The 115343-nt window shown below is 32.7% G+C and carries 95 protein-coding genes and 5 tRNA genes (1 of these 100 running past the window's edge); 60 read left to right on the top strand and 40 right to left on the bottom strand.

All coding sequences use genetic code 11. The features are described 5' to 3' along the window. The 4 genes from AAEO58_RS11585 to AAEO58_RS11570 all read left to right on the top strand — a co-directional run. A protein-coding gene (locus AAEO58_RS11585) for a SusC/RagA family TonB-linked outer membrane protein (protein WP_341683530.1) crosses the window boundary here: on the top strand, positions 1-1748 show its 3' portion. 1324 nt of this gene lie to the left of the window's left edge; 1748 of the gene's 3072 nt are visible here — the last part of the coding sequence; the start codon falls outside the window, past its left edge; its stop codon occupies positions 1746-1748. Positions 1749-1760: 12 nt separating this feature from the next. After that, positions 1761-3299, top strand: a complete 1539-nt coding sequence (locus AAEO58_RS11580) for a RagB/SusD family nutrient uptake outer membrane protein (protein WP_341683528.1) — start codon at positions 1761-1763, stop codon at positions 3297-3299. A 91-nt stretch (positions 3300-3390) separates the two neighbouring features. After that, positions 3391-5277 (top strand): putative porin, encoded by a 1887-nt coding sequence (locus AAEO58_RS11575; RefSeq protein WP_341683526.1) that lies wholly within the window; start codon positions 3391-3393, stop codon positions 5275-5277. A 194-nt stretch (positions 5278-5471) separates the two neighbouring features. Beyond that, positions 5472-6833, top strand: coding sequence for a pyridoxal-phosphate dependent enzyme (locus tag AAEO58_RS11570; RefSeq protein WP_133610653.1), 1362 nt, complete (start codon positions 5472-5474; stop codon positions 6831-6833). Between the two features lie 33 nt (positions 6834-6866). On the opposite strand, the gene AAEO58_RS11565 is transcribed toward AAEO58_RS11570, so the two are convergent. Then, positions 6867-8555 carry a GLPGLI family protein gene (locus AAEO58_RS11565; protein ID WP_341683523.1) on the bottom strand — a complete coding sequence of 563 codons (1689 nt, stop codon included), beginning with the start codon at positions 8553-8555 and terminating at the stop codon, positions 6867-6869. Between the two features lie 66 nt (positions 8556-8621). On the opposite strand from AAEO58_RS11565, the gene AAEO58_RS11560 reads away from it, so the two are divergent. The 26 genes from AAEO58_RS11560 (at position 8622) to AAEO58_RS11435 (ending at position 37210) form a co-directional block, all read left to right on the top strand. Then, the gene (locus tag AAEO58_RS11560) at positions 8622-9890 is read left to right on the top strand and encodes a DUF2851 family protein (protein ID WP_341683522.1); all 1269 of its coding nucleotides are present in this window, start codon (positions 8622-8624) and stop codon (positions 9888-9890) included. A 27-nt stretch (positions 9891-9917) separates the two neighbouring features. Continuing rightward, positions 9918-10139 carry a PspC domain-containing protein gene (locus AAEO58_RS11555; protein WP_111567651.1) on the top strand — a complete coding sequence of 74 codons (222 nt, stop codon included), beginning with the start codon at positions 9918-9920 and terminating at the stop codon, positions 10137-10139. 78 nt (positions 10140-10217) lie between these two features. After that, positions 10218-11795, top strand: a complete 1578-nt coding sequence (locus tag AAEO58_RS11550) for a sodium-dependent transporter (RefSeq protein ID WP_341683521.1) — start codon at positions 10218-10220, stop codon at positions 11793-11795. Between the two features lie 2 nt (positions 11796-11797). After that, positions 11798-11953: a hypothetical protein gene (locus AAEO58_RS11545; protein ID WP_162845075.1), complete on the top strand. Its 156-nt coding sequence runs from the start codon at positions 11798-11800 to the stop codon at positions 11951-11953. Positions 11954-11964: 11 nt separating this feature from the next. Then, positions 11965-12843: a ComEA family DNA-binding protein gene (locus tag AAEO58_RS11540; protein WP_341683520.1), complete on the top strand. Its 879-nt coding sequence runs from the start codon at positions 11965-11967 to the stop codon at positions 12841-12843. A gap of 44 nt (positions 12844-12887) precedes the next feature. Further along, positions 12888-14057: an acyl-CoA dehydrogenase family protein gene (locus AAEO58_RS11535; protein ID WP_341683519.1), complete on the top strand. Its 1170-nt coding sequence runs from the start codon at positions 12888-12890 to the stop codon at positions 14055-14057. A gap of 72 nt (positions 14058-14129) precedes the next feature. After that, entirely contained in the window at positions 14130-14324 is a 195-nt protein-coding gene (rpsU, locus tag AAEO58_RS11530; RefSeq protein WP_111567655.1) for a 30S ribosomal protein S21, read from the top strand. Between the two features lie 65 nt (positions 14325-14389). Beyond that, positions 14390-15280, top strand: coding sequence for a tyrosine-type recombinase/integrase (locus AAEO58_RS11525; protein WP_341683518.1), 891 nt, complete (start codon positions 14390-14392; stop codon positions 15278-15280). 33 nt (positions 15281-15313) lie between these two features. Next, positions 15314-15616, top strand: a complete 303-nt coding sequence (gene hpf, locus AAEO58_RS11520) for a ribosome hibernation-promoting factor, HPF/YfiA family (RefSeq protein ID WP_111567657.1) — start codon at positions 15314-15316, stop codon at positions 15614-15616. A gap of 92 nt (positions 15617-15708) precedes the next feature. Beyond that, positions 15709-15782: transfer RNA gene (locus tag AAEO58_RS11515), tRNA-Thr, on the top strand. 32 nt (positions 15783-15814) lie between these two features. Then, positions 15815-15896: transfer RNA gene (locus AAEO58_RS11510), tRNA-Tyr, on the top strand. 70 nt (positions 15897-15966) lie between these two features. Beyond that, positions 15967-16038: transfer RNA gene (locus AAEO58_RS11505), tRNA-Thr, on the top strand. A gap of 57 nt (positions 16039-16095) precedes the next feature. Then, positions 16096-17283, top strand: coding sequence for an elongation factor Tu (gene tuf, locus AAEO58_RS11500; RefSeq protein ID WP_008256583.1), 1188 nt, complete (start codon positions 16096-16098; stop codon positions 17281-17283). A 53-nt stretch (positions 17284-17336) separates the two neighbouring features. Then, positions 17337-17408 (top strand) — tRNA-Trp (locus AAEO58_RS11495). A 15-nt stretch (positions 17409-17423) separates the two neighbouring features. Further along, positions 17424-17618 carry a preprotein translocase subunit SecE gene (gene secE, locus AAEO58_RS11490; RefSeq protein WP_133610637.1) on the top strand — a complete coding sequence of 65 codons (195 nt, stop codon included), beginning with the start codon at positions 17424-17426 and terminating at the stop codon, positions 17616-17618. A gap of 10 nt (positions 17619-17628) precedes the next feature. After that, positions 17629-18180 carry a transcription termination/antitermination protein NusG gene (nusG, locus tag AAEO58_RS11485; RefSeq protein WP_291134831.1) on the top strand — a complete coding sequence of 184 codons (552 nt, stop codon included), beginning with the start codon at positions 17629-17631 and terminating at the stop codon, positions 18178-18180. A 66-nt stretch (positions 18181-18246) separates the two neighbouring features. Next, entirely contained in the window at positions 18247-18684 is a 438-nt protein-coding gene (rplK, locus tag AAEO58_RS11480; protein WP_026724872.1) for a 50S ribosomal protein L11, read from the top strand. A 20-nt stretch (positions 18685-18704) separates the two neighbouring features. Then, a complete protein-coding gene (gene rplA, locus AAEO58_RS11475) occupies positions 18705-19394 on the top strand; it encodes a 50S ribosomal protein L1 (protein WP_133610633.1) in 690 nt (229 codons plus the stop codon). A 22-nt stretch (positions 19395-19416) separates the two neighbouring features. Further along, positions 19417-19914 (top strand): 50S ribosomal protein L10, encoded by a 498-nt coding sequence (gene rplJ, locus AAEO58_RS11470; protein WP_008256591.1) that lies wholly within the window; start codon positions 19417-19419, stop codon positions 19912-19914. Between the two features lie 55 nt (positions 19915-19969). Further along, entirely contained in the window at positions 19970-20341 is a 372-nt protein-coding gene (gene rplL / locus AAEO58_RS11465; protein WP_023575317.1) for a 50S ribosomal protein L7/L12, read from the top strand. A 239-nt stretch (positions 20342-20580) separates the two neighbouring features. After that, on the top strand, positions 20581-24393 hold the full coding sequence (gene rpoB, locus AAEO58_RS11460; protein WP_341683516.1) for a DNA-directed RNA polymerase subunit beta: 3813 nt from the start codon (positions 20581-20583) through the stop codon (positions 24391-24393). A gap of 242 nt (positions 24394-24635) precedes the next feature. Then, a complete protein-coding gene (gene rpoC / locus AAEO58_RS11455) occupies positions 24636-28943 on the top strand; it encodes a DNA-directed RNA polymerase subunit beta' (RefSeq protein ID WP_341683515.1) in 4308 nt (1435 codons plus the stop codon). Between the two features lie 184 nt (positions 28944-29127). Beyond that, positions 29128-29436 (top strand): DUF3467 domain-containing protein, encoded by a 309-nt coding sequence (locus AAEO58_RS11450; protein ID WP_341683514.1) that lies wholly within the window; start codon positions 29128-29130, stop codon positions 29434-29436. Positions 29437-29602: 166 nt separating this feature from the next. Then, positions 29603-35425 carry an Ig-like domain-containing protein gene (locus AAEO58_RS11445; RefSeq protein WP_341683513.1) on the top strand — a complete coding sequence of 1941 codons (5823 nt, stop codon included), beginning with the start codon at positions 29603-29605 and terminating at the stop codon, positions 35423-35425. A gap of 69 nt (positions 35426-35494) precedes the next feature. Beyond that, positions 35495-35986, top strand: a complete 492-nt coding sequence (locus AAEO58_RS11440; RefSeq protein WP_341683511.1) for a GNAT family N-acetyltransferase — start codon at positions 35495-35497, stop codon at positions 35984-35986. 126 nt (positions 35987-36112) lie between these two features. Continuing rightward, complete coding sequence (locus AAEO58_RS11435) at positions 36113-37210, top strand: serine/threonine-protein kinase (RefSeq protein WP_341683509.1); 1098 nt, start codon at positions 36113-36115, stop codon at positions 37208-37210. A gap of 103 nt (positions 37211-37313) precedes the next feature. Here AAEO58_RS11435 and rluF read toward each other — a convergent pair whose 3' ends face one another. The 3 genes from rluF to AAEO58_RS11420 form a co-directional block, all read right to left on the bottom strand. After that, the gene (rluF, locus tag AAEO58_RS11430; protein WP_341683508.1) at positions 37314-38102 is read right to left on the bottom strand and encodes a 23S rRNA pseudouridine(2604) synthase RluF; all 789 of its coding nucleotides are present in this window, start codon (positions 38100-38102) and stop codon (positions 37314-37316) included. Positions 38103-38443: 341 nt separating this feature from the next. Further along, positions 38444-39223, bottom strand: coding sequence for a zinc ribbon domain-containing protein (locus AAEO58_RS11425; RefSeq protein ID WP_341683507.1), 780 nt, complete (start codon positions 39221-39223; stop codon positions 38444-38446). 2 nt (positions 39224-39225) lie between these two features. Further along, positions 39226-40341, bottom strand: a complete 1116-nt coding sequence (locus AAEO58_RS11420; protein WP_341683506.1) for a Nif3-like dinuclear metal center hexameric protein — start codon at positions 40339-40341, stop codon at positions 39226-39228. Positions 40342-40455: 114 nt separating this feature from the next. On the opposite strand from AAEO58_RS11420, the gene AAEO58_RS11415 reads away from it, so the two are divergent. From AAEO58_RS11415 to AAEO58_RS11400, 4 genes are read left to right on the top strand one after another with little or no spacing between them, the layout of a single operon-like run. After that, positions 40456-40704 (top strand): DUF2683 family protein, encoded by a 249-nt coding sequence (locus AAEO58_RS11415; protein WP_341683505.1) that lies wholly within the window; start codon positions 40456-40458, stop codon positions 40702-40704. Next, positions 40686-40967, top strand: a complete 282-nt coding sequence (locus tag AAEO58_RS11410) for a Txe/YoeB family addiction module toxin (RefSeq protein ID WP_341683504.1) — start codon at positions 40686-40688, stop codon at positions 40965-40967. The genes AAEO58_RS11415 and AAEO58_RS11410 overlap by 19 nt, the downstream gene beginning before the upstream one ends. Positions 40968-40970: 3 nt before the next feature. Beyond that, entirely contained in the window at positions 40971-41984 is a 1014-nt protein-coding gene (lpxK, locus tag AAEO58_RS11405) for a tetraacyldisaccharide 4'-kinase (RefSeq protein WP_341683503.1), read from the top strand. Continuing rightward, complete coding sequence (locus AAEO58_RS11400) at positions 41956-42768, top strand: purine-nucleoside phosphorylase (protein ID WP_264368285.1); 813 nt, start codon at positions 41956-41958, stop codon at positions 42766-42768. Before lpxK ends, AAEO58_RS11400 begins: the two co-directional genes overlap by 29 nt. Here the strand turns inward: AAEO58_RS11400 and AAEO58_RS11395 are convergent. From AAEO58_RS11395 to recF, 8 genes are all read right to left on the bottom strand, one after another. Beyond that, the gene (locus AAEO58_RS11395) at positions 42743-44953 is read right to left on the bottom strand and encodes a tetratricopeptide repeat-containing hybrid sensor histidine kinase/response regulator (RefSeq protein ID WP_341683502.1); all 2211 of its coding nucleotides are present in this window, start codon (positions 44951-44953) and stop codon (positions 42743-42745) included. The two genes, AAEO58_RS11400 and AAEO58_RS11395, sit on opposite strands and share 26 nt — an antisense overlap. 59 nt (positions 44954-45012) lie before the next feature. Further along, positions 45013-46029, bottom strand: a complete 1017-nt coding sequence (gap, locus tag AAEO58_RS11390) for a type I glyceraldehyde-3-phosphate dehydrogenase (protein ID WP_341683501.1) — start codon at positions 46027-46029, stop codon at positions 45013-45015. 131 nt (positions 46030-46160) lie between these two features. Then, positions 46161-47036, bottom strand: a complete 876-nt coding sequence (gene lipA / locus AAEO58_RS11385; protein ID WP_111567673.1) for a lipoyl synthase — start codon at positions 47034-47036, stop codon at positions 46161-46163. Positions 47037-47119: 83 nt separating this feature from the next. Further along, on the bottom strand, positions 47120-47683 hold the full coding sequence (locus AAEO58_RS11380; RefSeq protein ID WP_290820882.1) for an RNA polymerase sigma factor: 564 nt from the start codon (positions 47681-47683) through the stop codon (positions 47120-47122). Continuing rightward, positions 47674-48783: a glycosyltransferase gene (locus tag AAEO58_RS11375; RefSeq protein WP_341683499.1), complete on the bottom strand. Its 1110-nt coding sequence runs from the start codon at positions 48781-48783 to the stop codon at positions 47674-47676. Before AAEO58_RS11375 ends, AAEO58_RS11380 begins: the two co-directional genes overlap by 10 nt. A 12-nt stretch (positions 48784-48795) precedes the next feature. Then, positions 48796-48999, bottom strand: a complete 204-nt coding sequence (locus AAEO58_RS11370) for a membrane or secreted protein (RefSeq protein ID WP_133610600.1) — start codon at positions 48997-48999, stop codon at positions 48796-48798. Positions 49000-49382: 383 nt separating this feature from the next. Then, positions 49383-50426: a UDP-N-acetylmuramate dehydrogenase gene (gene murB, locus AAEO58_RS11365; protein ID WP_341683561.1), complete on the bottom strand. Its 1044-nt coding sequence runs from the start codon at positions 50424-50426 to the stop codon at positions 49383-49385. 1 nt (position 50427) lies between these two features. Beyond that, the gene (recF, locus tag AAEO58_RS11360) at positions 50428-51507 is read right to left on the bottom strand and encodes a DNA replication/repair protein RecF (protein WP_341683498.1); all 1080 of its coding nucleotides are present in this window, start codon (positions 51505-51507) and stop codon (positions 50428-50430) included. A gap of 135 nt (positions 51508-51642) precedes the next feature. Between recF and AAEO58_RS11355 the strand changes: the two genes are divergently transcribed. From AAEO58_RS11355 to AAEO58_RS11325, 7 genes are all read left to right on the top strand, one after another. Then, entirely contained in the window at positions 51643-52428 is a 786-nt protein-coding gene (locus AAEO58_RS11355; protein ID WP_341683496.1) for a tetratricopeptide repeat protein, read from the top strand. A gap of 2 nt (positions 52429-52430) precedes the next feature. Then, on the top strand, positions 52431-52916 hold the full coding sequence (gene ribH / locus AAEO58_RS11350) for a 6,7-dimethyl-8-ribityllumazine synthase (RefSeq protein ID WP_133610592.1): 486 nt from the start codon (positions 52431-52433) through the stop codon (positions 52914-52916). Between the two features lie 116 nt (positions 52917-53032). Continuing rightward, complete coding sequence (locus AAEO58_RS11345; protein WP_341683495.1) at positions 53033-53326, top strand: hypothetical protein; 294 nt, start codon at positions 53033-53035, stop codon at positions 53324-53326. Beyond that, positions 53326-55182 carry a DNA mismatch repair endonuclease MutL gene (mutL, locus tag AAEO58_RS11340; RefSeq protein WP_341683494.1) on the top strand — a complete coding sequence of 619 codons (1857 nt, stop codon included), beginning with the start codon at positions 53326-53328 and terminating at the stop codon, positions 55180-55182. Before AAEO58_RS11345 ends, mutL begins: the two co-directional genes overlap by 1 nt. Then, on the top strand, positions 55182-55979 hold the full coding sequence (locus tag AAEO58_RS11335) for a rhomboid family intramembrane serine protease (protein ID WP_341683559.1): 798 nt from the start codon (positions 55182-55184) through the stop codon (positions 55977-55979). The genes mutL and AAEO58_RS11335 overlap by 1 nt, the downstream gene beginning before the upstream one ends. Before the next feature lie 35 nt (positions 55980-56014). Continuing rightward, a complete protein-coding gene (locus AAEO58_RS11330; protein ID WP_341683492.1) occupies positions 56015-56872 on the top strand; it encodes a rhomboid family intramembrane serine protease in 858 nt (285 codons plus the stop codon). Positions 56873-56875: 3 nt separating this feature from the next. Continuing rightward, positions 56876-57916: an endonuclease/exonuclease/phosphatase family protein gene (locus AAEO58_RS11325; RefSeq protein ID WP_341683490.1), complete on the top strand. Its 1041-nt coding sequence runs from the start codon at positions 56876-56878 to the stop codon at positions 57914-57916. A 2-nt stretch (positions 57917-57918) separates the two neighbouring features. Here the strand turns inward: AAEO58_RS11325 and AAEO58_RS11320 are convergent, their stop codons facing one another. The 8 genes from AAEO58_RS11320 to AAEO58_RS11285 form a co-directional block, all read right to left on the bottom strand. After that, complete coding sequence (locus AAEO58_RS11320) at positions 57919-58530, bottom strand: WbqC family protein (RefSeq protein ID WP_341683488.1); 612 nt, start codon at positions 58528-58530, stop codon at positions 57919-57921. A gap of 33 nt (positions 58531-58563) precedes the next feature. Beyond that, positions 58564-58932 (bottom strand): four helix bundle protein, encoded by a 369-nt coding sequence (locus AAEO58_RS11315; RefSeq protein WP_026724841.1) that lies wholly within the window; start codon positions 58930-58932, stop codon positions 58564-58566. A gap of 29 nt (positions 58933-58961) precedes the next feature. Then, positions 58962-60683, bottom strand: coding sequence for a signal peptidase I (lepB, locus tag AAEO58_RS11310; protein WP_341683485.1), 1722 nt, complete (start codon positions 60681-60683; stop codon positions 58962-58964). Positions 60684-60719: 36 nt separating this feature from the next. Beyond that, positions 60720-61427 (bottom strand): 4-hydroxy-tetrahydrodipicolinate reductase, encoded by a 708-nt coding sequence (dapB, locus tag AAEO58_RS11305; protein WP_341683484.1) that lies wholly within the window; start codon positions 61425-61427, stop codon positions 60720-60722. A gap of 44 nt (positions 61428-61471) precedes the next feature. Continuing rightward, positions 61472-62032, bottom strand: a complete 561-nt coding sequence (locus tag AAEO58_RS11300) for a DUF5683 domain-containing protein (protein ID WP_341683483.1) — start codon at positions 62030-62032, stop codon at positions 61472-61474. Further along, positions 62032-62931, bottom strand: a complete 900-nt coding sequence (locus AAEO58_RS11295) for a ParB/RepB/Spo0J family partition protein (protein ID WP_341683482.1) — start codon at positions 62929-62931, stop codon at positions 62032-62034. Before AAEO58_RS11295 ends, AAEO58_RS11300 begins: the two co-directional genes overlap by 1 nt. A gap of 8 nt (positions 62932-62939) precedes the next feature. Next, entirely contained in the window at positions 62940-63704 is a 765-nt protein-coding gene (locus AAEO58_RS11290; protein WP_341683481.1) for a ParA family protein, read from the bottom strand. A 546-nt stretch (positions 63705-64250) separates the two neighbouring features. Then, the gene (locus tag AAEO58_RS11285) at positions 64251-65378 is read right to left on the bottom strand and encodes a methionine aminotransferase (protein WP_341683480.1); all 1128 of its coding nucleotides are present in this window, start codon (positions 65376-65378) and stop codon (positions 64251-64253) included. Positions 65379-65452: 74 nt separating this feature from the next. Between AAEO58_RS11285 and AAEO58_RS11280 the strand changes: the two genes are divergently transcribed. The 3 genes from AAEO58_RS11280 to AAEO58_RS11270 all read left to right on the top strand — a co-directional run bounded on the left by AAEO58_RS11280 (position 65453) and on the right by AAEO58_RS11270 (position 68260). Beyond that, entirely contained in the window at positions 65453-66013 is a 561-nt protein-coding gene (locus AAEO58_RS11280; protein WP_341683479.1) for a hypothetical protein, read from the top strand. A 68-nt stretch (positions 66014-66081) separates the two neighbouring features. After that, complete coding sequence (locus AAEO58_RS11275) at positions 66082-66288, top strand: helix-turn-helix domain-containing protein (RefSeq protein ID WP_231843315.1); 207 nt, start codon at positions 66082-66084, stop codon at positions 66286-66288. Next, on the top strand, positions 66281-68260 hold the full coding sequence (locus AAEO58_RS11270; RefSeq protein ID WP_341683477.1) for a DUF2075 domain-containing protein: 1980 nt from the start codon (positions 66281-66283) through the stop codon (positions 68258-68260). The genes AAEO58_RS11275 and AAEO58_RS11270 overlap by 8 nt, the downstream gene beginning before the upstream one ends. Positions 68261-68365: 105 nt before the next feature. Here AAEO58_RS11270 and scpA read toward each other — a convergent pair whose 3' ends face one another. The 4 genes from scpA to udk are packed head-to-tail and all read right to left on the bottom strand — an operon-like array spanning position 68366 to position 72846. Beyond that, positions 68366-70495: a methylmalonyl-CoA mutase gene (gene scpA / locus AAEO58_RS11265; RefSeq protein WP_341683558.1), complete on the bottom strand. Its 2130-nt coding sequence runs from the start codon at positions 70493-70495 to the stop codon at positions 68366-68368. Continuing rightward, positions 70495-71871 (bottom strand): methylmalonyl-CoA mutase subunit beta, encoded by a 1377-nt coding sequence (locus tag AAEO58_RS11260; protein ID WP_341683476.1) that lies wholly within the window; start codon positions 71869-71871, stop codon positions 70495-70497. The genes scpA and AAEO58_RS11260 overlap by 1 nt, the downstream gene beginning before the upstream one ends. An 11-nt stretch (positions 71872-71882) precedes the next feature. Beyond that, positions 71883-72236: an FtsB family cell division protein gene (locus tag AAEO58_RS11255; protein ID WP_341683475.1), complete on the bottom strand. Its 354-nt coding sequence runs from the start codon at positions 72234-72236 to the stop codon at positions 71883-71885. A gap of 1 nt (position 72237) precedes the next feature. After that, entirely contained in the window at positions 72238-72846 is a 609-nt protein-coding gene (gene udk, locus AAEO58_RS11250; protein WP_290820953.1) for a uridine kinase, read from the bottom strand. Between the two features lie 189 nt (positions 72847-73035). Here udk and AAEO58_RS11245 point away from each other — a divergent pair. Together AAEO58_RS11245 and trxB are read left to right on the top strand one after the other, a co-directional pair. Then, positions 73036-73110 (top strand) — tRNA-Pro (locus tag AAEO58_RS11245). Positions 73111-73243: 133 nt separating this feature from the next. Continuing rightward, positions 73244-74191 carry a thioredoxin-disulfide reductase gene (gene trxB, locus AAEO58_RS11240; RefSeq protein WP_341683474.1) on the top strand — a complete coding sequence of 316 codons (948 nt, stop codon included), beginning with the start codon at positions 73244-73246 and terminating at the stop codon, positions 74189-74191. A gap of 69 nt (positions 74192-74260) precedes the next feature. On the opposite strand, the gene AAEO58_RS11235 is transcribed toward trxB, so the two are convergent. Both AAEO58_RS11235 and AAEO58_RS11230 read right to left on the bottom strand, forming a co-directional pair. After that, a complete protein-coding gene (locus AAEO58_RS11235) occupies positions 74261-75709 on the bottom strand; it encodes a glyceraldehyde-3-phosphate dehydrogenase (RefSeq protein ID WP_341683473.1) in 1449 nt (482 codons plus the stop codon). A 123-nt stretch (positions 75710-75832) separates the two neighbouring features. Continuing rightward, positions 75833-77215 (bottom strand): Do family serine endopeptidase, encoded by a 1383-nt coding sequence (locus AAEO58_RS11230; RefSeq protein WP_341683472.1) that lies wholly within the window; start codon positions 77213-77215, stop codon positions 75833-75835. Between the two features lie 124 nt (positions 77216-77339). On the opposite strand from AAEO58_RS11230, the gene dapF reads away from it, so the two are divergent. The 5 genes from dapF (at position 77340) to AAEO58_RS11205 (ending at position 81538) form a co-directional block, all read left to right on the top strand. Next, positions 77340-78128 carry a diaminopimelate epimerase gene (gene dapF / locus AAEO58_RS11225; RefSeq protein ID WP_341683471.1) on the top strand — a complete coding sequence of 263 codons (789 nt, stop codon included), beginning with the start codon at positions 77340-77342 and terminating at the stop codon, positions 78126-78128. 53 nt (positions 78129-78181) lie between these two features. Then, positions 78182-78712, top strand: a complete 531-nt coding sequence (locus AAEO58_RS11220) for a GNAT family N-acetyltransferase (RefSeq protein WP_133610535.1) — start codon at positions 78182-78184, stop codon at positions 78710-78712. An 11-nt stretch (positions 78713-78723) separates the two neighbouring features. Further along, positions 78724-79764, top strand: a complete 1041-nt coding sequence (gene mltG, locus AAEO58_RS11215; protein WP_341683470.1) for an endolytic transglycosylase MltG — start codon at positions 78724-78726, stop codon at positions 79762-79764. Between the two features lie 82 nt (positions 79765-79846). Beyond that, entirely contained in the window at positions 79847-80794 is a 948-nt protein-coding gene (locus AAEO58_RS11210; protein ID WP_341683468.1) for a DUF2279 domain-containing protein, read from the top strand. A 96-nt stretch (positions 80795-80890) separates the two neighbouring features. Then, on the top strand, positions 80891-81538 hold the full coding sequence (locus AAEO58_RS11205; RefSeq protein WP_133610529.1) for a peptidoglycan-binding protein LysM: 648 nt from the start codon (positions 80891-80893) through the stop codon (positions 81536-81538). 2 nt (positions 81539-81540) lie between these two features. Here the strand turns inward: AAEO58_RS11205 and AAEO58_RS11200 are convergent, their stop codons facing one another. From AAEO58_RS11200 to dnaA, 3 genes are read right to left on the bottom strand one after another with little or no spacing between them, the layout of a single operon-like run. Continuing rightward, on the bottom strand, positions 81541-82275 hold the full coding sequence (locus AAEO58_RS11200) for an SAM-dependent methyltransferase (RefSeq protein WP_341683466.1): 735 nt from the start codon (positions 82273-82275) through the stop codon (positions 81541-81543). Between the two features lie 4 nt (positions 82276-82279). Further along, positions 82280-82735 (bottom strand): low molecular weight protein-tyrosine-phosphatase, encoded by a 456-nt coding sequence (locus AAEO58_RS11195; protein WP_341683465.1) that lies wholly within the window; start codon positions 82733-82735, stop codon positions 82280-82282. Between the two features lie 3 nt (positions 82736-82738). Further along, the gene (dnaA, locus tag AAEO58_RS11190; RefSeq protein ID WP_341683464.1) at positions 82739-84166 is read right to left on the bottom strand and encodes a chromosomal replication initiator protein DnaA; all 1428 of its coding nucleotides are present in this window, start codon (positions 84164-84166) and stop codon (positions 82739-82741) included. A gap of 204 nt (positions 84167-84370) precedes the next feature. Here dnaA and AAEO58_RS11185 point away from each other — a divergent pair, with 204 nt between their 5' ends. Further along, positions 84371-84781 carry an acyl-CoA thioesterase gene (locus tag AAEO58_RS11185; RefSeq protein ID WP_341683463.1) on the top strand — a complete coding sequence of 137 codons (411 nt, stop codon included), beginning with the start codon at positions 84371-84373 and terminating at the stop codon, positions 84779-84781. Here AAEO58_RS11185 and AAEO58_RS11180 read toward each other — a convergent pair. Genes AAEO58_RS11180 through ribD form a run of 4 tightly spaced genes read right to left on the bottom strand, consistent with a single transcriptional unit; the run spans position 84778 to position 87897 of the window. Further along, complete coding sequence (locus AAEO58_RS11180) at positions 84778-85392, bottom strand: IMPACT family protein (protein ID WP_341683462.1); 615 nt, start codon at positions 85390-85392, stop codon at positions 84778-84780. The two genes, AAEO58_RS11185 and AAEO58_RS11180, sit on opposite strands and share 4 nt — an antisense overlap. Position 85393: 1 nt before the next feature. Beyond that, the gene (locus tag AAEO58_RS11175) at positions 85394-86254 is read right to left on the bottom strand and encodes an EamA family transporter (RefSeq protein WP_341683461.1); all 861 of its coding nucleotides are present in this window, start codon (positions 86252-86254) and stop codon (positions 85394-85396) included. Positions 86255-86258: 4 nt separating this feature from the next. Then, positions 86259-86861 (bottom strand): HAD family hydrolase, encoded by a 603-nt coding sequence (locus tag AAEO58_RS11170; RefSeq protein ID WP_341683460.1) that lies wholly within the window; start codon positions 86859-86861, stop codon positions 86259-86261. Continuing rightward, complete coding sequence (gene ribD, locus AAEO58_RS11165; protein WP_341683458.1) at positions 86854-87897, bottom strand: bifunctional diaminohydroxyphosphoribosylaminopyrimidine deaminase/5-amino-6-(5-phosphoribosylamino)uracil reductase RibD; 1044 nt, start codon at positions 87895-87897, stop codon at positions 86854-86856. The genes AAEO58_RS11170 and ribD overlap by 8 nt, the downstream gene beginning before the upstream one ends. Positions 87898-88115: 218 nt before the next feature. On the opposite strand from ribD, the gene AAEO58_RS11160 reads away from it, so the two are divergent. Together AAEO58_RS11160 and prmC are read left to right on the top strand one after the other, a co-directional pair. Further along, entirely contained in the window at positions 88116-88595 is a 480-nt protein-coding gene (locus AAEO58_RS11160) for a GNAT family N-acetyltransferase (protein ID WP_341683457.1), read from the top strand. Positions 88596-88599: 4 nt separating this feature from the next. After that, positions 88600-89451 (top strand): peptide chain release factor N(5)-glutamine methyltransferase, encoded by an 852-nt coding sequence (prmC, locus tag AAEO58_RS11155; RefSeq protein WP_341683456.1) that lies wholly within the window; start codon positions 88600-88602, stop codon positions 89449-89451. A 238-nt stretch (positions 89452-89689) separates the two neighbouring features. Here the strand turns inward: prmC and AAEO58_RS11150 are convergent, their stop codons facing one another. Continuing rightward, positions 89690-90931, bottom strand: coding sequence for an ABC transporter permease (locus AAEO58_RS11150; protein ID WP_341683455.1), 1242 nt, complete (start codon positions 90929-90931; stop codon positions 89690-89692). 246 nt (positions 90932-91177) lie between these two features. On the opposite strand from AAEO58_RS11150, the gene hisS reads away from it, so the two are divergent. The 3 genes from hisS to AAEO58_RS11135 all read left to right on the top strand — a co-directional run bounded on the left by hisS (position 91178) and on the right by AAEO58_RS11135 (position 93932). Beyond that, on the top strand, positions 91178-92548 hold the full coding sequence (gene hisS, locus AAEO58_RS11145; RefSeq protein ID WP_341683454.1) for a histidine--tRNA ligase: 1371 nt from the start codon (positions 91178-91180) through the stop codon (positions 92546-92548). 506 nt (positions 92549-93054) lie between these two features. Continuing rightward, on the top strand, positions 93055-93402 hold the full coding sequence (locus AAEO58_RS11140) for a hypothetical protein (protein ID WP_341683453.1): 348 nt from the start codon (positions 93055-93057) through the stop codon (positions 93400-93402). A gap of 17 nt (positions 93403-93419) precedes the next feature. Further along, on the top strand, positions 93420-93932 hold the full coding sequence (locus tag AAEO58_RS11135) for a MepB family protein (RefSeq protein ID WP_341683452.1): 513 nt from the start codon (positions 93420-93422) through the stop codon (positions 93930-93932). A gap of 42 nt (positions 93933-93974) precedes the next feature. Here AAEO58_RS11135 and AAEO58_RS11130 read toward each other — a convergent pair whose 3' ends face one another. The 6 genes from AAEO58_RS11130 to AAEO58_RS11105 form a co-directional block, all read right to left on the bottom strand. Then, positions 93975-98555, bottom strand: coding sequence for a DUF8202 domain-containing protein (locus AAEO58_RS11130; RefSeq protein WP_341683451.1), 4581 nt, complete (start codon positions 98553-98555; stop codon positions 93975-93977). A 192-nt stretch (positions 98556-98747) separates the two neighbouring features. Beyond that, positions 98748-103661: a LamG-like jellyroll fold domain-containing protein gene (locus tag AAEO58_RS11125; RefSeq protein ID WP_341683450.1), complete on the bottom strand. Its 4914-nt coding sequence runs from the start codon at positions 103659-103661 to the stop codon at positions 98748-98750. A 175-nt stretch (positions 103662-103836) separates the two neighbouring features. Beyond that, the gene (locus AAEO58_RS11120; RefSeq protein ID WP_341683449.1) at positions 103837-104781 is read right to left on the bottom strand and encodes a tRNA dihydrouridine synthase; all 945 of its coding nucleotides are present in this window, start codon (positions 104779-104781) and stop codon (positions 103837-103839) included. A gap of 40 nt (positions 104782-104821) precedes the next feature. Further along, positions 104822-105355: a CIA30 family protein gene (locus tag AAEO58_RS11115; protein ID WP_341683448.1), complete on the bottom strand. Its 534-nt coding sequence runs from the start codon at positions 105353-105355 to the stop codon at positions 104822-104824. Positions 105356-105462: 107 nt separating this feature from the next. Continuing rightward, complete coding sequence (locus AAEO58_RS11110; protein ID WP_341683447.1) at positions 105463-106146, bottom strand: carboxylesterase family protein; 684 nt, start codon at positions 106144-106146, stop codon at positions 105463-105465. A gap of 649 nt (positions 106147-106795) precedes the next feature. Next, positions 106796-107452, bottom strand: a complete 657-nt coding sequence (locus AAEO58_RS11105; protein ID WP_341683446.1) for a response regulator transcription factor — start codon at positions 107450-107452, stop codon at positions 106796-106798. 1061 nt (positions 107453-108513) lie between these two features. Here AAEO58_RS11105 and AAEO58_RS11100 point away from each other — a divergent pair. The 3 genes from AAEO58_RS11100 to AAEO58_RS11090 form a co-directional block, all read left to right on the top strand. Beyond that, a complete protein-coding gene (locus tag AAEO58_RS11100) occupies positions 108514-110616 on the top strand; it encodes a tetratricopeptide repeat-containing sensor histidine kinase (protein WP_341683445.1) in 2103 nt (700 codons plus the stop codon). Beyond that, positions 110616-111365 carry a response regulator transcription factor gene (locus AAEO58_RS11095; RefSeq protein WP_341683444.1) on the top strand — a complete coding sequence of 250 codons (750 nt, stop codon included), beginning with the start codon at positions 110616-110618 and terminating at the stop codon, positions 111363-111365. Before AAEO58_RS11100 ends, AAEO58_RS11095 begins: the two co-directional genes overlap by 1 nt. A 299-nt stretch (positions 111366-111664) precedes the next feature. Continuing rightward, positions 111665-115343 (top strand): DUF11 domain-containing protein (locus AAEO58_RS11090; protein ID WP_341683443.1); only part of this gene is annotated, 3679 nt, incomplete at its 3' end.

Raw genomic sequence — 115343 nt, 5'->3', positions numbered from 1 at the left:
ATTTTGCTTACAAATTGACTGATAATTTTACTTTAAGAACAAGACTTAATGGTTTGTACTTAAGTAATAGATTCTTTCAAGCAGAATTTCCAAATTCATTTAATGCTCTTTTGTTTTCTCCTACTGCTGGTGTTTCTTCTCTTGACGGTGGTGCTTTCAATGGTTTTGAAGATATCAATCAAAGAAGAGAATTCGTATACAATAATTTATATCAATTAGATTATTCTAAGAAATTTAACAAACATACAATTGGTGCGTCGTTAAATTTTGAGTACAATTATTCAAAATTAAATTCAAATAACTTCAGACAAAGAGGTTTAGATCCGATTTTATTTGTTCCAAATACGGGTGCTGGTTATATTTCTGATAATGGAACTGATGATAATTATGTTCCGCAAATTTCAGCTTCTAGTTTAAGAAATGATTTAGTTTCTTATTTTGGAATGTTTGATTATGATTATGATTCTAAATATGGTATTTCTGCAAGTTTTAGACGTGATGGTACATCTAGATTCTTAGAGGATTATCGTTGGGGTAATTTCTGGTCTGTTGGTGGTAGATGGAATATTGATGAAGAAGCATTTATGGAAAATGCAACTAATGTAAATGTTTTAAAATTACGCGCGTCTTATGGTTCTACAGGTAATCAAAGGATAGCTAACGGATCAATTTATGCTGGAATTATTCCTCCTCCATATGTTAACTCATGGACTTTAGCTAATAACAATTATGCTGGTGGTCAGGGTTATAACTTAAATTTAGGACGTCCTGAAAATCAGTGGGAAACTACTTATCAAGCGAATGTTGGTGTAGATTTAGAAATGTATAATTCAAGATTAAGAACTAATATTGATGTTTACAATAGAATAACTAAAGATTTATTTATTGATAATCCTATTTCAGCTGTAGTTGGTTCTTCTGGTCTTAGAGGTAATTCTGATGCAAATGTTACTAACAAAGGTGTTGAGTTAAATGTTGCTTATGACATTTTTAAATCTGATGACTTTTTGTTTACATTAAGAGCTAATGGTTCTTATAACAAAAACACTGTTGATGGACTTGTTTCTAATGGTGGTAAGGTTATTAATCAAGATGGTTCTGGTTATTCATTTATTACTCAAAATGGTGGTTCAATTTACGAAGCTTATGTTTATCCTTACATAGGAGTTAATCCTGTAAACGGTAATTTATTGTTTGAAGATATTAATGGTAATGCTACTGAAAACCCATTTGCTTCTGATAGAAGAGCTACTGGAAAGAACTTTGTACCAACTTATCAAGGTGGTTTTGGATTTGACTTATCTTACAAAGGGTTTTTCGCTTCTACAACTTTTACTTATGTGTTAGATACATGGAGATTTGATTCTGATGAAGAGTCATTATTTGATGTAGGTAATATTGGTCAATTCGTTGTTGGTTCTGACATGTTAGATGCTTGGACACCTACTAACACTGATACAGATGTTCCTTCTTTGAGTGCTACAAATACTGGTGCTACTGGTAACTCTGATAGATTTTTAAGAGATGCTTCTTACCTAAGACTAAGAAATGCTCAAATTGGTTATAAAGTTCCATCTAAGCTATTAGAGCGTACTTTTATTTCTGATTTGTCATTTACTGTTCAAGGTGAGAATTTATTTACTCTTACTAAATGGAAAGGTTTTGACGCTGAAAGTAATAGACTAGCTGATGGTAGTCAATATCCAACTGCTAAAATTTTCACATTCGGTGTTGATATTAAATTCTAAAAAAATATAATTATGAAAAAATTATTTTATTTCTTATCATTAACGGCATTATTTACTGCTTGTGATGATAGCTTGGAGCCATTTACTCCAGGTGCTGTTTATGAAGATGTTGCTGTTAGATCTTACAATGATCTTAATAGACTTATGAATAATTCAATGAATATTATGACCAATAGAGAGGAATATTCATTTACTTCAATTTTTACAGATGAAGCTGCTCCTGGTACTGATAATGGAGGTCAAGGAATTAGTGGTTCTGATGCTTATTATTCATATTTTTTAAATCCGTCTTCTTTTGCGCCAGAGGCTATTTGGTCTTCTAATTATAATGCAATGGCACAAATTAATCTTATTTTAGAAAACGTTGATGATGCAATTGTTAGAGATCCAAATAATGAAGCTTTATTAATCAGATTGAAAGCTCAAGCAAAAATTATGAGAGCTTTAGCTCATTTAAAAGTTTTGGCTTATTTTTCAACTGATTTAACTAATGATGCTGCACTTGCTGGTATTATTGCTGATAGAACATTTTTGTACACAGAACAGCCTCCTAGAGCAACTGTAGGTGATACTTATGATTTTATTCATCAAGATTTAAATGATGCAATAGATATTTACGATAATAATACTTTGCCTGCAGTTTCTAATAATAGTTTTTTTCCTACTAGAACATTGGCTTTAGCCTTAAAAGCAAGAGCATATGCTTACAAAAAAGATTATGTAAATGCTGAAATTTGGGCTGATCAAGCAATTGCTGCTGGTGTTGCTCTTGCAACTAGAACTCAATTGGCTTCTGTTTTCCATACAACTAATGCTCCTGCAACAACAGAAGTTATTTTTAAATTTAGAAGAACTGTACAACAAAACAACCAAGGTACTAATTTACACAATGGTTGGGTTTCTGTAGATAATACAATTAATGGTTCTTGTTTCTATGAAGTTTCAAGAGGTTTGTATAATGCACTTGTTGCTGCTCCAGGTACAGATGCTAGAACATCTATCATCGTTGGACCAACTTCTTTAATTGATCCTAATTATGCTACTTCGCCTAATGTTAGAGATTCTGATATCTTAGTTCCATTTAAACACGGAGGTGCTAGTGCTACTACTTCTGCTAATAGATTTAACCCAGATTTTGTACAAGTTAGGGTTTCTGAAATGTATTTTATTAAAGCTGAAGCAAGAGCTGCTGAATCAGATTATACGGGTGTAGCTAATGCTCTAAAACAAATTACAGACAGACGTTTTGTAACGCCTCCTGCATTACTAGTTTTAACTACTGATCAACAGGCTTGGAAAGCTATTTTAGACGAAAGACGTAAAGAGTTAGCTTTTGAAGGTCACAGATTTATTGATTTAAAAAGATTATACTCAGTTGCAGGTGTAACATCATTTGATAGACATCCTGCAGATTATGATCCAGCAAGTTTAAATTTCCCTGGAGGTAATCCTGCTAATTTCAATTTTACTAATAATACTAAATGGGCTTTACCAATTCCGTTTGTAGAACTTAATGCGAATGGTTCATTTGGTCAAAATCCTGGTTACTAATATTTAGTATATCAAATATTTAAAAGGGCTACTTTTGTAGCCCTTTTTTTATTCCCTATTTTCTCATTACATTTGTCATTATTTTATGCAAATGAAAAATTTATTTCTTCTATTTCTTTTCGTTACTTTTTCTGTTGTTGCTCAAAAAAACACAAAAAATGTTATTGATCAAGACACTTCAAAAGTTGTCAAAGCCCCTATAGATCTATATAAAATCTACACCCTACATAAAGACACCACTTATGTAGATACTTCGCTTACCATTCAAAGTGAATACAAATACAATTTATTACGTAAAGATATTTTCGGATTGATGCCTTTTGCAAATGAAGGACATACTTATAATTCCTTAGATTTTGGATTGTACATCAAAAGTGCTGCTCCAAATTTTGGCTTCAAAGCCAAACATTTTAATTATTTAGAGGTCGATGATATAAATTATTATTCGGTGCCAACTCCTTTGACCGATTTGTATTTTAAGACGGTTATGGAACAAGGGCAAGCTTTAGATGCTTTTTTAACCGTTAATACGAAGCCAAATCTCAATTTTTCTATCGCTTATCGCGGACTTCGTTCTTTAGGAAAATACGTGAATAATTTAACAAGTTCAGGTAATTTTAGATTTACTACTAGTTATTTTACTAATGATAAACGTTATATTCTAAATGCTCACTTTACGGGTCAAGATATATCCAATCAGGAAAATGGTGGAATCGTAAATGCTGAAGAATTCGAAACTAGTGAAGATCCATTTAATGAAAGAGAAAGAATAGAAGTTTATTTTACCAATGCTACATCACTTTTAAAGGGAAATCGTTTTTTTATTGATCAATCTTTTAAGTTGAATAAAACAAATCCCAATAGTTTAGTTTTTACACATCAATTCAATCAAGAATATAAGTTTTTCCAATTCACACAGCCTACTATTAGCGAAAGATTTGGTGATACTTATACAAATAACATTAGTACTAAAACTCGATACAATCATTTATACAATAAATTTGGAGTAGCCTATAAAACTAAATCTTATGGTGATTTGGAATTTTTTATAGACGATAACAATTACAACTATTACTACAATAGTGTTGTTTATGACGCTCTTGGAAATATAACGGTACCAAATGCTGTTTCAGATAGAATTAACATGGTGGGTGGTAACTATTCCTATCTAATTAATAATGTAAATGTAAGATTACATGCTTCACAATCAATTTCAGATCAATCAATTTCAAATATTGAAGCTACTGCAAACTATAAAGTGAATGAAGATTATAATTTTCAATTCAAATACCAAAAATTAAATAGTTTGCCTAATTTGAATTTCACATTGTACCAAAGCGGTTATGTGGATTACAATTGGTTTAATAATTTTAAAAACGAAAAGCTGAACCAATTTGAATTTTCAGCTCAAACTAAATGGTTAAACGTTTCTGCAACATACAAAGTTATTAATGATCACTTGTTTTTTGATAATCAAACAAATGATATAACAGAGTTAATGGTAAAGCCAGTACAATACGATAAAACCATTAATTATCTTTCAGTAAAAGCAAATAAAGAAATCAAGTTTTGGAAATTAGCTTTAGATAACACTATTTTGTATCAATCCGTTGATCAATCAGACGATGTTGTTAACGTACCCCAAATTGTAACCCGAAATACCTTGTACTTTTCAGATTACGTTTTTAAAAAGGCAATGTTTTTACAAACTGGAGTTACCTTTCAATATTTTTCTAAGTATTACGCTAACGACTATAATCCTTTACTTGGTGAATTTTATGTGCAAAATGAAACTAAAATAGGTGGTTTTCCTATGTTTGATTTCTTCGTAAATGCAAGAGTAAAACAAACCCGAATCTTCTTAAAAGCAGAACATTTCAATTCAGCTTGGACAGGTTATGATTTTTATTCTGCGCCAAATTATCCGTATAGAGATTTTATGGTTCGCTTTGGTTTAGTTTGGAATTTCTTTAAGTAGAAACGATTGGCTTGGGCATTTTTGCAAACCGTGTTCCTGCTGTTCGCTACAATCTGTCATTGCGAGCTTGCGAAGCAATCTCACAATAACAGGATTTTCACTTCCATCAGGGTTAGATAGCCAATCATTTTCATTTTTGTATTCGTAATATTCACACTATCTTTGCAAAAAATAACATCAGACATTCATAAGCAATGAAATACGCAAAAAATATATTAGAAACTATTGGTAATACACCTTTAGTACAATTAAACAAAGTAACTGCTGAAGTTGATGCTTTGGTTTTAGCTAAAGTTGAAACTTTCAATCCAGGAAATTCTGTAAAAGACAGAATGGCTGTAAAAATGATTGAAGATGCAGAAGCTGACGGAAGATTAAAACCAGGAGGAACTATCATTGAAGGTACTTCAGGAAACACAGGTATGGGTTTAGCATTAGCCGCAATCGTAAAAGGTTACAAATGTATTTTTGTAATTTCTGATAAGCAATCTAAAGAAAAATCAGATATTCTTCGTGCAGTTGGAGCAAAAGTAATCGTTTGTCCAACCGATGTTGAACCAACAGATCCACGTTCTTATTATTCCGTATCTAAAAAATTAGGAGATGAAATTCCAAATTCTTGGTACGTAAATCAATACGATAATCCAAGTAACGCAATTGCACATTACGAACAAACTGGTCCAGAAATTTGGGAACAAACCGAAGGAAAAATTACACACTTTGTAGTGGGAGTTGGAACTGGTGGAACAATTTCAGGTGTAGCTAAATATTTAAAAGAAAAAAATCCAAACATCAAAATTTGGGGAATAGACACTTACGGTTCAGTTTTCAAAAAATACCACGAAACTGGAATTTTCGATGAGAATGAAATCTATTCGTATATCACAGAAGGAATTGGAGAAGACATTTTACCTAAAAACGTTGACTTTTCATTAATCGATGGTTTTACAAAAGTTACCGATAAAGATGCAGCTGTTTATACAAGAAAAATCGCGTTAGAAGAAGGTATTTTTGTTGGAAACTCCGCTGGAGCTGCTGTAAAGGGTTTATTGCAGTTAAAAGAACACTTTAGTCCAGAAGATGTAGTTGTGGTCTTATTTCACGATTCTGGAAGCCGTTATGTTGGAAAAATGTTTAACGATGATTGGATGCGCGAAAGAGGTTTCTTAGAAGAAGAAATTACAAAAGCAGAAGATTTAATCAAAGAACACATCGATAAACCATTAGTAATTGTTCGTACAGAAGAATTAGTTTCACATGCTATCGAAAGAATGAGAAAATATAAAATCTCTCAAATTCCAGTAGTTGATGTAAATGGATTTGTAGGTTCGGTTGATGAATCGGATTTATTCCAAAGTTTCATTTCAGATAAAAACACTGCCGAAAGACCAATTCGTGAAGTAATGGGAAAACCATTCCCAATCGTAAAAATTGGAACACCGGTAGAAGATGTTTCTAAACTAATCACTAAAGATAACCAAGCGGTTTTAGTCGATTTAGGAAATGGAAAACATCACATAATTACTAAATATGATATTATTGGTTCAATAAAATAATAAAAAAAGGACGTTCAATTGAACGTCCTTTTTTTATTCTCCTAGTAAAACTCCTGATACATTCCAAGAGCTAAAACTCCCACCTTCGTTTGGACCTTGTGGGATTTTTACTTGTATTGTATGTGTTCCAGCTTTTAAATTTCCTAATTCAATATAGATCGGATTCGTTGCTGTTCCTGGACACAAATTCGAACGACTCAAATCGGATGAAGATAATCCATCATTAAAATTTCCTGATGCTGGGTTAAACAATCGGTAACCACCACAATCTTGTCGCCATGGAATAAACGAAAATACTTCTTTTCCGTTTAAAATTATTGTATTTCTTTTTGGTACAAATTCGTCTCCATTTTCCCAACCACCATGTCCAGTTGTAATGTAACGCAATTTGGCGTTTTTAATTTCTTTGTCTAAAGTGAAAGTAATTTGTAGTCCTTTTTCATGATTGAACATCGTTGCATATTCCTGACCTGCCATTTCCATAACGTTTGTGGTATTAAATAACGGAATAGAAATGTTGGTTTTGTCTAATGAACTTTCGCTTGGATTAATGGTGATATTCATTGAAATTTTGTGTCCACCTTTATCGTAATTACCAATAAATGTTCCAATATAAACTGTTTTTCCTGATAAATTATGTTTTAAATCGGTAATGTCCATTCTGTACGGAACAATTTCGTGCCAAGTTTTGTCTTTCAATTGAATGTAGTTGTATTGTTTGATTCCGAAAGGCGTAAAAAAGCGCATCAATTCAATTATTGGAGAAAATTCTGGAGTTGCCACAACACCTTGATATTGTTTTCCATTTCCGTTTTCATAAATTGGTAAAGTTTTAGCGCCATTTTGCAAACCATCTAAAAACGATTGCTTTTTATCTTGCGGAATCATAAAAACCGAACCCGTTCTGTCATATGCATCACCATTCGATTGTTCTGCTAAATCTAAAAAGACTAAATCCCCTTTTTTAATTTCCGGAAAAGTAATTTTCTTTAAAATAATAGTTCCATTGGCAAATCGTAAAATACTATCGTTTGATTTTGATGCGTCTGAAAAATTAATGATTTCATTTTCAAACACTTTAATCGTAGTAAAGCGACTTTTCCAAACCAAATCTTTATAAGTCAATCCATCTATAACTGGACTATTTGTTGTGTTATTTTGTAAAATCATATTCGGACTAACCGATTTTATTTTTTCAATTTTAGTAGCCGAAATGACAAAATTACCATTGCGAACCATTTCTAAAACCAAACCAATATTTTGTCCTAATGTAGTTGGCGCTCCTTTCACTTGTAATTCATTCGTGTACCAAAGTTCAATGGTATTTGAATTTATAATTGTTTTTGCTTTTTGGCATTTGTAACCTAAAATAGTTTTGGTATCTGATAAAAACTCGAAGTTTTGTTTCGCTAAAGAAAGACTATCAACAGTAGTTACCGATTTTTCTTTTTTAAGTTGGGTAACTTGAACAATTTTATTATCAGAACGATTGATTAAAGTTTGTTCGAAAGGGAATTCCGCTTTTCCTGAATTCATTTTTTCAGTAGTTACTAAAGTTTCTGTTGGATTCGTGAAAACAAAAATCGCATCTTGATTTTCGATTAGCTTCCCATTTGAACTTCTGCTGTAAGTAATTTTGAATCCTTTTGGTGGTTTTACGCCAGTTTGAGATTGCGCAAACGTAAAAAGACTTAGTAATGTGATGGTTATAAATTTTTTCATAAAAGTTGGGTTGTTCAGCAAATATAATTTTTTATCTTTGTTTTTCAATTATATACGCCATACAGAATGAAAGAAGATTTTTTGCACCACGTGTGGCAATTCAAGAAATTTGATATTGCCAATTTAAAAACTACAAAAGGAGAGTCGATTCAGATTCTCAATTCGGGTCAATATTTACAACTTGCTGGACCTGATTTTTTCAATGCGCAAATTATTATCGAAAATCAAAAATGGGCTGGAAATGTAGAAATACATCTCAAGTCATCAGATTGGTATATACATAATCACGAAAAAGATTCGAATTATGATTCGGTGATTTTACATGTTGTTTGGGAACATGATGTGCCGATTTTCAGAAAAGATAATTCAGAAATTCCAACATTAGAGCTTAAGGAATATGTTGCATTGTCTGATTTACATAAATATCAATCGTTAGTGAGTCAAAAATCTTGGATTTATTGCGAAAATGAACTGCAGAATGTAGATCAATTTGTTTTCAAGAATTGGCAAGAACGTTTGTTTTTTGAACGTTTGGAAAGAAAAGCTAATTTGATTTTTGGATTACTAGAAACATCCAATCACGATTGGGAAGCGGTTTTATTTTGTCTTTTGGTTAAGAATTTTGGATTGAATACGAATGGCGAAATGTTTTATAAAATCGCTAAATCTATTCCTTTTTCGGTTGTTCGAAAAGAATCTTTTTCTCTAGAATTATTAGAATCCTTGTTACTAGGTCAAGCGAATTTACTTTCACATGATTTTCAAGATAGTTATGCTAGAGAATTACAAAAATCCTATCATTACTTAGTTCAGAAACATCAACTGCGTGAAAAAGTGATTGGCTCTGTAGAATTTTTCAAACATCGTCCCGATAATTTTCCCACTATTCGATTGGCGCAATTGGCTAATTTGTATTTTTATCAAAAGAATCTATTTTCTTTGGTGATGAATTGTAGTTCTATAAATGAATTGTATCAAGTTTTTAATGTTGGTGTTAGCGAATATTGGGAAACACATTACAATTTTGATAGAAAAAGTTCGAAAAAGATGAAAAAACTTTCAAAATCTTTTGTTGATTTATTGGTAGTAAATACAATTATTCCATTGCAATTTGCTTATGCGAGAAGTCGACAAAAAGTAATTACCCAAGATTTGATTGATTTAGCCAATTCAATTCCATCAGAGAAAAATGTTATTATTGATAAATTTAAGACTTTTGGTATTGCATCTGAAAATGTATATGAATCACAAGCTTTATTGCAATTAAAAAAGGAGTATTGCGATTTAAAAAAATGTTTAGATTGTGCTGTAGGGCATTTCATACTTAAAAAATAATCGTATTTTTGAAAAAATAAATAAAAAATGGTTCAAAACCTATTACATTTTTTTGAAAAGCACGGATTCTTCGTAGCCACTCGTTTAGCCGACCGATTGGGGATGCGAGCAACTAATGTGCGTTTGTTTTTTATTTACATATCTTTCATAACTGTAGGCTTAGGTTTTGGGTTGTATCTTACTTTAGCATTCCTTTTAAAGCTAAAAGATATGATAAAAACAAAAAGAAGTTCAGTTTTTGACCTATAAAATTTCATTAAGTGCAACTTTTATTTGAATTTTAGATAGTTTTCTTATCTTTGAAAAATTAACAACCAATAAAATTATATGACTGCAAAAGTAGAATCGTGGGGATCACGAGTTGGACTTATTTTAGCCATGGCAGGAAACGCCGTAGGACTAGGTAACTTTTTAAGGTTTCCAGTTCAGGCAGTTCAAAATGGTGGTGGAGCTTTTATTGTTCCTTATTTAGTATGTTTTTTATTAATGGGAATTCCGTTGCTATTTGTAGAATGGAGTATGGGAAGATTCGGTGGAAAATACGGTCATCACAGTACACCATTTATCTTAGATAGTATGGATAAAAGAAAATTTTGGAAATACATTGGTGTTTTCGGAATTTTTACAAACTTAGCTGTTGCTGCTTACTATTGTTATTTAGAATCATGGACTTTAAGCTGGGTTTGGCATAGTATTTCAAGAACTTTTGCTGGGCAATCTCAGGATGAAGTAGCTGGGTTTTTCAATAGCTATGTAGGTTTAGAAATGCCATTTGAAACAATTTTCTTTTGGATAGTGTGTTTACTTTTAAATACTTGGATTTTATCAAAAGGATTAAGTGGTGGTGTTGAAAAAGTTGCAAAAATTGGAATGCCATTATTAATTTTATTTGGTGTTTTCTTAGCAATTATGGCTTTTAATGTTGAAGCTGGAGTAGCTGGTGCAATTAACGATGCGTCTGTTGGTTTAAATTTCTTATGGACACCTGATTTTTCAACTATATGGTCTCCAAAGATATGGTTGGCTGCTGCTGGACAAATATTTTTCACACTTTCTGTAGGTATGGGTTCTATTCAATGTTATGCTTCTTATGTTAAGAAAAATGATGATATTGCTCTGAATGCTATGAGTGCAGGTTGGATGAATGAGTTTGTTGAAGTGGTTTTAGGAGCTGCAATTATTATCCCAATTTCTGTTGGATATTTAGGTATCGATAAAGTGTTAGAAATGACACAAACAGGAGGTTTAGGTTTAGGATTTAAAACATTACCATTCTTATTTGAACAATGGGGAACTGTTTTAGCAATATTATGTGGTGTTTGTTGGTTTGGTTTGTTGTTTTTCGCAGGAATAACATCATCATTAGCAATGGGAACCCCAGTTATGGGATTCTTAAAAGATGAATTTGGTTGGAAACACAAAAATGCAGCTTGGGCATTTGGAGGATTAGTTTTTATTCTAGGACTTCCAACAGTATTATTTTTCAATTACGGAGTTTTTGACGAATACGATTACTGGGCTGGAACTTTCTCATTAGTAGTTTTTGCTTTCTTTGAAATTATACTTTTCGCATGGATTTTTGGTATGGATAAAGGTTGGAAAGAAATTACAACAGGTGCAGATATCAAAGTTCCTAGTGTATATAAATTTATTATTAAATATGTTACACCATTATTTTTAGGTGTTGTCTTTTTCTCAAGCTTACCTGGAGTATGGGATAAAATAACGAATAAAGATATTTATCAAAAAATTGCAATTACAACAGATCCTAAAGAATTAGAATTATTAAATGAAACAATTTTATTTGTAAACGCTTCAAGATTGCTATTACTTTTAGTATTCTTAGGAATTTCATACTTAGTATTTGTGGCTTATAAAAAACGTAAAAAAGAAGGGAGAATATAATCATGAAAACAGAAGCTTTAATTACAATGCTTACAGCAGTTGGAACAGTAACGGCTGTTACGGGATATTTTTTCTACTTGGTTTTAAGTACACCTCCAAAACAAGAACCAGATTCTTATGAGGAAAACGATGAAGAATTAGTTAGAAAAAACGATTAATATTTACATAAATGAATAAGATTAAATCCTACTTCCTGTTTTCTAGAGAACACAGAAGTGGGATTTTTTTGTTGTTTGCAATTATTATTTTAGTTCAATTATCTTATATCTTTTTTGGCGATTACTTTATAACAAAGAATAATACTACTGAGGATAAAGCTTGGTTGTTGGTTCAAAATGAAATTGATAGTTTAAAAAGTATTCAATCAACAAAAAAAGATACGATTTATCCATTTAATCCAAATTATATAACCGATTTCAAAGGCTATAGGCTAGGAATGACAATTCAAGAAATTGATCGTTTACATGCGTTTCGAAAACAAGGGAAGTTTGTGAATTCTGTTGAAGAGTTTCAACAAGTTACTAAAGTTTCAAATGCTTTTCTCTCGAAGATTAGTCCATACTTCAAATTTCCAGATTGGGTCAAAAATAAGGGAACTGCTACTTCGGAAAAATTCCATAAGTTTTTACCAAAGGAAAAGGAAAAAATTATTCAAAAAGACATAAACGTTGCAACGAGAGAAGATTTAATTGCAGTATACGGAATTGGCGAAAAGTTGGCGGACAAAATTTTGCAAGAAAAAGAAAAGCTAGGCGGTTTTGTTAGCATGGAACAATTTCAGTTTATGTGGGGAATTAGCCCAGAAGCAATTTCAGATTTAGAAAAAAGATTTACCGTAAAAAGTCAAATCGGAATTAAGAAAATTGCGATAAATGATTTGTCTCAAAAAGAATTGGCAAAATTTCCTTATTTCAATTATGCTTTGGCAAAGGAAATTGTAATTTACAGAACGATGAATAGTGGAATTAAAAATATTGACGATTTAACAAAAATTAAGGGAATGCCTAACGAAAAAATAAAAATAATCGCCTTATATTTGGAATTCTAAAAAAATACCCTAAAAACACACACCAAAAACAACAATACCTTATTATGAATTCATTATATTTTACAGAAGAACACGAATTGTTCAGACAAAGTTTTAGAGATTTTTTACATAAAGAAGTGGTTCCTCACATTGAAAAATGGGAAAAAACAGGAACAATTGAACGCTTTATTTGGACAAAGTTTGGAGAAATGGGCTTTTTCGGATTAAACTATCCGGAAGCGTATGGTGGAATGAATTTGAATTTGTTTTATACAGTTGTGTTTCTAGAAGAGCTTCAAAAAGTTAAATCTTCTGGTTTTGCTGCAGCTATGTGGGCACATGCTTATTTAGCAATGACGCACTTAAATGCAGAAGGTGATGAAAGAATCAAACAAGAGTATTTAGCACCAAGTATTGCTGGAGAAAAAATTGGAGCTTTGTGTGTTACGGAACCTTTTGGAGGAAGTGATGTTGCAGGAATGAGAACAACTGCTGTAAGAAAAGGAGATAAATTTGTTATCAATGGTTCTAAAACTTTTATTACGAATGGTGTATATGCAGATTACTATGTGGTGGCTGCAAAAACAAATCCAGAACTTGGAAATAAAGGAATTAGTATATTTTTAGTTGATACAGCTACAAAAGGTATATCGGCTACAAAATTAGATAAATTAGGTTGGAGAGCTTCAGATACTGCAGAAATTGCATTTGATAATGTTGAAATCCCATTAGAAAACTTAATGGGTGAAGAAGGAAAAGGTTTTCCATACATCATGCAACATTTTGCTTTTGAACGTTTAATTATGGCAATCAATGCACATGCTAGAGCAGAATACGCACTTGAGTATACTATAGAGTATATGTCGCAAAGAGAAGCTTTTGGAAGTACAATTAATAAATTCCAAGCATTGAGACATACCATGGTAGAACATGCAACAGAAATAGAACATTGTAAATTGTTTAATTATGCTGCTGTAGCTCGTTTAGATAAAGGAGAATATGTAGTTAAAGAAGCTACCATGGCAAAATTAAAATCAACTAAAGTAGCAGATTTAGCAATTTACGATTGCTTGCAAATGTTGGGTGGTTATGGTTATATGGAAGAATATCCTTTGGCGCGTTTATTAAGAGATAGTCGTTTAGGGCCAATTGGTGGAGGAACTTCTGAAATTTTGAAAGAAATTTTATCAAAAATGATAATTGACAATCAGAATTATAAACCAGCGGTTAAATAATTTTGATTTATAATTTTTAATTCGGAATTATTTTCTACATTTGCACCCTTAACGAGAGGAGGTGTCTATATTATGTTAATTATACCAATTAAAGACGGAGAAAATATCGATAGAGCATTAAAGCGCTATAAAAGAAAATTTGATAAAACAGGAACTGTTCGTCAGTTACGTGCACGTCAAGCTTTCATTAAACCATCTGTTGTAAACAGAGCTAAGATCCAAAAAGCATCTTACATTCAAGGATTAAGAGACTCATTAGAGAGTTAATTTTTTGAATAAACTATACTAACCGCTAATTAATAAAGTGTAACTTTGTTGTTAGCGGTTTTTTTATGTCTACAAATCTACAAGCATATCAGGATTATTTGGTTAAAGAGAAAAACTACTCTCCTTTAACGGTTCGTGCATATTTAGATGATATCAAATCTTTTCAAGAATATCTTCTTGGTCAATCTGTAAATCTCGAAGAAGTTATTTATCCACATGTTAGAAATTGGATTGTAACTTTGGTAGAACAAAACATTTCAACTACTTCGGTCAATCGTAAAATATCGGCTTTAAAATCGTATTACAAGTTTTTGTTGAAGGTGAAGCAGATTTCGATTAATCCATTATTGAAACATAAATCATTAAAAACGGCAAAAAAAGTTCAAATTCCTTTTTCCGAAAAAGAGTTACAAGATGTTTTTTCTGAAAATGAATACGCAAATGACTTTGAAGGTATTCGAAATCAATTTGTAATAGAACTTTTTTATACAACCGGAATTCGTAGAGCAGAGTTGATTAACTTAAAAATGAATAGTGTAAACGAAATTCAAAAAACAATAAAAGTTATAGGTAAACGAAATAAAGAGCGAATTATTCCAATATTAGATTGTACAGTAAATTTGTATAAAATATACAAGGAGCAACGAAATCATTTAGAGGTAATTAAAGAGAAAGAGATGTTAATTTTATCTAAAACCGGAAATAAAGTAAGTGAATCATTTGTTTATCGGTTAATAAATAACTACTTTAGTACTGTCTCGAAAAAAGAAAAGAAGAGTCCCCACGTTCTTAGGCATTCCTTTGCAACACATTTGTTGAATAATGGAGCCGATTTAAATTCCGTAAAAGAGTTATTAGGGCATGCTAGTTTGTCATCTACTCAGATATATACGCATAGCAGTTTGGCTGAATTAAAAAAAGTGTATCAAGAAGCGCATCCTAGAAATAAGAAATAACTCGATTGTATAACCATTTTAATTAACAGAATTATGAAAGTTAATGTGCAAGCAGTAAATTTTAATGTAGACAGAAAATTGGTAGATTTCATTCAAGAGCGAATGGATAAATTGGAAAAATATTATGATAAAATAGTTTCGGCTGAAGTTTTTTTGAGACTTGAAAACACGAGTGATAAAGAAAATAAAACAGTAGAGATAAAAATTAACGTTCCTGGAGACGATTTTGTAGTTAAAAAAACGGCAAAAAGTTTTGAAGAGGGAGTAGATTTGTCGGTTGATTCTTTAGAGCGAGTAATCTTAAAAAGAAAAGAAAAATTAAGAGCGCATTCATAAAAAGAAAAAAAACAAAAAAAATGTTTTGATTCAAAAATAAATTATATACATTTGCAGTCCGTTAGAAATAGCGGACTTTTTATATTCAATACGCCGATGTAGCTCAGCTGGCTAGAGCAGCTGATTTGTAATCAGCAGGTCGTGGGTTCGAGTCCCTCTATCGGCTCAAAGTTTTAAGTAACTGAATGTAAAAGGTTTGGGGAGATACTCAAGCGGCCAACGAGGGCGGACTGTAAATCCGCTGACTACGTCTTCGCAGGTTCGAATCCTGCTCTCCCCACGAGATTTTGAATTTAGAGAGAAGGATTTGGTTTTCTGAATTCTGATGGCTAACTTCTGAATACACAAAAGCCGGTGTAGCTCAGGGGTAGAGTGCTTCCTTGGTAAGGAAGAGGTCACGGGTTCAATTCCCGTCATTGGCTCTTAAAAAAGTTTATTTTTTGAACACTAATATATAACTAAGATTAAATTATTAAATCATGGCAAAAGAAACCTTTGATCGTTCGAAGCCCCATTTAAATATTGGAACTATCGGACACGTTGACCACGGTAAAACTACGTTAACAGCTGCAATTACTAAAGTATTAGCTGATGCTGGTTTATCAGAAGCAAAATCATTTGATCAAATTGATAATGCTCCAGAAGAAAAAGAAAGAGGTATTACTATTAATACATCTCACGTAGAATATTCTACAGCTAACCGTCACTACGCTCACGTTGACTGTCCAGGTCACGCGGATTACGTTAAGAACATGGTTACAGGTGCTGCTCAAATGGACGGTGCTATCTTAGTAGTTGCTGCTACAGATGGTCCTATGCCACAAACAAGAGAGCACATCCTTTTAGGTCGTCAAGTAGGTGTGCCTAGAATGGTTGTATTCATGAACAAAGTGGATATGGTTGATGATGCTGAATTATTAGAATTAGTAGAAATGGAAATCAGAGATTTATTATCTTTCTATCAATATGATGGTGATAATGGTCCAGTTATCCAAGGTTCTGCTTTAGGTGGATTGAATGGTGATCCAAAATGGGTTGCTACTATCATGGAATTAATGGAAGCTGTTGACAACTGGATTGAATTACCAGTTCGTGACGTTGAAAAACCTTTCTTAATGCCAGTTGAAGATGTATTTACAATTACTGGTCGTGGAACTGTTGCTACAGGTCGTATCGAAACAGGAGTTGCTAATACAGGAGATCCAGTTGAAATCATTGGTATGGGAGCTGATAAATTAACTTCTACTATTACAGGAGTTGAGATGTTCCGTAAAATCCTTGATAGAGGTGAAGCGGGAGATAACGTAGGTTTATTATTAAGAGGTATCGCTAAAGAAGATATCAAAAGAGGAATGGTAATTGTTAAACCAGGATCTGTTAAACCACACGCTCACTTCAAAGCTGAGGTGTATATCTTGAAAAAAGAAGAAGGTGGACGTCACACTCCATTCCACAATAACTACCGTCCACAGTTCTACGTACGTACAACTGACGTAACGGGTACTATTTCTTTACCAGCTGGTGTAGAGATGGTTATGCCTGGTGATAACTTAACAATTGATGTTACTTTGTTAAGCCCTATCGCTTTATCAGTAGGTTTACGTTTCGCTATCCGTGAGGGTGGTAGAACAGTAGGTGCTGGTCAGGTTACTGAAATTTTAGACTAATTATAAGTCGATAATAATTAAAACCAGCAGTTCGCTGCTGGTTTTTTTAACAAACGGGCGTAGTACAAGGGCTAGTATAGTGGTCTCCAAAACCATTGATGGGGGTTCGAATCCCTCCGCCCGTGCAAATAAAGATTAAAATGACAAAAGTAGTTAATTACATATCTGAAGCATTTCATGAATTGAAAACGAATGTTACTTGGCCAGTTTGGGCAGATGTACAACGTTTAACAATTATTGTAGCTGTATTTTCAATTGTTTTCGCTCTATTAACTTGGGGTGTTGATGAATTATTTGTAAAAGCACTTGAAGGTTTTTTTAACATTTTAAAATAGTACTTACAGTATGGCTGATAATAATGTTAATAAGTGGTATGTAGTAAGAGCTGTAAGTGGTCAGGAAAACAAAGTTAAAGCTTACATTGAAACAGAAACAGCTAGATTAGGTATGGCTGATTATATTTCTCAGGTTCTTGTTCCTACTGAAAAAGTAGTTCAAGTTAAAGACGGGAAAAAAATAGCTAAGGATAAAGTATACTTTCCTGGTTATATTATGATCGAAGCTAACTTAACTGGTGAAATTCCACATATCATCAAATCGATTCCAGGAGTTATCGGTTTTTTAGGTGAAACTAAAGGTGGTGATGCTGTGCCATTAAGACAATCTGAAGTAAACAGAATGTTAGGTAAAGTAGATGAATTATCTGTTACAGTGGATAATGTTGCAATACCTTATGCTATTGGAGAAACAGTTAAGGTGGTAGATGGTCCTTTCAATGGTTTCAATGGAACTATCGAAAAAGTAAATGAAGAAAAGCGTAAACTTGAAGTAATGGTGAAAATTTTTGGAAGAAAAACACCTTTAGAGTTAAGTTTTATGCAAGTTGAAAAAGTATAATTTTCGTTACATATATAAATCACATCAATCGCTTCCAATTGATAGATGTGCTAAATTTTTTTAAAAATGGCAAAAGAAGTTAGTAAAGTAGTTAAACTACAAGTTAAGGGAGGTGCAGCGAATCCATCGCCACCGGTTGGACCTGCTTTGGGGGCTGCTGGGGTTAACATCATGGAGTTCTGTAAGCAGTTCAATGCTAGAACACAAGATAAACCTGGCAAAGTTTTACCAGTACAAATTACTGTGTATAAAGACAAGTCTTTTGACTTTGTTGTTAAGACGCCACCTGCTGCAATTCAGTTATTAGAAGCAGCAAAATTAAAGTCTGGTTCAGGGCAACCTAACCGTAAAAAAGTAGCTAACGTTACTTGGGATCAAATTAGAACTATTGCTGAAGACAAAATGGCAGACTTAAACGCTTTCGAAATCGAAAAAGCGATGAGTATGATTGCTGGAACAGCTAGATCTATGGGTATAACAGTAACAGGGAATGCTCCTTTTTAATCTCTAAAAAGAATTAGACAATGGCAAAATTGACAAAAAAGCAAAAAGAGGCTGCAGCAAAAATTGAAAAGAACAAACTTTATAGTTTAAAAGATGCTTCTGCATTAATTAAACAAGTTGCTTCTGCAAAATTTGATGAGTCTGTTGATATCGCAGTGAAATTAGGGGTAGATCCTAGAAAAGCGAATCAAATGGTAAGAGGGGTTGTAACATTACCTCACGGAACTGGTAAAGATGTAAGAGTTTTAGCTCTTGTTACTCCAGATAAAGAAGCGGAAGCTAAAGCTGCTGGTGCAGACCACGTAGGTTTAGATGACTACCTTCAAAAAATCAAAGATGGTTGGACTGATATTGATGTAATTATCACTATGCCAGCTGTTATGGGTAAATTAGGTCCATTAGGACGTGTTTTAGGACCAAGAGGTTTAATGCCTAACCCTAAAACAGGAACTGTAACTATGGATGTTGCTAAAGCTGTTGCAGAAGTAAAAGCTGGTAAAATCGATTTCAAAGTTGATAAAACTGGTATCGTTCATGCAGGAATAGGTAGAGTATCTTTTGATGCTGATAAAATCTATGACAACGCACACGAAATCGTTCAAACATTAATCAAATTAAAACCAACTGCAGCTAAAGGTACATATATTAAGTCTATTCACTTATCTTGTACAATGAGTCCTGCTATTGCTTTAGATCCTAAAGCAGTATAATTGGTAGTTAAAAATTTTTAGTATGACTAGAGAAGAAAAATCAATCGCGATTAAAGATTTAACTGCACAGTTAGCGGATGTTAATGTTATCTATTTAGCAGACATTTCAGGACTAGATGCAGATACTACTTCAAATTTAAGAAGAGCTTGTTTTAAAGCAGGTATTAAATTAGAAGTTGTGAAGAATACATTACTTGAAAAAGCAATGGAAGCTTCTGATAGTGACTTTGGTGATTTATCTACAGTTCTTAAAGGAAATACTTCTATGTTTATTGCGGATACAGCTAATGGTCCAGCAAAAATCATTAAAGAATTCCGTAAGAAAGGTGAAAAACCACTTTTTAAAGGAGCTTACATTAACCAAGAAATTTACATCGGTGACAACTTATTAGACAGCTTAGTAGCTATTAAATCTAAAGAAGAAGTTATTGGAGAAATCATTGGATTATTACAATCTCCTGCTCAAAGAGTTATTGCAGCTCTTAAAAATCAACCTAACAAGGAAGAAGGAGCAGAATAATAAGTACGCACAAATAAATTATATTTTTTACAAAACATTTTAAACGATAGAAAAAATGGCAGATTTGAAACAATTCGCAGAACAATTAGTTAACTTAACAGTTAAAGAAGTTAACGAATTAGCAACAATATTAAAAGATGAGTATGGTATCGAGCCTGCTGCTGCAGCTGTTGTAGTTGCTGCTGGTGGTGGAGATGCTGGAGCTGCTGAAGAGCAAACAGAATTTACAGTAGTATTAAAAGAGGCTGGAGCTTCTAAATTAGGAGTTGTTAAAGCGGTTAAAGAATTAACTGGTTTAGGTCTTAAAGAAGCAAAAGATTTAGTTGATGCTGCACCAACAAATGTAAAAGAAGGTGTTTCTAAAGATGAGGCTGAAGGTCTTAAGAAAGCTTTAGAAGAAGCAGGAGCTGTAGTTGAGTTAAAATAATTTTTACTCATAATAAAGCTAGGTTTAGGTCTTGAGAGTGTTCTCAAAGACCTAAACCATTTTGCGTATATTAAATTATTGTATTTTTATGCGTTAAAAAGTAGACAATAACGAAGAAAAAAATTAAACTATCTTTCCTGGTTTATTTTAAAGATGTATTGTTTATTAAAAAGGAAGTATTATTAAAACAGTGTATTTACACAAAAATTACTTTTTTTAAATCAAAATTTTATCCATTGATGATTGCTAATCAGACTGAAAGATTAAATTTTGCTTCAACTAAAAACATTCCACAATATCCAGATTTTCTAGATATTCAAGTGAAATCGTTTAAAGATTTTTTTCAATTAGAAACTAAATCTGACGAAAGAGGCAACGAAGGGCTGTATAATACCTTCATGGAAAATTTCCCAATTACGGACACGAGAAATCAGTTCGTATTAGAATTCCTAGATTATTTTATTGATCCACCTAGATATACCATCGAAGAGTGTATTGATAGAGGCTTAACTTATAGTGTGCCTCTTAAAGCTAGATTAAAATTATATTGTACTGACCCTGAACACGAAGATTTTGAAACAATCGTTCAAGATGTGTATTTAGGAACAATACCATATATGACTCCTAGTGGTACATTCGTAATTAATGGTGCTGAGCGTGTAGTTGTATCGCAGTTACATAGATCTCCAGGTGTATTCTTTGGACAGTCTTTCCATGCAAATGGAACTAAATTATATTCTGCTAGAATTATTCCTTTTAAAGGTTCTTGGATTGAATTCGCTACCGATATCAATAACGTAATGTATGCGTATATCGATAGAAAGAAAAAATTACCTGTAACTACTTTATTTAGAGCTATCGGATTTGAAAGAGATAAAGATATCTTGGAGATTTTCGACTTAGCAGAAGAAATTAAAGTTTCTAAAACTGGTATCAAGAAATATGCTGGAAGAAGACTTGCTGCACGTGTATTAAATACATGGCATGAAGACTTCGTTGATGAGGATACTGGTGAAGTAGTTTCTATTGAGCGTAACGAAATTATCTTAGATCGTGATACAATTCTTGATAAAGATAATATCGAAGAAATAATTGAAGCAGACGTAAAAACTATCCTTTTACATAAAGAGGATAACAACGCGGCTGATTACACAATTATTCACAATACGTTACAAAAAGATCCAACAAACTCTGAAAAAGAGGCTGTTGAACACATTTACAGACAATTACGTAACGCGGAACCGCCTGATGAGGAAACGGCTCGTGGTATTATAGATAAATTATTCTTCTCTGACCAACGTTATAACTTAGGTGAAGTAGGTCGTTACAGAATGAACAAAAAGTTAAACCTTGATATTCCTATGGAAAAACAAGTTTTAACTAAAGAAGATATTATTACAATTGTTAAATACTTGATCGAACTTATCAACTCTAAAGCAGAGATTGATGATATTGATCACTTATCAAACCGTCGTGTAAGAACAGTTGGTGAGCAATTATCAGCTCAGTTCGGAGTAGGTTTAGCTCGTATGGCTAGAACTATCCGTGAGAGAATGAACGTTCGTGATAACGAGGTGTTTACACCTATCGATTTGATTAATGCTAAAACATTATCATCGGTAATTAATTCGTTCTTTGGAACTAACCAGTTATCTCAGTTCATGGATCAAACGAATCCATTAGCAGAGATTACACACAAACGTCGTTTATCTGCCCTTGGACCTGGAGGTTTATCTAGAGAAAGAGCTGGTTTCGAGGTACGTGACGTTCACTATACGCACTACGGAAGACTTTGTCCAATTGAAACACCAGAGGGACCAAACATTGGACTTATTTCATCTTTAGGAGTATATGCTAAAGTAAACGGAATGGGATTCATCGAAACTCCTTACCGTAAAGTAACAAATGGTGTTGTAGATTTAGAGTCTACTCCAGTGTACTTAAGTGCAGAGGAAGAAGAAGGTAAAATGATTGCTCAGGCAAACATTGAAATGGATGCAAATGGTAAAATTACCGCTACAAATGTAATTGCACGTGAAGAAGGAGATTTCCCTGTGGTTGCTCCAACTGCCGTTCATTATACAGACGTTGCTCCAAATCAGATTGCTTCGATTTCAGCTTCATTGATTCCTTTCTTAGAGCATGATGATGCGAACCGTGCGTTGATGGGATCTAACATGATGCGTCAGGCCGTTCCATTATTACGTCCTGAAGCTCCAATCGTAGGTACTGGTTTAGAAAGACAAGTTGCTTCTGATTCAAGAGTATTAATCAATGCGGAAGGAAACGGAACTGTTGAGTATGTTGATGCTGATATGATCACAATCAAATACGACAGAACTGAAGAAGAACGTATGGTTAGCTTTGATTCAGATGAGAAAACGTACCAATTAATCAAATATAGAAAAACCAACCAAAGTACTTGTATTAACCTTAAACCTATCGTAAGAAAAGGAGACAGAGTTGCTAAAGGTCAAGTATTATGTGAAGGATATGCTACTCAAAACGGAGAATTAGCAATCGGAAGAAACTTGAAAGTGGCGTTCATGCCATGGAAAGGTTATAACTTCGAGGATGCAATCGTAATCTCTGAAAAAGTAGTCCGTGATGATATTTTTACATCATTACATATTGATGATTATACATTAGAAGTTCGTGATACTAAATTAGGTAACGAAGAATTAACTAATGATATTCCAAACGTTTCTGAAGAAGCTACTAAAGATTTAGATGAAAACGGTATGATTAGAATTGGTGCAGAGGTGAAGCCTGGCGACATTCTAATTGGAAAAATTACACCAAAAGGAGAATCAGATCCTACTCCAGAAGAAAAACTTTTAAGAGCTATCTTCGGAGATAAAGCAGGAGATGTAAAAGATGCTTCATTAAAAGCGTCTCCATCTTTACATGGTGTGGTTTTAGATAAAAAATTATTTGCGAAAGCAGTAAAAGATAAGAGAAAACGTTCTAAAGATAAAGAAGACGTTGATAAATTAGAAGTTGAATTCGAAGTTAAGTATACTGACTTGAAAGACAAATTAATTGAAAAATTATTTGTTATCATCGATGGTAAAACTTCTCAAGGTGTAATGAACGATTTAGGTGAAGAAGTATTACCAAAAGGTAAAAAATTCACTAAAAAGATGTTACAAGGTGTAGAAGATTTTGCTCACTTAACTAAAGGTCAATGGACAACTGATGATCATACCAATGCAATGGTAAACGACTTAATTCACAACTACAAAATCAAATTAAACGATTTACAAGGTTGGTTAAGAAGAGAGAAATTTACAATTACTGTTGGGGATGAATTACCTTCTGGAATTTTAAAACTTGCTAAAGTTTACATCGCTAAGAAACGTAAATTAAAAGTAGGGGATAAAATGGCAGGACGTCACGGTAACAAAGGTATTGTTGCTAAAATCGTTCGTCATGAAGATATGCCATTCTTAGAAGACGGAACACCAGTAGATATCGTATTGAATCCACTTGGGGTACCATCTCGTATGAACATCGGTCAGATTTATGAAACTGTTCTTGGTTGGGCTGGACAAAAATTGAATAAGAAATTTGCTACTCCAATTTTTGACGGTGCTACTTTAGATCAAATTAATGAATTTACAGACGAAGCTGGAATTCCAAGATTCGGTCATACATACTTGTATGATGGAGGAACTGGAGAGCGTTTCCACCAACGTGCAACTGTGGGTGTAATTTACATGTTGAAATTAGGACACATGGTAGATGATAAAATGCACGCACGTTCTATTGGTCCATACTCGTTAATTACGCAACAACCATTAGGAGGTAAGGCTCAATTTGGAGGTCAGCGTTTTGGAGAGATGGAGGTTTGGGCACTTGAAGCATACGGTGCATCAAGTACTTTAAGAGAAATCTTGACTGTTAAATCGGATGACGTAATTGGTAGAGCTAAAACTTACGAAGCTATCGTAAAAGGTGAAACTATGCCAGAACCAGGATTGCCAGAATCATTCAATGTATTAATGCATGAATTGAAAGGTCTTGGATTAGACATCAGATTAGAAGAATAAAAAAGAATGCAGTATTCAGTTCCGATTTTTTCGGAGCTGAATACTTTTTATAATTAAGTTTTTAAGGATTTATAACCGTAAACCGTTCCGATTTTTTATTTAAGCCTTTTGGTTTTTATAATTAGCACTTCAAAATTTTAGGTTTGAAGTTTAGAGAAGTAATCCGAGTCAACAGAAAAGTAGCATTGCTACAGCTGTTCAAAATCAATTTTTAATTGCAAAATAAATCAATAGTAAAAACTATGATGAATAATAGAAATAGTAAAGACAAGCAACAAATCAAAAGATTTAACAAAATCACGATAGGATTAGCTTCTCCAGAATCAATTTTAGGAGAATCTAGAGGTGAGGTTTTAAAACCAGAAACTATCAACTATCGTACTCACAAACCAGAAAGAGATGGTCTTTTCTGCGAAAGAATTTTCGGTCCAGTAAAAGATTACGAGTGTGCTTGTGGAAAATATAAAAGAATTCGCTACAAAGGAATCGTTTGTGACCGATGTGGTGTTGAAGTAACAGAGAAAAAAGTACGTAGAGATAGAGTTGGACACATCAACCTTGTTGTGCCTATTGCTCATATTTGGTATTTCCGTTCGTTACCAAACAAAATTGGTTATATTTTAGGTTTACCATCTAAGAAATTAGATATGATTATTTACTACGAAAGATACGTAGTAATTCAAGCAGGTATCGCTAAAAACACTGATGGCGAATCATTACAAAGATTAGATTTCCTTACGGAAGAAGAGTATTTAAATATTTTAGATACACTTCCAATGGAAAATCAATATTTAGATGATAATGATCCTAATAAATTCATCGCTAAAATGGGTGCTGAATGTATTATGGATTTATTAGCTCGTACGAACTTAGATGAACTTTCATACAGTTTACGTCACGCAGCAAATAACGAAACATCTAAACAACGTAAAACGGAAGCATTAAAACGTTTAAATGTTGTAGAATCGTTCCGTGACTCGAATAAAAATAGAGAAAACCGTCCTGAATGGATGATTTTAAAAGTTATTCCAGTTATTCCACCAGAATTGCGTCCGTTAGTGCCACTTGATGGAGGACGTTTTGCAACTTCAGATTTAAATGATTTATACAGAAGAGTTATCATCCGTAACAACCGTTTAAAAAGATTAATGGAAATTAAAGCTCCAGAAGTTATCTTAAGAAACGAAAAACGTATGTTACAAGAATCTGTAGATTCATTATTTGATAACACACGTAAGGCTTCTGCAGTTAAAACAGAATCAAACAGACCATTAAAATCTTTATCAGATTCATTAAAAGGTAAACAAGGTCGTTTCCGTCAAAACTTATTAGGTAAACGTGTAGATTATTCTGCTCGTTCTGTAATTGTTGTTGGACCAGAAATGAAATTGTTTGAATGTGGTCTTCCAAAAGATATGGCTGCTGAACTATACAAACCATTCGTTATTCGTAAGTTAATCGAAAGAGGAATTGTTAAAACAGTTAAGTCGGCTAAGAAAATTATCGACAAAAAAGAGCCAGTTGTATGGGATATCCTTGAAAACGTAATTAAAGGTCACCCAGTATTACTAAACCGTGCTCCTACGTTACACAGATTGGGTATTCAAGCATTCCAACCTAAGTTAATTGAAGGAAAAGCAATCCAGTTACACCCATTAGTTTGTACGGCATTCAACGCCGATTTCGATGGTGACCAGATGGCGGTTCACTTACCATTAGGACCAGAAGCTATTTTAGAGGCACAATTATTAATGTTGGCTTCTCACAATATCTTGAATCCTGCAAATGGTGCTCCAATTACTGTACCTTCTCAAGACATGGTACTTGGTCTTTATTATATGACCAAAGAGCGTTTGTCTACTCCAGAAATGAAAATTTTAGGAGAAGGTTTAACTTTCTATTCTGCTGAAGAAGTAAATATTGCTTTGAATGAAGGAAAATTAGAATTAAATGCTAGAGTGAAAATTAGAGCAAGAGATTTTAATGAAGAAGGTGAATTAGTTTATAAAATTATTCAAACTACAGCAGGTAGAGTATTATTTAATGAAGTAGTACCTGAAGCTGCAGGATATATTAATGAGGTATTAACTAAGAAATCACTTCGTGATATTATTGGTAAAATCTTAGCGGTTACTGACGTTCCTACAACAGCAGCTTTCTTGGATAACATGAAAGATATGGGGTATAAGTTCGCATTCCGTGGAGGATTATCTTTCTCATTAGGTGATATTAGAATTCCAGAACAAAAAACGCAGTTAATCGCTGATGCTCGTGAGCAAGTTGATGGAATTTCGATGAACTATAGTATGGGTCTTATTACCAATAACGAACGTTACAACCAAGTTATTGATATCTGGACTTCTGCTAATGCTCAATTAACAGAATTAGCAATGAAAAATATCCGTGAAGACCAACAAGGTTTCAACTCGGTATATATGATGCTTGATTCTGGAGCAAGGGGTTCTAAAGAACAGATTCGTCAGTTAACTGGTATGCGTGGTTTGATGGCTAAGCCTAAAAAATCAACTGCTGGTGGTGGTGAAATTATTGAAAACCCGATTTTATCTAACTTTAAGGAAGGTCTTTCGATTCTTGAGTACTTTATTTCTACTCACGGTGCTCGTAAAGGTCTTGCGGATACGGCTCTTAAAACTGCTGATGCTGGTTACTTAACACGTAGATTACATGATGTATCTCAAGATGTTATTGTAAATTCTGTTGATTGTGGTACATTAAGAGGAATTGTAGTTTCTCCTTTAAAGAAAAATGAGGAAATCGTTGAATCATTAGGAGAAAGAATTTTAGGACGTGTAGCGTTACAAAATGTAATTAATCCTCTAGATAATGAAATTTTAGTTTATGCTGGAGAACAAATTACAGAAGCTGATGTTAAGAGAATTGAAGCATCTCCAATTGAAAAAGTAGAAGTACGTTCGCCATTAACATGTGAAGCTACAAAAGGTATTTGTGCGAAATGTTACGGTAGAAACTTAGCTACTGGTAAGATGACTCAGAAAGGTGAAGCAGTTGGAGTTATTGCAGCGCAATCAATTGGTGAGCCAGGTACACAGTTAACACTTCGTACGTTCCACGTTGGAGGGGTTGCTGGAGGTATTTCTGAAGAATCTAGCATTGTTGCTCGTTTTGCAGGTAAATTAGAAATTGAAGATTTAAAAACAGTTAAGGGTGAAGATTCTGAAGGAAATACTGTTGATATCGTAATTTCTCGTTCAACTGAGTTAAAATTAGTAGATGCTAAAACAGGTATTTTATTAAATACACACTATATTCCTTACGGTTCAAGTATTTTTGTTAAAGACGGAGACGTTGTTGAAAAAGGTACTACAATTTGTAAATGGGATCCTTATAATGGAGTTATTGTTTCTGAATTTACTGGAAAAATTGCTTACGAAGATTTAGAACAAGGACAATCGTTCTTAGTTGAAATCGATGAGCAAACTGGTTTCCAAGAAAAAGTAATTTCTGAAGGTAGAAATAAAAAATTAGTTCCCACTTTATTAATTTATGGTAAAGATGGTGAATTGATTCGTTCTTATAACTTACCAGTAGGGGCTCACCTTATGGTAGATGATGGAGAAAAAATTAAAGCGGGTAAGATTTTAGTTAAAATTCCACGTCGTTCTTCAAAAGCAGGAGATATTACAGGAGGTTTACCAAGAATTACAGAGTTGTTAGAAGCTCGTAATCCTTCAAATCCTGCAGTAGTTTCTGAAATTGATGGAGTTGTAACATTCGGAAAAATTAAGAGAGGTAACCGAGAAATCGCTATCGAATCTAAATTTGGTGAAGTGAAGAAATACTTAGTAAAACTTTCGAACCAAATCTTAGTTCAAGAAAACGATTACGTAAAAGCGGGAACTCCACTTTCTGACGGAGCAATTACACCAGAAGATATTTTAAGAATTCAAGGGCCATCTGCTGTTCAACAGTATTTAGTAAATGAAATTCAAGAAGTATACCGTTTGCAAGGGGTAAAAATCAACGATAAACACTTTGAAGTAGTAATTCGTCAAATGATGCGTAAAGTAAGAATCGTAGATCCAGGAGATACATTATTCTTAGAAGATCAATTAGCGCATACTAGAGATTTCCTTGTAGAAAACGACAAATTATACGGAATGAAAGTTGTGGAAGAAGCAGGTGACTCTGAAAATTTAAAACCAGGTCAAATCATTTCTCCACGTCAATTAAGAGATGAAAATTCGTTATTAAAACGTAATGATAAAAACTTAGTAGTAGCTCGTGATGTTATTACGGCTACAGCTACTCCAGTACTTCAAGGTATTACGAGAGCATCGTTACAAACGAAATCATTCATTTCTGCTGCATCGTTCCAGGAAACAACTAAAGTGTTAAACGAAGCTGCAGTAGCAGGTAAAATTGATACATTAGAAGGATTAAAAGAAAATGTTATTGTAGGTCACAGAATCCCAGCCGGTACAGGTATGAGAGACTACGACAATACAATAGTAGGTTCTAAAGAAGAATACAACGAACTAATGGCTGCTAAAGAAGAGTTCAACTATTAATAGCAACGATTATTCAAATACTAAAAACCTAACAGATTTTTCTGTTAGGTTTTTTTTTAATCGAAATTATACTTATTCTTGTATAAGATTATCAGAGATTACCTAAATGAACTAATAATAGAATATCTGTCTAATTAAAGTTTAAAACTTATATGACTTATATGTTTAAAAATTAAAAATAATTATGGAAAATAATAACCAACAAGGGCAAATCAACATCGAATTAGACGAGCAAACAGCAGAAGGAACCTATTCAAATTTAGCAATAATCAATCATTCTAATTCTGAGTTTGTAGTTGACTTTGTAACCATTATGCCGGGAGTACCAAAGGCAAAAGTAAAATCGAGAATTATCTTAACACCACAACACGCTAAACGTTTATTAAAAGCGTTAGGAGAAAACATTCAACGATTTGAAGCCGCACATGGAAAAATTGAAGAAGGCGAACAAATGCCAATTCCTTTAAATTTTGGACCGACAGGCCAAGCATAAAAAAAAATCCTCAATATAATGTTGAGGAATTTTTTTTTATGCATTTCATCGATTAATATTACCTTTCATCGGTGATTTGTCTTAGTTGTTGTTTTTTTATAGAAATTGTATAGCTTTTTGTAAATGAAGTTAAATTTGTTTACAGCAACTAATAAAAAATAACTATATGATAAACAATTACGATTCGGTTGAGACCTGTCTTTTAAAAGGCTCAGCAAATTCAAAAAAACAAGAATCGACATCCTTCACGGGAAAAAAAGGAACTTTGGTGTCCTTTATGACTGTGTTTTTGATGTTGTTTTCTTTTGTTTTTGTACAAGGTCAAACGACTTTGATATCACCAACTGGTGATGGAGGTTTTGAAAATGGCGCAACTTTTGCAGCTAATGGATGGACAACTGTAAACCCTGCTACAGATACATGGCAGGTTGGAAATGTTCCAGTTTCGTCAAATGGTGTTAATTGTGCATACGTTTCTGCTAATGGCGGTGCGGCATGGACTTATTCTCAATTTAGTGTTTTTAATCATGTTTACAGAGATGTTACAATTCCAGCTGGTGAAAACAAAGTAACTTTAACTTTCAAGTGGAAAGCTGGTGGCGAAGGTTCAACGACTTTTGATTGGGATAATATGAAGGTTTTTTGGTCTCCTACGACATTTACACCAACATCAACAACTGCTGTTACAGGTGCTACTCAATTGATTGGTCCAGGAGCAGTAAGCGGTATGTATAAGTTAAGTAGTGCAAATTGGAATACTGAAACAATTGTTTTTTCAGCAACCCCGGGTACTTATAGATTAATTTTTCAATGGAAAAGTGATGGTTTAGATATCGCAAATCCACCGGCTGCACTAGATGAAATTTCATTGACTTCTCAAGCTCCTGGAAATTTTATTTCAATTGCCGATGGTAACTGGAGTAATCCTGCTACTTGGGATGCTAACGCAGTGCCAACTGGTTTAGATAATGTTACTGTTGCAGCTCACACTGTAACAATAGATGCTGTTGGACAAGCGGCCAATAATCTTACAATTCAAGGTTCTTTAGAGTTTGGAGCAACGCCAGGAACCTTTAATGTGAATGGTAATTTAACTCTTGAAGCTGGTGCTGAATTCCTTGTGTTTAATGGTACTACAGGAAAAGCTATAGTTGTTTCAGGTAATATTGTAAACGATGGAAATATTGATCTTTCAATAGGAGCAACAACGACTGGAAGTTTGACATTAAACGGAAGTGCGGTTCAGTCAATTTCTGGTGCAGGAACGTTTGCAAATGAGGTTATAAGAAATTTAATATTTAGTAACACGGCAACTGCTACACCAAATGTAATATGGGGCTTTAATAATATTAAAATTGCTAATAACCTCAATATTACTGGTGCTAGGATTAATTTGAATGGTAACAAAATTTACTTTGGAAACAATGCTGCAGGAGGAACATTTACAGCTCCAGTAGGAACAGGATTTATAAATGGATCATTCTCAAGATGGTGGACTACAGCTGCTACAGGTACTGCAATAACTGCAGGAACAGATCCTACAGGGACTGCAAGTAGATATCCATTTATAACTTCAGATGGTTCCTCAAGAGCTTTATATATAACTCGTCCAGGTGCTGTAGCAACAGGAAATACAGCTGGGTATTTAACAGCTGTGTTTAATGATGTTGCAGGTTTTACTACGGGATTAAGTATAGCTGACGGTGCTTACACTATTACAGACAGAACAAATGGGAACTGGCAAGTTTCAGAAGAATCTGGTTATGTTTATGTTTCAGGTACTCATACATTAGTTGGTTTCTATTCAGGTGGTATTTTAGTAAATACAAATACTGCAGCAAGATTGATGAATCCTAATTCAGTGGTAGGAACTTTTCAAAATGGTTCAACTACTCCAGCAGCGCAAAGAACAGGAATTACAACAACTCAGTTAACAGCTGAGCCGTTTCATATCGGGGTAAATTCTGATGATATTCCTTTTGTATCTGTTAATTCTGGAGATTGGAGCGTAGGTACCACATGGGATAGAGGTACCATTCCTACTTGTACAGATTTTGTTACAATTGCAAATGGACATACAGTTACATCTACTACTTCAGGTAATGTGGCAAGAAATGTAACTATTGCAACAGGAGGTACTTTAGTAGTTTCTGCTGGCGATTTAACAGTGGGTTGTACATTAAATAATAATACTTTAGCTAATAGTGGTACTTTAACCGTTTCTGGTGGTCTATTAGCAGTTAATGGTAATATGTTACACAATGCCGCTTCTATTTTTAATCAAAGTGGTGGTGATATTCTTGTTGATGGTAATGAAGGTGGTGTTGCTGCAAATTCTGTGGCTTCTGGAGTAGCAATTGTACAATTGAACTCTCAATTTATTAACTGGACAGGTGGTGCTTTAACTATTTTAGATCCACATGCGAATGCTACGGCATCAAATACATTAGCTTACAATAATAGTACAGCACATGTGAATGTTCCAAATACACATACACTTAGATTAGGTGATGGTGTTTCAACAGACGCTGGAGGAAATGCTACTAATGGTTTTAGATTGGATACTTTTGTAGGGTCTAACAGAATTTTATTTGGTAACTTAGAAGTAAACACTTTAGGTGGTACAAATAGACAAGTTACAACTGCTTGGACGTTAGGTTTTAGTGGAAATATGACTATTCAACCAAGTTCTCAAGTATTATTTGGATCTTCTTATGTAGCGGGTAACATTGTAAATAATGGTACTTTTACTTCAACTACATTATTAGGCTTATCTAATTTTTTAAATGGTGTTGTATCTGCAACTACAAATGCACAAACAATTGGAGGTACAGGGGTTTATAGAAACTTAGCTGCTACTCCAACGGCAAACTTAACTTCGTTAACAGTTAATAATACGAATGCAACTGGTGTAACGTTAAATGCTCCAATCTCAGTTAGTGGTACATTAACGATGACTTCGGGTATCATTAATACCACAGATACAAATTTATTAACATTAGGAACAGCAACAGCAGCAGGAACTTTAGCGGGTACTCCAAGTGCAACTAACATGGTTAGAGGACCTTTCGCTAGAACGATTGGTAATGCAAATGCTAATACAAATTATATTTTATTCCCTGTAGGTAAAACAACTTATGCCCCAATTTGGTCTGCGCCTGCTACTACAGCGGTTTCTGTTATGAAAGCTGAAACTTTTGATACTAATACAGGTACTCAAAGTGCTGCGATTGCAAATATGGCAACCAACAGAAGATGGGAATTGCCATTAGTGTCAGGAACAATTACTGATATTAATGTAAGAGTAGGTGATGCTGGAATTTTAGCAACAAGTATTCCTGTACAAGCTCCTTCTGCTGCAGGTGAATATACAAGTACTTTTGGCTCTGTTGCTACTGCTGTTGCAGGAGTTTCAACTCAATCAACTACACCTGTATTAAGCGCAAGTTATACAGGCTACTTAAGTTATGCTGATTCTAACGCTTGTGTTGGAGCTCCAACACCAGGAAATACAATTGCATCATCTCCTACTGTTTGTTTAGGAGAATCTATTACTTTAAGTTTACAAAATTTAACTACAGGTTCGGGTGTTACATATCAATGGCAAAGTTCACCTGATGGTGTTACTTATACAAATATTGGTGGTGCTAATAACGCAATTTATACAGTAAGTCCGACAGCAGTAACCTATTATCAATGTATTGTTACTTGTGCTACTGGTCCGTCATCTGCGACATCTACTCCAGTTCAAATTACATTTACTAATAATATTTTAACTACTACACCTGCTTCACGTTGTGGAACTGGTACGGTTAATTTAAATGCAACTGCAAACGCGGGTGCAACAATCAATTGGTATGCTAATCCTTCTGGAGGTTCAGCTTTAGCTTCAGGAGCATCATTTACTTCGCCTTCGATATCATCTAATACTACATATTATGTAGCATCAGAAACTACTGGAGGTAATTTGTTTGGAGGAAAATTAACTCCAGAAACTTCATGGACAGGTTCAACATTTACTGATTGGGGAATTGTTTTCACTGCATTACAAACTACAACATTAAATTCAGTTGATGTATATTCTACAGCAGTTGGTACATTAGATGTAAAAGTAACTAATGCTGCAGGGGTAGAATTATATGCTACAGGAAATATAAATGTTGCAGCTGGTGGTGTCACAACTCCAACAGTTATCCCATTGAACTTTAACATGGTTCAAGGTACAACTTATAAAATTCTTGTTAAAGCTTCTGCTGGAGTTAGTTTAGTGAGAGGTTCTACAAATTTAGCTTTCCCGTATAATAATGGTGCTGTGAATGTTACCTCTTCTGAATGGGGTGGTACTACTACAAGTAATTATTATTATTTTTATAATTTGACAACTACAAGTACTTGTTCATCACCAAGAGTACCAGTTGTTGCTACTGTTTCTTCACCTCCAGCATTAACCTTGAGTGGAACTACTACAACAATCTGTTCTGGAGCTACTACAAGTGCAGTTACTTTAACTGCTGGTGCATTAGATTATAATACTTTTGTTTGGTCTCCTGCAACTGGGGTTACTGGTGATGAAACAATTGGTTGGACTTTCAATCCTACAATTACTACAGCTTATACTTTAACAGCTACTCAAACTTCGGGTGCTTTATGTGCTACAACGGCAACTTATACAGTTAATGTTAATCCATTGCCAACGAATGTAATAATTACTCCAGCAGCACCTTCTATTTGTATTAATAATGTTCAAAGTTTAGCTGTTACTGGTGGAACTGTAGGAATAGTTGGAAAAGTTGGAGCTGGAACTTCAACTAATACAACATCAACTCCTTTTAGAGGTTGGTATGGTGGTTCAAAAACTCAGGCACTTTATACACCTGCGGAATTAACAGCTTTAGGTGTTGAGGCTGGACAAAGTATAAGATCTATTGGTTATGTAGCATTATCTGGAACTCCTATAGTATTGAATAATTTTACTATAAATGCTGGATTCGTTTCTAATACAACTTTAGGAGCAGCATTTATTCCTGGTGCAACTAACGTTGTTTTAGCACCTACTAATTACACACCTGCTGCAACTGGAAATATTGATTTTACACTTTCAACTCCTTTAACTTGGGATGGTGTATCTAGTTTGTTAATTGAGACATGTTTTAATAATAACAATGGAGGTGGTGCTAGCGCGAATTCTATTTCTGTTGAATCTACAGTTGTGGCTGCTGGATTAAATTTATACCGTTCAGAAGATAGTACAGTTGATGTTTGTACTAATGCTACAGCTCCTACTGCTGCTACAACAAGACCAAATCTTAGAATATCTACATTAGAAACAGCTAATGTCACTTGGTCTCCAGTAACTAATTTATTTACTGATGCAGGTGCAACAATTCCATATACAGGAACAAATGCAACTACAGTTTATGTACAATCTGCAACTCCTAGCACAACAGTTTATACAGCTACTGCAACAATTGGAGCAACAGGATGTTTTACAAGTAATACTGTAAGTGTTACTGTAAGTGCTTTAGCAGATACTACAATAACTCGTGTAGACGATACATTAACGGCTGCAGAAGCTGGTGCAACTTACCAATGGTATACATGTGCTGCTGGTCCTGTATACACACCTATTGGAGGAGCAACTTCTCAATCATATACAGCAACTGCAATTGGTAGTTATGCTGTGGATGTTACATTGAACGGATGTACTTCTAGAAGTACTTGTTTTGATGTTACTACTTTAGGATCTTCTTCTTTTGATATGAATGCTTTAACTGTATATCCTAATCCAGTTGTTGACATTTTATCAATTAGATATAACGAAGAAATTACTGCAATTAACGTATATGACTTAAGTGGAAGATTGGTGAAACAAATTACACCAAATCAAACTGAGGTTGAGGTAAACATGTCTGAATTAGCTGCTGCAATGTATATTGTAAAAGTGAACGCAGGTGGAAACCAAACTGAAATTAAAGTAATTAAAAAATAAAGTTAAGTTTTTTAAATAAAAAAGGGTCAATCTTTAGAGGTTGGCCCTTTTTGTTTTTATTTTAGCAACATGAAATTGACTGCATTAAAAATTGAACAACTCCCAATAGTAATCGACTTAACCAAGAAAATTTGGCCCGTAGCGTATGGTGAAATCTTGTCTAAAGCGCAATTAGATTACATGATTGACAAGTTTTATAACGAAACCGCTTTGCGCGAATTAATACAAAAAGGACACGTTTTTTATTTAGCACAAGACGATAATGGAAAAGAGGTAGGTTTTGTTTCCTATGAAATTAATAGCGAACCCAACAAAACTAAAATCCACAAAATTTATGTGTTACCCGAAACTCAAGGCACTGGTTTAGGTAGACAGTTTTTTGAATTGGTAAAAGAAAAAGCAATCGAAAACAACCAAAAAGCCATTTTCTTAAACGTAAACAAATACAACAATGCCATATATTTTTATACCAAACTAGGCTTTACAAAAGTGAAAGACGAAGTAATTGATATTGGAAACGATTACGTAATGGATGATTATGTGATGGAAGTTGTAATTTAAAATGTTTATAAGATTACGGATTTCCACATTTTGGTTTGAAAAGGGTTTTGTAAATTGCAAGAAAGTATTAGTAAATTAATTATATTTACTCTTGTGCTAAATTTTAAAAGACCAAATTCAAAAACAATGAACGTAGATAATTTACCTATTATTGGCAAAGAGGATGATTTATTGCTTCAAATGGAGCAATTTAAAATGGGCTTAGTTTCTCGTGCAACAGGTGGTGAATTTGATGCCAAAGAATATTCAAAATTTCGTAAACTTATTTTAGCAAATCCTAATTTAGAAAAAGTTGTTCCTCGGTTTTTAAAGCTTTGCAGAACATCTGATGAATTCTGGGGTTGGATTAAAGCTGAAGCTCCTTCTTATGCAGAAAGAAGAGTTATTATAGCAAACGAAATTAACCCAATATTAGAAATTCTTGAATATGAAAATGGAGAAGGTGCGCTTGAATTTAGTAAAAATTATGAAGAGAAAGAAGTAATTGGACATGGTGGTTTTGGTATGGTATATTTATATCAACATAAATTGCTTAAACTGAATTTTGCTGTAAAAGTATTTGCTCCAGCATTTTACGAAAGTGGCGGTGACGAAAAAGAATTAGAGCGTTTTTTTCAAGAAGCTCGTATACTTTTTAAACTTAATCACCCTAATATTATTAAAGTTTATGACGCTGGATTAATTGGAAAACGTCCATTTATAAGAATGGAATATTTTGATGGTAAAAACTTGAATCAAATTTTACAAGATGTAGGGTCATTAAGTGTAGATAAATCTATTACTGCAATAAAAAGTATAGCTTACGCTATTAATCATGCTCATGAGAATGGAGTAATACATAGGGATTTGAAACCGAGTAATATCATGGCTTCTAAACCAAATCAGTTTAGAGTAATTGATTTTGGGTTGGGTATTTTTATTGAAAATGAACTTCATTCAAGATTAACTAAAACTGGTTCACAAACAATAAGTGGTTATTTCAATGCGCCTGAACTCGTTGCGAACCCTAAATTAATAGATAAAAGGTCTGATATTTATTCAATAGGTGCAATTTGGTATACTTTATTATGTAATCAACCACCTGCAGGTTCAAATTTCATGAATGTTTTATCACAACAGAATATTAATCAAAACGTTTTGAATATTATTTCAAAATGTTTAGATCCAATTGAAACTAGATATAATAGTTGTAACGAATTATTAGATGCTATAGAAAGACTTTAGTAAGGACAATGATTTAGTCTTCGCTAGCACAATCATCACGTTTGAGATCACAAAACAAAAAAAGCACGGGAAATTTTCCCGTGCTTTTTCAAATTATATATTTTTATCTATTTCTCTCCCCATAATTCCTTTTCCCAGTAAACTTACTTTTATTACTTGGCAAACTCGCTTCTTCGGTTTTACTCGAAGGAGCAATTAGCTGGTTTAATTCGGCAACTTCCTCATCGGTTAAGTTTCTGTATTTTCCTTCTTGTACGTCTAAGGAAATGTTGATGATACGAGTACGTTTTAAAGCGGTTACTTCGTAATCTAAATATTCACACATTCTACGAATTTGTCTATTCAAACCTTGTGTTAAAATAATTCGGAAAACGTATTTGCTAATTTGTTCTACTTTACATTTCTTGGTAATCGTTTCCAAAATCGGAATTCCGTTTGCCATTCGGTCAATAAATCTATCAGTAATCGGTTTGTTTACGGTTACGATATATTCTTTCTCGTGGTTGTTTCTCGCACGAAGAATTTTGTTTACAATATCGCCATCATTCGTCATGAAAATCAAACCTTCACTGGCTTTGTCCAAACGACCAATAGGAAAAATACGTTCTGGATAATTGATATAATCTACAATATTGTCACGCACGCCTAAGTTGGTCGTACATTCAATACCAACAGGTTTGTAAAACGCTAAATAAATAGGTTTCTCGTTTTTCTGTTGTACCAATTCACCATTCACACGAACTTCATCACCAGGCGCAACTTTAGTGCCCATTTCCGGAATCTTTCCGTTAATAGTAACTCTTCCCTGCTCAATCAAACGATCGGCCTCTCTACGAGAACAATAGCCAGTTTCTGATAAAAATTTATTAATTCGTGTTGTATTTTCTTCCATGATGCAAAGATAGAATTTTTTAGTGATTTTTTTGTTACACAAAGTTTCTCAAAGTTTTCACAGAGTAACACAAAATTTCTTTATGAGTTTTTAAAAAGTTAAACGCTCTGTGTATCTCTTATCAACACAATCAAAATCAAAAAAAGCTCTATGAATCTCTGTGTAATTTAACCGCAAAGAGCGCAAAGTTTTTGACTTAAAAGTTTATAATAGTAAAGGTCTCTGTGTATCTCTTTTCAACACAATAAAAATCAAAAAAAAACTCTGTGAATCTCTGTGTAATAAAAACAAAAAAAGCCCTTTTAAAAAAAGGACTTTCATTTATTTGGAAAAGGATTCAATTAGATGCTAGCAAATAATTTTTCCATTTTTTCTTTTTCTTCGTCAGCTAAAACACCGTCTACTAAGATTCTTCCACTGTGCTCATCTGTAATGATTTTTTTACGAGCTGCAATTTCCATTTGCGTTTGTGGTGGAATAGTAAAGAATGAACCGGCAGAAGCGCCACGTTCAATAGAAACAACCGCTAAACCGTTTCTTACGCTATTTCTAATTCTGTCGTATGCAGCAATTAAACGCTCTTCGATTTGACCTCTTAATTCTTCTGATTTTGCTGATAAGAAGTTTTCTTCTTTTTCAGTTTCAGCCATAATATCGCTTAATTCAGCTTTTTTATGTTTTAAGTGAGTTTGTTTTCCGTCTAATTTTTCTTTAGTTTGAGCTACTACTTCTTTTTTGTGCTCAATAGAAGCTTTCATTTCTTTGATGTGTTTTTCAGCCAATTGAATTTCCAATTCCTGAAACTCCACTTCTTTTGTTAAAGAGTTGAATTCTCTATTGTTACGAACATTTTTTTGTTGCTCTAAATATTTTTTAATCGATTCTTTATGGCTTTCGATTGCATTTTTCTTTTCTTTGATTAGATCATCAATAGATTCTAAATCGCTTTTTAGTTTTTCTAAACGAGTAGAAAGTCCTGCAACTTCATCTTCTAAATCTTCTACTTCAAGAGGCAATTCTCCTCTTACATTTCTTATTTCGTCTATTTTAGAATCAACTAGTTGTAAAGCATAAAGGGCTCTTAACTTATCTTCTACATTTAGCTCTTTGATTGTTGCCATATTTAAAAGTACTTAACTGGATTTGTATTTTCTTCTGATAAAATAATTCCGCATTGCAGCGAATTTGGTGCAAAATTAGTGATTTTTTCTTTAAGAAAATCAACTATATAATTTTTTGTAAATCTTTCGCTCTCAAAATGTCCAATATCAGCCAAAAGTAATTGATTTTCAGCTTCATAGAATTGGTGATATTTTAAGTCGGCAGTAAGATAAGCATCTGCTCCTGAGGAAATTGCATTCTTGATTGCAAAACTGCCGCTTCCGCCTAAAACTGCTACTTTTTTTATTGATTTCCCTGTGAAAGCCGAATGTCTGATACCTCCACATTGTAATTTGTCTTTTACCAATTGTAAAAATTCGGTTTCAGAAAGCGGATTTTCAAATTCTCCAACGCGTCCCAAACCAATATTTTGATGCTTGTTTTCCAATTGATAAATTTCGTAAGCTACTTCTTCGTACACATGATTTTTGAATAAAGCCTTCAAGATTTTACCTTGCAAATGCTTTTCAAACGTCAGCTCGATTTTAATTTCTTCGTTTTCTACAAATTCAAAACGTTCTCCAATTTCAGGATTCGAATTTTCATTTCCCATGTAGGTTCCAATTCCTTTCGAATTGAAACTGCAATCTTCATAATTACCAATAGTTCCAGCGCCAGCATCAAATAAAGCATTTCGCAATTTTTCAACATTTTCTGGAATGGTATAGGTAACCAATTTTTGAATGTAATTTTCTTTCGGAATTAAAACTTTCGAATGTTTCAAACCTAAAGCATCACAAAAAATTTTATTTACTCCTTTCTGATGGTTGTCCAAAGCAGTATGAACAGCATAAATGGCAATGTCATTTTTTATAGCTTTTAAAATCGCACGTTCCACATAATTTTTACCCGTAATTTTCTTAATTCCCGAAAATAAAATAGGGTGGAAGCAAACGACCAAATTACATTTTTTCGAAATCGCTTCATCAATCACCGATTCCAATGCATCATGACAAACTAAAACGCCATCAATTTCTTGATTCGGGTTTCCAACTAAAAGCCCAACATTGTCAAAATCTTCGGCATAACCTAGTGGCGCCATTTCTTCAAGAACAGAAAGTATATCGGAAAGTTTCATAATTTACAGATTTTACTTATCAAAGATAAAAAAAGCAATTCGTTTATATTATGATTTTTGGCAGAAAATATATTAGCACGATTTTTGTATATTTGTACAACAAATTCATTTGTCATGACAACAATAACCATAAAAATAAACGAACGTTCAAAAAAAGGTAAAGCTTTCTTAGAGTTTGCTAAAACTTTTTTTGCCGAAGGTAAAGACGTTGAGATTATTAAGTCCGATGATAAAAAACCTAAAAAAGGAAAGAGTATTTACAGCGATGCTTTTATTGCAAAAATGAAAAAAGCGGAGGAAAATATTAAAAATGGTGATGTTACAAGGTTAAATCTTGACGATATATGGGGAAGTATTTTGTAGATTTTGATTCAATCGCAAGAAAAGATTTACAGGCACACTACAAATCTGGTAATAAAGCTACTATAAAGAAAATTGAAAAAATACTTTTTGAACTTTCGGAAACACCTTTTGAAGGAATTGGAAATCCTGAACCATTAAAATATGAATATTCAGGTTATTGGTCACGAAGAATAAATCAAAAAGACAGGATGATTTATAAAGTTGAAGAAAATATAGTTACGGTAACAATAGTTTCTGCAATGGGACATTATTCTGATAAATAATTTATGAATTTCCTTCGAAAAATACTTTTCCCTTTGGCCTTTTTGTATTGGCTCATTACGTTTATCCGAAATTGGCTTTACGACAAAGGCATTTTCAAGAGTTCTTCTTTTGATATTCCTATCATTGCAGTTGGAAATCTTAGCGTTGGCGGAACCGGAAAAACACCTCAAATCGAATATTTAATCCGATTGCTTTCTGATAAATATAAAGTCGCTGTTTTGAGTCGCGGTTACAAGCGTACAACCGAAGGTTTTATTTTAGCAGATAAAAATGCAACTGCGAGTTCAATTGGTGATGAACCATTTCAGTTTTATTCTAAATTTCCAAATATTCAAGTAGCGGTTGATGCAAATAGAAAAAACGGAATTGAAAATTTATTACAACTTTCAAACAAGCCTGATGTTATTTTATTGGACGACGCTTTTCAGCACAGAAAAGTAAAAGCAGGATTTTATATTTTGCTTACCGCATATGACGATTTGTTTTGCGATGATTATATTTTGCCTTTCGGGAATTTACGCGAATCTTCTTCAGGTAAAAAAAGAGCGGATATGATAATTGTCACAAAATGTCCGAATGATTTGTCCGAAATTGCACAGCAGAAAATCAGAGAAAAGTTAAAAGTAAAGCAGCAAGTTTTCTTCACCACAATTCAGTACGACGATTTTGTTTTTGGAAATGATAGTCAATTGTTGGTTTCTGAAATTCAATCAGAAGGTAAAGTGTTGGTTGCCGGAATTGCAAAACCTAAATTATTCTTCGATTTTCTAAAAAATGAATCTGATGAAACTTTGGTTTTCCCAGATCATCATCATTTTTCGAAACAAGATTGTGAGCAAATTTTGGCAAAAGCCAATGGAAGAGAAATAATTACAACAGAAAAAGATTTTGTTCGTTTAAACGGATTATTGCCTAAAGAGCAATTGTTCTATTTACCAATAAAATCTGCTTTTTTAAATACAAATATTGATAAAACGATAGAAGATTATGTGGGACAAAGTACAAGAAACAGTTAGTTATATTAAAAATAAAACCAATTTTACTCCAGAATACGGTGTGATTTTAGGTTCAGGATTAGGCGGATTTACTGCGGATATTACAATTGAACATACATTACCTTATACGGAAATTCCAAACTTCCCTGTTTCAACCGTTCAAGGCCACAAAGGTGCTTTGGTTTTTGGAACCATTCAAGGAAAAAAAGTGGTGGCCATGCAAGGGCGTTTTCATTTTTATGAAGGTTACGATATGAAACAAGTAACGTTTCCAGTGCGTGTAATGAAATATTTAGGTGTTGAAAAATTAATTGTATCCAATGCTTCGGGTGGCGTAAATCCATCTTATAAAATAGGTGATGTTGCAGTGATTACAGATCACATCAACATGATGCCTGAACACCCATTACGTGGTCATAATGATGAACGTTTTGGACCAAGATTCGTTAACATGAGTGAACCGTATTCAAAAGCGATGAATGCTAAAGCATTTGAATTAGCTAAAGAACTAAATATCGATTTAAAAAAAGGTATTTATTTAGGTTTACAAGGGCCAACATTTGAAACCCTTGCTGAATATAAAATGGTAAAAGCTTTAGGAGCAGATTGCGTAGGAATGTCAACCGTTCCTGAAGTGATTGTAGCGCGACATATGAATATGGAATGCTTTGGTGTTTCTGTAATTACCGATATGGGTGACGAAGAGAACATCGAAGAAGTAAATCATGAAGAGGTTTTACAAGCGGCTCAAAAAGCAGAACCTCATGTAAGAAACTTAATTAAGAATTTGATTGCTCAGTACTAGTTAAGTATTTGGTAACAACCGTATAGAAATGCTCTGGTTCAAAAGGTTTGGTGATTACTTCATTCATACCATAGGACAAGAGCATTTCTCTGTTTTCATTCAAAGAGATTGCTGTTAATGCCACGATAGGAATATTACTGTTGAATTTTCTGATTTCGCTCGTGGCTTCCGTTCCATTGATTCCAGGTAAGTGAACGTCCATAAGAATTAAATCGTAATCATTTGCTTTTGCATCTTCGATGGCATCTTCACCATTGTCAATAATATTACAAGAAATGCCTCTTTTTTCAAGCATTTTCTGTGTAATCATTTGGTTGATTTTGTTGTCTTCAACTAAAAGAACTTTTTTCTTATTCAGTAAAGTTAAGTCTGGCTTAGCTTCTATTTCCTTAGTTTTATTAGCTACTCCTTTTTCAAATTCTAATTCAAAACTAAAAGCACTTCCTTTGCCAGATTCACTCGTTAAGTGAATTTCACTTCCCATTAATTCTAAGATTTTCTTCACAATCGAAAGCCCTAAACCTGTTCCGCCATAAGTACGATTAATTTCAACCGAACCTTGGCTAAAACTATCAAAAATAGCGTCTTGTTTGTCTTTTGGGATACCAATTCCGTTATCTTTTATTTCGAAATATAACGTTACATTATTTTTAGTTTCTCGTTTGTTTTTGATGGTACACCACACATCTCCATTCTTACTAAATTTAATAGCATTATTTAATAAATTGATAAGAATTTGAGATAATTTAGTTGGATCGCCTTTTAAATTGTAATCAATAGATTTATCAACATTCAGGTGACATTTGATATTGTTTTCGTGAATGAATTCTTTGAATGAAATAACGATGTTTTCAGTTAACTCGGAAAGATTAAAATTAATTTTTTCAATCACCACTTTATCAGATTCTAAACGATTGATTTCTAATATATCATTGATGAAATTTAATAGATAGTTTCCTGAAAATTCTAATGATTTCAAGTAATTCAACTGACTAGCTTTTGGTTTTTCTTGTAATAAAAGATAAGTAATACCATTTATGGCATTTAAAGGTGTACGAAGTTCGTGACTTACGGTTGATAAGAAATCGGCTCTGGCTTTAGAAGCTCTTTCTGCTTTGTCTTTTTCAAGGGTTAATTCTCTATTTTTTTCTTTTAAAAGTTTATTGGTGCTGATTCTGATTTTATTGTTTTTATACAAAGACAAACTCAATAAAGATAAAATAGAGATAAGCGCAATACTCAAAATACTAATTAACTTTGAGAATCGTAGGGTTTTTTGTTGGCTTTTTTTCTCTTTGTCTAATTGTTCAATCGTTTTCAATTGCTTATCAAACTGAATTTTATCAACCGTGTTTTCAGCGACATAACTATTGTAATATTTTCCAATAGAATCTGTTAAATCGGCATATTTTTTTAGATATAAATTAGAACTTGAAATGTTTTTATTTTTTTCATAAGTAGCACTAAGTAGTTTGTAAATGCGCTTAGTTAATTGAAAATCATTGTTATTTGTTTCGTTAGTTTGATTGGCAAGGTTTAAATAGTTAATGGCTTGGGGATAATTTTTCTTATTAATTTCAATTTCTCCTAACTGAATATAAGCTTCTGTTTTTGTACTAAGTAAAGCGTCGTCACTAATGTTTTCTACAACACCTATTAATATGTTACTAGCTTCGTTATAATTGCCTTTTTCTTTTTTAATGATGGCTTTTTGAAGGTTAATTAACTCAATCGCTTCAAGGAAATTTAATTTTTTATAAATAACCGTTGCTTTTTCAAAATAGATTTCAGCAAAGGCAATGTTGTTTTTTTTAAGGTAACATTTTCCTAAACCGTAATAAGATAGCGCAATATTAGATTTAGGTTCACTTTTGCTGTAAATACTAATGGCTCTAATGTAATAATCAATAGCTAAATCATTTTTTTCAAGTTCGTAAAAAATGGTTGCTAATTGTAAATAAGAATCGGCAAGTTTGTTGTTTAAGTTATTTGCTTTGGCATATTCAATTGCTTTTTCAGTATAAAGAATAGCTTTTGTATAGGATTTTTTAGCTTCTTTATTGAAAAGACCAATCTCTAAATAGTAGTCGGTACTATCGCTTATTTTTCCTGCATCTTTGTAGACAGACTGCGTGTAACCATTTATAGTTACGAGTAGAAATAATATGAAAAGTTGTTTAATCAAGAAATGCCTGAGTTAAATTTAACCCTGCAATTTAAAGTTTTTTAGCGATAATAAAAACTTTATTTTTTAGAAACGAATGTAATTAAGTCAATTAATCGCGAAGAATAGCCAATTTCATTGTCATACCAACCTACAATTTTAACCATTTTGTCTATAACAGATGTTAATTGTGCATCAAATAAACAAGAGTTTTGATTGCCGATAATATCCACAGAAACAATAGGATCTTCCGTATAATCTAAAATTCCTTTGAAATTAGTTTCAGCTGCTTTTTTAAAAGCTTGATTGATTTCTTCAATAGAAACTTGTCTTTTTACATTAAAAGTAATATCGGTCAACGAGCCGTCAGGAACAGGAACTCGAATACCGCAACCACCGATTTTTCCTTCTAATTCTGGAAAAATTTTAGTCAATGCTTTTGCTGCGCCAGTCGTTGTTGGAACAATAGATTGAGAAGCGCCACGAGCTCTGCGTAAATCTTTATGTGGTTGATCGTGTAAACTTTGGTCGGTAGTGTAGGAGTGAATTGTTGTGATGTACGCTTGTTCCACTTCACACAATTCCTGAATGATTTTAATCATCGGAGCTGCGTTGTTGGTCGTGCAACTTGCATTAGAAATAATAGTTTCGCTTCCGTCTAAAATGTGTTCGTTTACACCTAAAACTACGGTTTTTATTTCATCCACTTCAGAAGGTGCGGAAAGAATTACTTTTTTCGCTCCAACTAAAATATGTTGGTTAATATCTTCAAACGTTTTGAATTTTCCCGTCGATTCGATAACAATATCTACGTTTACCGATTTCCAATCTAAATTTTTGATTTCTCTTTCGTGAAAAAACAAAAATGATTTATCATCAATGATAATCGAATCATCAGAAAAGGAAACCTTACGATTCAAAACACCGTGAATGCTATCATATTTTACCAAATGCGCCATTGTTTTGTTATCTGCAATGTCGTTGATGGCAACTACTTCGATAGTAGGATGATTCAAAAGCAATCGGAACAAATTACGTCCAATTCTTCCAAAACCATTAATAGCAATTTTTATTTTTGTTTCAGGTTTTATATTCATACAGTCGCTTTGCTCTGGTCAATGTTTTTGTTTCAAGTTTCAAGTTTCAAGTTGAAAAGTTAGTGTAACCAAGTTTATTTATTTGAATTTGGGATTTAAAAACTTCCAGCATCCATCATCCATCTTCCCGCTTAATGAATATGTTTCTCTGCATGATAAGAAGAACGCACCAAAGCGCCACTTTCCACATGTCTAAAACCTAATTCTTTTCCTATTTTTTCGTATTTCGCAAATTGTTCTGGCGTGATGTATTCTTTAACCGGTAAATGTTTTTTACTTGGTTGTAAGTATTGACCAATGGTAACAATATCCACTTTTGCATCAGCTAAATCGTGTAAAACTTGAATCACTTCTTCTTCCGTTTCACCTAAACCTAACATGATGCCCGATTTTGTTCTTTTAATACCTTGCTCTTTCAAATAACGCAACACTTCCAAACTTTTTTCATATTTCGCTTGAATACGCACTTCACGAGTCAATCGTTTTACGGTTTCCATGTTGTGAGAAACTACTTCTGGAGCTACTTCTATAATTCGGTCTAAATTTCTTGTGTTACCTTGAAAATCTGGAATTAACGTTTCTAAAGTAGTATTTGGATTCATTCGACGAATCGCTTTCACGGTTTCTGCCCAAATAATCGAACCCATATCCTTTAAATCATCACGGTCAACACTCGTAATAACGGCATGTTTGATGTTCATGATTTTGATAGAACGCGCTACTTTTTCAGGTTCATCCCAATCCACTGTTTCTGGGCGACCGGTTTTTACACCACAAAATCCGCACGAACGCGTACAGATATTTCCTAAAATCATGAAAGTTGCCGTTCCTTCGCCCCAACATTCGCCCATATTAGGACAACTTCCCGAAGTACAAATCGTATTCAGTTTGTATTTGTCTACTAAACCTCTAAGTTCGGTGTAGTTTTTACCTGTTGGTAATTTTACGCGCAACCATTTTGGTTTGGGTTCTCTTGGTGGAAAAACATTATCAATAGCCGTGTCCATAATCAAAATTTTGATGGACAAAGATAATTAGAAATGGCGGATTTCTATAACAGATTGTAAAGTTTTAAGATTTGTTTAGAAGTTTACTTCCCCGAAATAATCTCCGCTAACAATTTCTTAGCTCTTAGCAGTTTGATTTTGATGTTATTTAGCGGTTCATCAATTTGTTCTGCCATTTCTTGATAGGTCATTTCTTGAAAATAGCGCATTTGAATCACTTCCTGATAAGCAGGTTTCAATTGTTTGATATATTGTAGTAATTGGGCTAAATTTTGCTCGATAATTAACTCATCTTCGGCAGAATTGGAATCATCGGCAACGCTGTAGGCTTGATGGTCTTCTTCGTCATTCATTTCAATAAATAAAGACGATTTCTTTTTGCGAAGCATGTCGATATGAACATTTTTTGCAATCGCAATCAACCAAGTATTAAAACCATATTCGGGATTGTATGTTGAGATTTTATCAAATGCCTTTGCGAAAGTTTCAATCGCTATATCTTCGGTATCTGTTTCGTTTTCGGTGCGTTTTAGCATGAAACCGTACACTTCATTCCAGAAAAAATCCAATAAAAAGGTAAAAGCAACTTGGTCTCCCTTTTTTGCTTTTTCAATGTTTTCTTGAATAATTACCGAATTTACTTCCAATGTACAGGTTTTGAGATGAGGTTTCTAAAAAATACGCTTAGTTGAGTAAAGATAAGTACAATTTCGATAATTGGATACCAATACATCACATCTTTTTCTTTTAATTTTCCAGCGGCATAACCTAAAGAAATCCAAGAAAATAAATATCTAAAAACGATAATTCCAGTCACAATCATCCATTGGAATTGAAACGCCAATAAAATAATCGCCAAAACTAAAAACCAAAACTGACTAAAGAAAAATAATCCCAATTGAAATTTATCAAATCCTTTGTAGAATTTGGCAGTAGTAGCGTGTCTTCTTTTTTGGTAAACCCAAGACGAAAAAGTAGTTTTTGGTTCCGAAAAAGTAAAACTTTCTGGAGTATATAAAATCGCCGTGTTCTTTTTTGTTGCCGCTTGATTGATAAATAAATCATCATCGCCCGAACGAATTTTCATGTGATCCATAAAACCACGAACGTTAAAAAATTCTTCTTTTTTGTAAGCTAAATTTCTCCCAACACCCATATAAGGTTTGCCAATTTTTGCCCAAGAAAAATATTGTGTAGCTGTCAACATCGTTTCAAAACGAATGATTTTGTTTAGGAAAGAATTCTTTACTTTTTCGTAAGCACCATATCCTAAAACAATTGTTTTTTCTTTTGTGAATTGAGTTGAAATTTGCAACAACCAATCGTTTGAAGCAGGATAACAATCCGCATCGGTAAATACTAAATACTCGTTTTTTGCGGCTTTGATTCCCAAGGTTAACGCGAATTTTTTATTACCCCAAAAGGCTTCTACATTTTCAACCTTTACTAATTTCACATTCGAATATTGTTTTTCGTAACTTTCAAATAATTCCAAAGTTTCATCGCTCGAAGCATCGTCAATTAAAACAATTTCGTAATCAGGATAATTTTGAGTAACCAAAGTTTGAAAATATTTTTTGATATTTTCTTCTTCGTTTTTAGCACAAACAATAATGGAAATAGGTAAACGTTTCGGAGTTCCCTCAGTTTTTTTACCAAATGAGAATTTTCCGAAAATAAAAAGGTAATAAATAAATTGAATAAACACGATAACCGCAAAAGCGATTAAGAGTATTGTTAGTATCATAAATGGGTAAAATTATGCGTGCGATTCTTCGTTGCAGTCTTTCATTTGTTCTGGAGTTTTTCCGCAATAGCTGCAGTTTTCTCCATCTTTATTCAAAAACGGACTTTGGCTAGCACAAGTTCCTGCAAATTTTCCGTCTTTTTTTGCCCAAATTTTTATCGCGATACCTGCAAACGCAAGTCCTAAAAGTCCAATGGTTACTAATACAAGTTTCATCTTTTTCTATTTTGAACTGCAAATTTACAAAAGAAAATTCAAATCAAGTTCAGAATTTAAACGCAAAGTTCGCAAAGTTTTTTCGCAAAGCACGTAAATAATTCTTTAATACTTTGGTTTTATAATTAAGGTTTTAATTCTCGTATAAGTAAAACGTCTCTGTGTATCTCAAATCAATACCATCAAAATCAAAAAAACTCGTTGAATCTCTGTGAAATAATGAAGTAAGTTTAGCACGCGGATGAAACTGATTTGCTAATGCAAAACGCAGATTTAAGCGGATTTCTTATGTTGTCTATGAAAAGTGTAATACCTAAAATCAACACAAAGCAAATCTAATGTGCCTATGTGTTTAAAAAGATACAAAGATTTTAAACTCCCAACTAAATAATATTCACTTCCGCTTCTATTGCAATTCCAAATTTTTCTAAAATGGTTTGTTGAATATTTCTCGAAAGGGCTACAATTTCGGCTCCAGTTGCCGTTCCATAATTCACTAAAACCAAGGCTTGATTTTTATGCACGCCCGCATCACCAAAACGTTTTCCTTTAAAACCAGCTTGTTCAATTAACCAACCCGCAGGAACTTTGACTTCAGTTTCAGAAACTACATAATGCGGCATTTCTGGGTGAAGTGCTTTTGCTTTTTCGTAAGCGTCTTTTGCTATAATCGGGTTTTTGAAGAAACTTCCACTGTTACCTAATTCTTTAGGGTCTGGTAATTTGCTTTGACGAATGGCAATTACTGCATTGCTAACGTCTTTTAGAGTTGGGTTCTGTATGTTTTGATGTTGTAATTCGGTTTCAATTGCTCCATAAGTGGTAGAAACTTTATGATTTTTCTTAGTCAATTTGAAACAAACTGAAGTGATAATATATTGATTTTTCAATTCGTTTTTGAACACGCTTTCACGGTATTCAAATTTGCATTGTGCATTAGTGAAAGTTTCAATTTCTAATGTTTTCAAATTCAAAGCATCGCACGAAAACATGGTATCTTTGATTTCAACACCATATGCGCCAATGTTTTGAATAGGAGTTGTGCCAACATTTCCTGGAATCAATGATAAATTCTCAATACCACCAAAATTTTGATCAATACACCAAAGTATAAATTCGTGCCAGTTTTCACCAGCTTGAGCTTTTACAATGGCAAAATCATCGTTTTCTTCAACAATTTCTCTTCCTTTTAAATTCACATGAACGACTAATTTTTCGATGTCTTGTGTTAAAAGCATATTGCTTCCGCCACCCAAAATAAAAATATCATCGTTTTTTGTCAATACTTCTTTCAATTCTGCAATCGAGCTTACCGAAACAAATTGTTTGGCTTTAGCTTCAATTCCAAAAGTATTGTAATTTTTTAGAGAGAAATTGGTTTGAATATTCATAGTAGAATAATTTTTTTCAAATGTAGTATTATGAATTTTAAATTGGAAATATTTTATACGATTGATGCGTTTCTTTGATGATCAGTTCTGTTCGTTCTGCATGAGTATCAGAAATAAAAATTTGTCCAAAAACGGCATCATTCACCATCGTTACAATTTTTTGCACACGTGTTTCGTCTAATTTATCGAAAATATCATCAAAAAGAAGGATTGGTAATTCGCCACTTTGTTTTTTCATGAATTCGAATTGCGCCAATTTTAAAGCAATCAAAAATGATTTCTGTTGGCCTTGCGAACCAAATTTCTTAATTGGGAAACCATCTATTTCAAAAATCAAATCATCTTTATGAATTCCAGCGCTGGTATATTGAATAATTCGGTCTTTTTGAAGTGATTCTTCTAAAAGAGATATTAAATCTTTTTCAAATAGTTGACTTTCGTATTTTAAAGCAACTTTTTCATTTCCGCCCGAAATATTGGTGTGATGTTTTTCGAAAATTGGAATAAAATCATTTAAAAATTGTTTTCTTTTTTCGAAAATCAATTGTCCAGAATTACTCAATTGCTCGTTATAAATCGATAAATTATCCGCATCAAAAGTCTGATTCAAGGCGAAATATTTTAATAAAGCATTTCGTTGCGCTAACGTTTTTTGGTATTGAATAAGTAATTGCAAATACGTATTGTCTAAAGTTGCAATTACGCTATCAATGAATTTCCTGCGTGTTTCGCTTCCTTCCACAATCAAATCAGCATCAGAAGGTGAAATAATTACCAATGGAATCAAACCTAAATGTTCGGAAAGTTTTTCATAGACTTTGCCGTTTCGTTTGATGGTTTTTTTTTGTCCTTTTTTTAAGCTGCAAACAATTTTTTCTTCTTTGCCGTTTTTTTCAAGTAAAGCATCTATCACGAAAAACTCTTCGCCATGTCGGATGTTTTGAACTGCTAAAGGGTTGAAATAGCTTTTGCCATAAGCCAAATGATATATTGCATCTAAAATATTAGTTTTTCCAACGCCATTTTTCCCTACAAAACAATTAATCTTAGCGTCAAAATCAAAATCGATTTGGGCTAAATTTTTATAGTTAAGAAGCGATAATTGTTTTAAAAACACAATAAATATACTTTGATTTTGGACTAAAAATAGGACTTAATGCAAAAGTAAATCGAATTTGTTAAAAATATATACTAAAATGGTTTTTAATTTTAATAAAAATTATATTTTTGCACCTCATTAAATTTAATATAAATGGCAACATATAACAAAAGAGGATACAAAGCTCCAAAACCAGAAGAAGCTAAAGTTGAAAACGAGTTTGACGAAGTAGAAGCAGTTGATGTACAAGATAGTACTACGGCTGAGGTTTTTAATACTTTAGACGAGAAAGCTTCAAGAACTGAGGAGTGGGTAGCTAAAAATCAAAAAGTACTATTAGGTATTGTAGGTGCAATTGCGATTGGAACTTTAGGATATTTATTATTCAATAGATTTGTTGTTGAGCCAAAAGAAGAAAAAGCAGCTAACGAAATTTTCCAAGCACAACAATATTTTCAACAAGCTGTTGATGCTACAGAGAAAAATGATTCTTTATATAATTTAGCACTTAAAGGTGGTGAGGGTAAATTAGGTTTCTTAGGAGTAGCTGAGCAATACGAAGGTACTGCAGCTGGAAACTTAGCTAACTACCACGCGGGTATGGCTTACTTAAACTTAGGTGATTTTAAAAATGCTATTACTTATTTAGAGAAATTTAAATCTGATGATGCTATTTTAAAACCAATCGCTTTAGGAGCTATCGGAGATGCTTTATCGGAAACTAATAAAGTGGATGATGCAATTGCTCATTACAAAAAAGCAGCTGAAGCTTCTGAAAATGATTTCACTACACCAAGATATTTATTAAAAGCAGCTCAATTATATTTAACAGCTGGTAAAAAAGCTGAAGCTCATGCTTTATTTGTAGAGATTAAAGAGAAATATGAAACTTCTAAAGAAGGAATGAATATTGACGCTTTCATTGCAATGACTGAATAAGAATGGCAACAGAAAATAAAAATTTATCTAATTACGATAAAAACACAATCCCAAACGCGAAAGATTTTCGGTTTGGGATTGTTGTTTCAGAATGGAACGAAGAAGTTACCGAAGGTTTATATAACGGAGCTTTCTCAGCTTTAACAGATTGTGGTGCTTTACCAGAAAATATCATCCGTTGGAATGTGCCAGGAAGTTTCGAATTGATTTTCGGAGCACGTCAAATGCATGAAAAATTAGAGTTGGATGCTGTAATCGTAATTGGCTGTGTAATTAAAGGTGAAACCATGCATTTCGAGTTTGTATGCGAAGGTGTTACACAAGGAATGAAAGATTTAAATCTTTTATATGATGTACCAACTATTTTTTGTGTGCTAACCGATAACAACATGCAACAATCGTTAGATAGAAGTGGAGGTAAACACGGAAATAAAGGTGTAGAAGCGGCTATTGCAGCAATTAAAATGGTAGATTTGAATAGAAAATAAAAGGATTTCCTTTAAAATCAATATACTAATCCCGATTTTTATCGGGATTTTTTTGTTAACAAAAATTTGGAGGTTAAAAGCGTAAAAATCCCTAAATTTGAAAAAAATAATGCGACATGATTAAGTTTGGAAAAGGTAGAATGCCAAAAAATAAGCAATTCAATTATACACCACGTCATTATCAAGGAAAAACAGTTGATAATCCGTTTGATTTTGATTCACCTATTCGTCGTGATAGAGATGGAGTGAGTTATAATGATTTCAGAGGTCAATGGCAAGATGCACGTGATAGTAGTCGTAACAGAAAAAATAGATCTTTCAATATGCGTGTTATTATCATTGCCTTAATATTGGTTTTGATATTTTTCTTTATCATTGATTTTGATTTTTCCATTTTTAGAAGAAAATAATGGCGGCTAGTATTATTCAACTTTTACCCGATCATGTTGCCAATCAAATTGCTGCTGGAGAAGTCGTTCAACGACCTGCTTCTGTAGTAAAGGAGTTGTTGGAAAATGCCGTTGATGCTAAAGCTACCGATATCAAATTAATAGTTAAGGAAGCTGGTAAAACCTTAGTTCAAGTTATCGATAACGGTTTAGGTATGAATACAACTGATGCGCGTTTGTGTTTCGAGCGTCATGCTACTTCTAAAATTCGCCAAGCTGAAGATTTATTTGATTTACATACCAAAGGTTTTCGTGGAGAAGCATTGGCTTCAATTGCCGCAATTGCGCATGTAGAAATGAAAACCAAACAAGATCAGGAAGAATTAGGAACGCATATCGTAATTGAAGGCAGTAAATTAGTAACTCAAGAAGTGGCCGTTTTGCCAAAAGGAACTTCGTTTGCGGTTAAAAACCTTTTTTTTAATATTCCAGCGCGAAGAAATTTCTTGAAATCGGAAACGGTAGAATTTCGTCATGTGATGGATGAATTCCAACGTGTAGCAATGGCGCATCCGTCGATTTCATTTACGTTGATTCACAATGGAAGTGAGTTGTACAATTTACCAAGTTCAAATTATCGTCAAAGAATCGTAAATATTTTTGGTGGAAAAACCAATGAAAAATTAGTGCCTGTTTCAGAAGAAACAGAGTTAATCAATATTACAGGATTTGTTGGAAAGCCCGAATTCGCTAAGAAGGGTAGAGGCGAACAGTTTTTCTTTGTAAATGACAGATATATCAAAAGTGCGTATTTGCATCATGCGATTATGAATGCCTATGAAGGTTTGCTAAAAGAAGGCAATCAACCGAGTTATTTCTTGTATTTGCAAGTGCCTCCACATACGATTGATATCAACATACATCCTACCAAAACCGAAATTAAGTTCGACGACGAACATTCGTTATATGCTATATTGCGTTCGGCTGTAAAACATAGTTTAGGACAATTTAATGTGGCGCCAGTTTTAGATTTTGAACGAGATTCTAATTTAGATACGCCATATCAATACAAAGATAAAGAAGCCGATTTTCCTACGATTCAAGTAGATTCTAGTTTTAATCCATTTGCTACTGATAAACCAGCTGCTAAATCGCTTTCTTCTTTTGGAAGTTATAAAAGAGAAACCACTACTGCAAGTTGGGAAAGTTTATATGTAGGATTAAAGCAAGAAACACAAGAATTAGAACAGTTTTCATTTGAAAGCGAAGAAGTGACTGGAAAATTATTTGATGATGAGGTTGAGGAAACAAAATCTTCTTCGACTTATCAAATTCATAAAAAATATATTGTAAGTGCTATAAAATCAGGCATGTTAGTAATTGATCAAGGTAGAGCGCACCAACGTGTGTTGTATGAACAATTTCTGACAAGCATTACGGTTCAAAAAGCGTCGAGCCAGCAATTGTTATTTCCTTTGGAATTGTATTTTTCTTCCGAAGAAATGGTTTTGTTGAATGAATTACAATCGTCGTTAGAAAATACAGGATTTGTTTTTGATGCTTTCAATAGCGATTCAGTTCAGATTTCGGGTTTACCCATTTTAATGGCAGAAAGCGAAGTTTCAATTGTTTTAGAAGAGTTAATAAGCAATTTACAAAACGAAATTCCGGAAAGTAGTTTTTCACAAAGTGATAGTATTGCCAAATCAATGGCAAAAAGTATGGCCGTAAAAACAGGAACGTATTTAACAGGAAAAGAACAAGAGAATTTAGTAAATTCGTTATTTGCTTGTAAAGATCCAAATGTTTCTCCTTTTCAAAAACCCACATTTATTACCTTAACGGTAGAAGATTTAGATAAAAGATTTGCTCTATGATGAATAATATGACCGATACCGTAAAACAGTTATTAATTATTAACGTTTTATTTTTTATAGGAAGTTATTTAGTGCCGCAAGCCAATGAATTATTGTCGCTTCATTATTTTGAAAGCGATGGATTTAAGTTTTGGCAACCGATAACACACATGTTTATGCATGGAAGTTTAATGCATATTTTCTTTAATATGTTTGCTTTAATTTCTTTTGGAAGTGCATTGGAACATTTTTGGGGAGCAAAAAAGTTTTTGTTTTTCTATCTTTCTTGTGGATTAGGAGCAGCCATAATTCATTCAGGTGTGAATTATTATGAAATACATTCGTTATTGAACCAGTTGGAAAATGCTTCAATATCATCGGCTGATATTCATACAATTTTGAATACCGATTTTGTTAGCGGTAATCAATATTCAGGAAAGTTATTATATGAAAATGCAGTGTCAACTTTCGATAGATTAAAAATTAATGATTCCGATTTTGGATTGTTATTTAATGCTGCTGTAAAAACACAATCGGCAGCTGTTGGAGCTTCTGGAGCTATTTACGGTTTATTGGTGGCTTTTGCTTTTATGTTTCCTAATGCGGAGTTGATGATGATGTTTATTCCGGTTCCTGTAAAAGCTAAGTATTTTGTACCTGTAATCGTATTGTTAGATTTGTTCTCAGGTGTAACAGGATTCAGTCTTTTTGGAGGTAATATCGCTCATTTTGCTCACGTTGGTGGTGCTTTGATTGGTTTTGTTATGATGTGGTATTGGAAGAAAAATCAGTACAATCAAAACCGTTGGGATAGATAGTTTTTAGAAAATAGAAATAAGAACAAAGAAAAAAGATGAACATTTTAGACGATTTAAAACTACAATATAAAACAGGAGGTATGGTACAAAAGTTAATCTTTTGGAACATAGGTTTCTTCTTGTTTTCATTGGTGTTTTTTTATAGTTTTTCTGCTGGGAAATTTCAAATTCCAACATGGATTGCTTTGTCATCTGATTTAGGTACGTTCATTAGAACACCTTGGACATTAATCACATTCAATTTCTTTCATGCGGGATTTTTGCATTTGTTTTTTAACTTGATGGTGCTTCATTTTTCTGGACGCTTATTCAATACCTATTTTACAGATAAGCAATTGTTTGGTGTGTATGTTTTAGGTGGAATTTTCTCTGGAATTACATTCGTTTTGTCATACATTTTTATTGGAAAAGCAGGCCTGTTAGTTGGTGCGAGTGGTGCTATTATGGCCATTTTAATTGCTACAGCTACTTATGCACCTTTTATGTTGTTGCGTATTCCGTTAATTGGAATTGTAAAATTATGGCATGTGGCTTTTGTGATTTTATTAGTAGATTTAATCCAAATGCCGTTAGATAACACTGGCGGACATCTAGCACACCTAGGCGGAGCTTTATTCGGTTTTATCTACATAAAATTATTGCAATCAGGTACAGATATTACGAAGCCTTTTTCAGCTTTATTAGATGCTTTTGCAAATCTTTTCAAACCAAAAAAGAAAACACCATTTAAAAAAGTGCATCGCAATACAACAAAAAATGGCGTAAATTCGTTTAAAGAGAATAAAGACATGACTCAAAAGCAGATTGATGATATTTTAGATAAAATCAGTAAATCGGGTTATGATAGTTTAACAAAAGAAGAAAAGGAATTCCTATTTAAAGCAGGAAAGTAATACATGCAAAAACAAAGTTGGTTAAGTAAATTAATGTTTTTTCTTAATATAGTTCTAGCTGTAGTAACTTTTGTTGCTTATTCTTTGCCTTTTTTAGCGCCAAAAGTTTTTCCGTTTTTAAGTGTTTTAACATTAGGATTACCTGTTTTTTTATTCCTTAATTTTTTCTTTTTTGTCTATTGGTTGCTTCAGTTAAAGCGTTATGTTTTGCTTTCTGGGTTTGTTTTGTTATTGGGAATTACGTTTGTAAATCGATTTTATAAATTTTCTGAAACCAATATAACAGCTGAAAATACCGATTTTAAATTAATGAGCTACAATGTTAGATTGTTCAATTTATATGAATGGTTACCCAATACAGATGTGCCTGAACAAATTTCAAAATTCATAGTGGAAGAACAACCTGATATTTTGTGTTTGCAAGAATTTTCTCCAAACGAATTGGTTTCGAAATCGTTCAACTTTAAATACAATTTTACAAAATTGTACGGTGGAAAAAATAAATACGGACAAGCTATTTATTCTAATTATAAAATAATTGACGAGGGAGAAATTGAGTTTCCAAATTCGAGCAACAATGTCATTTTTGCGGATATTGTTAAAGGTAAAGATACCATGCGTGTATACAGTATGCATTTACAATCCATAAAAATTAGTACTGATATTCATGAAAAAATTGATGAGGAAAAGTCAAAGTTTATTTTCAAACGCTTAAGCGAAGCTTTTACTGTGCAGCAACAACAGGCTGAATTGATTAAAAAGCATTTTGAAGATTGTAAATTTTCAAAAATTATTTGTGGCGATTTGAACAATAGTGCTTTTTCGTACGTGTATCGAACCATTAAAGGAGATATGAAAGATGCTTTTGAACAAGCTGGAACAGGATTTGGTAAATCGTATAATTACAAATATTATCCTGCTCGAATTGATTATGTTTTTGTAGAAGAAAACATTGAAGTAAAAGAATTCAAATCAATTGAAACTTTCCAACAAAGTGATCATTTTCCGCAAATTACACGTTTGAAAATCGGAGAAAAAGAGTAATGCTAAAGTTGTTGTAGTTTCAAATAATCAACAGCATATCTACCATCGTTAAACAACAAATCCAGAATACTTAAATTATTGATAAAGCCATGTTTTTCATTGAAAACCTGTGTGTATTCTTCTATTTGAGTAGTGTCTTTTTTTCCGTTTACTAAATGTCTGAAATCACTATAATCAGGAACTTCATGGAAGAATTCAGTAGTTTTTTTGGGTTGGATATTTATTCCTAATGAATCGTTTACTAATTGAAAAACTTCTAAATTTAAATCCATCAAAAACTCATGTTTCTTTTCAAATAACGGACGAAAATCATCTTCAAAGTATTCAAAGAAAGGTGAAGTTCGGTAAGCGGCTTCTAAGGATTTAAAGTGGTTTTTCTGCCATCCAAAATCGTTTTCAATACGAACATCTTTGTATTTCTGATGTTTTTCAACAGCATGCTTTACTGGAACATTCAGTAATTGAATTCCGTTTGGACTATAAATATACATCCTATTTCTGTTGGTTTGTTTTTGGAAATTATCCTCCATTTCAAAAGTAACTGAATCCGCCTTAATCATAGCAATATAATGACTAATCGATGGAAAATAAGTTGGATGTATTAGGATGTTCATTTGAAATATTAAATTGTTTAATCGTTAAATTGTTTAGTTTTTATCTTTTAAGATATAATTTCTTAAGGAATTCAATTTATTAGTAATGCTATTTATTTGATTCCTACAGTTTGAATAATTGGTTTCACTAATATATTCTAATTCATAAGAAAGTATTAATTGGTTTAATACTTCCATTGTTGAACTGTAAGACATAGAAATGAAATGAGCTTTGTCTTTATCTGAAATTCTTGAAGTTCCTTCTGCAATATTTGAGCAAATTGATACAGAAGCTCTTCTTAATTGAGAAACAAGTCCAAATTTTTCACTATCCGGAAAAGACAGAGTTAAATTATAGATTGATTTTGTCAATTCTTTTGACTCTATCCAAACGTCTAATTTCTCAAATGAAAATTTATGCATTCCTTTTAAACAATTAAACGATTTAATAATTAAACATTATTCTCTTCTTTCTTTTTCTTCTTTTTTCTAAAATAATCAAAAGCAAAGTAAGCTGCTAAAGCAATTAAGAAATATTGGAAATACGATTTTGGTTGTCCATCACCGCTAACAGTTGTAAATAATCTGTCCCAACGGATACTCCAATTTTTAAGACCATCGTTGATACCATCAATACTCATCCAAATAAAAATTGGTTTTCCAACGATATGATCAGCCGGAACAAATCCCCAATAACGTGAATCTAATGAGTTATGACGATTGTCTCCCATCATCCAATAGTAATCTTGTTTGAAAGTATATGAAGTTGCAACTTGTCCGTTGATACGAATTTCATCACCGTTTACTTTTAAATCATTTCCTTCGTATTCACCTATTACTTTTTTATAAAGCGGTAAGTTTTCTTTGTTTAAGGCTACGATTTTTCCAGCTTCTGGAATATAAATTGGGCCCATGTTATCTTTGTTCCAACTATTTTTAGATGAAGGTTTTCCATCTAGAATATCTGTAAATATTCCATCTTCAGCTTCCTTACTAATTTGACGTTTTACAAAACTAATTCTACTATCAGATTTTAATTTTTCAAATTTTTCAAAAGTAAGATTTCCATAGAAATAATTGGGTGAAATCATTAAACCTAACTTATTGTAAATTTCTTGATCAATTTGTCCAGTTATAGCTGTAGTTAGGGTGTCTCTTGATATTTCTTCAAAAGCATATTGACTAATTAATTCATTTTTTAATTCGGGTTTGTCCCAAATTTCATTTTTAATTTCAAATAGAGGGTAACCCTCAGAAATCTGATAAAATTCTTTTAAATTATCAATAGAAGCATCTTTTGATTTTATTAGATAAAAGTATTGTGGTTTTGCTCTTTCTGGAAGAATTGATTCTTTTCCGTTAATAAAAATAATACCATCTCTGATTTCAAAATTATCACCAGGAATAGCCGTACAACGTTTTACGTAGTTCGTTTTTTTATCGATTGGTTTGTCATATCTTTTATCAGCCGCTTTGTACATATGAAATAAAGTATCAGCTGGCCAGTTGAAAACTACAATATCATTACGTTCAATTTTTTGTAATGCAGGAAAACGGAAATAAGGCAATGAAGGCTTAGCAGTATATGATTTTACTTTTACAATAGGTAAAGTGTCATGAACCATCGGTGCAGCAATTGGTGTCATAGGAGTTCTTGCTCCGTAATGAAATTTACTCACGAATAAAAAGTCACCCACCAATAACGATTTTTCTAACGATGATGTTGGAATCGTATAAGGTTGAATAAAATACGTGTGAACTAAGGTCGCAACAACAATTGCAAAAGACAATGAACCCAAAGTATCCATTGTTTTGTTTGGTGCCGTTAAATCGCGATTGGCATGATAAGTAGTTTCTTGAGTGTAATTTACGTAAGCGATGTAAAATCCTAATGTAACAACACCTAAAACCATATCAACAGTTGATTTTTTACCAAAAGTTCTCAGCGTTTCAATCCAAATAATTGGGAATAAAAACAAGTTAATAACTGGAATAAAAAGCAATAAAATCCACCATTTTGGTCGGTTAATGATTTGCATTAATACAATTCCGTTATATACTGGAATAAATGCTTCCCATGCTTTTCTACCTGCTTTTACATATAATTTCCAAGTTCCAATTCCGTGAATTACCTGAACTAATAAGATAAAGATTAACCAACCTGATATTTCCATTTTTAATATCGTTTACTTGTTAAATTGTATAATTGTTTATTTTGAGTTTAAACCCAAAACATCTTTCATAGTGAAAACCCCTTTTTTTCCAACCAACCATTCGGCAGCGACAACAGCTCCTAAAGCAAAACCTTCTCTGCTGTGAGCGGTGTGTTTGATTTCGATTTGGTCCACTTCACTATCATAAAAAATACTGTGGGTTCCTGGAACGTTTTCAATGCGTTTTGCTTCAATGCGTATTTCGTTACTAATTGGAGTTTCTAATGTCCAATTAGAATAATCAGTATGTTTGATAACGCCTTCTGCTAATGTAATGGCTGTTCCGCTTGGTGCATCTAATTTTTGTGTGTGATGAATTTCTTCCATTGAAACGTTGTATTGTTTCAAATTGGCCATCATTTTGGCTAAATATTCGTTTAATTCAAAAAACACATTTACGCCTAAACTAAAATTAGAAGCATAAATAAAACTTCCGTTTTTAGCTTCACATAAGCTCACCATTTTTGGATAGTCTGCAACCCAACCTGTAGTTCCTGAAATAACAGGAATTCCATTGTTTAAACATTCCGAAATATTTTCAATGGCGCTATCTGGAACACTAAAGTCGATAGCAACATCAGCATTTAATAAACCTTCAAAAGTGTTATTTTGGTCTTTTTTTAATACGATTTCATGACCTCTTTCTAAAGCTATTCTTTCAATAACTTTTCCCATTTTTCCGTATCCTAAAAGTGCAATTTTCATAGTAGTTAGTTGTTGGATTGATAGAATTGTTACCCAATATTTTGTTAAAAACTATAGGTTAATGTCATTCCGTAATTGAATCTGTAATCCATTTGATTTTGATTCATATCGGGTTTAATCGATAGATTGTCATTAACATTGAATTGCATTAAATGCGCATCGATATTAGCATCTACTATATTTAAGATATAAATTCCAGCTGTGATTAATGCAGACAAATCTCTGTTTCTTTGGTGGAATTTTTGAGCACGAATTAGTCTATCGTTGTCTAAACTTCCATAAATAGGATGATTAGGGTTAGAAGTTCCATCTAATCTTCTTTTGTATTCGTCTCTGTATTCGTGATATTTATTTTGATTGAAACTGTAATAGTAAATTCCAGCACCTAAACCAGCATAAACAATCGGAATTTTCCAATATTTTTTATTATACGCTTGACCTAAACCAGGAACAAGTGCCGAATAAAAAGCGGCTCTAGCTGGGCGATTAGGATCAATAACTGCTTTCACGGTGTCTTTTGGAACCAAAGAAATCTCTTCTTGTGCTCTCCCTTCAAAACTTAGAAAAAGACAAGTTAAAATAAATATGTATTGAAGTTTTCTCACTAAGAATTAATTAGTTTCAAGATACGATTAAAGTCTTCTTCGGAGTGAAATGGAATTGTGATTTTTCCTTTTCCATTACCAGCAACTTTAACGTCAACTTTTGTTCCGAAATAGTTAGCAAAAGCTTTTTTCTCATCTTCTTTGATGTCAAATGAGTTGCCTTTTGCAGGTTTAGCGGTTTTTGGTTTTAAACTATCTTGATAATTTTTAACCAAAGCTTCTGTTTCTCTAACCGAAAGATTTTGAGTTACTACTTTATGATAAATATCGCTTTGAACATCTTGATCGTCAATGTTAATCAACGCTCTTCCGTGTCCCATCGAAATAAAACCATCTCTCATTCCTGTTTGAATAATTGGATCTAATTTCAATAAGCGAAGATAATTGGTAATAGTTGAACGTTTTTTACCAACGCGCTCACTCAATTCTTCTTGCGTTAAATTGATTTCTTCGATTAAACGTTGGTACGAAATAGCAACCTCAATTGGATCTAAATCATGACGTTGGATGTTTTCCACCAAAGCCATAACTAATGATTCGTTGTCATTTGCTAAACGAATGTAAGCCGGAATCGTTTTCAATCCGATTAATTTAGAAGCACGCAAACGTCGCTCTCCCGAAATTAATTGGTAGTTATTGAAATCTAATTTTCTAACAGTAATGGGTTGAATTACGCCTAATTCTTTAATCGATTTGGCTAATTCTTGTAACGTTTCTTCGTTGAAATTGGTTCTCGGTTGAAACGGATTAATTTCAATCGATTCAATATCTAATTCAATAATATTTCCTACTACTTTATCTGCGTTTTTGTCCTCAACCGATTTGATATCGTTTTCAGGATCTTTCAATAAAGCCGATAATCCTCTTCCTAAGGCTTGTTTTTTTACCGCTTTTGTCATCTTCTCTATTATTGATTTTTCTTAATAATTTCTTCAGCCAAGTTCAAATAATTTGAAGCTCCTTTACTCGTAGCGTCATAGTTAATTATGCTTTCTCCAAAACTTGGTGCCTCGCTCAATTTGATATTTCTTTGAATAATCGTTTCAAAAACCATATCGTTAAAATGTTTTTGAACTTCTTCAACCACTTGGTTCGATAAACGTAAACGAGAATCGTACATGGTTAATAACAATCCTTCAATATCTAAATTTGGATTATGTATTTTTTGAACACTTTTAATGGTGTTTAATAATTTTCCTAAACCTTCTAATGCAAAATATTCGCACTGAATTGGAATAACCACACTATCGGCAGCTGTTAATGCATTCAATGTTAATAATCCTAAAGAAGGAGCACAGTCAATTAAAATATAATCGTATTTATCTTTTACGCTTTCTAATGCTTTTTTTAGCATGTACTCGCGATTTTCTTTGTCTACTAATTCAATTTCGATAGCCACCAAATCAATATGAGCCGGAATCACCGAAACATTTGGTGCCGAACAAGAAACGGTTGCTTCTTCAGGTGTTGCGCTATGTTCTAGAACTTGATACGAACCAATTTCCACACTTTCTACATCAATTCCTAAACCTGAACTAGCATTAGCCTGCGGATCAGCATCGATTAAAAGTACTTTCTTTTCTAAAACACCCAGAGACGCCGCTAAGTTTACAGATGTAGTTGTTTTACCAACACCGCCTTTTTGATTGGCAATTGCAATGATTTTACCCATTTGATAGTTAAAAATTTTAAGTGGTAAAAATACAATTATTTATGGTTTTTTCAAGGCAATTTTGTTAACAATGGGTTAAAGTGTAACTTAACTGATTTAGAGACAGAAAAATACCGAAATAAAAATATTTTGAAGCCACACTTTAGGCGTTTTTTAAACGTCGTTTCCCGCTTTCCGTTACAATAATTTTGCAAAAGTTTTTTAACATTTACAAAATGGATTTTCACTACAATCGGGGCTAGATGCAATCGTTTGGGAATAAAAAACAAAAAACACGAAGATCATTCGTGTTTGGAGGTGTATTAATCACGCTTTGGTGAATTTTTTTTATTTCGTTTATCTTCTTTTTTCTCTTTTGCGGTTTTCAAAGGTTCTTTCTTTGCGGTTTTCTTCGCGTCTTGACTTTTTGCCATAATTTCTAGGTTTTTAGTAAATGTAAGCTAAAAAGTAATACCAAGAGGTTGAAAAATTTATTTTTTAGCGCAAAATAGTCAAGTTTTTCGCAATGTTCGCAAAGATTTTTACACAAACTTGTATGCTAAAATCCTAAATCTGATTCAGTTTCTCCGCCGCTGCAATTAAAGTTTCATCCGTTTTAGCGAAACAAAAACGAAGCATATGTCTATCAGTAGCATCATTATAAAAAACGGAAATCGGAATAGAAGCTACACCATGATTTACAATTAATTCTTTAGCAAAATCCACATCGTTTTTGGATGAAATTTGGTTGTAATTCACTACTTGAAAATACGTTCCATCACAAGGCATTAACTCAAAACGACTATTTTTGATTAGGTTTTGAAACAAATCGCGTTTGCGTTGGTACATTTTCGAAACTTCGCTAAAATCAACTACATTCAAATATTCTGAAATAGCATGTTGCGAAAAACTATTTACACTAAACACTAAAAACTGATGCACTTTTTTCATTTCGAACATTAGATTTTCAGGAGCAATTAAATAACCCACTTTCCAACCCGTAACATGCAACGATTTTCCAAAAGAAGAAGCGATAATAGTTCGCTCTACTAATTTTGGACGTGTATTAAATGAAATATGAGGTTGCGAAAACGTAATATATTCGTATACTTCGTCACCCAAAATAAGAATTTGAGGATGTTTTTCTAAAATGGTTTCTAAAGCTTCAAAGTCACTTTCTGTCCAAATTCTTCCCGTAGGATTGTGTGGATTATTAATGACAATCATTTTAGTTTTAGCCGAAATAGCACTTTCAATTCGATTAAAATTTGGCGTGTAATCATCGTTTAAGGAAACACGAACTGGTTTTCCACCCGCTACCAAAACGGATGGTTCGTAACTGTCATAACTTGGATCTAAAATCAACACTTCATCGCCATGATTCACAAACGTGTTAATTGCTGTAAAAACGCCTTGTGTAGCGCCAGCGGTAATTAACATTTCAGTTACGGTATTGACTTTTCTATCGTATTGTTTTAAAGTTTGATTCGCAATTTTTTCCAATAACGAAGGCAAACCCGCCATTGGTGTATATTGATGAATGTTTTCTCGAATAATACGTTCTGAAATTTGCAACAAACGTTCGTCTTCAGGGAAATTTGGAAATCCTTGCGATAAATTAATGGCTCCGTGTTCGTTCGCTAATTGCGACATTACAGAGAAAATACTGGTTGTGATGTTAGGTAGTTTTGACATGGAACAAAAATATAAAAAATATACACGCTTTAATCTCTTCAAATTACTTTATTTTGTGGTTTAATTCTTAGATTTTGAAAGTAATTATCTTAACACCAATGGAAATTGAGCGAGAAAAAGTCCTAAACGCTTTAGCTCGAATTCCTAATTTGAATCATACCTACGAAGTAATCGTTTCTGGAATTGGTCGTGAAAGTACGGCTAAGGCGATGATGCAAATGCCACCACACGATATTTGTGTGTTAATGGGTTTTGCTGCTGTAGTTGGAAAAGAAGCCCATTTACCCGATTATTTGCATTTAGGAAAACCTATCGAAATTACCAATGCCTCGCTATATGGTTACGAAGGCGGCTTGTTTGAAAACGGAAAACCCATCATCACCGAAAAACCAAAGCTAAATTTACCTTGTTTGTCGTCTTTAACTTCCGACAAGTTTGTAAGAACAACCGATTTAGCCGAAAAAACGGTTGTAAATATGGAAGATTACACGTTTAAATTTTTGAAAAAACCACAAGATTTTATCGTGCGCATCATCTCCGATTTTTTACCTCACGAAACCGAAATCGACTTTTTTGAAGAAGTGAAAAGTATTGATTTTTTAGAGGGTGTGATGGCGGTGGATGGGGTGAAGTAAATTCTAACTTTATTTTTGTAGACAATACTCCGTTGTTTAGTAGTCTTCATTTTTTAAACTTTGAGGCTATGAATATTAAACAAAAATTTGGTCTCAAAGTAAAAGAATTGCGAAAAGTAAAAAATTTGTCGCAAGAAAAATTAGCGAACTTAGCTGAAATTGATAGAACATATTTGCCAACAATAGAAAAAGGAGAAAGAAATGTTTCCATTGAAGTAGTTGAAAAATTAGCCAAAGCTCTTGATGTGAAAATTAAAGATTTATTCGATGAATAGGTCTTACTACTCAAATTCTATTGAAGAATTTATAAAAGAAGATGTTAATTCAATTTACGGAAAAATTTCAGGAAATTATGATTTGAATAAATTGACTATTCAACAGTCAAATGCATGGAAAAAGCAAATTGAAATTTTAAAACAATCTATTTCTTCATATAGCGGAAAGATTTATTTTGAGTTTACAATCCCAAGAATGGGAAAAAGAGTTGATAATATTTTAATTATTGATAATTGTGTTTTTGTTTTAGAATTTAAAATTGGTTCTGATATTTATGATAAATCAGCTAAAGAACAAGCTTTTGATTATGGACTAGACTTGAATAATTTTCATGAAGGAAGTCATAACAAAAATTTAATACCAATCTTAATTGCCGATAAAGCTCCTTCAGTTATAAATGTATATTCAAAAAGTTTGGATTGTTTGTATCAAACTATTTGTGCAAATTCTACTAATCTTAAAGATATAATTAATAATACTCTACAAAATTTGAATTTTTTTGATAAGATAGATATAAAGTTTTGGGAAGAATCTATATATAAGCCTACTCCAACAATTATTGAAGCCGCTACTGCTCTATATAAAAAACATAATGTTTCAGAAATCTCCAGAAGTGATTCTGGTGCTGAAAATTTATCAGTAACTTCAAATTGTATTTCAGAAATAATTGATTTTTCAAAAAGGAATAATAAAAAATCGATTTGTTTCATTACTGGAGTTCCGGGAGCAGGAAAAACACTGGCAGGTTTAAATATCGCGAATATTCGTTCAAATTATATAGAGGAAGAGCATGCAGTTTTCCTTTCAGGAAATGGACCATTGGTTGATGTTCTAAGAGAAGCTTTGGCAAGAGACAAAGTAAAAACTTCAAAGGAAAATGGAGAATATCTATCAAAAGAAAATGCTAAATCTCAGGTTAAATCATTTATACAAAATATCCATCATTTTAGAGATGCATCTTTAAGAGACGACAAAGCGCCAATTGAGAAAGTAACAATATTCGATGAGGCTCAAAGAGCTTGGACAAAAGAACAAGCTTCGAGTTTTATGAAAAGGAATAAAGGAAATTCAGAATTCAATAAATCTGAACCTGAGTTTTTAATTGAAGTTATGGACAGGCATAAAGATTGGTGTACAATAGTCTGTTTGATTGGAGGTGGACAAGAAATAAATACTGGTGAGGCTGGTTTGGAAGAATGGATAAGACCTTTTGAAGATAAATTCAAAGATTGGGATGTTTATTATTCATCAAAAATAATAGAAGATGATAATTATATAAAGGACAGTAATGCATTGGAAATTTTAAAAAATAAATGTGCTGTAAGAAAAGATGAGCTTCATTTATCCGTTTCCTTACGATCATTTAGAAGTGCTCAATTATCAAGTTTTATACAAGAAATTATAAATAATGATATTGTAAAGGCAAATAGTATTTATAAAGAGTTTATCGAAAAAGATTATCCAATTAGAATAACTCGTGATTTAGAAAAAGCAAAAAACTGGCTAAATAATCAAGCAAAAGGAACAGAAAGAACAGGAATTATTGCATCATCAGGTGCTATTCGGTTAAGACCTTTTGGATTAAATGTAAAAGCTAAAATTGATGCTCCAATATGGTTTTTAAATGAGAAGGAAGATATTCGTTCTTCATATTTCTTGGAAGAGGTTGCAACAGAATTTGATATTCAAGGATTAGAATTAGATTGGACTTGTGTTGCTTGGGATGGTGATTTGTTCTATAACAATAATCAATGGAATTATAAAAAGTTTACAGGAACAACTTGGAAAAATTGCAGTAATACTGAAAGAATCAAATATTTAATTAATTCTTATAGAGTTTTATTAACAAGAGCAAGACAAGGCATGATTATTTATATTCCCAGAGGGAATAATGAAGATTTGACTAGACCTGACTTTATGTATGATGGTACATTTGATTTTTTTATTAAAATCGGAATTAAACAAATTTAGATAAAACAAAAAACACCAACATTTCTGCTGGTGTTTTTTTATTTCTAGATGCTGAAATCGAAGATTCGACGGAGTCAAACGAGTTCAGTACGATAAGTCTATTTTTTACTCCTCCAATAAAACCTCTAAAATCGTAATTGCGGCATCGCTAATTTTAGTTCCAGGACCAAAAACGGCTACAGCTCCGGCGTCGAATAAGAATTGGTAGTCTTGCGCTGGGATTACTCCACCTACAATGACCATAATATCTTCTCTTCCGTATTTTTTTAGTTCTTCAATTACTTGTGGTACTAAAGTTTTGTGTCCCGCTGCTAACGAAGAAACGCCTAAAATGTGTACGTCGTTTTCAACCGCTTGTTTGGCTGCTTCTTGTGGCGTTTGGAATAAAGGACCAATGTCCACATCAAAACCTACGTCGGCATAACCTGTAGCTACTACTTTCGCTCCACGATCGTGACCGTCTTGTCCCATTTTCGCAATCATAATACGAGGACGACGACCTTCTTTCTTAGCGAAAGCATCGGCTAATTGTTTTGCTTTTTCAAAACTTACATCGTTCTTTATTTCTTTACTATACACGCCGCTAAAACTTCTAATTTGTGCTTTATATCTTCCGAAAACTACTTCTAAAGCATCACTAATTTCGCCTAATGTAGCTCTGTTTCGTGCTGCTTCTACTGCTAAAGATAGTAAATTTTCACCACCACTTTTAGCGCTTTCGGTTAATTTTGCCAAACATTCGGCAACTTTAGCGTTATCGCGAGTGGCTTTGATTTGGTCTAAACGTTCAATTTGTTGTTTGCGCACCATTTGGTTATCCACATCCAAAATATGTAACGGATCTTCTTTTTCCAAACGGTATTTGTTCACCCCAACAATAATATCTTGACTGCTGTCGATTCGTGCTTGTTTGCGCGCAGCAGCTTCTTCAATTCTTAATTTTGGAATTCCAGCTTCAATAGCTTTGGTCATTCCGCCTAATTCTTCTACTTCTTCAATTAATGCCCAAGCTTTTTCAGCAATTTCTGCCGTTAAACTTTCTACATAATAACTTCCTGCCCAAGGATCCACCGTTTTGCAGATTTTGGTTTCTTCCTGTAAAAAGATTTGGGTATTACGAGCAATTCGAGCCGAGAAATCGGTTGGTAAAGCAATCGCTTCGTCTAAAGCATTCGTGTGTAATGATTGAGTTCCTCCAAAAGCTGCTGCGGCTGCTTCAATTGCAGTTCGAGCCACATTATTAAAAGGATCTTGCTCGGTTAAACTCCAACCCGAAGTTTGACAATGCGTTCTTAAAGCCAATGATTTTTCGTCTTTTGGGTTGAATTGTTTCAATAGTTTTGCCCAAAGCATACGACCGGCACGCATTTTTGCAATTTCCATAAAATGATTCATTCCAATCGCCCAGAAAAACGAAAGGCGAGGAGCGAACGTATCTATATCCATTCCAGCCGCTAAACCGGTACGAATGTATTCTAAACCATCTGCTAAAGTGTATGCTAATTCAATATCAGCAGTAGCTCCCGCTTCTTGCATATGGTAACCCGAAATAGAAATCGAGTTGAATTTCGGCATATTTTTACTTGTATATTCAAAAATATCCGCAATAATTTTCATCGAAGGCGTTGGTGGATAAATGTAAGTATTTCGCACCATGAATTCCTTTAAAATGTCATTCTGAATTGTACCCGATAATAGGTTAGGAGTAACGCCTTGTTCTTCCGCTGCCACGATATAGAAAGCCATAATTGGTAAAACCGCACCATTCATCGTCATCGAAACCGACATTTCACCTAACGGAATTTGGTCGAAAAGTACTTTCATGTCTTCCACCGAGTCAATCGCAACTCCAGCTTTTCCAACGTCACCCACCACTCGTTCGTGGTCTGAGTCGTAACCTCTGTGTGTAGCTAAATCGAAGGCAACGGATAAACCTTTTTGTCCAGCGGCTAAGTTTCTTCTATAAAAAGCATTACTTTCTTCCGCAGTTGAAAATCCCGCATATTGACGGACTGTCCATGGTCGGCGAACGTACATAGTGGAATAAGGTCCGCGTAAATTTGGTGCAAAACCAGCTCCAAAATCAAGATGCTCTAAATCGGAAATATCTTCTTTAGTATAAGTTGGTTTTAATTCGATTCCTTCAGCGGTGGCAAAATTATCAGCACTTGTACTTTTTACTTTTGCCTTTTCACTTTTGCCTAATTCTAAATGTTGTATATCTTTTCTCATGATTATTGCTCTTGAGATAATCGTTCTTGTTCTAATTTTTCAGCCAAACGTTTTTCGATAATCGGTGTGATTAACGTTTTTCTGGCGTTTTGTTTTACGAAAGGATACAATTCCAAATCGTTTTTCATTTGGTCGTTTTTGTTTGGATATTTGTTGGTTCCCAATAAAACTTCTTTCCCTGAATCGAAAAGTTCTTGTTCTTTTTGAGCGCTTTCGTTGATTTTTCTCTGAATGGTTCCATCGATTAATTGCGAAATCAATCCGCCATTTTTCTCGATGTCTTTGAATAATTCTAAAGCTTTTTCTGCTAATTGTACCGTTAAGGTTTCAATATAATACGCGCCATCAGCAGGATTATTCACTTTGTCGAAATAACTTTCGTGTTTTAAAACTAACAATTGGTTTCTCGAAATTCTATCGCCAAACTCGTTGTCTTTGTGATAAATCGCATCGTAAGCTAAATTCGCAACTGCATCGGCTCCACCTAAAATGGCTGACATACATTCAGTAGTCGTACGTAACATATTTACGTTATAATCGTATAAGGTTTTATTACGTTTGGTTGGAGTTGCGATGATATGGCAATCAAAATTGTGATTGTATTCTGATGCTAATGTGTTGAATAATATTCGTAAGGCTCTAAGTTTTGCTATTTCGAAAAAGTAATTGGTTCCAACAGCAACTTCAATCGTAATCGGTTGGTTGATTGCTGGAATTCTATTGAAATATTCGTTTGCTTGTGCTAAAGTGTATGCCAATTGTTGCACGATATTCGCACCAGCGTTTTGATAAATTCCGCTTGAAATAGTTAAAAATGGAACAGTTGTTTTAGGAGTAATTGTATTTAATTTTTCGAAATCTTTTTCAAGGTTTTCAAACCAATTTCCATCTTTTGCTAATTGTCCTATTGGGTCATTTTGAATAAAGATATTGGCTTTGTTTTTTGATGCGAAATCATTGATTTTATTCGAAAATTCAACAGAGAGAAAGGGTAAGTTGAAATAATAATTCACATTTTCCAGCGGAAGATTTTGCATCAACTCTTCAATGGAAACCGTATCATTTTCTAATGTAAAACGAACACTTTCAGCTCCTCTTTGTAATGTTTCTAAGGCACGAATATTCGATTTTTTCACATCGTGAACAAAAATATTTTGGACTATTGTAAAAGGTTTTGTTGGAACAATGGCGTTAAGATTTACTTCTTCCGACACTTCGGAATCATCATTGTGATAAAACGGTTTTACTTTTATGCCTTCTGGACTTTCCCAAACTAATGTTTCGTTGTAATCGGCACCTTTTAGTTCGTATTGAATTTGTTGCTTCCATTGTTTAGAAGAAACGGCTTCAAAATCGGAAAATAAATTGTTGTTAGCCACGAATTATATGTTTAATTGTTACTAGTTGTTTTCTCAGGTTCAGCTTTCTTTTCGCCTTCAAATTCGATGATGTAAATATCTTCGTTTTCGCGTTTCATATAATATTTTTCGCGAGCGTATTTTTCTACACGGTCATCATTTTTAAGGTGTTTTATATTGGCGCTGTCTTTTTTGATTTCGGTTTTGTAATATTGAATGTTATCTTCAATTTCCTCAATTTCTTTATCTAAAACGCGATGTTCTAAATAGGAATAATTGTCGAAAAATAACATCCAAACAATAAAGAAAAGTAATACCAAAACATAACGGTTCACTAAAAACTTTAGGAACGGATAATTGGCAATTAAATTCTTTATTTTTTTCATTTTAAGCGATTCTTTGATTAATTACAGCACGCACTACGTCGATAGCAACCGTGTTGTATTTGTCATTTGGAATGATAATATCAGCAAACGCTTTTGTAGGCTCGATGAATTGTTCGTGCATTGGTTTTAACGTGTTTTGATAACGGTTTAAAACCTCTTCCATGTCACGACCACGTTCTGCAATATCACGTTTTAAACGGCGAATTAAGCGTTCGTCAGAATCGGCATGAACGTATACTTTAATATCAAACATATCTCTTAATTCTGGATTGGTTAGGATTAAGATACCTTCTACAATCATTACTTTTCTTGGATGTGTGATGATTTTATCGTCAGTTCTATCGTGAGTAACGAAAGAATAAACTGGTTGTTCAATAGTTTTTCCAGCTTTCAAATCTTTAAGATGTGCTACTAATAATTCAAAATCAATAGCTCTTGGATGGTCGAAATTAATTTTGGTACGCTCTTCATAACTCAGATGATGCGTTTCTTTGTAGTAAGAATCTTGAGAAATAATACCTACCTCAGTAGCAGGTAACTCATTCATAATCTGATGTACAACTGTTGTTTTTCCACTTCCGGTACCGCCGGCAATTCCAATAATTAGCATAAAGATTCTTAAATTGATTGTTTTAGCAAAAATAGAAATAATATTCTATGTGTTTTTTGTTTTGGTGAGAAAGTTTTGGGAATAAATGCTAAAAAAATATAGGTTGTTGAAGTGAAATAATTTATTTTAAAAAAAGAATTGATTTATTTGCTACAATAGAAATTAGTTATATATTTGCACTCACAAATTCGGGGTGTAGCGTAGCCCGGTTATCGCGCCTGCTTTGGGAGCAGGAGGCCGCAGGTTCGAATCCTGCCACCCCGACAAAACCTTCTTGAAACTTCAGGAAGGTTTTTTTTATTGTCAAAAATTATACATTCATAATTAAAACTAATTCAATTTTAAGAAATAATTTTAATTAAAAACTTACATTTGCTACTCTTAAAAGAATAAAGTTATGTCAGATACAATCGAAAAAGTAAAATGCTTAATTATAGGTTCTGGTCCAGCGGGTTATACTGCAGCTATTTATGCGGCTAGAGCTAATATGAATCCTGTTTTATATCAAGGACAACAACCAGGGGGTCAATTAACCACAACTAATGAAGTGGAAAATTTTCCAGGATATCCTGAAGGCGTAACCGGACCTGAAATGATGGTTCAGTTGCAAGAACAAGCAAAACGTTTTGGTTCAGATATTCGTGATGGATGGGCTACAAAAGTAGATTTCTCTGGAGATATTCATAAAGTTTGGATTAACGATACCATAGAAATTCATGCAGAAACGGTAATTATTTCTACTGGAGCTTCTGCTAAATATTTAGGATTAGAATCAGAACAACACTATTTAAAATTAGGTGGTGGTGTTTCTGCTTGTGCGGTTTGTGACGGATTTTTCTATAGAAATCAGGAAGTTGTAATCGTAGGAGCAGGAGATAGTGCGTGTGAAGAAGCACATTACTTATCTAAATTATGTAAAAAAGTAACGATGTTAGTGCGTAGTGATAAATTTAGAGCTTCTAAAATTATGGCTGAACGTGTTCAAAAAACTGAAAACATCGAAATTTTAATGCACACGGAAACAGAAGAAGTTTTAGGTGATGGTCAAGTGGTAACTGGTGTTAAAGCTAAAAATAGAGCAACAGGTGAAATTACTGAAATTCCAGCAACAGGATTTTTCGTAGCGATTGGCCACAAACCAAACACCGATATTTTTGCGGACTACATTACGTTAGACGAAACAGGTTACATCGTAAATGTACCTGGAAGTTCTAAAACAAATGTAGCAGGTGTATTTGTAGCAGGTGATGCTGCTGATCATGTATATCGTCAAGCAATTACGGCTGCGGGAACAGGTTGTATGGCGGCATTAGATGCAGAACGTTATATTGCTTCGAAAGAGTAATTACAATACTATGTAAACAAAAAGCTCCTATTGAAAAATAGGAGCTTTTTAGTTTTTTAAGACTATCTACTAATAGTAGCTGTATCTTCTTACTTTAGCAATGTACTTCGCTAAACGAATAACTTGGTGGCTGTAACCATATTCGTTATCGTACCAAACATACATTACAATGTTTTTTCCGTCTCCAGAAACAATAGTTGCGTTACTATCAAAAATAGCAGGAGCAGAAGTTCCTACAATATCCGAAGATACTAACTCATTGTTTAAAGAGTATTTAATTTGCTCTACAAGATCACCTTCTAAAGCGTATTTTTTCATAATGTTGTTTACTTCTTCAATAGAAGTTTCTTTTCCAACTTCTAAATTCAACACTACCAATGAACCATTTGGAACAGGAACACGAATTGCATTTGAAGTTAATTTTCCAGCTAATGCAGGTAAAGCTTTTGCAACAGCACTTCCAGCACCAGTTTCAGTAATAACCATGTTTAAAGCAGCAGCACGACCTCTACGGTATTTTTTGTGCATGTTGTCAACTAAGTTTTGGTCATTTGTATAAGCGTGAATCGTTTCTAAGTGTCCTTTAACCACTCCTAAAGTATCTTCAACCGCTTTTAAAACTGGAGTAATTGCGTTTGTTGTACATGAAGCAGCAGAGAATATATTTACTTCGTCTGGATTGTAATCTTCATGATTTACTCCGTAAACGATATTTGGAACTCCTTTTCCTGGTGCAGTTAATAAAACTTTATCAGCTCCTTTTGAAGATAAATGACGTTTTAATGCTTCTTCTGTAGTGAAAGCTCCGGTGTTGTCGATAACTAAAGCATCTTCAATTCCGTAAGCAGTATAATCAATTTCTTCTGGTGTGTTAGCTGTAATGATGTGAACTGTTGTACCATTAATCAATAAAGCATTGTTTTCTGGGTCAGCAATAACCGAGCCATTGAAGTCACCATGAACTGAGTCGTAGCGTAATAAAGATGCTCTTTTTTCTAATAAAACGGCATCATTTTTATCTCTAGTTACAATCGCTCTTAAACGTAATTGTTGTCCTTTTCCAATTTTCGACATTAATTCACGAGCTAATAAACGACCAATTCTACCAAATCCGTATAAAACCACATCTTTTGGTTTAATTTCTTGATAGTTTTTTGCGTTTTTTAATTTGTCGATAACGAATGCTTTTGCATCATTGTATTTGTCATCTTCTAAATGATATTCGTAAGTTAATTTTCCAATATCAATTCTTGAAGGAGGTAAATCTAAATCTACAATAGCATTTGCAATTTCAACTGAGTCGAAAACGTTGATTGGTTTTTCAACAAAAGCACCAGCGTACTCGTGTAAGTTGATGATTTCGCTCACGTTTTTATCGATCAATTGATTACGGAATAAAACCAATTCGATTGATTTGTCATACCATAAATCACTGATGATTTTAATGAATTCTACACCAGCTTTTCTTCTGTCTGCCTGAAAAGCTAATTCTTTTTCGTATAAAGAGATATTGCTCATGAAAATAAATGTGTTGTTTTGTGGTGCAAAAGTATAGATTTCAATCGTTTTCGTAAAATTTTTTAACTAAAAAAACCAGACATTATTTTTGTCTGGTTTTAAAGTTTATTTATTAATGTGTTTTTACATGATAATACTATACATTTGACCGTTTCTGGAGATAATTTGGTAACGCGCTTTCTGATTTTCTTTTTTAGCCAAATAGCTCGAAACAGTCTCCATATCTTTTGCTTTATTTCCGTCAATACTTAAAATTACAGCGCCGTCTAAAATGTCACTGTATTCCGCGTATTCAGGATTGTTGACTTTCTTAATTTTGATACCTTCTTTAACGTTAAATTGTTTTTTATCTGTAGCGTCAAGATCTTCAAATTCAATTCCGTTGAATTCGTAATTTAAAATTTCTTTTTTAGTCAACTTAACTGGAAGTGTTTTTTGTTTTCCATCACGTAAAACACTTACTTGAATGACATCATTAGGTCGTTTTGTATTAATATATGCTGATAATTCGGCAAAACCATTGATCTTTTTATCGTCTAATTGTATAATAATATCACCTTTGGTTAATCCAGCTTTTTCAGCTCCCGAATTTTTAGTAACCTTATTAATATAGAAACCTTGTGTTTCTTTAATTCCTAATTCTTTTGCGTAATTCGAATTCAATTCGCCACCTTCAACTCCTAAAACGCCTCTTTGAACATTTCCAAACTGCATTAAATCTTCAATAATTTTTCGAGTTAAATTCGATGGAACAGCAAACGAATATCCTGCATAACTTCCTGTAGGAGAAGAAATCATCGTGTTAATTCCAATTAATTCCCCACGAGTGTTTACTAATGCACCACCACTGTTTCCTGGATTTACGGCTGCATCTGTTTGGATGAAGGATTGAATTCCATTGTTGGATAAATTTCTAGCTTTTGCCGAAACAATTCCAGCAGTTACAGTTGAGTTTAAGTTATAAGGATTTCCAACTGCTAAAACCCATTCTCCCACTTTAATTGAATCAGAATCACCAAAAACCGCATAAGGTAATTTTTCATCGGCTTCTACTTTTAAAAGTGCTACATCCATTTTAGAATCGGTTCCGACTAATTTTGCTTTGTAGGATTTGTTATTGTTTAGTGTAACTTCAATTTCAGTTGCATCTTGAATAACGTGATTATTGGTTACGATATATCCATCTTCGGTAATAATAACACCAGAACCTGTTCCGATTTGTGTTTGTTCTCTTGGCCCTTGGTAACCATAGAAAAACTCCATTAAAGGATTGTTTGGTACTTTTGAAACGCTCACGTTTTTTACGTGAACTACAGCGTGAATTGTGTTTTCGGCTGCTGCGGTAAAATCAATATTTTCGGCGCCTAAACTTACATTTTTACCATAATTAGGTGATGCAAGTGTTAGTTTTCCTGCATTATTTGGCTCTAAAAAGAATTTGTAAGCACCTAATGTTACGGCTCCACTCAAGAGCGATACGAGTAATAAACTTCCAAATTTTTTCATATGTATTAATTTTTGTTCACTCAAAATTATAATAAAAAATATTCCAAAAAATCACTTTAACGCTCGATTAACAATGTTTAACATCTTATTAATAATTCGTACTTTTGTATAAATTAATTACACAATGCAACTTACATTTTATAAATATCAAGGAACTGGAAACGATTTTGTTATGATTGACAATCGTTCGGAGTTTTTTCCTAAAAATAATACCAAACTTGTAGCACAACTATGTGATAGAAGATTCGGTATAGGTGGTGATGGCTTGATTTTGTTAGAAAACCATCCGCAATATGATTTTAAAATGGTTTACTATAATTCGGATGGAAACGAGAGTTCAATGTGTGGAAATGGAGGTAGATGTCTAGTCGCTTTTGCTAAACAAATGGGCGTTATCGAAAACAAAGCCGAGTTTGAAGCCGTGGATGGATATCATTACGCAACTATCGATGCAGAAGGAATCGTAGCGCTTCAAATGAAAGATGTTGATACAGTTAATCAATATGAAGATTATACCTTTTTAAATACAGGTTCGCCTCATCATGTGCAATTGGTAGATAATTTAATTGAATTGGATATTAAAACAGAAGGAGCAAAAATTCGTTATTCCGATTTGTATGGAAAAGCAGGAAGTAATGTCAATTTTGTGTATCAATTAGCCTGTGACATTTTTGCAGTTCGTACCTACGAGCGTGGAGTTGAAGATGAAACTTTGTCTTGTGGAACTGGCGTAACAGCAGTTGCTATCGCCATGCATCAAACCGGAAAAACAAATAATAATATTATAGATTTGAATGTTGAAGGAGGAAAATTAAAAGTACAATTTGACGTAGATAATGGAAATTACACCAATGTTTTCTTAATCGGACCAGCAACTTTCGTTTTTGAAGGAAAAATTGATTTAAATTTTTGATTGAAGAGTAACGATTTTTGATTTTTGAACTTGTATTTGAACTTGAATTTGAAATGATAACATTAAAAGGAACCAACATATACCTACGCGCACTCGAACCTGAAGATTTAGAGTTTATCTACAAAATAGAAAACAACGAATCAGTTTGGGATGTAAGTAACACGCAAACACCTTATAGTCGATTTTTGATTCGTCAGTATTTAGAAAATGCACATCAAGATATTTATGAAGCCAAACAATTGCGCTTAGCAATTTGCTTAAATGATACTTTTGAAGCAGTAGGTTTAATCGATTTATTTGATTTTGATCCTAAAAATAATAGAGCGGGAGTTGGAATTGTCATTTCAAGCGAAAGCAATCGAAATTCAGGAATTGGTTCAGAAGCATTACAACTTGTAATCAATTATGCTTTCAATCAATTGCAATTGCATCAACTATATGCAAATATTGGTTCAAAAAATGAAATTAGTATTTCCCTTTTTACTAAATTTGGCTTTCAGAAAATCGGAGTAAAAAAAGATTGGAATAAAATCAACAATCAATACGAAGACGAAATTTTATATCAATTAATCAATCACATTTAAAAAATAATCCCTTGAACGTAAAAAAACTTATTTCAATAATCGCTGTTGCCGGAATCGTAGTTGCAACTGCAGTTGGTGTTTATGTATATTTCAAAGCTTTTACACCTAATACACAGTTTTCACAAGACGAAGTTTATGTTTACATTCCTTCAAATTCAACTTATGAACAAGTAGTAGAAATCGTTAAACCATTGGTAAAAGATTTTGAAAAATTTGATTTTGTTGCCACATCAAGAAATTATAGTACGAATGTAAAAGCTGGAAAATTTCTTTTCAAAAAAGACATGACTAGTTTTGATATGGTAAGAAGTTTACGTTTAAATGTTCCTGTAAAAGTAGCTTTTAACAATCAAGAAACGTTAGGTAAGTTAGTACAACGTTTAGCTACCCAATTAGAACCAGATAGTTTAAAATTAGATGTAGCGTTTACCAATACACCTTTTTTAGAGGAAAATGGATTAACAGAAGAAACTGTTTTGGCACTTTTTATTCCAAATACGTATGAGTTTTATTGGAACACTCCAGCTGAAAAAATTGCACAAAAATTAGCTAAAGAATACCGAATTTTTTGGAATAATGAGCGTACAGAAAAAGCAAAAACATTAGGTTTAACACCTATCCAAGTTTATACATTAGCATCAATTGTACATAAAGAAACAGCAAAAGTAGATGAAAGACCAACAGTAGCTGGCGTTTATTTAAACCGTTTGAAACAAGATATGCCACTTCAGGCTGACCCAACCATTATTTTTGCAATCAAAAAACGTTCGGGCGATTTTGACCAAGAAATTAAACGCGTTTTCTTTAACGATTTACGAATTAATTCTCCTTACAATACCTATGTAAATAAAGGTTTGCCTCCAGGGCCAATCGCTATGCCTGATGTTTCGGCTATCGATGCAGTTTTAAATTCGGAAAAACACGATTATATTTATTTCTGCGCAAATCCAGATAAACCAGGTTATCATGCCTTTGCATCAAGCTACGAAGCACATCAAGTAAATGCTAAAAAATATGCTGAGTGGGTTACTAAATTAGGAATCGATCGTTAATTTTTAAGAGCGAATTCCCGAAGCATCGGGATTGGGCTTTTTTCATAGAATTTTAATCAACATTTTATAATTTTTATAAAAAATGAAACTTTTTGGGTTCAAGTCAAATTTTAAATGTTGTATATTTCTTAGGTGTAAATATTTGTTGATTTTGTTTGTTTCTGTTTTTTCTCAAGCGCAATCAGATAACAATACTTTCTTAAAACCTTCAGATACGCTCAATAAACCAAGAAGAACTGGCGTTTATGTTGGTGAATCGGTGGCTTTAGGAGTAACACTTGTAGGTTTAAACCAACTTTGGTATAAAGATTATCCAAAATCTGATTTTCATTTTATTAATGATAACAATCAGTGGCTGCAAATGGATAAATTAGGACATCTGTATTCTACCTATCATTTAGGAAGGGTAGGAGCTGAAATGTTGCAATGGAGCGGTGCTTCAAAAAAAGAACAACTAATTTATGGTTCCACTCTTGGATTAGGATTTTTAACTGTAGTTGAGGTTTTTGATGGTTTTTCACAAGAATGGGGAGCATCATCTGGCGATATTATTGCAAATGTTTCGGGAACTGCGCTATATGTTTCTCAAGAATTACTTTGGAAAGAACAGCGTATCACACCGAAGTTTTCATTTAATCAAACCAAATTCGCTTCACAACGTCCTGAAACTCTGGGAGCATCCATTAACGAAGAAATTTTAAAAGATTACAACGGTCAAACGTATTGGTTGTCGTTTAATGTTCATTCGTTTACAAAAGATAGCTTTATTCCCAAGTGGTTAAACCTTGCAATTGGTTATGGTGGAGATGGAATGTTGTACGGAAATGATGCTGAAGCAATCGAAAACGGAATTATTCAAAACCCATATCGTCAATTTTACCTTAGTTTGGATGTTGACTTAACGAAAATTACTACAAAATCTCATTTTTTAAAGACACTTTTCTCTGTTTTTAACACTATTAAAATTCCTGCACCTACTTTGCAATACGATGAGTATAACGGACTTAAAGGGCATTTTATCTACTTTTAGGAATTATTAACATGCTGTAAATCAATATTGTAATTTTTTTTGTATATTTGCATCGGTAATTTCAGATGGGTGACAGGCGCTGAGAAATAACAATTCATGATAAAAAAAAGGTCTTACTTTATAGGATTGACACTCCTAGTCTTAGTCGTTTCTTCAGGTTTTATAACCTTTAAAGAAGAAAAATTGGAAGGATTTCATTTGTCGAACTCAGAGGTAATTAAATACCACGTTCCAAATGAATACGAAAACGAAGAAGTTGTAATCCCAGTTAAAGTACCACACGTTGGTAAATCATTTGCTGGTTTTGCTCAAAAAATGGCTTATAAAGAGTCAAGAGGTATTTTACATTTAGTGAATCCTTACGGATACATGGGTAAATATCAATTCGGAAGAAGTACACTACGCACTGTAGGTGTTTATGATTTTCAAGAATTTTTACGTAATGCTGTGTGGCAAGACAAGGCTTTTGAAGCTTTAATTGCTCGTAACAAGTGGGAATTAAGAAAAGAGATTCAAAAATACTCAGGAAGAATCATTAATGGTGTTGAAATTACAGAATCAGGCTTAGTTGCCGCAGCACATTTAGGTGGTGCAGGTTCAGTAAAGAAATATTTAAGAAGTAATGGACGTAATGGTTTCAAAGATGGTTTTGGAACATCGTTATCAAGCTACATCAGAAAATTTTCAAATTACGATATTTCGCATATTGAAGCAGATGCAAATGCTAAAGTAAATTTAGAGTAATTTTACATTTTGTGAATAATAAAAATACAAGGTCGATTATGCAAATCGGCCTTTTCTTTTTTCCATTCGTTAACCGTTTTGGTTTTTATGTATTCTGTTGGTAAAGTAATGTCACAAGCCACACATAAATAGGTGCTTGGTTGTAAAATTTGCAACAAATCCTCCATTAATTTATTATTTCGATACGGAGTTTCAATAAACAATTGAGACTGTTTTTTATCTTGCGACAAACGTTCGAAATTCTTTAAAGCCTGTTTTTTATCGTTTTTATCGATTGGCAAATAGCCATTGAAAGCGAAACTCTGTCCGTTCATTCCACTTGCCATCAATGCTAATAAAATCGAACTTGGTCCTACTAATGGCACTACCTGAATTCCTTTTTCATGTGCTAATTTTACAATAACAGCGCCAGGATCGGCAATTCCAGGGCAACCAGATTCACTCATTAATCCGATATTTTCACCCCTTAATAAAGGTTGAATAAATTCGTTATGTTCAGCTATTTCTGTGTGTTTATTTAAAACCGAAATCTTTAATTCGGGTTGTTTTTTCTCGGGATGAATGCTTTTTATGAATTTTCGAGCGGTTTTTTCGTTTTCAACAATATAATAATCCACGAAATCAATGGTTCTCTTAATGGTTTGAGGTAAAACATCTTCAGGAACTACCGTAGTTTCTCCAGGATTGGATAAGGTAATAGGAATTAAATACAGTTTGCCTAAAGTGTTTGATTTCATGATATTATGGGTTAAGTTTTCTTGCAATTTCCTCACAAGCCTGGTCTAACATATCAAAAACGTTTTCAAATCCGTCTTGACCACCATAATACGGGTCGGGAACATCAACGTTTTCATTTGGGAAAATTTCGTTTAAAATGAGCTTGACTTTCGATTTTGCTTCTTCATTTGGAGCTAAAGCCAAAACATCTTTGTAATTGGAATTATCCATCACAAAAATATGGTCAAAAGTATCAAAGTCACTCTTTTTGAATTGTCTTGCTCTTTGATTGGTGATGTCTAAACCTCTATTTTTCGCTGTCGAAATCGAACGTTTGTCAGGTAGTTCTCCTGCGTGCCAACCACCTGTTCCTGCTGAATCTACAATAAAATCTTCGGAAAGTTTAGAGCGCATAATGCCTTCTGCCAAAGGAGAACGGCAAATATTTCCTAAGCAAACCATTAAGATTTTCGTGGCCATGAATTACAGCGATAATTTCTTGTTGATATCGTCTACGTATTTTCGGAATTGTTTGTCAGTAGTCACTAAGTTGTCAACTGTTTTACAAGCATGTAATACCGTTGCATGATCTCTGTCTCCAATTTGCGAACCAATGTTTGCCAATGAAGCTTTCGTAAATTTCTTAGCAAAGAACATCGCTAATTGTCTCGCTTGTACAACGTGACGTTTTCTAGTTTTTGACTGTAACGTTTCCACATCCAATTGGAAATAATCCGAAACAATTTTCTGGATATAATCAATTGAAATTTCACGTTTTACGTTTTTAACGAATTTTTCAACTACTTGTTTGGCTAAATCAATAGTAACTTCACGTTTGTTGAAAGAAGATTGAGCAATCAAAGAAATGATAGCGCCTTCTAATTCACGAACGTTAGATTTAATATTCTTAGCAACGTATTCGATAATTTCTTCTGGCATTTCCACTCCGTCACGGAATAAAATGTTTTTCAAAATTGAAATACGCGTTTCGTAGTCTGGTTGGTGTAATTCTGCTGATAATCCCCATTTGAAACGAGATAGTAAGCGTTGCTCAATATCTTGCATGTCAACTGGTGCTTTGTCAGAAGTTAGGATTACTTGTTTTCCGTTTTGATGTAAGTGATTGAAGATGTGGAAAAATACATCTTGCGTTCCTGATTTACCCGATAAGAATTGTACGTCATCGATAATCAAAACATCAATTAATTGATAAAAATGAATAAAATCGTTACGAGTGTTTTTCTTAACCGAATCAATATATTGTTGTGTAAATATTTCAGCCGAAATATACAACACGGTTTTTTCTGGATATTTATCTTTGATTTCAACCCCAATAGCGTGAGCTAAGTGCGTTTTTCCTAATCCAACTCCACCAAAAATTAATAATGGGTTGAAGGAAGTTCCGCCTGGTTTATTAGCAACAGCCATACCAGCACTTCTTGCTAAACGATTCGAATCTCCTTCAAGGAAATTATCAAAACTGTAATTAGCATTTAATTGCGATTCGATTTTTAAATTTCGAATTCCAGGAATGATGAACGGGTTTTTTAATTCAGGATTTTTGTTAACAATTGGCACATCAACTTCCTGAGGTTTTACCGCGGTTCTGTTATAACTCGGAATTTGCTCAGTAAATGGAAGTTTATTGCCATAAGTGTTTTCCATCTTAATTTTATACAATAACTTTGCGCCTGGTCCCAACTCTTTAGTCAAGGCAACTTTTAATAATTTTACATAGTGTTCTTCTAACCATTCGTAGAAGAATTTACTAGGTACTTGAATAGATAACGCGTTTTCGTTTAGTTCAACTGATTGAATAGGTTCAAACCAAGTCTTGTAAGCTTGATCTTGAATATTGTCTTTTATGAAAGACAGACAGTTGTTCCATACCGATTGCGCAGTTTTTGTCATAAATTCAATTAGTTATTACTAGTTTATTTTTAGTTTTGTATAGGTTACAAAAGTGAACAGAATGGGTATTCTGTTCGGATAATTTGGGTTAGCAAATATGTGAACAAAATTCTGTAAAAAAAATTTTTTTGCCCTTGATTTTTAAAAAAAAATATTGTAAGCCTTGTGAGTAATTTTTTAAGATTAATTTAATATTAGTTTAATATGAGAGAATATCAATTTCAAGTTCGTGTACGTTATGCAGAAACAGATCAAATGGGAGTCGTTTATCACGGAAATTACGCACAATATTTTGAAATGGGACGCGTGGAATGGCTAAGAAACATGGGGGTTTCTTACAAATGGATGGAGGAAAACGGAGTAATGTTACCTGTAGTAACTTTAACCATGAATTATAAAAAACCAGCACGCTATGACGACCTACTAACCGTAAAAACAATTTTTAAAAGTCAGACTTCTGTGAAGATAGAATTTGACTATGAAATCTATAATGAAGCAAATGAGTTATTAACAACGGGTTACTCAATGTTGGTGTTTGTAGACATGAAAACTGGACGTCCAATGACACCTCCAAATTATGTTTCTGAAAAGATAAATTCTTTTCTAGAAGTTTAAATTTCCGTTAATTTAATTTCATACAAACTTTCAAAAGTGTCCAATAAATTTTGGACACTTTTTTTTCGGATTGAAATTTCAATTTCGCAATCCATTTCCATTTTTTGAGAAACGATTTGAAGATTTTTTTCTTTGATAATTCGCATCACTTTATTCATGTGTGCGTAACCAAATGAAATAATAAAATGCTTGTCAATTGTTTTTTTAATAATAGTTGCATTTTCTAAAGCCATTTGAGCTGCTGTTTTATAAGCCGAAATCAAACCGCCAACGCCGAGTTTTACGCCGCCAAAATAACGAACCACTACAACTAATACGTTTGTAACTTCAAATGACTGAATTTGTCCGTAAATGGGCATGCCGGCACTATTATTAGGTTCGCCGTCATCATTAGCGCGGTATTGGATTTTCTCTGTGCCAATTTGATACGCATAACACCAATGACGCGCCGAAAAATGTTCTTTTCGCAAACGTTCTAAATTTTCTTTTACATCTTCTTCAGAAGTTACAGGAATGGCGTAGCCAAAGAATTTACTGTTTTTTTCTTTGAGTAAAACTTCTTCCGACGGAAAATCTATGGTTTTATATAAATCGTTTTCTGAAAAATCCATTTTAATAGGTAACTAAATAAAGGGCGAATAAAGCTAATCCAATTCCGAATGCATTGCGAAGCGAAATTTTTTCTTTAAAAAAAAGAATGCCTACAAAAGTAGAAACAATTACAATAGCAATGTTGTGAATCGTAAATAAAGTGGCGCTTTCAAACGCTTTAGCTTCTAACATTTTTACTAAATAGTATAGAGAAAAGAAATTGGGTAAACCCAATGCAATGCCGCCTAAAATATTTCTTCCTGAAAATTTAATTTTTCCTCGAATGGTTAGGAAAAGTATCGTTAGTATTCCAACACTAAAAGCACAGAAGAAGGTGACAGATGAAAATAAACCAATTTGATTTGCAGGGACGTGAAAGGTTTGTAAATATTTCAAACTTGAATCTATGGTTCCTGCTCCAATAAAAACTAAAATTGGGAAAAGTAAATTATTAGCTTGTTGTACTTCTCCAGTTTCTTTTTTGGAAGTGAAATAAACGGCAATTAACGCCAAAAGTATTCCGATAATCTTAACGAAACCGAGAGATTCATTATATAAAATAACCCCTAGAGTAATTGGAATAATCACAGACATTTTAGAAGCAACTGAAGCAACCGAAAGTCCGTTTCTTTGAGATGTTAATGTTGTGGCATAAAAAGTAGATATAAAAACAAATCCCAAAAGAATACTTCCTTTAAACCAATCATGAGTGATGATTTCTTTTGGAGCAAGACTATTATCTAAAAAGAACAATCCCACTAAAAAAGCAACAAAGTAATTTACGACTAAAGCCTGTAATGCATCAATATTAAATCGGGCAAAGAGTTTAATAATAACAAAAAGAACAGCATTAAATACAATGCTCAGTAATAAATAAATCACGGTGTTAAATTAATTTTTTATCAAAAAGTTCCACTACATCATCAATGCCTGGTTGTAAATTCCAAACTTGAAAACCTAACTTTTCAGCCATATCAGTGTTTTCTTTTTTGTCGTCTACAAATAATGTTTTTTTAGGATTCAAATTATGATTGTTAATCACGTATTTAAACGCATTTTCATCGGGTTTACGAATTCCGATTTCGTATGAAAAGTATACTTTTTCAAAACAACTATAAAAATCGCGAGCAAAAGTTTGGCCTTCGTTGTGCTCAAATTTTTCAATGTGTGTATGATCGGTGTTGCTCAACAAAAACAATTTGTATTTTTTAGAAATCATTTGCAAAAATTCCAATCTATATAAAGGGAAATCACCTAAAATGGAATTCCAAGCAGCTCTAATTTCTGATAAATCTGCATTTGGTAAATGTTTTTGAAAACCTTGCATGAATTCGAGTTCGTCAATTTTTCCAATTTCGTACTTTTTATTCAAAGCATCCAAATCGTCATGCCAAGCGGTTAAACCTAATTTTCTAAATTCGGTATCAATAGCTTGTTTGTTTAAATCGATAAAAACATCGCCAAAATCAAAAATAATTGCTTCAATCATAATTCTTGAAAATTTTAAGTTCATCATTCATTATGTCAAAACCAGCAACCGGATTTCCGGAAATAATAGGGGCTGTTGTGCCGTTTTGAAATGTTGTTTGTCCTTTAAAAACTCTAGCTTCATCCCATAAATTTGCATCTATGAATGATTGTAGAGTTGTATTTCCTCCTTCAATAATAACCGATTGTATTTCGTTTTTATACAAAATGTCACAAATTGAAGAAGTTAGGTGGATATCAAAGATAGCATTTTCATAGATACAATTTTCAGTTGAAATGAAATTTTCACTTTCGGTAATAAAAATTGTTTTTTGCGAATTGTCTTTTACGTGATAGTTTTCCGAAATCTTACCTGATTTATCTAATACAATTCGAATTGGATTATTTCCTGAAAAATCACGCGCATCTAATTTTGGATTGTCGTCTAAAACGGTATTGGTTCCAACTAAAATCGCTTGTTCTTCAGTACGCCATTTGTGAACCAATTGTCTGGAATATGGATTTGTAATCCAAACGGGAGCTTTTTCTTCTTTCGAAAGTGGAGCAATAAATCCATCAGCAGTTTCTGCCCATTTCAAAATAATATAAGGTCTTTTCTTTTGATGAAAGGTAAAAAATCGCTTGTTGAGTTCGTTACATTCGTCTTCTAAAATACCAACGGTTACATTTTTGCCACTTTCAACTAATTTCTTGATGCCATTTCCAGCTACTTTCGCAAATGGGTCAACGGTTCCTACTACAACATTCGGAATTTCATTAGCAATAATTAAATCACAACACGGAGGCGTTTTTCCAAAGTGACTACAAGGTTCTAAACTTACATAAATCGTGGCTTCTTTTAATAGCGATTTATTTTTAACCGAATTCACTGCATTTACTTCCGCATGAGGTTCGCCTGCTTTTTTGTGCCAACCTTCACCAATAATCCTACCTTCGTGTACAATCACACTTCCTACTAACGGATTTGGATAAGTAGTTCCCAAACCATTTTTGGCGAGTTCAATACAGCGTTTCATGTAAAATTCGTGCGTCGTCATGATACAAAAGTAGTATTTTTAAGAGGAAAAAAATAAACATATAAGTCATATAATTTTTAAAATGTTTAAGAAGTTAATTAACAAGTTCGTATAAGCTTTTAATTTTCTTTTGTGAGCTTTTTAAATCTTTCGAAAAGGTAAAAAAAAACTTAAATGACTCATATGTTTAAAAAAATCTCAAGTTAATTTATGTAATTTTACCCAACAATAAAAATGCTATGCTAATTAGAGAAATCCAACAAAAAGATGACGAGTCGATTGCTAAGGTAATTCGTGATATTTTTCATGAATTAGATGCGCCAAAAGTAGGAACGGCTTATGCAGATCCTATTTTAGATACGTTATACGAAGTCTATCAAGCCCCTCGTTCTGTTTATTATGTAGTGGAACATGATGGAAAAGTTGTTGGTGGTTGTGGTGTTGCGCCTTTAGAGAATGCAGATGTTTCGGTATGTGAATTGCAAAAAATGTATTTTGCTCCCGAAATCAGAGGAACAGGTTATGCAGAGAAAATCATTGAAAAGTGTTTAGAATTCGCCAAAACTCAAGAATTTGAAATTTGTTATTTAGAAACCTTATCTTTTATGACAACCGCTCAAAAATTATACAAACGAATAGGTTTTGAAAATATCGATGGTCCAATGGGAAATACAGGACATAATAGTTGTGAAGTTTGGATGACGAAGAAATTAGTTTAAAATTATGCTACTAAAACAATACAAAATCCATTTTTTCAATTCACTGAAAAACATTCAAGACGAACAAGAAATCGAAAGTTTCTTTTTTATCCTGACAGAGTATTTACATAATTTGAAACGAGTAGATGTCGCTTTGAATCCAAATTTTGAAATTTCCGAAAAAGAAGTTGAAAAGTGGAATGCCATTTTAGCTCAATTACAACAAGATAAACCCATTCAGTATATCACTGGCGAAGCTTGGTTTTATGGCTTGCAATTTGAAGTCAATGAAAACACTTTAATTCCAAGACCAGAAACAGAGGAATTAGTGGAGTGGATTTTATATTCACCCATCATCAAGCATCCATCACCCATCAATATTTTAGATATCGGAACCGGTACAGGCTGTATTCCTATTTCATTAAAAGTGAATTTACCACAAGCAAACGTTTCAGCAATTGATGTTTCCGAAAAAGCATTAGAAGTAGCAAAAAGAAATGCAACAGCAAACAAGGTTGAAATAAATTTCATTCTAACTAACATTTTAGAAGTTGAAGATTTGAATCAACATTTTGATATCATCGTATCAAATCCACCTTACGTTCGTAATTTAGAAAAACAAGAAATAAAGAAAAATGTCTTGGACTACGAACCGCATTTAGCTTTGTTTGTAGAAGATACCGATGCACTACTTTTTTATAGAAAAATTGCGCAATTGGCTCTAAAAAACTTAACTCCAAACGGATTATTATTTTTTGAAATTAATCAATATTTAGGAATAGAAACGGTTGAATTACTTGAAAATCTAGGTTTCAAAAATATCGAATTGAAAAAAGATATTTACGGTAATGATCGAATGATAAAATGTTCAATTTAGGTTTGTAGTACAAAGTTTCACAAAGTTTTTTCACAAAGTCCCACGATGATTTAATTTCGTTTGGTTTAATTCCTCGAAGCTCTGCTTCGATTTGTTTTTTTTGCCACAGATTCACTGATTAAAAGGGATTTTTCAAAATCTGTGAATCTGTGGTGAATATTTATCTAATACCTCTAGTAGTTTATTTTAAAAACCTTGTGAACCTTGTGCCTTCTTTGTGTTTCTTGTGGTTAACTTTTTATTCGTATCTTAACGCTTCCACTGGATCTAATTTAGAAGCTTTTATTGCAGGATATAATCCAGAAACAATCGTTACAATAAACGTTGTGATGAAAGCAGCAATAATCGCCATCCAAGGAATTACAAAGTCAAAACCAATGGCTGATGCAATGACAAAACCAATCAGAATTCCTAATAAAATTCCAACAATTCCACCTAATTGGCCAATTACTAATGTTTCAGTAAAAAACTGCCATGCAATTGTGTTTCGTGTTGCGCCAAGTGATTTTCTTACTCCAATTTCACGTGTTCTTTCAGTAACCGAAACTAACATGATATTCATCAACGCAATTGAAGAACCAAAAACGGTAATAATTCCAATTACCCAAGCCGAAATTCCTAAAACTGCGGTATTAGAAAGTAAGGTTTGAATCAAATCATCACTACGCTCAATACCGAAATTTTCTTTTTCTACGGGACTCAATTTACGAACTCTTCTCATGGTGATAATGGCATCATCAACCGCTTCGTCTAACAAGCCTTCGTTGGTAACCATTACGTCTAAATCGTAGTTGATATTTGGAGCAGAGAATAAAGAACGCGCTACTTGTGTTGGAATCAAAACACGTAAATCTTGACTATTTCCAAATGTTGAACCTTTCTCTTTTAAAACTCCAATTACTTTGAATTTAGCACCACGGATCGAAATGGTTTTATCAATCGGATTGATATTTTCAAACAAACCTTTTTCAAAATCCGAACCTAAAACACAAACATAATTGTTATTTGAAATATCAAACGAATTGAAATTTCTACCTTTTACAACTTCTAAACCTTTATTCGGACAAAAATTTTCATCCACACCCACAACTGAAATTTCGGGATCAGTTTTCTTTTCACCATATTTTACTTCAATAGCTGAACCAGCCGTAAACGATAGGGAAGTAGTAGTAAATGGAAAACTAAATTTATCTTGAAATGATTTGGCTTCCGGATAGCTGATGATAGGATTGACACGTTGTTCGGTGTCGTTTTGATTGATTTCAGAGGAAAGATCGTACTGACTTATCGAAAAAGTATTGGCTCCCATAGAAGCAAAATCTTTCAAAATAGTATTCTCTAATGCTGAAACCACTGTTAGAATTCCAACTAAAGCCGTAATTCCAATAGCAATAATCATAACCGTTAACGAAGTACGCAAAGCCTGACTTCTAATGGAATCAAGCGCAATTTTTGTATTTTCTTTAAATAATCCTACCATGACTATAAGACTACATATTATTTATTTTGTTACATATTTAAAGTGAGAAATTTGTCAGTTCGAGCGAAGTCGAGAACTTTTTAATGAACGAATCTCGACTTCGCTCGATTTGACAATCAGAAAACAGCAACTTGAATTTTGAAATGTTTGATTTGATTTTTTATACTGCCGAATATGTTCGATATTTGCATTGCAAAAAATCAGAATTGTCTTATTGACACATTTTCAAATTGACACATTACAAAAATGGCACAAAAACCAAGCATACCAAAAGGAACCCGAGATTTTTCACCCGCAGAAGTGGCAAAACGCAATTATATTTTCAGTACGATAAAAACCAATTTTGAAAAATTTGGATTTCAACCTATTGAAACGCCTTCGTTTGAAAACTCAGAAACCTTAATGGGAAAATATGGTGAAGAAGGGGATCGTTTGATTTTTAAAATTTTGAATTCGGGAGATTATTTGGCTAAAGCGGATGCTACTTTATTAGAAAATAGAGATAGTTTGAAGTTAACAAGTCATATTTCTGAAAAAGCCCTTCGTTACGACTTAACTGTTCCTTTTGCACGTTATGTGGTGCAACACCAAAACGAAATTGAGTTTCCGTTCAAGCGCTACCAAATTCAACCCGTTTGGCGTGCCGATAGACCTCAAAAAGGACGTTTCAGAGAGTTTTATCAATGTGATGCCGATGTGGTGGGTTCGAATTCACTTTGGCAAGAAGTGGAGTTGGTGCAATTGTATGACTCGGTTTTTAGTCAGTTAGGTTTAGGTGGCGTTACCATTAAAATTAACAATCGTAAAATATTATCTGGAATTGCTGAGGTAATTGGTGCTTCGGATAAATTGATTGATTTTACGGTAGCGTTAGATAAATTAGATAAAATAGGTGAGGACGGCGTGAAAAAAGAGATGTTAGAAAAAGGCATTTCGGAAACAGCGATTGAAAAAGTACAACCGTTGTTTAATTTCACTGGAACCATCAACGAAAAAATAGAAAAATTAGCGAATTTATTAGCGAATTCAGAAGAAGGAATGAAAGGTGTAAACGAGTTGCAATTTATTTGTGATAACGTTACGACTTTAGGTTTGCAAACCGCTTTCTTGGATTTAGACGTGACGTTAGCACGTGGTTTAAATTATTACACAGGTGCCATTTTTGAAGTCGCTGCGCCAAAAGGTGTAGCTATGGGTTCGATTGGTGGCGGTGGTCGTTATGATGATTTGACCGGTATTTTCGGATTGAAAAATATGTCGGGTGTAGGAATTTCATTTGGTTTAGATCGAATTGCTTTGGTAATGGAAGAAGTTGGTTTATTTCCAGAAGCTGTTTTAGCGACTTCAAAAGCCTTGTTCTTAAATTTTGGTGACAAAGAAGCTTTGTATTCGATGAAAGCCATCGGTAAATTGCGTCAAAAAGGAATCAAAGTTGAGTTATATCCTGATAAATCAAAAATTGATAAACAATTCAAACACGCCGATAGAAGAGGAATTCCATTTGCAGTAATTGTAGGAGAATCGGAAATTGAGCGTGAAGAATTTGGCTTGAAAAATTTAGCTACTGGCGAACAACAAAAAGTAAATTTTGAGACTTTAGCTACTTTATTGAAATAAGTAATTTACACAGAGATTCTCCGAGTTTTTTTTGACTTGGATTGCGTTGATTAGAGATACACAGAGCGTTTCACTTATTAATATTAAGAAAACAGATTTGTAGAATTTGAATAATCTTAAAATAACTTTGCGTTCTTTGCGGAAAACTTTGCGACTTTGCGGTTAAAATTTACACAGAGATTCGCTGAGTTTTTTGACTTTGATTGTGTTGATTAGAGATACACAGAGCGTTTTATTTAATGATATATGAGTTGTCACTTCGAGCGAAGTCGAGAACTAATGGAAATGTTTTATACAGAGATTCGCCGAGTTTTTTTTGAATTTGATTGCGTTGATAAGAGATACACAGAGCGTTTCACTTATTTAATAAAAGAGTTGTCACTTCGAGCGAAGTCGAGAATAAATGGAATTTTTTATGTTGATATTCAATGAATTGGATTTAAGTTTGTAATTGATTTTGCCCTTGAATTTGATTTTTGCCCTTGAACTTGTAATTGATTTTTGAAATGAATGTAGACGACGAAGCTAAAAAAGTAATTTGGTCACTTCAGAACAATAAACGTACTGAAGCTGAACGAAATGTGTTTCAACCCACAGGTAAAAAACCGATGAATAAAAACTTAGTTTATATTTTGTCGGCGATTGGAATTACTTTTTTGATGAGTTTCGCTTTGTCAAAATTCTCTAAAGAAACTACCCAATTTTGTTTTTTGATTGAGAGTTATTGCTTCAATTCAACTGAAAATCCAATTGCTTACACATTTTATATTTTCATGAATCTTTGGATTTTAATTTTAGGAATTGGAATTGCTTATTTGATTGGTAAAAAGTTAGGTGATCGATTCAAAATTTAGAAAAAATTATTCTATTAATGGCGACAGAAAGTTTTCAAACCGATTTGCAACTTGCTGAAAAATTACTTTATAACGAATGTGGTTTTCAACTTCAAAATCTTATTTGGAATTCAGAAAGCACTAATTATCGAGCTTGTTCTTTTGAATTGAACAACTATAAAATTCAATATCGAGTTGCCAATATCACACCTACAAAAATTGGACAATTTGTTGCTATTTGGAAACGAAACAACAAAGGTATAACAGCTCCTTTTGATGTTACTGATTCGTTAGATTTTATGATTATTTCGGTACGAGATTCAGGAAATTTTGGTCAATTTATCTTTCCAAAATCGGTTTTAGTTTCCAAGGGGATTGTTTCTCAAAATGAAAAAGGAGGAAAGCGTGGCATTAGAGTTTATGCGCCTTGGGATAAACCAGAAAATAAGCAAGCAATTAAAACTCAGGCTTGGCAGCTTCCATATTTTGTTGTAATTAAAGAGAACTCACTAATAGATTTAGAAAAAATAAAACGGATACTTTCGTTTTAAAAAAGTATCCGTTTTAAATGCTCTATTCTTTATTTTCTAAAATTATTTAATGATAATTTTTTCACTAAAATAATTGCCATCATTAGTTTTAATTTTTACAATATAAATACCAGTTTCAACATTTTTAACTTGTAATTTGATGTTGTTATCAGAACTGTCTACTTTCCAGTGATTGATTTTTTGTCCTAATATTGAAAACAAAGTAACTTCTTTAATTTTGGTGTTTTTAGAATTTACAATTTCCAAATGTTGGCTTTCTGAATTGAAAAATACTATATTTTGATTGTTTTCGAAGTCGTTATTTGAAAGCGTTTGATTAGAAAATCGTAATGAAAATCGATCGCTAATTTCTCCTGCAGGAAGTACTAAACTGAAATTTGATAAACGAATGTCGTTATAGCTATCATTTGTGTTGTCATGAATGTAAATAGGTTGATTTAAATCAAAATTTTCTACACCTTCAAGCATGAAATTTACGGTTCCTGTTTGACTTGATTTTACCGTTAATGGATAAGTTGCAGATGAATTAAAACTACCAACACCTTGAATTACTAATTTATAATTCTCTAATTTGAAATAGATATCGTTTGTTTGAACATCTATTACTTCTCCGTCGTAGCCATTATTGTAATTATGGTCTGCGTATTCATTCATGAAACCTATTAGTAATTGACGATGAGAATTATTACTTCCTGTATAGCCTAATCGTATTTTTGAAAATGTATCAGTAGTAGTGAAATCATCATCGTTATTGTTGTTATGATTTGAATTTATTGCGTTTCTAAATATTTCATTAGAATTTTCGCTATTCTCTTTTACAAAAGTACGTTGACTATTTTGAAAAATAATTTGACCACCAGTAACACTTCCTTTAACAAAAAAGCCTTGTGTAACAGGTATAAATCTACCTGGAATTTTCGTGCTTGTTCCTAATCCACTAATTAATGGAGGCGATACAGGAGCAACACCACCGACTAAATTTCGGGTTGCGTAACCTCCTTGATATCCTGCAAGGTTATGCGTATTATTTGAAGCATAATGTTCCCAAAAGTAAAGCGTTCCAGTGATAGAAATTATATTATCATTAATAAATTCATTAGCATCCAATGCAGAAGGATATGGATTTCCTATCAAGTTAATATTTGCTAATCCAATATAAATACCACTGTGATTTATTGTGCCATTATTAGGTTTTCCAGTGAAAACATAATTTTGAGGTGTTGCATTTCCACTCCCTTTCATAGTAAATGCTTGTCCAGTTTGCAGATTTGAGTTTTCATTGATTTGTTGCCAATTAGCATATTCGGATGTTAAATTTGTAAATTTATACAACCAATATCTTGCTAATCTCATAGGGTTTCGAGTACTGTTAAAGCCTGAAATCCATGAAATTGATTGCGGTGAAGCTGGATTTGTTCCATCTTTTAACACATTTGCAATAGTAAATCCGGTATTGTTTTCAGTTGTACTTGAAATGGTACTAACAGGAGATGACCAATAATTATAATTGTACAAGTTCCCAGTTCCTTGTTGGTCTCTTTCTAATGTTCCTGTTCCGCTTGGATCTAAATCGGAATTAGATGTTTGAATTAATTGAGATTTTCCTTCTAAATCAATTTTTCCGTTTATTTTTAAGTAATGTGAAATTTCTAATTTTGAATCATTGCTAATTTTTAAGGTATTGTTATCGACAATTACTGCTAATAACGTTTTATTTCCTGAAGAAGTTATATTATGAGTTGTTTTAATGATGTTCCAATCTATTTTTGTAGCAACATTATTAATAGTTAGTGAATTGTTAGGGTAATACATTGTCCCACCATTAGTCCAAGTGCCGTCCGTTTCCCAATTGCCATCAGCAAGTGAAACATAAGGTAAAGGAGCAGTTTGTGTTTCAATAGTATATAAATTACTATTATTTAAACTTCCTCTAAACTTCTTGCCTGAAACTTCATTTAAATAAGTTCCTATGTAATTATTCATATTGAAATAAGCGAAAATTCCTGTTGTCCAAGCTTTCGTACCAATATCATTTTTAGAAATTGAAGCAGGAATAATTTTACCTTTAACTTTATTATCAGTGCCTTGTTCAATTTCTTGATTCATTATGAACCGAATTTCATTTACAGATAATGCAGAATTCCATATTCGAACTTCTTCAATTTTCCCACGGAAATAATCTACAACACTACTTTCATTTATGTAGCGACCACCAATGGTAAAAACATTAGTCATGTCGGTACGAGCGTTCATGTTACTTTGAATATCTAAAACACCGTCAATATATAAACTCCCTACATTTGAACCATCAAGTGTAAAAGTTACATTTCGCCATTGATTAGTTGATAAAGTAGTATTGCTTACTATTTCTGACATAGTAGTGCCATTGTGAAAACGCATAACTAATTTATTAGCATTATTTATTAAGAAATGATACCCAGTTTCAGAAGCCCCTTTTTTAGCAACAATTGTTTTATCGTTATTTGAAGTGTTTGAACCCTCGCAATCAATCCATGCTGAAACTGAAAATGCACTTGAAACGCTAGTTACATCGTTACATCGGATAAAGTCATCTGTACCATCAAATTTAATATGTCTTGAAGCAATTACTTCTTCTGCCACGCCAAGTTTCATGTATCTTGTTCCATTAAAATTATAAGTAGCTTCTAAATTTGAACTAACCGTTTTTAAAAATACAGTTTCTACATTGGTCGTGAAATTAGCATCGTCTGCGAAAATTAATACATAATCACTAGTTCCTGTTAAAGCAGGTAATGAACTCACTGAAGAAGTTGGTAATGAAATTTTTACAATTCCAACATCTGTGGTAGCTCTTTCTACAAACTTCCAAGTTCGATTGGTTACACGTGTTGAAGTGGTTACCAAACTACTCCCTAAATTAACTTGTATTGGCAAAGTCATCTCTGTTAAAGGTAATAAGTTACTACCCCAAACCAGATAATCTTTATCAGCAGCAAATGTGTTGGTATTTAAAACATTTGTTGAGTAAATATCACGTAGACCAATAGTCAAAAAACTTTCAGGATCTATACTCTTACTTTGTTTTTGATTTAAGCCAGTACTATCGTCTCTACCAATTGCGGCCACATTGTAAGTATAACCATTACTTATTGTGTTGTTCCATAATGCTACACCATTAGAGTCTACAAGTTCACCAGGAACGTGCGGTAAACTGATAGCAGGCACAGGAAAAAGTCCAGGATTAATTCCATATTTAATAGACAAATATGATTCTATTTTCTTTCTATCTGAGTCGGATTTTCTTTCTGAAAACATCATAATTTCCATCACATCACCATTAAAACTAGGACCAAAGAATTCACTTCGTCCAATCCAGAAACGCGAATTTAAAATTTGTTTAAAAGTACCTGCATTAACCTCTTTCATCAACGTAGGGCTAAGTGTAACACCTAAATCAACTCCATCTAAGTATAAATTCATCCCAGTTCCAGCAGCATTCAATCGAGCATTAAAAATAACAGGTCGGTCATAGGTAATAGTACTTGAAGTTATGGCTATTCCATAATTGGTTAGAGCACCTTGATTATAAGCGGCAATATTTGCCACTCCTGCACCATATCTTGCCGAAGTATTGTTAATGGATAATCCAGTTACATCTTGAGATGCTGCAATTTCTATAAAATCGTCTCCCATTAAAACATCTTGAGCAGAATAGGCAGAACTTACAGGTGTTCCCGGATTTATAACAATAAAAATATCATGATTATAGAAACCTTGTCGAGAAAACATTGATTTTGTTCCATCAAAGTTTACCACAGGATTGAAATTTACATTACTGGTAGTGTTGTTTTTGTATAATGGTCTTGTAGTAGTTGTTCCTGTAGCATTTGTCCAGCTAGTGTTAATTCCAGTAGCATTTGGCCAAGAGTCAATAGGAGCGTCATTTGCTAAAGCTGATAAACTCTGTGGTTTGTACCAAACTTCTAACTTGTTAAAAGCGCTATAGCTAGGATAAGTTTTTGCTGTAATGGAATAACCTATGATTTTGAAGTCATCAATTGCAACACCTCTGTAAGAATTGTTGCTACTGTCAGATCTAAATTGAATTGCGAACTTTATATTGTTTTTATTGTCAAAGCCTTGTGAAGGTAAGTCAATGCTAGCCGTAAACCAAGTGTTTCCTGGGTTACCACTCCATGCTCTTTGGTCGGCTCCAAATGCTGTAACATTTGTTCTTGTGTACCAATTTACCGCTTGATCGTTTTCTTTTCCTAATGTTCGCCAAGTTACTCCATCGTCTGTGGAAAATAAAATTTTTATACCATCATAATCTAGTTCGGTTTGAAAATTATACTTTAAAGACAATGTTAATCTTTCATAGCCAGTTAGATTAATTGTTGGTGTGATAGCTGACGTATTTAAATTATTTGCATAACCTGCAAGATATAGATATGGAGCTGTAACACCTGTGGTAGTAAAATTAGCGTGGTTTGATCTTGTAAAACTTCCTAAGGTAAATGCATTATTGCCTGTTCCGCTTGAATAATCGGCATTAAAAATAGTAGTTTGTGCTTTTATTTCTATCGCTATTAGCAGAAATAGAAATAACATTTTTTTAGTTGTAGTTTTTTTAACTTTCATATTCTGGGGTTTTAGGATTCTTTTTTTAAATTATTTTTTTAGTACAATTTTGAATGAATATTAATAAAAAATGAGAGCAGATATTATCAGAAAGTAATAACTGTGCTGTTTTTTTTAATAACTGATTAAATGGATAAATAAATTGTAATATTTATACTAAGAAATAATAAGTTTAGAAGTATTAATTGTTTATTACTTAATCAAAATTTTTTGACTCAAATAGTTGTTATCATTAGTTTTTATTTTTAAGATATAAACTCCAGATGCAATATTTTTAACTGGTAATTTTATATTATTTTCTGAACTGTTTATTTCCCAATGATTGATTTTTTGTCCTAGAACTGAAAATAAAGTAACTTCTTCAATTTCGTTATTTTTTGAATTTATAATTTCTAAATGATTATTTTCAGAATTAAAAAACACTATATTTTGATTATTTTCGATGTCATTATTAGAAAGCGTTTGATATGAAAATCGCAATGAAAATCTACCATTAATTTCACCCGAAGAGAGTACCACACTAAAATTTGATAAACGAATATCGTTATAACTATCGTTTGTGTTATCATGAATGTAAATAGGTTGATTTAAATCGAAATTTTCTATTCCATCAAGTATGAAATTTACAGTTCCAGCTTGACTTGATTTTATTGTTATTGGATAAATAGCATTTGTATTAAAGTAGCCAACACCTTGGATGACCAATTTATAATTATCTAATTGAAAATAAGTATCATCAGGTTGAATATCAATTATTTCTCCATCATAACCTAAGTTATAATCATCATTAGCATTTTCATTCATAAAACCAATCAAAAGCTGACGATGAAAATTTGTAGTACCAGTATATCCTAGTCGCACTCTTGTGAAGTTATCAGGATTTTCTTCATCATCGCCATTTTGTGCGATTGTAGTAACATTATTTTGTCTAAACATTTCGTTAGAGTTTGAATTGGTTTCTTTTACAAATCTTCTTTGACCGTTTTGAAATATTATTTGTCCACCATTTAAATTTCCTTTAACAAAAAAACCTTGCGCAACAGGGATATATCTACCAGGAATTCGAGAGCTAGTGCCTAAACCGCTTATCAGTGCTGGTGAAACAGGTGGAACTCCACCTACTAAGTTGCGAGCTGCATATCCTCCTTGATATCCAGATAACACATGGGTATTGTTTGAAGAATAATGTTCCCAAAAGTACAATGACCCATTGATTGCACTCAAATTATCGCCAATGAATTCATTAGCATCAAGTGCAGAAGGATATGGATTTCCAACCAAATTGATATTGTTAATCCCAATCTGGATTCCGCTATGATTGATTAAACCATTATTTGGTTTTCCTGTAAATACATAGTTTTGAAGTTGGATATTAGGTGGTATTGCTGTTCCACTTCCTTTCATCGTATAAGCTTGTCCTGTAAGAAGTACAGTATTTTCATTAATTTGTTGCCAATTGGCATATTCTGATGTTAAATTGGTGAACTTGTAAAGCCAATATCTAGCTAATCGCATTGGATTTGAAACTCCATTGAAGCCTGAAATCCATGAAATGGTCTGAGGAGCTACTGCATTTGTTCCATCACGAAGTACACTACCAACTGTAAAACCTGTATTATTATTTATAGTGCTAGCAACTGAACTTACTGGAGATGACCAATAATTGTAATTGTATAAATTTCCAGTTCCTTTTTGATCTTTTTCTATGGTTCCGATACTTGTAGGATCTAAATCACTATCAACGGTTTGAAGCAATTGCGAATAATCATGTAAATCAATTTTTCCATCCAATTTTAAATACCAATCGTTTTGTAGTTTGGTATCATTGGTAACGTCAATTAAAACATTTGAATCTACAATCATACCCAAATCGATGTGATTTGTGTTTGAATTAACATTGTGTTTGACATGAACGATAGACCAATCGTAATTGGTAATATCTAATCCGCGAATTTCCTTTAAGACTGAGTTTACTGCTGTAGGAAAATCTCCAGTTTGTTCCGTTATAAAAGGCATTGGCGCTTCTTGTACAGCAATCGTTTTTACATTTAAGATTCTAGCTCCTGGAGCTGTGTCTATTGTTAAGGTAGTATGATTATCAATGATATCATCTTTATAATTGTCCATTCTGTAGTAGCGAACAAGATTAATCCATGGTAAACTTGGTATATCTTTTGGGATAATAGTTCCACGAGTTATGCTACTATTGTCTTGAATTTCCTGATAGACTATTTTTTGGAATTGCGAATTAATTAACGCGACATTAAATAAACGAACTTCATCAATTTTTCCTTTAAAAAACTGAGTATTTGTAATTGAATTTTTTCCAATGGTAAAAAGCGAAGTATCCGAAATAGTTCCAGAAACAGAAGTGCTCGCAACCATTTCACCATTTACAAATAATTTTAATAGTTCGTTTGAACCATCATAAACCGCACCAACATGAATCCATTGAGCCGAATTTAGTGACAAATTATTACTTAACGTTGTTCCGTTTGCAACTACTTCTACTTCTTTGGAATTAGTGATTTTTATGTGAAATTTGTCTTGACCAACCACAATTCCTTCGTAAGAAAATGCAGGGTTAATATTAATCCAAGCCATCAAAGAAGCATTTGGCCAGTTGGTTATAACGTTGTTGTCAGTTGCATAATCGTTTCTACCATCAAAAGCAATGAAAAGTTTTCGTTCTAAATCTCTTGGCGAACCAAAAACAGCGTTATTAGTGTCAAAAGTATCTAAGATTCCATCGCCATCTGTATCTGTATTTCCCTCGATAATTCCGTTGTTATTGGTGTCTAAACTAGCGTAAAGGGTGTGTGAAATATCAAAAGTTACACCGTTTGACATCACATCTAAATAGTCTGGAATTCCATCGCCATCGGTATCTTTAACATAATAAGTAAAAGGCGCAACATTTGTACCTTGATTGTCGTTTCCATAAATATTAAAGGCATAATCATAAATATCTAAGATTCCGTCGCCAAAGCCTTCTAAATTGCCATCACCGTTTGTGTCTTTGTTTCTAAAATCTTCTGATTCTGGACCATCTCCTGCGCCATCACCATTAATGTCGCCATCACCATTTTCAAAACCCGCATAAGCATTTATATTTTCAGCCCAAGATTCATCTACGTCAAAAATACTGTCGTTATCGCTGTCTAAGTCTAAGTAATTAGGAGCACCATCTCCATCGTTATCTGGAACAATGTGAGATTCTGCTACATCATGCATACCGTTTTGATTGGCATCCATCCATTGGTATAAATAGGCTTTTCCATCTGATAAATTGCCTAAACCCACTTCAACTACATCTGGAATTCCGTCGTTATCTGAATCTAAATCAAATACATCGGCAATGTTATCGCCATCTAAATCGCATAAAGTTTGAGATATTAGAATATCATCTAAAGCTAAGTCATTACCAGTCCCCCCCGTTTCATTATTGATAAAAATTACCTGAAAAGCACTTACATTAAGATTGATATCTGCTGTAAAATGTTGCCAATCGCCAGCTAAATTTCCTGCTGTAGTTGGCGGAATATCTCCTGTTTCAATAAAAGTAATTAGGTTATTACTCATATCGCGAAATTCTACTCGTACATCAGGTCTTAATCGAGTTGCTATACCAGGAGCGTTTGTTCTGTCTAGATTTAACACCCAAAAACTATAAGTAATTGGAATATTTGGAAGTGCTCCTGTAATAGTTGCAGTGTAGAAAATTCCTGGAGTATAAGAAGCATTAAAAATGGCCATCCTGCCATTTGGATTTCCTGTATGATCACCACCCATATGCCAATAAGAAGGAGCCCAAGAGGCAATTTGTGCCGATGGACCAACGGTGTATTTTCCGTCATTTAAGTCAGTTAAGTTTAGATTTGGACATTCTGGAGTGTTTACACCAACGGTTCCATCTTCAAAACAATACGTGGTTAATGCATTATAAGTTGTATTGATGGTTGTGCGACTTCCAGCTCCAAAAGTTTCATTAAGAAATTTATAATTTACTTTATTTCCGTTTAAGGAATTGCAATTAGATTCTTCAATATCATCTCTGATTCCGTCATTGTCATCGTCAATATCAACATTGTCAAAAATTCCATCATTATCACTATCGTAAAAAGTTTGAATACCTTTTCCTGTTATGTCAAATAAAAACGGACTCACATCATCGCTATTACTTGCGATTGAAACTTGTGCTGTTTTAGTTCCAATAGAACTTGGATTAAATCGTATTTGAAAAGTACTTGAATTATTACTGTTGATGGAACTGCTTGGATTTAGAGTAATTGTAAAATCAGAACTTCCTATGATTTGAACTAAAGGAGTTCCTGTTAAGTTGATGGTATTAGTTCCGATATTTTTTATAGTGAAAGTTCTAAAAACAGGGTCTGAAACAATTTGCGTTTCCCCAAAATCTGTTCCATAACTTGATGCAATCGATGCGTTATGTGCTATAGTTATATTGTTTAAACCAAGAACTTCTAAATGATTTCCAGTTAGACTTCCATACAAACTAACATTGTCTATGAAATAATAATCCGAGGTATTGCTTCCTCCATTAAGTTCATCATATCGAATTCTAATTTTTACTTGTGTATTGCCATTTGGAATAGGAAAAGTATAAGGAGAACCAACAGTATTGCCTGCACTTGAAGCATGATTAAATGCATAAACATCTGAAGTTGTACTGTTTTTTCCATCAATTAATTTAATTGAAGTAGTGTACGAAGTTCCGTTATTATAGGAAATATCTAAATATAAATCATCATTATCATCTGGTGTTCCGTTTGAAGATAAGTAAATATTGACATAAACATTAGTAAAACTACTAATATTAACATTGTCAAAACTAATATTTGGGTCGTCAGGTGAAGAACTATTTGAACCACCAAATCTTAACGAGTTTGGAGAGGAAACAAATGTACTCGTGTTGTTTTGTATGGTTCCAGAATTTAAGGTAGAAGTATAACTCCAAGAATCTTGTGGTTTATTGTCAAATCCCTGATAAGAAATTCGGGTTTGAGCCTTTGCAATGCAAAAAAAGAATAGACAAAATACTACTATCAATTCTTTATGGAACTTTTGGGTAATTTTTCTTTCCATAGCACATTTCTTTTTAATCAAAAAATAAATACAAAGCTTTGTAAACAAGGTATTTAGCTTTTAGTTATCGAACAAATGTTAGGAAAATGAATTTAATAAATAGGTAAAAAGTAATAACTGGTGTTGGTTTTTTAATAACCGGTAATGAATTGATTATAATTGATTTATGGTTTTTTTACCCGTTTTTAAAAATTTCTTTCACAGCGGCTTCATAATTCTTACTATTTCCAGCTTTTTTAATCTTTTTATACGTCTTTTGCGGATTAGAAAATGATTCCGAAAAGTATTCCCAAAACCCTAACATTTTCATGCGAATAGGAGTTGGACCTTGTAAATACGCATCGTATTCTCTGTAGATTTCATCGTGAAAAGCTTCAAAAATTTCCAATCTATTTTTTGGATATTCTGTTGTGTTATTTTTAATCATCGAAGGTAAAAACGGATCGGCAATTAAACCTCTTCCTATCATCCAATGATCAATGGAAGGGAAACGTTCTTGTAATTCTTTAAATTTCGCTACCGAAGTAATATCACCATTATAATAAATCTTCTGTTTTGAAGTATCTAAACATTTTTGAAACGAATCTAAATCGACACCGCCTTTGTATAATTGTTTTCCAATTCGAGCATGAATTGCGATATTTTTAATCGGATATTGATCTAAAATAGGGAAAACATCTAAAATTTCGGTTGGATTTTCATAACCCATTCGCATTTTCATCGAAACGATAATATCAGTTTCGTTATGAACACGTTTTAAGATATGTTCAATTTGGTCGGTATTTTTTATCAATCCTGAACCCATACCGCATTTTGCCACCATTGGATACGGACAACCTAAGTTCCAATTCAATTCTTTGTAACCGAATTGTTGCACATATTTCGCTACAAATAAAAATTCTTCGGCGTCATTGGTTATAATTTGCGGAATAACTTCTAGAGTAGAGTTGTTTTCAGGAAGAATATCACGTTCGTACGAACCTTTTACCGCCAATTTTCCATTCAGTTTGATGTAAGGCGAATAGAAAGTGTCGATGCCACCAAAGTGTTTGTGAAAAGCGTTTCTAAATCTAAAATCGGTAAATCCTTGTAAAGGGGAAGATAATAATGTAATACTCATGCAACAAAGATAATACAATTTTTAAGCTGCGTATTTTCTTTTATTTTACTAATTCGATTTTATCTAATTTCAGTTCAAAAGATTCATCTTTTTTATTGCCAATCAGGAAAACAATTTCTTCTAAAAATTTACCATCAAAATTTGGTAAGTTAAGTGTTTGACCTCTGAATGAAGGATATAAATCTTTTAAATTAAGTGTGATTGTTTCCCATTCACCCGAAGTTTCAAAGGTTGTGATGTAAGAGTAGTAGGAATTAATATCATCTTTTATTCTGAATTGATAATTTTTACCATCGCCTTTCAATCGGATATTGACTTTGGAAAAATTACTAATATCTTTTTTGTTCATTTGATAACGAACCGATGAAAAACCGCCATAGTTTTCGGTTGAAACTCTTCCAAAAAACACACCATTTCCATTTTCATCAATTTTAAACTTTCCGTCTGAAATTCCACCCATCACAACATCATCAATGATTCTCCATTCACGAGGATTGGTTTTTTCATTGAAGTCAAAAAGTAGAAAATCATTCATAATAAAAGGGGTTAATACTAAAATAATTAGAAATTTCATATCGTAATTTTTAATAAAAGTACAGAAATGAATTGATCTGCTAAGAAATTTAACCTTAGGTTTGGATGTGTTTAAGATATAAATCTATATTTATAAATAGGAAGAAATTATTCTCTTTTTTGTTTGAATAACCAATCGTACATGGCATCTTCATGAAAAAGGCGTTCTACGTTTCCGTGATTGCCACCTTTGATAATCGAAAAGATTAGATTTGCTTTTTCATTACATTTTCTAATTGCATTTACTACTTTTTGTGATTCCGAAAGCGGAACAATATAATCCACATCTCCATGTTGAATCCAAAGTGGAATAGTGGCTAATTTGCAACCATCGCTCACATTTCCGCCACCACAAATAGCTACAGCTGCAGTAATTTTATCAGCGTGCTTACCTGCAAAATGTAGAGTTCCATATCCGCCTAAACTCATGCCACAAACATAAATTCGGGATTCGTCTACGTTGTAGTTTTTCTTTACATATTCTAAAACTTCTAAAACTTTATCAGGATTCCAACTTCCTTTAGCTAATTGAGGAGCGACAACAATGGCTGGAATTTTTCTTCCTTTATCCATTGCGCGAAGTACACCATATCTTCTCACACGATTCAAATCCGTACCAGAAAGACTTTTTCCGTGTAGAAAAATTAGAATCGGTTGTTTTTCTGTACTTTCTTTTTCGGGAACATTGATCCAAAACGGGTAAGTGGTTTTATCAGTTATGGTTTTTAATTGTGAAAATCCCAATGAAGTAATTAGTATAAATAGGGTTATGTAAATGTGTTTTAATTTCATTATCAATGGATTAGATTTAAAAAACAAAACCCGAAATTTACAATAAAGTAAAATTTCGGGTTTTCGTAGCGAGGACGGGAGTTGAACCCGTGACCTCAGGGTTATGAATTCGGAAATCAGTAAATTCTCAACGTATTTACTGGGCTTGCGAGACCCAAAATGATATGTTTTTTATAAAATCGTGTTCAATTTCGTGTTCAGGAGTAGAACTTGATTAATAAGTATTTTCTGTTGGTAAAAGTAATGTTTTTTATTTTAAAAAATATTTTTAATTATAAAATTTAATTTTTTCTTAAACATTACAGCATTAAGTTTTTGACACATTCAAATCTGTTTATGGCGTTGAATTATTAAAAGAGATATTAAGAATATTAAACATTACAAAAGATAATTTGCTTTACATCTTTTTAGTTCAATTTTTAAAACTATATCATTTTCAAAAAATAAGTATAGGTATTTTTTGCAAAATAAATGATTTTTTGTGCTAATTCTGAACATCCAAATATTACTTATATAATCATTGAAACAAAATCCAAAGAGTTCCAAGATATCAGCTTTAGATTTTCCTATCAAATACTGAAATTCAGCATTATGTTGTAATTTCACAGATATTTGATTCATAAAACTTTAATTAATATTTATATTTCGATTACTTATTATTATATTCAAAATTTATTTTGCTATCAATTAATAATTTTGTTAATTCTACAATACTATTAGTTTCTGTTTTTATAAAAATTCTTTTTTTGTAAGTACTTACAGTTGTAACCGCTAAATTTAATTTGCTTGAAATATCAACAATTGAGTTACCATTCATTAAATGCATTACACACTCAAATTCTCTACTTGATAATGATTGTATTTTATCAATAGCTGTTAGTTCTGATTTTTTAATTATTGTATTCTGAATTAAAAAATCTAATTTATTAATTTCTGTGCTTCTTTCAATTGCATAATTTACATAATCATATATTTCTTCTTCTTTACAATTCTTGTTTAACATAAAAAAATTTTCACTGTCAAAAAATTTTTTGAGTTTATTGCTATTTATTTCATTATCATAAAATAAAATAAATTTACAATTAGGATTTAATAATTGCATTTTTGAATAAAACTTAAAATAATCACATCTTTCAATAATTAAATCTATTATAATTAAATCATATTTTTCCTGAAATGCTTTTTTATTTAATTCATTAATATTATCAACTACATCAGTGATACAATCATTAAAATAAAAATTTAATATTCTCTCTAATGCAATTCTAATAACAGGGAAACTATCATGAATTAATATTTTTTTCAACTTTATGTGAATTTTTATTATTGATTATAAATCGTAACTTCTTCTTAAAAAATAATTTAACCATATTCAAACTAAAATATTTTTATATAATTGTCAGATTTTCTTTTTGTAAAAAAAACTACTAAAAAAAACAACGATTTTAATTTAGAAATTGTAATGTTTATTTATTGGGATGTAGCATATAATTTTAAGAATGTACTTTTTGTTTTTCTAAAATCAATTATTTTTCTAAAAATTTTTAACAAACTTAAGTTTTCAAAACTTGAGTTTCCTATTATAAACTGATGAAACTTATTGAAAATTGATAAAATTAAATTTGCATTTGATAATGATTTTAATATAAAACAGTTTATTTGTAAAATGAGGGATTGATTTATATTGAAAATTTATTAATTTTATAATGTCAAATTTTCAACTTATTTTGTGTTTATTCTTTCCAAAGTGGAAAATTAAATTTTCTATATCGCCACATTTTCAATTTGTTGATTACGTTTTTGATTAAATTACTTAACTATTTTGCTTCTTCGTTCTTTCCAAGTTTCATTTTGAAACTCTATAATTTGGCTATAAACACCTTACTGTAAAACTAGAATAAACTTCGGGGATTTATCAGTAGATGTTGTTCTATTTTTTGAGGTTTTATTTTATTCCTTCTTGGTTTTTTAAAATAGTTGTTTGAAAGTAAATTGGATAATAATTAGTAATTTTTTCTCATTATTTGCTGTATTTAATGTTTTATTTAATTCTTTTATAATTATATTTCTATTTTCATATCGATACTCAAAAGTAACAATACTACTTTAAATAATTTACTTATCTTTGTTGTGTGTAGAATTTTAACTACAAATTATATTTAAATTGCACTACATATCTTTAGTAGATAATTCTATAAGTTTGTTTTCAAATGTTTTCATCAAATATTATAGTGAGATTGTGTTATCAATAATCAATTGTTGGTCTAAACTATCAATAACAAAAAAATCAATAATAGATATTTAATGTTAAATATCAATAACGCCTGTTTTTGCTGCTTTTTTACATTTGAAATTATTTTTAAATTTATGGATATATCCAAAAGATTAATTTTTGTTCTATTACTTATAAATTTAAGTGTGTTAAAAGCGCAAAATATTTATATAGGAAAAAATCAAGGCAAAGCAATCGTAAAAAAGACAAAAGACAATCTAAAAATAGATAATCTTTTAAATCAAGCAATTGAGCTACAAGAAACCGATATTGTTAAAGCAAAAGCCAAATGTGATGAAGCATATAAGTTATTGGAAAATTCTTGTAATAGTAATGGAGTTATACAATATTATCTTGTAAGATCAACTTTATGTAGGCATTCAGGAAAATTAAATGCTGGGATTTATTTTGCTAAAAAAGCTCAAAATCAAGCAAAAATATTAAATAATTATGAGAAACATATAGAGGGTTGTGTTAAGGAAGCTTATTGTTTGAACACAAGGAATTCTGATTATATTAAAACAATAAAATATATTAATAGAAAATTAGACTCATTGAAGAATGGAAAAGAATGTAAAGAATTAGCAGATTTATATTTTCTTTTAGGTAAAACTTATTCTAGAAAAGAAGAATTTGATAATTCAATTAAACAAGTATCTAAATCAATTTCCATTTATAAAAAAATAAATTTCAAATTTGGTTTACAGTCTTGTTATTTTGAATTAGCAGAATTATATCATTTAACAAATAACTTAAAAAACGCTCAATTTTATATTGAGAAAAGCCTTAGTTTAATAGATAATGAAACAAAACTTAATTCTCAGGATTATGCCAGATCTTTAGCAAAATATGCAGAAATTCTACATGCACAAAATGAAGCTGAAAAAGCTTTAATGTTTTCGGAAAAAGCATTAAAAATTCAAAATGGAATAAAAAATTATGGTCAGGATAATTGGTATGTGTTAAGTACTTACATAGTTGTAAATTACACATTGAAAAACTATAATAGAATTATTGAATTAGCAATTTTTGAATTGCAAAAAGACAATAATCTTATTGAAAAAAATGTTGTTTTAAATGTATATATAGCAATGTCCTATGTTAAATTAGGTAATTCTCAAATAGCTAAAATTTATATAGATAGAGCAATAAAAACTATAAACGATAATCCTAAAACAATAATTCAAAAGCCTAACTTAGCAAGCATGTATGATTTTGCAGCAACAATTCATTTTAATTTAAAACAATATGAAAAAGCTTATATTTATTTAGATAAATATGTAGTGTTAAAAGAAGAAATTAATAGCGAACAAACTAAACAAAATATTATTAAACTTGAAACGGAATTTCTTACAGCGCAAAAAGAAGCGGATATTAAACAATTAAAGATTCGTGAAAAATTAAGTGCATTAGAAATTGAAAAAAAAGAAAACAATTTCTTTAAAGCAATTTTTTTAAATCTAATAGCTATTATTTTTATTATAATTCTTGCGTTTTTATTTAAAAAACTGAAAAATAAAAATAAAGCTATTGACAGCAAAAACACATTGTTGAATGAAAACAAGTTAATTCTTGAAAAAACATTAGCAGAAAAAAATATCCTTATAAAAGAAATTCATCATAGAGTAAAAAATAATTTGCAACTAGTAATGTGTTTATTAAATATTCAATCAAGAAAAAATAACAATGATGAAATTAATGATTTTATTGAGAAAGGGCAAACCAGAATTTCCTCTATGTCATTAATTCATCAAAACTTATATCAATCTGATAATTTAGAAAGTGTTAATTTTCATGATTATTTATTGGAGTTAATAGAATCAATAAAAAACTGTTTAAATGATAGTAAAAAAATAGAATTCAATGTTAATGTGCAAAGCATTAGTTTTGATATACAAACAGCAATACCTCTTGGTTTAGTAATAAATGAATTAATTTGTAATTCTATTAAGTATGCTTTTCCAAATGAAGCCTATGGTAAAATAAATATTCATATATCTTATATTAAATCTGATGAAAAATACATTCTTGTTTATAGTGATAATGGTGTAGGGATGGATATTAATATTAATAACAAGCCTAAGTCAATTGGTTTAAAATTAATAAAATTATTAACAGATCAATTAAATGGTACTATTAAAACAAATAGTTTAAAGGGATTAGAGTATGAAATAATTTTTAATAACGATAAACAATAATGGAAAAGACAATTCTTGTAGTTGAAGATGAAACAATAATAGCATTAGATATAAAGGAAGTTTTGGAAGGAGAAGGTTATGATGTTATTACAGTTAAAACAGTAGAAAAAGCAATTGAAATAATAAAAGATGAAAAACCTTGTTTAGTATTGTTGGATGTTAATTTAAAACAAGACAAAGACGGTATTGATTTGGGGAATTATTTACTAAAAAATGACAAAATACCATACATATATATAACATCATATTCAGATAAATTAACAATTGATAGAATTAAAGTTACCCGACCTCACGGATATATAGCTAAACCATTTAAAACAGTAGATATTATTGCAACCGTTGAAATTGTTTTAAATAATTTTATACACAGTAAAATTGATCCTAAACGAAATGATGAGGAAGTTAATAATAACATTCCTTTTAAAATCAAAGAGACAATTTCATATATTAATGAACATATAGTAGAAAAAATTGAAATTTCTGAATTAGCAGAATTAACCCCATGGAAGACACATCATTTTATTAGAGTATTTACACAGTATGTGGGTATTACACCATATCAATACATTTTGCAAAGAAAAATTAAAAGAGCAGAAGCTTTATTAGTAGAAACTAATCTTCCAATAAACGAAATTGCTTATGATTTGGGATTTCAGAGTTATAGTAATTTTTGTAATGCTTTTAAGAAAGTAAACAACAATCAAACTCCTGAAAATTTTAGAGCCAAAAAACAAGTTGAAAACTATTAAATAGTATAAAATTAAACAAAGTTAATAGAAGAGCATTCAAAGCAGATTTGAATGCTCTTTTGTGCTTGTATTTTATGTAATGATTAATGATAAACTTCAAAATATTAATATCAAGAATCAGTTTTATATAGCAATAATCAGCACTAAGAAACCTTTTGTTAGAAGTACTTTTGTTTGTTCATAAAGTGTGTATAGAGAAAAAATTGATATTCTAGTGGATCTTGTTATAAAGTCCACAGTCAATTTTTGATGTAGATATTTTATTGAAAGTTAAATAAATGTTAAACTAAATTAAATAAATGAAAACAAATTTACTGATTTCAACAAAAATGGCATTACTTGTAATGTTTTTCTTGTTACCTGTAATGGAGTTTACAGGTTTTGGTGCTTGGGCACAATCTGTGGTTGTAACTACAACAAACAATAAATGTCTTAATGGCGGTATTGTTAATGTTGATAGTACTACTGGATTAGGCGCAACTCCAGAATTTCAAGTACTCAAAGATGGAGTACTTGTCTTTCCAGATCCTGGTAACTCAGCGCTTTTTTCTACAGCAACATCCTTTACAGGACTTGTTGATGGAAATTATGTGGTAGTGGGGCGTGCCGGACCCGGCAATCCAACCTATAGTAGTAATAGTATTGCTGTGGATGATGGCTATGTTAATTTTGCCGCCACCACTTCAATTGTTTCTGCTTCTTGTGTAGGAGGTACAGCAGTTTTAACAACTAATGTTACTTCTGGAGGGGTTAAGCCTTTAACTTTTAGCATAGCTTCTGCTTCATCTCCAGGGGTTCCTCTTCAAACTACTTCAGGTATCAATGCAAATTCATTTGCGTTTAATGCTTTGCCAGTTGGCAATTACACTGTTAGTGTAACAGACAGTTGTGGGCAAACAATTGTTGGTGCAACATCAGTATCGGCTGTGAGTACTACTTTAGCTGATGTGAATTTACCATCTTCAATTTTTACAAGAGCAAACTTGATTTGTTCGAATCCTTTTATGATTCAAAATGAACTTGGATTTACATATGTTGCTGGAGGAGCACCATTAACAAGTGCAGCTGCTGCACTTTTTTCAGTTCACATTTTATATAATGGTGTGTTGTATGGAAAAGATAATACTGGTGATGGCTATGCAGATGCAGGAGCGCCAGGGTGGGCTGCAAACTCAGCAACATCTCTTCAAATGCCATTAGGTATAACTAGAGCAAATATATTAGCAAATCTTGGAAATATAAAAGTAGTCTTAATGGATGCTTGTGGTAATACAAAAGAATTTACCGTAACTAGTCCTGCATATGATATTAATATGAGTAATTGTGGTGGTGTAGCGTATGCAACATCAACAATATATTCTGGTTTGGTATGTTTGCCAATGAATATTACTTTTACTAATACTTCAAATCCATCAGATGTTGTGACTTTTATGCAAACTACTGGTACGCAAACTTTCACTGGAGGTTTAACGCCTGGACAAACGTATAGTTATACCTATTTAGATTCAGAAGGTTATTCAACAGGTATATTCTACTTGCCTCAAACTAAAACAATTCCAATATCGGGTTCAACATCTGTTACTCAAAATTTTTATGGGAATCAATTTAATTTGAATGTTTTAAATTATGGAAAGCTTTTAATTAACTACAGTCCGTTTGTAGTTGGAGATATAATATATTATACCGTTACAGCTTCAAATAATCCTTTAGTTCCAGTTGGTCATACAGGAAGTGTAGCTTTAGATCAAAATGGTAATGCATATTTACCACGTGTAAATGCTACTGATCCTGCAGGATATTGGCCTGAAGGAAACTATACAATTACTGTAAATGGTAATTGCGGTTCTTCGAGCGCAAATTTTGTGGTTTCAGGGTATACGGCTAGTTCTTTTGGCAATTTAATCACACCAGTTTGTGGAGGGTTTAACTATCAATTAACAGGTGTTTTTGATGATTACAATGCATATGAAGTTGTGGTTCTTGCAGGGCCTTCAAGTGTAGGTCAAGTTAGAAACCTCTCAAATGCTACTACATCTCTACCTTTTAATGGGTTGACTTATGGTAATTATACGTTTGGTGTTCGAATAAAAGGAGGAACTTTTACGGTTCATACTCGTTTTGTAAGTATAACAGCAAATTACTTTATTACAGTAGATAAAACGGTTACAGGTGGTTACGTTTGTAATTCAGGTGATACTAATGGTGTATTGTCAATTACAGCATCATCAATCGCTCCGGCACCAGGTAACGTTTTAGAATATGCGTTAAGTCCTGATGGAGGCACTACTTATGGTTCTTATCAAAGTGGTAGTACCTTTTCTGGGCTTTCAGGTGGTATACATTATTTTAGAGTAAAAGATGCTTGTGGTAATATAATTACACAAACAGCTCAATTAGGAGTGGCGAGTAATCCTCAAATTGCTGTAAATGGCGTTTATGGGAATGCTTCAGTTTGTAATTATACAGGTGCAACAGTTACTTTAACTTTAGATGTAGATTTGCCAGGTTCAACTTATTTATGGTCGGGCCCTGGTATTAATGCTTCAAATAATAACGTTAAAAATCCAGTTGTTAACGTTAGCGATATGAGTTCAGGTACAAATGTTTACTCATGTACTTTCAATTCAGGACCTCCTTGTAATACAAATGGAACAGCTACAGTTACAATTGATTCAAGACCTTTTGTAGATTTAGTAGTTACAGATCCAGCTCCAGTATGTTTCCCAAGTACAGTTAATCTTACAGCTGCAGCAGTTACGGCAAGTAGTACGGGTGTATTTTCTAAAACTTATTGGAAAGATGCAGCTTGTACTATTCCTTTAACACCTGCAAATGCAGTAAGTATCTCTGGTACCTACTATATAAGAGGTAGAGCACATGTTTCATTAAATTTGTGTGAAACTATCAGGCCTGTTGTTGTTGTTGTAAGTTCATTACCTATTGCTACAATTTCATATCCTGGTGGGCCATTTTGTCCTACAGGAACAGCTACGGTTTCAGTATCAGGTGCGTCAGGAGGAACTTATACTTCAGACGCTGGTTTAAGTATTAATGCTTCAACAGGTCTTATTGATTTAGCTTCAAGTACAAGTGGTAATCATACTATTACATATAATTTTTCAAATGCAGGTTGTTCAAGTACTACAACTACAGTTATTAATGTAAGAAATCCTATTGAATGTACTTTAGCACCTGGAGATGCAGATTTATCAGTTACTAAAACAGTTTCTCCATTAGGAGCAGCAGTTGGAAGTAACGTTACGTTTACAATTACAGCGACAAATAACGGTCCATCGGATGCTACGGGAGTTAATGTTTCAGATTCTTTACCAGCAGGATACACTTTAGTAAGTGCAACACCTGCAACAGGAACTTGGTCATCACCAACGTGGACTATAGGAAACTTAGCTAATGGAGCATCAACAACAATGAGTGTTGTAGCAACATTAACCGCTACGGGTCCATGGGCAAATACAGCTACTATTTCTGGAAACGAATCAGATCCAACACCAGGAAATAATACATCAACAGCAACACCAAATGTTATTGATGCAGTAAATGATGGAACCAATGCTTCACCATTTGCGACTGTATCAGTTGGAACAACGTCTACAACAGTTCCAGGAAGTGTTTTAACAAATGACACATTAAATGGAGTTGTGGTAACAACATCAAATACAGATGTAACGGCAACAACAGAAGGTCCATTATCAATAGATGTAAATGGAGTAATTACAGTTGCGGCAAATACACCAGATGGTGTTTATCCAATAACATATACATTGTGTTCAACGTCTTTAACACCACAAATATGTGATACTGCAACAGCTTACGTTGGAGTAAGTGCTATAGTTACAGATTTATCAGTTACTAAAACAGTTTCTCCATTAGGAGCAGCAGTTGGAAGTAACGTTACGTTTACAATTACAGCGACAAATAACGGTCCATCGGATGCTACGGGAGTTAATGTTTCAGATT

The sequence above is a fragment of the Flavobacterium helocola genome, assembly GCF_038289885.1.
Classification (GTDB): domain Bacteria; phylum Bacteroidota; class Bacteroidia; order Flavobacteriales; family Flavobacteriaceae; genus Flavobacterium; species Flavobacterium cheniae.
Note: the sequence above shows the minus strand (reverse complement) of the source record. Positions and strands in the feature narration are given on the sequence as shown.

Coding starts and splice junctions, on each gene's coding strand:
- AAEO58_RS11580 (WP_341683528.1), top strand. CDS start 1,761: ATGAAAAAATTATTTTATTTCTTATCATTAACGGCATTATTTACTGCT.
- AAEO58_RS11575 (WP_341683526.1), top strand. CDS start 3,391: ATGAAAAATTTATTTCTTCTATTTCTTTTCGTTACTTTTTCTGTTGTT.
- AAEO58_RS11570 (WP_133610653.1), top strand. CDS start 5,472: ATGAAATACGCAAAAAATATATTAGAAACTATTGGTAATACACCTTTA.
- AAEO58_RS11565 (WP_341683523.1), bottom strand. CDS start 8,555: ATGAAAAAATTTATAACCATCACATTACTAAGTCTTTTTACGTTTGCG.
- AAEO58_RS11560 (WP_341683522.1), top strand. CDS start 8,622: ATGAAAGAAGATTTTTTGCACCACGTGTGGCAATTCAAGAAATTTGAT.
- AAEO58_RS11555 (WP_111567651.1), top strand. CDS start 9,918: ATGGTTCAAAACCTATTACATTTTTTTGAAAAGCACGGATTCTTCGTA.
- AAEO58_RS11550 (WP_341683521.1), top strand. CDS start 10,218: ATGACTGCAAAAGTAGAATCGTGGGGATCACGAGTTGGACTTATTTTA.
- AAEO58_RS11545 (WP_162845075.1), top strand. CDS start 11,798: ATGAAAACAGAAGCTTTAATTACAATGCTTACAGCAGTTGGAACAGTA.
- AAEO58_RS11540 (WP_341683520.1), top strand. CDS start 11,965: ATGAATAAGATTAAATCCTACTTCCTGTTTTCTAGAGAACACAGAAGT.
- AAEO58_RS11535 (WP_341683519.1), top strand. CDS start 12,888: ATGAATTCATTATATTTTACAGAAGAACACGAATTGTTCAGACAAAGT.
- rpsU (WP_111567655.1), top strand. CDS start 14,130: ATGTTAATTATACCAATTAAAGACGGAGAAAATATCGATAGAGCATTA.
- AAEO58_RS11525 (WP_341683518.1), top strand. CDS start 14,390: ATGTCTACAAATCTACAAGCATATCAGGATTATTTGGTTAAAGAGAAA.
- hpf (WP_111567657.1), top strand. CDS start 15,314: ATGAAAGTTAATGTGCAAGCAGTAAATTTTAATGTAGACAGAAAATTG.
- tuf (WP_008256583.1), top strand. CDS start 16,096: ATGGCAAAAGAAACCTTTGATCGTTCGAAGCCCCATTTAAATATTGGA.
- secE (WP_133610637.1), top strand. CDS start 17,424: ATGACAAAAGTAGTTAATTACATATCTGAAGCATTTCATGAATTGAAA.
- nusG (WP_291134831.1), top strand. CDS start 17,629: ATGGCTGATAATAATGTTAATAAGTGGTATGTAGTAAGAGCTGTAAGT.
- rplK (WP_026724872.1), top strand. CDS start 18,247: ATGGCAAAAGAAGTTAGTAAAGTAGTTAAACTACAAGTTAAGGGAGGT.
- rplA (WP_133610633.1), top strand. CDS start 18,705: ATGGCAAAATTGACAAAAAAGCAAAAAGAGGCTGCAGCAAAAATTGAA.
- rplJ (WP_008256591.1), top strand. CDS start 19,417: ATGACTAGAGAAGAAAAATCAATCGCGATTAAAGATTTAACTGCACAG.
- rplL (WP_023575317.1), top strand. CDS start 19,970: ATGGCAGATTTGAAACAATTCGCAGAACAATTAGTTAACTTAACAGTT.
- rpoB (WP_341683516.1), top strand. CDS start 20,581: ATGATTGCTAATCAGACTGAAAGATTAAATTTTGCTTCAACTAAAAAC.
- rpoC (WP_341683515.1), top strand. CDS start 24,636: ATGATGAATAATAGAAATAGTAAAGACAAGCAACAAATCAAAAGATTT.
- AAEO58_RS11450 (WP_341683514.1), top strand. CDS start 29,128: ATGGAAAATAATAACCAACAAGGGCAAATCAACATCGAATTAGACGAG.
- AAEO58_RS11445 (WP_341683513.1), top strand. CDS start 29,603: ATGATAAACAATTACGATTCGGTTGAGACCTGTCTTTTAAAAGGCTCA.
- AAEO58_RS11440 (WP_341683511.1), top strand. CDS start 35,495: ATGAAATTGACTGCATTAAAAATTGAACAACTCCCAATAGTAATCGAC.
- AAEO58_RS11435 (WP_341683509.1), top strand. CDS start 36,113: ATGAACGTAGATAATTTACCTATTATTGGCAAAGAGGATGATTTATTG.
- rluF (WP_341683508.1), bottom strand. CDS start 38,102: ATGGAAGAAAATACAACACGAATTAATAAATTTTTATCAGAAACTGGC.
- AAEO58_RS11425 (WP_341683507.1), bottom strand. CDS start 39,223: ATGGCAACAATCAAAGAGCTAAATGTAGAAGATAAGTTAAGAGCCCTT.
- AAEO58_RS11420 (WP_341683506.1), bottom strand. CDS start 40,341: ATGAAACTTTCCGATATACTTTCTGTTCTTGAAGAAATGGCGCCACTA.
- AAEO58_RS11415 (WP_341683505.1), top strand. CDS start 40,456: ATGACAACAATAACCATAAAAATAAACGAACGTTCAAAAAAAGGTAAA.
- AAEO58_RS11410 (WP_341683504.1), top strand. CDS start 40,686: ATGGGGAAGTATTTTGTAGATTTTGATTCAATCGCAAGAAAAGATTTA.
- lpxK (WP_341683503.1), top strand. CDS start 40,971: ATGAATTTCCTTCGAAAAATACTTTTCCCTTTGGCCTTTTTGTATTGG.
- AAEO58_RS11400 (WP_264368285.1), top strand. CDS start 41,956: ATGTGGGACAAAGTACAAGAAACAGTTAGTTATATTAAAAATAAAACC.
- gap (WP_341683501.1), bottom strand. CDS start 46,029: ATGAATATAAAACCTGAAACAAAAATAAAAATTGCTATTAATGGTTTT.
- lipA (WP_111567673.1), bottom strand. CDS start 47,036: ATGGACACGGCTATTGATAATGTTTTTCCACCAAGAGAACCCAAACCA.
- AAEO58_RS11375 (WP_341683499.1), bottom strand. CDS start 48,783: ATGATACTAACAATACTCTTAATCGCTTTTGCGGTTATCGTGTTTATT.
- AAEO58_RS11370 (WP_133610600.1), bottom strand. CDS start 48,999: ATGAAACTTGTATTAGTAACCATTGGACTTTTAGGACTTGCGTTTGCA.
- AAEO58_RS11355 (WP_341683496.1), top strand. CDS start 51,643: ATGGCAACATATAACAAAAGAGGATACAAAGCTCCAAAACCAGAAGAA.
- ribH (WP_133610592.1), top strand. CDS start 52,431: ATGGCAACAGAAAATAAAAATTTATCTAATTACGATAAAAACACAATC.
- AAEO58_RS11345 (WP_341683495.1), top strand. CDS start 53,033: ATGATTAAGTTTGGAAAAGGTAGAATGCCAAAAAATAAGCAATTCAAT.
- mutL (WP_341683494.1), top strand. CDS start 53,326: ATGGCGGCTAGTATTATTCAACTTTTACCCGATCATGTTGCCAATCAA.
- AAEO58_RS11335 (WP_341683559.1), top strand. CDS start 55,182: ATGAATAATATGACCGATACCGTAAAACAGTTATTAATTATTAACGTT.
- AAEO58_RS11330 (WP_341683492.1), top strand. CDS start 56,015: ATGAACATTTTAGACGATTTAAAACTACAATATAAAACAGGAGGTATG.
- AAEO58_RS11325 (WP_341683490.1), top strand. CDS start 56,876: ATGCAAAAACAAAGTTGGTTAAGTAAATTAATGTTTTTTCTTAATATA.
- AAEO58_RS11320 (WP_341683488.1), bottom strand. CDS start 58,530: ATGAACATCCTAATACATCCAACTTATTTTCCATCGATTAGTCATTAT.
- AAEO58_RS11315 (WP_026724841.1), bottom strand. CDS start 58,932: ATGCATAAATTTTCATTTGAGAAATTAGACGTTTGGATAGAGTCAAAA.
- lepB (WP_341683485.1), bottom strand. CDS start 60,683: ATGGAAATATCAGGTTGGTTAATCTTTATCTTATTAGTTCAGGTAATT.
- dapB (WP_341683484.1), bottom strand. CDS start 61,427: ATGAAAATTGCACTTTTAGGATACGGAAAAATGGGAAAAGTTATTGAA.
- AAEO58_RS11295 (WP_341683482.1), bottom strand. CDS start 62,931: ATGACAAAAGCGGTAAAAAAACAAGCCTTAGGAAGAGGATTATCGGCT.
- AAEO58_RS11290 (WP_341683481.1), bottom strand. CDS start 63,704: ATGGGTAAAATCATTGCAATTGCCAATCAAAAAGGCGGTGTTGGTAAA.
- AAEO58_RS11285 (WP_341683480.1), bottom strand. CDS start 65,378: ATGTCAAAACTACCTAACATCACAACCAGTATTTTCTCTGTAATGTCG.
- AAEO58_RS11275 (WP_231843315.1), top strand. CDS start 66,082: ATGAATATTAAACAAAAATTTGGTCTCAAAGTAAAAGAATTGCGAAAA.
- AAEO58_RS11270 (WP_341683477.1), top strand. CDS start 66,281: ATGAATAGGTCTTACTACTCAAATTCTATTGAAGAATTTATAAAAGAA.
- AAEO58_RS11255 (WP_341683475.1), bottom strand. CDS start 72,236: ATGAAAAAAATAAAGAATTTAATTGCCAATTATCCGTTCCTAAAGTTT.
- udk (WP_290820953.1), bottom strand. CDS start 72,846: ATGCTAATTATTGGAATTGCCGGCGGTACCGGAAGTGGAAAAACAACA.
- trxB (WP_341683474.1), top strand. CDS start 73,244: ATGTCAGATACAATCGAAAAAGTAAAATGCTTAATTATAGGTTCTGGT.
- AAEO58_RS11235 (WP_341683473.1), bottom strand. CDS start 75,709: ATGAGCAATATCTCTTTATACGAAAAAGAATTAGCTTTTCAGGCAGAC.
- AAEO58_RS11230 (WP_341683472.1), bottom strand. CDS start 77,215: ATGAAAAAATTTGGAAGTTTATTACTCGTATCGCTCTTGAGTGGAGCC.
- dapF (WP_341683471.1), top strand. CDS start 77,340: ATGCAACTTACATTTTATAAATATCAAGGAACTGGAAACGATTTTGTT.
- AAEO58_RS11220 (WP_133610535.1), top strand. CDS start 78,182: ATGATAACATTAAAAGGAACCAACATATACCTACGCGCACTCGAACCT.
- AAEO58_RS11210 (WP_341683468.1), top strand. CDS start 79,847: ATGAAACTTTTTGGGTTCAAGTCAAATTTTAAATGTTGTATATTTCTT.
- AAEO58_RS11205 (WP_133610529.1), top strand. CDS start 80,891: ATGATAAAAAAAAGGTCTTACTTTATAGGATTGACACTCCTAGTCTTA.
- AAEO58_RS11200 (WP_341683466.1), bottom strand. CDS start 82,275: ATGAAATCAAACACTTTAGGCAAACTGTATTTAATTCCTATTACCTTA.
- AAEO58_RS11195 (WP_341683465.1), bottom strand. CDS start 82,735: ATGGCCACGAAAATCTTAATGGTTTGCTTAGGAAATATTTGCCGTTCT.
- dnaA (WP_341683464.1), bottom strand. CDS start 84,166: ATGACAAAAACTGCGCAATCGGTATGGAACAACTGTCTGTCTTTCATA.
- AAEO58_RS11185 (WP_341683463.1), top strand. CDS start 84,371: ATGAGAGAATATCAATTTCAAGTTCGTGTACGTTATGCAGAAACAGAT.
- AAEO58_RS11180 (WP_341683462.1), bottom strand. CDS start 85,392: ATGGATTTTTCAGAAAACGATTTATATAAAACCATAGATTTTCCGTCG.
- AAEO58_RS11170 (WP_341683460.1), bottom strand. CDS start 86,861: ATGATTGAAGCAATTATTTTTGATTTTGGCGATGTTTTTATCGATTTA.
- ribD (WP_341683458.1), bottom strand. CDS start 87,897: ATGACGACGCACGAATTTTACATGAAACGCTGTATTGAACTCGCCAAA.
- AAEO58_RS11160 (WP_341683457.1), top strand. CDS start 88,116: ATGCTAATTAGAGAAATCCAACAAAAAGATGACGAGTCGATTGCTAAG.
- prmC (WP_341683456.1), top strand. CDS start 88,600: ATGCTACTAAAACAATACAAAATCCATTTTTTCAATTCACTGAAAAAC.
- AAEO58_RS11150 (WP_341683455.1), bottom strand. CDS start 90,931: ATGGTAGGATTATTTAAAGAAAATACAAAAATTGCGCTTGATTCCATT.
- hisS (WP_341683454.1), top strand. CDS start 91,178: ATGGCACAAAAACCAAGCATACCAAAAGGAACCCGAGATTTTTCACCC.
- AAEO58_RS11140 (WP_341683453.1), top strand. CDS start 93,055: ATGAATGTAGACGACGAAGCTAAAAAAGTAATTTGGTCACTTCAGAAC.
- AAEO58_RS11135 (WP_341683452.1), top strand. CDS start 93,420: ATGGCGACAGAAAGTTTTCAAACCGATTTGCAACTTGCTGAAAAATTA.
- AAEO58_RS11130 (WP_341683451.1), bottom strand. CDS start 98,555: ATGAAAGTTAAAAAAACTACAACTAAAAAAATGTTATTTCTATTTCTG.
- AAEO58_RS11125 (WP_341683450.1), bottom strand. CDS start 103,661: ATGGAAAGAAAAATTACCCAAAAGTTCCATAAAGAATTGATAGTAGTA.
- AAEO58_RS11120 (WP_341683449.1), bottom strand. CDS start 104,781: ATGAGTATTACATTATTATCTTCCCCTTTACAAGGATTTACCGATTTT.
- AAEO58_RS11115 (WP_341683448.1), bottom strand. CDS start 105,355: ATGAAATTTCTAATTATTTTAGTATTAACCCCTTTTATTATGAATGAT.
- AAEO58_RS11110 (WP_341683447.1), bottom strand. CDS start 106,146: ATGAAATTAAAACACATTTACATAACCCTATTTATACTAATTACTTCA.
- AAEO58_RS11100 (WP_341683445.1), top strand. CDS start 108,514: ATGGATATATCCAAAAGATTAATTTTTGTTCTATTACTTATAAATTTA.
- AAEO58_RS11095 (WP_341683444.1), top strand. CDS start 110,616: ATGGAAAAGACAATTCTTGTAGTTGAAGATGAAACAATAATAGCATTA.